The 113,394-nt window shown below is 65.0% G+C and carries 99 protein-coding genes, 1 pseudogene and 1 riboswitch (1 of these 101 only partly in view); of the genes and pseudogenes, 32 read left to right on the top strand and 68 right to left on the bottom strand.

Annotated elements, in window-relative coordinates; all coding sequences use genetic code 11:
• The 5 genes from Q376_RS20805 to Q376_RS0100025 all read right to left on the bottom strand — a co-directional run.
• Positions 1 to 256: transposase (locus Q376_RS20805; protein WP_162177870.1), on the bottom strand; the 256-nt coding region annotated here is incomplete at its 3' end.
• A gap of 127 nt (positions 257 to 383) precedes the next feature.
• Positions 384 to 671, bottom strand: a complete 288-nt coding sequence (locus tag Q376_RS25020) for a putative quinol monooxygenase (RefSeq protein WP_027348551.1) — start codon at positions 669 to 671, stop codon at positions 384 to 386.
• A 46-nt stretch (positions 672 to 717) separates the two neighbouring features.
• Positions 718 to 1,473 (bottom strand): tRNA-uridine aminocarboxypropyltransferase, encoded by a 756-nt coding sequence (locus tag Q376_RS20810; RefSeq protein ID WP_052364790.1) that lies wholly within the window; start codon positions 1,471 to 1,473, stop codon positions 718 to 720.
• Positions 1,470 to 2,411, bottom strand: coding sequence for a bile acid:sodium symporter family protein (locus Q376_RS0100020; protein WP_027348552.1), 942 nt, complete (start codon positions 2,409 to 2,411; stop codon positions 1,470 to 1,472). Before Q376_RS0100020 ends, Q376_RS20810 begins: the two co-directional genes overlap by 4 nt.
• Before the next feature lie 75 nt (positions 2,412 to 2,486).
• Entirely contained in the window at positions 2,487 to 3,209 is a 723-nt protein-coding gene (locus tag Q376_RS0100025; protein ID WP_027348553.1) for an SIR2 family NAD-dependent protein deacylase, read from the bottom strand.
• Positions 3,210 to 3,443: 234 nt separating this feature from the next.
• On the opposite strand from Q376_RS0100025, the gene Q376_RS0100030 reads away from it, so the two are divergent.
• From Q376_RS0100030 to Q376_RS0100040, 3 genes are read left to right on the top strand one after another with little or no spacing between them, the layout of a single operon-like run.
• Positions 3,444 to 4,214: a pseudouridine synthase gene (locus Q376_RS0100030; protein WP_027348554.1), complete on the top strand. Its 771-nt coding sequence runs from the start codon at positions 3,444 to 3,446 to the stop codon at positions 4,212 to 4,214.
• Between the two features lie 8 nt (positions 4,215 to 4,222).
• Positions 4,223 to 5,041, top strand: coding sequence for a tRNA cyclic N6-threonylcarbamoyladenosine(37) synthase TcdA (gene tcdA / locus Q376_RS0100035; protein ID WP_027348555.1), 819 nt, complete (start codon positions 4,223 to 4,225; stop codon positions 5,039 to 5,041).
• 26 nt (positions 5,042 to 5,067) lie between these two features.
• Positions 5,068 to 5,307, top strand: coding sequence for a DUF1653 domain-containing protein (locus tag Q376_RS0100040; protein ID WP_027348556.1), 240 nt, complete (start codon positions 5,068 to 5,070; stop codon positions 5,305 to 5,307).
• Positions 5,308 to 5,756: 449 nt separating this feature from the next.
• On the opposite strand, the gene bfr is transcribed toward Q376_RS0100040, so the two are convergent.
• From bfr to lptF, 4 genes are all read right to left on the bottom strand, one after another.
• Entirely contained in the window at positions 5,757 to 6,260 is a 504-nt protein-coding gene (gene bfr, locus Q376_RS0100050; RefSeq protein ID WP_027348557.1) for a bacterioferritin, read from the bottom strand.
• 303 nt (positions 6,261 to 6,563) lie between these two features.
• The gene (locus Q376_RS0100055; protein ID WP_027348558.1) at positions 6,564 to 6,764 is read right to left on the bottom strand and encodes a bacterioferritin-associated ferredoxin; all 201 of its coding nucleotides are present in this window, start codon (positions 6,762 to 6,764) and stop codon (positions 6,564 to 6,566) included.
• A 259-nt stretch (positions 6,765 to 7,023) separates the two neighbouring features.
• On the bottom strand, positions 7,024 to 8,091 hold the full coding sequence (gene lptG / locus Q376_RS0100060; RefSeq protein WP_342665943.1) for an LPS export ABC transporter permease LptG: 1,068 nt from the start codon (positions 8,089 to 8,091) through the stop codon (positions 7,024 to 7,026).
• Positions 8,091 to 9,170 carry an LPS export ABC transporter permease LptF gene (gene lptF, locus Q376_RS0100065; RefSeq protein WP_027348560.1) on the bottom strand — a complete coding sequence of 360 codons (1,080 nt, stop codon included), beginning with the start codon at positions 9,168 to 9,170 and terminating at the stop codon, positions 8,091 to 8,093. Before lptF ends, lptG begins: the two co-directional genes overlap by 1 nt.
• Positions 9,171 to 9,439: 269 nt before the next feature.
• Between lptF and Q376_RS0100070 the strand changes: the two genes are divergently transcribed.
• The 3 genes from Q376_RS0100070 to Q376_RS0100080 are packed head-to-tail and all read left to right on the top strand — an operon-like array spanning position 9,440 to position 12,221.
• Entirely contained in the window at positions 9,440 to 10,972 is a 1,533-nt protein-coding gene (locus tag Q376_RS0100070) for a leucyl aminopeptidase (RefSeq protein ID WP_027348561.1), read from the top strand.
• A 1-nt stretch (position 10,973) separates the two neighbouring features.
• Entirely contained in the window at positions 10,974 to 11,741 is a 768-nt protein-coding gene (locus Q376_RS0100075) for an SDR family oxidoreductase (protein ID WP_155834055.1), read from the top strand.
• A 54-nt stretch (positions 11,742 to 11,795) separates the two neighbouring features.
• Positions 11,796 to 12,221, top strand: coding sequence for a DNA polymerase III subunit chi (locus tag Q376_RS0100080; protein ID WP_027348563.1), 426 nt, complete (start codon positions 11,796 to 11,798; stop codon positions 12,219 to 12,221).
• 13 nt (positions 12,222 to 12,234) lie between these two features.
• Here the strand turns inward: Q376_RS0100080 and Q376_RS23845 are convergent, their stop codons facing one another.
• Positions 12,235 to 13,107 (bottom strand): helix-turn-helix domain-containing protein, encoded by an 873-nt coding sequence (locus tag Q376_RS23845; protein ID WP_027348564.1) that lies wholly within the window; start codon positions 13,105 to 13,107, stop codon positions 12,235 to 12,237.
• Between the two features lie 262 nt (positions 13,108 to 13,369).
• Between Q376_RS23845 and Q376_RS0100090 the strand changes: the two genes are divergently transcribed.
• Entirely contained in the window at positions 13,370 to 14,317 is a 948-nt protein-coding gene (locus tag Q376_RS0100090) for an isopenicillin N synthase family dioxygenase (RefSeq protein ID WP_027348565.1), read from the top strand.
• A gap of 9 nt (positions 14,318 to 14,326) precedes the next feature.
• Here Q376_RS0100090 and Q376_RS20820 read toward each other — a convergent pair whose 3' ends face one another.
• A complete protein-coding gene (locus Q376_RS20820) occupies positions 14,327 to 14,974 on the bottom strand; it encodes a TenA family protein (RefSeq protein WP_043445454.1) in 648 nt (215 codons plus the stop codon).
• Positions 14,975 to 15,200: 226 nt separating this feature from the next.
• On the opposite strand from Q376_RS20820, the gene Q376_RS0100100 reads away from it, so the two are divergent.
• The 3 genes from Q376_RS0100100 to Q376_RS0100110 all read left to right on the top strand — a co-directional run bounded on the left by Q376_RS0100100 (position 15,201) and on the right by Q376_RS0100110 (position 20,142).
• Positions 15,201 to 16,211, top strand: coding sequence for an AI-2E family transporter (locus Q376_RS0100100; RefSeq protein ID WP_027348566.1), 1,011 nt, complete (start codon positions 15,201 to 15,203; stop codon positions 16,209 to 16,211).
• A 148-nt stretch (positions 16,212 to 16,359) separates the two neighbouring features.
• Entirely contained in the window at positions 16,360 to 19,203 is a 2,844-nt protein-coding gene (locus Q376_RS0100105; protein WP_027348567.1) for a valine--tRNA ligase, read from the top strand.
• Positions 19,204 to 19,425: 222 nt separating this feature from the next.
• Positions 19,426 to 20,142, top strand: coding sequence for a phosphatase PAP2 family protein (locus Q376_RS0100110; protein WP_027348568.1), 717 nt, complete (start codon positions 19,426 to 19,428; stop codon positions 20,140 to 20,142).
• Positions 20,143 to 20,208: 66 nt separating this feature from the next.
• On the opposite strand, the gene pstB is transcribed toward Q376_RS0100110, so the two are convergent.
• The 4 genes from pstB to pstS all read right to left on the bottom strand — a co-directional run bounded on the left by pstB (position 20,209) and on the right by pstS (position 24,080).
• Entirely contained in the window at positions 20,209 to 21,093 is an 885-nt protein-coding gene (pstB, locus tag Q376_RS0100115) for a phosphate ABC transporter ATP-binding protein PstB (RefSeq protein WP_081803312.1), read from the bottom strand.
• A gap of 2 nt (positions 21,094 to 21,095) precedes the next feature.
• Entirely contained in the window at positions 21,096 to 21,950 is an 855-nt protein-coding gene (pstA, locus tag Q376_RS0100120) for a phosphate ABC transporter permease PstA (protein ID WP_027348570.1), read from the bottom strand.
• A 37-nt stretch (positions 21,951 to 21,987) separates the two neighbouring features.
• Positions 21,988 to 22,929, bottom strand: coding sequence for a phosphate ABC transporter permease subunit PstC (pstC, locus tag Q376_RS20825; RefSeq protein WP_043445457.1), 942 nt, complete (start codon positions 22,927 to 22,929; stop codon positions 21,988 to 21,990).
• Positions 22,930 to 23,030: 101 nt separating this feature from the next.
• Positions 23,031 to 24,080: a phosphate ABC transporter substrate-binding protein PstS gene (pstS, locus tag Q376_RS0100130; RefSeq protein WP_027348571.1), complete on the bottom strand. Its 1,050-nt coding sequence runs from the start codon at positions 24,078 to 24,080 to the stop codon at positions 23,031 to 23,033.
• Between the two features lie 266 nt (positions 24,081 to 24,346).
• On the opposite strand from pstS, the gene Q376_RS0100135 reads away from it, so the two are divergent.
• Genes Q376_RS0100135 through Q376_RS0100155 form a run of 5 tightly spaced genes read left to right on the top strand, consistent with a single transcriptional unit; the run spans position 24,347 to position 28,002 of the window.
• Positions 24,347 to 25,414: a sulfate ABC transporter substrate-binding protein gene (locus Q376_RS0100135; RefSeq protein ID WP_052364791.1), complete on the top strand. Its 1,068-nt coding sequence runs from the start codon at positions 24,347 to 24,349 to the stop codon at positions 25,412 to 25,414.
• 29 nt (positions 25,415 to 25,443) lie between these two features.
• Positions 25,444 to 26,034, top strand: coding sequence for an NAD(P)H-dependent oxidoreductase (locus tag Q376_RS0100140; RefSeq protein WP_027348573.1), 591 nt, complete (start codon positions 25,444 to 25,446; stop codon positions 26,032 to 26,034).
• Positions 26,035 to 26,066: 32 nt separating this feature from the next.
• Complete coding sequence (ssuC, locus tag Q376_RS0100145; protein WP_052364792.1) at positions 26,067 to 26,876, top strand: aliphatic sulfonate ABC transporter permease SsuC; 810 nt, start codon at positions 26,067 to 26,069, stop codon at positions 26,874 to 26,876.
• Between the two features lie 48 nt (positions 26,877 to 26,924).
• On the top strand, positions 26,925 to 27,749 hold the full coding sequence (locus tag Q376_RS20830; protein ID WP_052364793.1) for an ABC transporter ATP-binding protein: 825 nt from the start codon (positions 26,925 to 26,927) through the stop codon (positions 27,747 to 27,749).
• Positions 27,750 to 27,783: 34 nt separating this feature from the next.
• Positions 27,784 to 28,002 (top strand): TOBE domain-containing protein, encoded by a 219-nt coding sequence (locus Q376_RS0100155; protein ID WP_027348575.1) that lies wholly within the window; start codon positions 27,784 to 27,786, stop codon positions 28,000 to 28,002.
• Positions 28,003 to 28,055: 53 nt separating this feature from the next.
• On the opposite strand, the gene Q376_RS0100160 is transcribed toward Q376_RS0100155, so the two are convergent.
• The 7 genes from Q376_RS0100160 to Q376_RS0100185 form a co-directional block, all read right to left on the bottom strand.
• A complete protein-coding gene (locus Q376_RS0100160; protein WP_027348576.1) occupies positions 28,056 to 29,081 on the bottom strand; it encodes a family 8 glycosyl hydrolase in 1,026 nt (341 codons plus the stop codon).
• A complete protein-coding gene (bcsD, locus tag Q376_RS20835) occupies positions 29,074 to 29,538 on the bottom strand; it encodes a cellulose biosynthesis protein BcsD (RefSeq protein ID WP_052364795.1) in 465 nt (154 codons plus the stop codon). The genes Q376_RS0100160 and bcsD overlap by 8 nt, the downstream gene beginning before the upstream one ends.
• The gene (locus tag Q376_RS0100170) at positions 29,525 to 33,652 is read right to left on the bottom strand and encodes a cellulose biosynthesis protein BcsC (protein WP_027348577.1); all 4,128 of its coding nucleotides are present in this window, start codon (positions 33,650 to 33,652) and stop codon (positions 29,525 to 29,527) included. The genes bcsD and Q376_RS0100170 overlap by 14 nt, the downstream gene beginning before the upstream one ends.
• Entirely contained in the window at positions 33,649 to 38,031 is a 4,383-nt protein-coding gene (gene bcsA / locus Q376_RS0100175; protein WP_052364796.1) for a UDP-forming cellulose synthase catalytic subunit, read from the bottom strand. Before bcsA ends, Q376_RS0100170 begins: the two co-directional genes overlap by 4 nt.
• 56 nt (positions 38,032 to 38,087) lie before the next feature.
• Positions 38,088 to 38,420, bottom strand: a complete 333-nt coding sequence (locus Q376_RS24605; protein WP_155834057.1) for a hypothetical protein — start codon at positions 38,418 to 38,420, stop codon at positions 38,088 to 38,090.
• Positions 38,421 to 38,743: 323 nt separating this feature from the next.
• Complete coding sequence (locus Q376_RS0100180; RefSeq protein ID WP_027348579.1) at positions 38,744 to 39,580, bottom strand: EAL domain-containing protein; 837 nt, start codon at positions 39,578 to 39,580, stop codon at positions 38,744 to 38,746.
• Positions 39,581 to 39,774: 194 nt separating this feature from the next.
• On the bottom strand, positions 39,775 to 41,160 hold the full coding sequence (locus Q376_RS0100185) for a lytic murein transglycosylase (protein WP_052364822.1): 1,386 nt from the start codon (positions 41,158 to 41,160) through the stop codon (positions 39,775 to 39,777).
• 229 nt (positions 41,161 to 41,389) lie between these two features.
• Here Q376_RS0100185 and Q376_RS0100190 point away from each other — a divergent pair, with 229 nt between their 5' ends.
• Positions 41,390 to 42,400, top strand: coding sequence for a phosphotransferase enzyme family protein (locus Q376_RS0100190; RefSeq protein ID WP_027348581.1), 1,011 nt, complete (start codon positions 41,390 to 41,392; stop codon positions 42,398 to 42,400).
• On the opposite strand, the gene epsC is transcribed toward Q376_RS0100190, so the two are convergent.
• Together epsC and Q376_RS0100200 are read right to left on the bottom strand one after the other, a co-directional pair.
• Positions 42,387 to 43,355 carry a serine O-acetyltransferase EpsC gene (epsC, locus tag Q376_RS0100195; protein ID WP_027348582.1) on the bottom strand — a complete coding sequence of 323 codons (969 nt, stop codon included), beginning with the start codon at positions 43,353 to 43,355 and terminating at the stop codon, positions 42,387 to 42,389. The two genes, Q376_RS0100190 and epsC, sit on opposite strands and share 14 nt — an antisense overlap.
• Positions 43,356 to 43,422: 67 nt before the next feature.
• Positions 43,423 to 44,400 carry a sulfonate ABC transporter substrate-binding protein gene (locus tag Q376_RS0100200; RefSeq protein ID WP_081803313.1) on the bottom strand — a complete coding sequence of 326 codons (978 nt, stop codon included), beginning with the start codon at positions 44,398 to 44,400 and terminating at the stop codon, positions 43,423 to 43,425.
• 1,019 nt (positions 44,401 to 45,419) lie between these two features.
• On the opposite strand from Q376_RS0100200, the gene dctA reads away from it, so the two are divergent.
• The gene (gene dctA, locus Q376_RS20845; protein ID WP_043445463.1) at positions 45,420 to 46,868 is read left to right on the top strand and encodes a C4-dicarboxylate transporter DctA; all 1,449 of its coding nucleotides are present in this window, start codon (positions 45,420 to 45,422) and stop codon (positions 46,866 to 46,868) included.
• Between the two features lie 104 nt (positions 46,869 to 46,972).
• On the opposite strand, the gene Q376_RS0100215 is transcribed toward dctA, so the two are convergent.
• From Q376_RS0100215 to Q376_RS0100250, 8 genes are all read right to left on the bottom strand, one after another.
• Entirely contained in the window at positions 46,973 to 48,028 is a 1,056-nt protein-coding gene (locus Q376_RS0100215; protein WP_155834059.1) for an isopenicillin N synthase family dioxygenase, read from the bottom strand.
• A 120-nt stretch (positions 48,029 to 48,148) separates the two neighbouring features.
• Positions 48,149 to 49,582 (bottom strand): LLM class flavin-dependent oxidoreductase, encoded by a 1,434-nt coding sequence (locus tag Q376_RS0100220; RefSeq protein ID WP_027348585.1) that lies wholly within the window; start codon positions 49,580 to 49,582, stop codon positions 48,149 to 48,151.
• Between the two features lie 225 nt (positions 49,583 to 49,807).
• Entirely contained in the window at positions 49,808 to 50,305 is a 498-nt protein-coding gene (locus Q376_RS0100225) for a 6,7-dimethyl-8-ribityllumazine synthase (protein WP_027348586.1), read from the bottom strand.
• A 96-nt stretch (positions 50,306 to 50,401) separates the two neighbouring features.
• A riboswitch (FMN riboswitch) is annotated at positions 50,402 to 50,554 on the bottom strand.
• 112 nt (positions 50,555 to 50,666) lie between these two features.
• Positions 50,667 to 51,320 carry a methionine ABC transporter permease gene (locus tag Q376_RS0100230; RefSeq protein ID WP_027348587.1) on the bottom strand — a complete coding sequence of 218 codons (654 nt, stop codon included), beginning with the start codon at positions 51,318 to 51,320 and terminating at the stop codon, positions 50,667 to 50,669.
• A complete protein-coding gene (locus Q376_RS20850) occupies positions 51,313 to 52,485 on the bottom strand; it encodes a methionine ABC transporter ATP-binding protein (RefSeq protein WP_081803314.1) in 1,173 nt (390 codons plus the stop codon). Before Q376_RS20850 ends, Q376_RS0100230 begins: the two co-directional genes overlap by 8 nt.
• A gap of 11 nt (positions 52,486 to 52,496) precedes the next feature.
• Positions 52,497 to 53,432: a MetQ/NlpA family ABC transporter substrate-binding protein gene (locus Q376_RS20855; RefSeq protein ID WP_081803315.1), complete on the bottom strand. Its 936-nt coding sequence runs from the start codon at positions 53,430 to 53,432 to the stop codon at positions 52,497 to 52,499.
• A 281-nt stretch (positions 53,433 to 53,713) separates the two neighbouring features.
• Positions 53,714 to 54,886: a hydroxymethylglutaryl-CoA synthase gene (locus Q376_RS0100245; RefSeq protein ID WP_027348588.1), complete on the bottom strand. Its 1,173-nt coding sequence runs from the start codon at positions 54,884 to 54,886 to the stop codon at positions 53,714 to 53,716.
• Positions 54,886 to 55,956, bottom strand: coding sequence for a hydroxymethylglutaryl-CoA reductase (locus tag Q376_RS0100250; RefSeq protein WP_027348589.1), 1,071 nt, complete (start codon positions 55,954 to 55,956; stop codon positions 54,886 to 54,888). The genes Q376_RS0100245 and Q376_RS0100250 overlap by 1 nt, the downstream gene beginning before the upstream one ends.
• 632 nt (positions 55,957 to 56,588) lie before the next feature.
• On the opposite strand from Q376_RS0100250, the gene Q376_RS25125 reads away from it, so the two are divergent.
• Positions 56,589 to 57,410 (top strand): toll/interleukin-1 receptor domain-containing protein, encoded by an 822-nt coding sequence (locus Q376_RS25125; RefSeq protein ID WP_211266567.1) that lies wholly within the window; start codon positions 56,589 to 56,591, stop codon positions 57,408 to 57,410.
• A 123-nt stretch (positions 57,411 to 57,533) separates the two neighbouring features.
• On the opposite strand, the gene Q376_RS25615 is transcribed toward Q376_RS25125, so the two are convergent.
• The 8 genes and pseudogenes from Q376_RS25615 to Q376_RS0100300 all read right to left on the bottom strand — a co-directional run bounded on the left by Q376_RS25615 (position 57,534) and on the right by Q376_RS0100300 (position 66,150).
• A complete protein-coding gene (locus tag Q376_RS25615) occupies positions 57,534 to 57,755 on the bottom strand; it encodes a SymE family type I addiction module toxin (protein ID WP_081803316.1) in 222 nt (73 codons plus the stop codon).
• Positions 57,756 to 57,792: 37 nt separating this feature from the next.
• Positions 57,793 to 58,896 (bottom strand): annotated as a pseudogene (locus Q376_RS0100265) (IS3 family transposase).
• A 153-nt stretch (positions 58,897 to 59,049) separates the two neighbouring features.
• Entirely contained in the window at positions 59,050 to 59,856 is an 807-nt protein-coding gene (locus tag Q376_RS0100275) for an IS5 family transposase (RefSeq protein ID WP_027348593.1), read from the bottom strand.
• Between the two features lie 85 nt (positions 59,857 to 59,941).
• Entirely contained in the window at positions 59,942 to 61,174 is a 1,233-nt protein-coding gene (locus tag Q376_RS0100280; protein WP_027348594.1) for an acyl-CoA dehydrogenase family protein, read from the bottom strand.
• 40 nt (positions 61,175 to 61,214) lie between these two features.
• Positions 61,215 to 62,642, bottom strand: coding sequence for an LLM class flavin-dependent oxidoreductase (locus Q376_RS0100285; RefSeq protein ID WP_027348595.1), 1,428 nt, complete (start codon positions 62,640 to 62,642; stop codon positions 61,215 to 61,217).
• Between the two features lie 38 nt (positions 62,643 to 62,680).
• A complete protein-coding gene (locus tag Q376_RS0100290) occupies positions 62,681 to 63,499 on the bottom strand; it encodes a MetQ/NlpA family ABC transporter substrate-binding protein (protein ID WP_027348596.1) in 819 nt (272 codons plus the stop codon).
• On the bottom strand, positions 63,496 to 64,887 hold the full coding sequence (locus tag Q376_RS0100295; protein ID WP_211266568.1) for an LLM class flavin-dependent oxidoreductase: 1,392 nt from the start codon (positions 64,885 to 64,887) through the stop codon (positions 63,496 to 63,498). The genes Q376_RS0100290 and Q376_RS0100295 overlap by 4 nt, the downstream gene beginning before the upstream one ends.
• A 15-nt stretch (positions 64,888 to 64,902) precedes the next feature.
• The gene (locus tag Q376_RS0100300; protein ID WP_027348598.1) at positions 64,903 to 66,150 is read right to left on the bottom strand and encodes an SfnB family sulfur acquisition oxidoreductase; all 1,248 of its coding nucleotides are present in this window, start codon (positions 66,148 to 66,150) and stop codon (positions 64,903 to 64,905) included.
• 29 nt (positions 66,151 to 66,179) lie between these two features.
• Here Q376_RS0100300 and Q376_RS24610 point away from each other — a divergent pair, with 29 nt between their 5' ends.
• Both Q376_RS24610 and ssuD read left to right on the top strand, forming a co-directional pair.
• Positions 66,180 to 66,401: a hypothetical protein gene (locus Q376_RS24610; RefSeq protein WP_155834063.1), complete on the top strand. Its 222-nt coding sequence runs from the start codon at positions 66,180 to 66,182 to the stop codon at positions 66,399 to 66,401.
• Between the two features lie 176 nt (positions 66,402 to 66,577).
• Positions 66,578 to 67,789, top strand: a complete 1,212-nt coding sequence (ssuD, locus tag Q376_RS0100305; protein WP_081803317.1) for an FMNH2-dependent alkanesulfonate monooxygenase — start codon at positions 66,578 to 66,580, stop codon at positions 67,787 to 67,789.
• 33 nt (positions 67,790 to 67,822) lie between these two features.
• Here the strand turns inward: ssuD and Q376_RS20865 are convergent, their stop codons facing one another.
• The 12 genes from Q376_RS20865 to Q376_RS0100365 all read right to left on the bottom strand — a co-directional run bounded on the left by Q376_RS20865 (position 67,823) and on the right by Q376_RS0100365 (position 81,147).
• A complete protein-coding gene (locus Q376_RS20865; protein WP_081803318.1) occupies positions 67,823 to 68,977 on the bottom strand; it encodes a sigma-54 interaction domain-containing protein in 1,155 nt (384 codons plus the stop codon).
• A gap of 125 nt (positions 68,978 to 69,102) precedes the next feature.
• The gene (pdxY, locus tag Q376_RS0100315; RefSeq protein WP_027348600.1) at positions 69,103 to 69,996 is read right to left on the bottom strand and encodes a pyridoxal kinase PdxY; all 894 of its coding nucleotides are present in this window, start codon (positions 69,994 to 69,996) and stop codon (positions 69,103 to 69,105) included.
• A 116-nt stretch (positions 69,997 to 70,112) separates the two neighbouring features.
• On the bottom strand, positions 70,113 to 71,510 hold the full coding sequence (locus tag Q376_RS0100320; RefSeq protein WP_052364797.1) for a sugar porter family MFS transporter: 1,398 nt from the start codon (positions 71,508 to 71,510) through the stop codon (positions 70,113 to 70,115).
• 58 nt (positions 71,511 to 71,568) lie between these two features.
• The gene (locus tag Q376_RS24615) at positions 71,569 to 71,910 is read right to left on the bottom strand and encodes a hypothetical protein (protein ID WP_155834065.1); all 342 of its coding nucleotides are present in this window, start codon (positions 71,908 to 71,910) and stop codon (positions 71,569 to 71,571) included.
• 16 nt (positions 71,911 to 71,926) lie between these two features.
• Entirely contained in the window at positions 71,927 to 72,877 is a 951-nt protein-coding gene (tal, locus tag Q376_RS0100330; RefSeq protein WP_027348602.1) for a transaldolase, read from the bottom strand.
• A gap of 252 nt (positions 72,878 to 73,129) precedes the next feature.
• Entirely contained in the window at positions 73,130 to 73,471 is a 342-nt protein-coding gene (locus tag Q376_RS0100335; RefSeq protein WP_027348603.1) for a 5-carboxymethyl-2-hydroxymuconate Delta-isomerase, read from the bottom strand.
• 85 nt (positions 73,472 to 73,556) lie between these two features.
• Positions 73,557 to 75,059 carry a xylulokinase gene (xylB, locus tag Q376_RS0100340; RefSeq protein ID WP_027348604.1) on the bottom strand — a complete coding sequence of 501 codons (1,503 nt, stop codon included), beginning with the start codon at positions 75,057 to 75,059 and terminating at the stop codon, positions 73,557 to 73,559.
• A 132-nt stretch (positions 75,060 to 75,191) separates the two neighbouring features.
• The gene (locus Q376_RS0100345; protein ID WP_027348605.1) at positions 75,192 to 76,688 is read right to left on the bottom strand and encodes a mannitol dehydrogenase family protein; all 1,497 of its coding nucleotides are present in this window, start codon (positions 76,686 to 76,688) and stop codon (positions 75,192 to 75,194) included.
• 72 nt (positions 76,689 to 76,760) lie between these two features.
• Positions 76,761 to 77,891: an ABC transporter ATP-binding protein gene (locus tag Q376_RS20870; RefSeq protein WP_043445471.1), complete on the bottom strand. Its 1,131-nt coding sequence runs from the start codon at positions 77,889 to 77,891 to the stop codon at positions 76,761 to 76,763.
• A 52-nt stretch (positions 77,892 to 77,943) separates the two neighbouring features.
• The gene (locus tag Q376_RS0100355) at positions 77,944 to 78,792 is read right to left on the bottom strand and encodes a carbohydrate ABC transporter permease (protein WP_043445474.1); all 849 of its coding nucleotides are present in this window, start codon (positions 78,790 to 78,792) and stop codon (positions 77,944 to 77,946) included.
• The gene (locus Q376_RS0100360; RefSeq protein ID WP_245598876.1) at positions 78,789 to 79,601 is read right to left on the bottom strand and encodes a carbohydrate ABC transporter permease; all 813 of its coding nucleotides are present in this window, start codon (positions 79,599 to 79,601) and stop codon (positions 78,789 to 78,791) included. The genes Q376_RS0100355 and Q376_RS0100360 overlap by 4 nt, the downstream gene beginning before the upstream one ends.
• Positions 79,602 to 79,836: 235 nt before the next feature.
• Positions 79,837 to 81,147 (bottom strand): ABC transporter substrate-binding protein, encoded by a 1,311-nt coding sequence (locus Q376_RS0100365; protein ID WP_027348608.1) that lies wholly within the window; start codon positions 81,145 to 81,147, stop codon positions 79,837 to 79,839.
• Positions 81,148 to 81,588: 441 nt separating this feature from the next.
• On the opposite strand from Q376_RS0100365, the gene Q376_RS20875 reads away from it, so the two are divergent.
• The 3 genes from Q376_RS20875 (at position 81,589) to Q376_RS0100380 (ending at position 83,564) form a co-directional block, all read left to right on the top strand.
• On the top strand, positions 81,589 to 81,939 hold the full coding sequence (locus Q376_RS20875) for an FxsA family protein (RefSeq protein WP_052364798.1): 351 nt from the start codon (positions 81,589 to 81,591) through the stop codon (positions 81,937 to 81,939).
• A 257-nt stretch (positions 81,940 to 82,196) separates the two neighbouring features.
• Complete coding sequence (locus Q376_RS0100375) at positions 82,197 to 82,406, top strand: hypothetical protein (protein WP_027348609.1); 210 nt, start codon at positions 82,197 to 82,199, stop codon at positions 82,404 to 82,406.
• Between the two features lie 162 nt (positions 82,407 to 82,568).
• Positions 82,569 to 83,564, top strand: coding sequence for an LLM class flavin-dependent oxidoreductase (locus Q376_RS0100380; protein ID WP_027348610.1), 996 nt, complete (start codon positions 82,569 to 82,571; stop codon positions 83,562 to 83,564).
• A 140-nt stretch (positions 83,565 to 83,704) separates the two neighbouring features.
• Here the strand turns inward: Q376_RS0100380 and pdxR are convergent, their stop codons facing one another.
• Positions 83,705 to 85,198, bottom strand: coding sequence for a MocR-like pyridoxine biosynthesis transcription factor PdxR (gene pdxR, locus Q376_RS0100385; RefSeq protein ID WP_027348611.1), 1,494 nt, complete (start codon positions 85,196 to 85,198; stop codon positions 83,705 to 83,707).
• A gap of 89 nt (positions 85,199 to 85,287) precedes the next feature.
• Here pdxR and Q376_RS20880 point away from each other — a divergent pair, with 89 nt between their 5' ends.
• From Q376_RS20880 to Q376_RS25280, 3 genes are read left to right on the top strand one after another with little or no spacing between them, the layout of a single operon-like run.
• A complete protein-coding gene (locus tag Q376_RS20880) occupies positions 85,288 to 85,953 on the top strand; it encodes an FMN-binding negative transcriptional regulator (protein ID WP_043445477.1) in 666 nt (221 codons plus the stop codon).
• Positions 85,954 to 85,960: 7 nt separating this feature from the next.
• A complete protein-coding gene (locus tag Q376_RS0100400; RefSeq protein ID WP_043445480.1) occupies positions 85,961 to 86,416 on the top strand; it encodes a GNAT family N-acetyltransferase in 456 nt (151 codons plus the stop codon).
• Between the two features lie 59 nt (positions 86,417 to 86,475).
• A complete protein-coding gene (locus Q376_RS25280) occupies positions 86,476 to 87,621 on the top strand; it encodes a GNAT family N-acetyltransferase (RefSeq protein ID WP_081803320.1) in 1,146 nt (381 codons plus the stop codon).
• Positions 87,622 to 87,700: 79 nt separating this feature from the next.
• Here the strand turns inward: Q376_RS25280 and Q376_RS0100410 are convergent, their stop codons facing one another.
• The 8 genes from Q376_RS0100410 to glnE form a co-directional block, all read right to left on the bottom strand.
• Complete coding sequence (locus Q376_RS0100410) at positions 87,701 to 88,039, bottom strand: fimbrial protein (protein ID WP_027348614.1); 339 nt, start codon at positions 88,037 to 88,039, stop codon at positions 87,701 to 87,703.
• 441 nt (positions 88,040 to 88,480) lie between these two features.
• The gene (locus Q376_RS0100415) at positions 88,481 to 89,548 is read right to left on the bottom strand and encodes a fimbrial protein (RefSeq protein WP_052364799.1); all 1,068 of its coding nucleotides are present in this window, start codon (positions 89,546 to 89,548) and stop codon (positions 88,481 to 88,483) included.
• Positions 89,545 to 92,136, bottom strand: a complete 2,592-nt coding sequence (locus tag Q376_RS20890; RefSeq protein WP_162177871.1) for a fimbria/pilus outer membrane usher protein — start codon at positions 92,134 to 92,136, stop codon at positions 89,545 to 89,547. Before Q376_RS20890 ends, Q376_RS0100415 begins: the two co-directional genes overlap by 4 nt.
• 101 nt (positions 92,137 to 92,237) lie before the next feature.
• A complete protein-coding gene (locus tag Q376_RS0100425; protein WP_027348616.1) occupies positions 92,238 to 92,933 on the bottom strand; it encodes a fimbrial biogenesis chaperone in 696 nt (231 codons plus the stop codon).
• An 80-nt stretch (positions 92,934 to 93,013) separates the two neighbouring features.
• Positions 93,014 to 93,607: a fimbrial protein gene (locus Q376_RS0100430; protein ID WP_043445484.1), complete on the bottom strand. Its 594-nt coding sequence runs from the start codon at positions 93,605 to 93,607 to the stop codon at positions 93,014 to 93,016.
• Between the two features lie 385 nt (positions 93,608 to 93,992).
• A complete protein-coding gene (locus Q376_RS0100435) occupies positions 93,993 to 96,659 on the bottom strand; it encodes an EAL domain-containing protein (RefSeq protein ID WP_043445487.1) in 2,667 nt (888 codons plus the stop codon).
• A 42-nt stretch (positions 96,660 to 96,701) separates the two neighbouring features.
• Positions 96,702 to 97,394 (bottom strand): response regulator transcription factor, encoded by a 693-nt coding sequence (locus tag Q376_RS0100440; RefSeq protein ID WP_052364801.1) that lies wholly within the window; start codon positions 97,392 to 97,394, stop codon positions 96,702 to 96,704.
• A 2-nt stretch (positions 97,395 to 97,396) separates the two neighbouring features.
• On the bottom strand, positions 97,397 to 100,360 hold the full coding sequence (glnE, locus tag Q376_RS0100445) for a bifunctional [glutamate--ammonia ligase]-adenylyl-L-tyrosine phosphorylase/[glutamate--ammonia-ligase] adenylyltransferase (protein WP_043445576.1): 2,964 nt from the start codon (positions 100,358 to 100,360) through the stop codon (positions 97,397 to 97,399).
• A 316-nt stretch (positions 100,361 to 100,676) separates the two neighbouring features.
• Here glnE and Q376_RS0100450 point away from each other — a divergent pair, with 316 nt between their 5' ends.
• From Q376_RS0100450 to Q376_RS0100460, 3 genes are read left to right on the top strand one after another with little or no spacing between them, the layout of a single operon-like run.
• The gene (locus tag Q376_RS0100450) at positions 100,677 to 103,046 is read left to right on the top strand and encodes a 3-hydroxyacyl-CoA dehydrogenase/enoyl-CoA hydratase family protein (protein WP_027348621.1); all 2,370 of its coding nucleotides are present in this window, start codon (positions 100,677 to 100,679) and stop codon (positions 103,044 to 103,046) included.
• 42 nt (positions 103,047 to 103,088) lie between these two features.
• Positions 103,089 to 104,297 (top strand): acetyl-CoA C-acyltransferase, encoded by a 1,209-nt coding sequence (locus Q376_RS0100455; protein WP_027348622.1) that lies wholly within the window; start codon positions 103,089 to 103,091, stop codon positions 104,295 to 104,297.
• A 45-nt stretch (positions 104,298 to 104,342) separates the two neighbouring features.
• Positions 104,343 to 106,829, top strand: a complete 2,487-nt coding sequence (locus tag Q376_RS0100460) for an acyl-CoA dehydrogenase (RefSeq protein WP_027348623.1) — start codon at positions 104,343 to 104,345, stop codon at positions 106,827 to 106,829.
• Between the two features lie 16 nt (positions 106,830 to 106,845).
• On the opposite strand, the gene Q376_RS24620 is transcribed toward Q376_RS0100460, so the two are convergent.
• Genes Q376_RS24620 through Q376_RS20900 form a run of 3 tightly spaced genes read right to left on the bottom strand, consistent with a single transcriptional unit; the run spans position 106,846 to position 107,698 of the window.
• On the bottom strand, positions 106,846 to 106,944 hold the full coding sequence (locus Q376_RS24620; RefSeq protein WP_245598868.1) for a PhzF family phenazine biosynthesis protein: 99 nt from the start codon (positions 106,942 to 106,944) through the stop codon (positions 106,846 to 106,848).
• Positions 106,941 to 107,426, bottom strand: coding sequence for a GNAT family N-acetyltransferase (locus Q376_RS20895; RefSeq protein WP_155834067.1), 486 nt, complete (start codon positions 107,424 to 107,426; stop codon positions 106,941 to 106,943). The genes Q376_RS24620 and Q376_RS20895 overlap by 4 nt, the downstream gene beginning before the upstream one ends.
• Entirely contained in the window at positions 107,423 to 107,698 is a 276-nt protein-coding gene (locus Q376_RS20900; protein WP_052364802.1) for a DUF1127 domain-containing protein, read from the bottom strand. Before Q376_RS20900 ends, Q376_RS20895 begins: the two co-directional genes overlap by 4 nt.
• A 239-nt stretch (positions 107,699 to 107,937) precedes the next feature.
• Between Q376_RS20900 and Q376_RS20905 the strand changes: the two genes are divergently transcribed.
• Positions 107,938 to 109,410: an aminotransferase-like domain-containing protein gene (locus tag Q376_RS20905; RefSeq protein ID WP_052364803.1), complete on the top strand. Its 1,473-nt coding sequence runs from the start codon at positions 107,938 to 107,940 to the stop codon at positions 109,408 to 109,410.
• Positions 109,411 to 109,452: 42 nt separating this feature from the next.
• Here Q376_RS20905 and Q376_RS0100485 read toward each other — a convergent pair whose 3' ends face one another.
• Positions 109,453 to 109,785 (bottom strand): zinc ribbon domain-containing protein, encoded by a 333-nt coding sequence (locus Q376_RS0100485; RefSeq protein ID WP_027348624.1) that lies wholly within the window; start codon positions 109,783 to 109,785, stop codon positions 109,453 to 109,455.
• Positions 109,786 to 109,795: 10 nt separating this feature from the next.
• Positions 109,796 to 111,025, bottom strand: a complete 1,230-nt coding sequence (gene fmdA, locus Q376_RS0100490) for a formamidase (protein ID WP_027348625.1) — start codon at positions 111,023 to 111,025, stop codon at positions 109,796 to 109,798.
• Positions 111,026 to 111,292: 267 nt separating this feature from the next.
• Here fmdA and Q376_RS0100495 point away from each other — a divergent pair, with 267 nt between their 5' ends.
• Positions 111,293 to 111,583 (top strand): nucleotidyltransferase family protein, encoded by a 291-nt coding sequence (locus Q376_RS0100495; protein ID WP_027348626.1) that lies wholly within the window; start codon positions 111,293 to 111,295, stop codon positions 111,581 to 111,583.
• Positions 111,584 to 111,636: 53 nt separating this feature from the next.
• Positions 111,637 to 111,942: a HepT-like ribonuclease domain-containing protein gene (locus tag Q376_RS0100500; protein ID WP_342665947.1), complete on the top strand. Its 306-nt coding sequence runs from the start codon at positions 111,637 to 111,639 to the stop codon at positions 111,940 to 111,942.
• Between the two features lie 163 nt (positions 111,943 to 112,105).
• On the opposite strand, the gene Q376_RS0100505 is transcribed toward Q376_RS0100500, so the two are convergent.
• Together Q376_RS0100505 and urtE are read right to left on the bottom strand one after the other, a co-directional pair.
• Positions 112,106 to 113,152, bottom strand: coding sequence for an aliphatic amidase (locus Q376_RS0100505; RefSeq protein ID WP_027348628.1), 1,047 nt, complete (start codon positions 113,150 to 113,152; stop codon positions 112,106 to 112,108).
• 61 nt (positions 113,153 to 113,213) lie between these two features.
• Positions 113,214 to 113,394 carry the 3' end of an urea ABC transporter ATP-binding subunit UrtE gene (urtE, locus tag Q376_RS0100510; RefSeq protein ID WP_027348629.1) on the bottom strand. Its footprint extends 509 nt past the window's final position, so the window shows 181 of its 690 coding nt (coding positions 510-690); its start codon lies beyond the right edge, outside the window; it ends in the stop codon at positions 113,214 to 113,216.

The raw sequence follows: 113,394 nt of genomic DNA on the forward strand, positions 1-113,394 counted from the left end.
TGACCTGGATCTCACGCATCAATTGGCGTTCGCTGCGCACCCCGAACAAGTAGCCGATGAACAAGGCCTTGAACAGCATGACGGGATCGAGCGCGGGGCGGCCATTATCGGCGCAGTAGAGATGGCGGACCTTGTCGCGGATGAAGGAGAAATCGAGGGTGGCGTCGATGTGACGTAGCAGGTGATCAGACGGCACCAGCTCTTCAAGCGTGACCATTTCGAGCTGATGTTGATGAGGAGAGGGCTCTCGCAGCACGGCGGCATACTCGCAAAGGGTATGCCTTCATCAAAACAAAGCCCTGGCGGTGAGGCCAGGGCTTTGTCAGCAGTCTGAAAGAGAAGGGGTGCTGCGCGCAGCACCCCTTCTCTTTTCATGTACCAGATCAAAGCAGCGTTTCGAGCCGAGCGGCTTCCATCGACTCGATCTTGCCCTCGAGCGCCTCGATCAGCCGCTTGAAGTGACTCTGCTCCTCGCGGCGCGAGATCGCTTCCTGGTCACGCCACTGCTCGAGAATGTAGAACGCGCTGGGGCGCTTGAAGTCACGGTTGAGCGCATAGAACTCGCAGCCGTCATCGATCCGCGATGGGGGCACCACCTCCCTCAGCGCCTCTTCGACCTCCTGCTCATACCCCGGCTTGGCGACGATCGTGGTGATCACTCCAATGCCCATGCTGGCTCCTCGCTTGAAAGCTGGCGTAACGCCGTCTTGCCCCACTCTAACCCGCCGCAGGAGCGGTTGAAACGCCCAGGCCGTCTCGGGGCGCTTCCAGCCGCTCGAGCTGGCGGCGCATCGCCGCCGATGGCCGCTCCAGACGCCGATAGGCCCTGCTCGCCGCATAGCTCTCGTTGAAGACATCGAAGTAATCGTCGAGCACCCCGGCCGCCTCATGCTCCCCAGCCACGCGCAGCAGTTCGGCTGCGACCTCCGCGGTGCAAAGGTGCTGGGCGGAGGCCGGGGTACGCAGCCGATAGCGAGTCAGCCGCTCGGTGCGCAATGCGACGATCGGAAGCCGGGCCAGGTAGGGGCTCTGGCGGAACATCCTGCGGGCCTGACGCCAGGTACCATCGAGGATCACGAACACCGGTATGCGCTCGTCATCCGGAGCGCGATACGCGACGACTCGATCGGCGTAGTCGGGCTGATCGTCGGGGAAGACCAGAAAAGGCATGAAGCGCGGATCCGCGAGCCGTTCGAGCAGCAGCGGGTCCGGCTCGGTGCGGGACCAGCCGAAAACTTCGGTCGAGGCCAGGCAGTCGGCGATCAACCGCCCGGTGTTGGTCGGTTTGTGCCGCTCGAGGGCATGGGTGATCAGCCAGAAACGCGCCCTCGCCTCCACCCTCACCTTGTAGGGGCACAAGCAGTTGAGCTGCGGCAGACGACAGCCTTCGCAACGCACGACCGCGCTGCCGCGCGCCTTGAACGGCCGGCGAGGATGATCGCTCGTCTCGCCGCCAGGAAGATCTCGATTCATGAAGATTCCGTGGAGGTCGTGCTGATGCCGGTGATCGGACGGCGCTTCCAGTAGCCTGCCAGCAGCGATCCGGAGATGTTGTGCCAGACCGAAAACAGCGCACCAGGCAGCGCAGCCGCGGGGGTGAAGAACTGGGTCGCGAGCGAGACCGCCAGTGCAGAGTTCTGCATCCCCACCTCGAAAGCGAGGGTACGGCTCTTGCGTTCATCGAGCCCGAGCAGCCTCCCCCCCCAGTACCCTCCCGCAAGGCCTACGCCGTTGTGCAGAAGCACCGCCACCGCGACGATGGGCCCGAGCGTCGCCAGCTGGCCGACGTTGGCGGCAACGACCACTCCGATGATCACCAGGATCGCGGCCACCGCGACACTGGCGAGCATCGGCTCGATCCGCTCGACATACGCACCGATGAACCGGTGCACCGCCACACCGAGCAGGATCGGCAGCAACACCAGTCGAGCGATGCTCCAAAGCATTGCCCATACCGGCACGCTGACGCTTTGCCCGACCAGCAGCCAGACCAGCAGCGGCGTAAGCACCACCGAGACCAGGGTCGAGACGATGGTCAGGCTGACCGCCAGCGCCACGTTGCCACCGGAGATCCAGGTCATCACGTTGGAGGCGGTGCCGCTGGATACCGCGCCGACCAGGATCATCCCGACCATCAGCTCCGGCGGCAGACCGAGCAGCCAACCGATCGCGAACGCGGCCAGCGGCATCACCGTGTAGTGGAGCATGAGACCGAGCAGCACCGCTCGGGGATCACGGAACACACCGGCGAAATCCTCGCGCGAGAGCGTCACCCCCATGACAAACATGATCAGCATCAAGAGCGGCTGAACCAGCCCGGCAAGCGAGAGCAGCGGAGTCGGCAGGCATACCGCGAACACGGCGACCAGGATCGCCCACACTGGGAACATCCGGTTGAATGATTCGAACATGACGAAAGAAGACCTCGAGAATGCCAAGCGGCGGCACCGTAGAAGGCGCCGCCGCGAGAAGAAAAGCCCGCCGACTCAGCCGGCGGACATATCGGGGGGCGTGAGTCGCCGGGTCCGGCGCCAGTGATCGACTAGCAGCGGAACACCTTCGGCGGCGCGGCGCGACAGCGCCATCACGCCCTGGGGGGCAAACTCGTGCGCTCTGGGATCGACCAGCAGGCGCGGTACGTGAAATGCCACCTCATCGATCAACCCCGCCACCGGCATGACGTTGAGCGAGGTACCAACGACCAGCAGCAAGTCGGCGTCGGCGGTAAGCTCACGGGCGGCGTCGAGGAGCAGTACCGGCTCGCCGAACCAGACCACGTGCGGACGCAGCTGGCTGCCCTTGTCGCAGAGGTCACCGAGATTGATCTCCTCACCCTCGGCGAGCGGATAGATCAAGCGGGGATCGACGCTCGAACGAGCATTCATCACGTTGCCGTGAAGATGCATCACATCCTTGGAGCCCGCGCGCTCGTGAAGGTCATCGATATTCTGGGTCAGAATGGTGACGCGGAAACCAGCGCCTTCCAGCTCAGCCAGGGCACGATGAGCAGCATTGGGACGAGCGCTGCGGATCTGCCGGCGCCGCTCGGCGTAGAACCCGAGCACGCGCTCTGGATCGCGCCGCCAACCCTCCGGTGTCGCGACCGCCTCGACGGGATGATTGGCCCATAGGCCTTCCGCCGCGCGGAAAGTCTCGATACCACTCTCGGCACTGATGCCAGCGCCGCTGAGCACCACCAGATGCGGCATAGCTCCCCCTAGAGTCGAACGACGCACTCACCCAGCGTCGACCACGCATCCAACTCCTTCACCGGCGACCCCGCCTGGCCGAACCTTTCCTGCCGGGGCAGCGGGTGGCGATTCTATCAGATATAGATCAGCGGGCCATCCCAAGCGGCCCAAGGCGGGTGCTCACGCCTCGGTGTCTGTACATCTCCTGCGTTTGACGCCAAAATATCGCGCCATCCTTTGGTCGTGAACCTCGTGACACCTCTTCGTGTGCTCCACTTGGACGACGATATCGTCGTCGTCGCCAAGCCTGCGGGCGTACTGGTCCACCGCAGCGCGCTGGACCGCCATGCGCCCCGCATCCTGCTCCAGGAGCTGCGCGATACCATTCAGCGGCGGGTCTACCCGGTCCATCGCCTCGATCGGCCCACCGCGGGCGTCATGGTCTTCGCTCTCAGCCCAGAAGCCGCGGCGAGGCTCTCCGAGCAGTTCACCGAACATCGGGTGGATAAACGCTACCTCGCCGTGGTCCGCGGCCATGCGCCGCTCGCCGCCAGGCTCGACTGGCCGCTGCGCGAGGAGGATGGGCTTCGGCCCAAGGCGGAGAATCCCGCCATGCCCGCTTGCACCGAGATAGCCAGGCTCGCCGAGATCGAGCTGCCGGTCGCCATCGACCGCTACCCAAGCAGCCGCTACTCGCTGATCGAGGCCAATCCGTCGAGCGGACGACGCCACCAGATCCGCCGACACCTGAGCCAAGCGGGCCACCCGCTGATCGGCGATGCCAAGCATGGCAAGGGCGTGCACAACCGCTATTTCAAGACGCACTACTTCGCCGAGTTCCCGGGCAGCGCCCGGCTGCTGCTGGCGGCGACCCGACTTGGTTTCGCCCATCCGTTCAGCGGTATGCGAATCGAGGCCGAAGCGGCACTCGAGAGCGACTTCGCCGCCCTGCTGGAGCTGTTCGGCTGGCAGGCGCATCTCTCCCGGGACCGTATCACCGTATGCGAGCAGACCAATCCCTAGGATCGATGATGAGTGATTCCTCCTTCGCCCCATCGCTTGAGCGCGACGCCGCCGAGCTGCGTTTCGGCGGCATCCGCCGGCTGATCGGCGCTCGCGCCCAGGCACGGCTGGCCCGCGCCCACGTCGCCGTGATCGGCGTCGGTGGCGTCGGCAGCTGGGCAGTCGAGGCGCTGGCGCGCAGCGGTATCGGTCGGCTGACCCTGATCGATCTGGACGACGTCTGCGTCTCCAACGTCAATCGCCAGCTGCCCGCCCTCGATGGCCAGATCGGTCGTCCCAAGGTCGAGGTGCTCGCCGAGCGGATGCGGCTGATCAATCCGGAGCTCGAGCTCGACCCGGTCAGCGCCTTCATCACCCCACACAATCTCGAGCAACGCCTCGATATCGGCATCGACCATGTGATCGACGCCATCGACGCGCTTGCCGCCAAGACCGCACTAGTCGACTGGTGCAAGCGCCGGGGGCTCGGTCTCACCGTGACCGGTGGAGCCGGTGGACTGCTCGACCCGACCCGGATCGAACGGCGCGACCTGTCGCGCACCGAGCAGGACCCGCTGCTCGCCAAGCTGCGCAGCAATCTGCGCCGCCACCACGGCTATCCGCGCGACCCCAAGCGCCGCTTCGGGATCACCTGCATCTGCTCCGATGAGCAGCGCCGCTATCCAGCACCGGATGGAGAGGTCTGCGCGCGCAAGCCGGGCGCCGGCGAATCGACCCGGCTCGACTGCGCCTCAGGCTATGGAGCGGCGAGCTTCGTCACCGGCGCCTTCGGCTTCGCCGCCGCCGCCCATGCGGTCGAGCGGCTCTCGAGCAGGCTCGAAGACTGAACATCCATCATCACAGCAGGAACCCCATGCCTCCCAACGATCCGATCCCCAGACCGGGCATCTATCGCCACTACAAGGGCGCGCTCTATCAAGTGATCGGCGTCGCGCGCCACAGCGAGACCGAGGAGCAGTTGGTGGTCTACCGCGCGCTCTACGGTGACTACGATCTCTGGAGCCGACCGCTCGGCATGTTCAATCAAACCATCGAGCGCGATGGCATCCCCCTGCCCCGCTTCGCCCTGGTCAAGGCTTTCGAGCAAGGCTAGGCGCTGGACGCCGCAAAGGCCGTAGCCGCTACCAGGCCCCGAATAGCAGCGGCCGCCCGATGGGGCGGCCGCAAGCCAGATTAATGACAAACCCCTTTTGACCCAGCGACGCTCTCGATCCTGGCGAGTCGAGAACCGTTTGAGTCCTAACGCGCCTCTTGCTCGCTTAGATGCGAGGGGCGGTCCCCTCGCGCTCCCCCTGAAAGGGGACGCGCCGCCACGAGATCGCGAAACCCTGGCCGATCAACCGCTTGCCCTCGGGTCGGCGCGCATGGACGTCCCTGTCCGGGCGCGCCTTTTGCGACATCCATGTCGCAAACCCCGGTGCAATCGATTGCCGGCCAGCGCGCTCTCGGAGGCGGCTGGAAACCATCGTGGCATCTTCAAATACTTTGTCAGCAGTCTGAGCGGCCGCCCGATGGGGCGGCCGCAGGCGCGACTCAGCGATGTCAGTGAGCGTCTTCGTTGATGTGCTGTTCGTTGACCGGCTTGAGCTGGTTCTGCAGATAGTTGGGCAGGCCGATCTTGTCGATCAGCGAGAGCTCGGTCTCGATGTGATCGATATGCTCCTCCTCGTCGGCGAGGATCTCCTTGAGCAGATCGCGACTGACGTAGTCGCCCACCGATTCGCAATACTGGATCGCGGAGATCAGCGCTTTGTGCGCATCGTACTCGAGCTGGAGGTCGGCCTTGAGCATCTCGACGGTATCTTCGCCGATGTGCAGCTTGCCGAGATCCTGCAGGTTGGGCAGTCCGTCGAGGAACAGGATCCGCTGAGTGAGCCGGTCGGCGTGGCGCATCTCCTCGATCGACTCCCCGTACTCCCATTTCGCCAGCCCGTCGATCCCCCAGTTCTCGTACATCCGGGCATGGAGGAAGTACTGGTTGATCGCCACCAGTTCATTACCCAGGATGACGTTGAGGTGTTCGATTACTTTCGGGTCGCCTTTCATCTGCAGTTCCTCTGCCAAGTCTCAGTCGTCACGGTAGGGCGGTGCCAAGCGCCCGTAGACCGGCAGTATCTGACAACTTACCCCTGTTTTCCATACATTTTCGCTCATTTTTCCCGACGTTCGAGGACGATAATCAATCCTATTACCACTCAATAGAGCGTCCGATTGCGACCCGGTATCAATCCGCGAATAGTGACGAAAAACAGCGCCGTAAAACGCAAAAGCCCCACCGGCGAAAGAAGCGCCGATGGGGCTTTGAAACGATGGCCTTGAATCGATGGCGAAATCAGCTTCGAAGAATGGTCACACCGCGTAGGCGAGGTCGTAGCGCGGCTCCAGTTCGACCAGCGCGTCCCGCACGATCTCCTTGCCGACCCTTGCACACTTGCAGCACTGGCTGGCGCAACCGGTGGCTTCACGTACTTCCTTCCAGCTCGAAGCACCTTCCTCGACCGCTTGCCTGAGCTGACGGTCGGTCACTCCCTTGCAAAGACAGACGTACATGAATTCCCCCGGCGACGATTGGACGGGACCGATCGCGAATGGAGCGGACTCGGACCCATTTGCGTAATCTACCTAATTGGCAGAAGAACTCAATGACAACTGAGAGAAATTCACATTAGCTGCAAAAAAGCATCCGCACTTCCACGCGCATCGATCAGCGGCGCTCACCCAGCGGTGAGCGCAACGGGGCCAATGCGAAGAAGAGTACGCAGGAGAATTGGACAATGAGGCCGGAGCGGCCCGGTGGGCCGCTCCTTGGTCAACCGGTGCGTCTGAGCAGGTAGGTGCCGAAAGCGAAGCAGGCGAAGATCGGTATCACCACTGCCCAGACCGGCGAGAAACCGAAAAGGATCGAGGACGGCGCGAGCAGGTCCTGCAGATACTTGAAGCTCAATCCCACGATCACGCCGTAGAAGACCCGCGTCCCCGCAGCGACCGAACGCAACGGGCCGAACACGAAAGAGGCGGCGACCAGCACCAGCCCCGCCAACGCCAGCGGCTGCAGCACCTTCTGCCAGAAGTAGAGCCAACTGGTGTTACTGTTCACACCCTGGTCGTCCTGGTAGTGCGCGAAACGCCAGAGGCTACCGATCGACTGGGTGTCAGGGTCCATGATCACCAGAGTCAGGAACTGCGGATCGAAGCTGGTCTGCCAGTCGAGGACGTCGTAACGCTCGGATACCGTGCCGCTGTCCTCGAAGCTGGTCTCGCGTACGCCCTCGAGCCGCCAGCGCCGCTCGTCGGCGTTCCATATGCCACGATCGGCGTAGCTGGCCGAGACCAGCCGATCCTCGTCGTAGTGATAGCGAGTCACGCCGATCAGCACGTTGTCGGACCGGATCGCGCCGAAGTGATAAACGTCCTGGCCCTCGATCTGCCAGCCACCGCTGACCGCGCTGATCGCCCCCTGCCCCTGGATACGCTCGGTGCGATAGGCCTTGGCCGCCTGCTCGGCCTGGGGCACCAGCCATTCGCCCACGGCCATGGTCACGATTACCACCAGCGCCAGCGGTTTCATCACCCCCCAGATCAGTCGACCGATCGAACGCCCCGCGGCGCGCATCGCGGTCAACTCGTTGCTCGAGGCCATCGCCCCGAGCCCCAGCAGCGCACCCAGCAGCACCGCCACCGGCGCATAGGAGTAGAAGCGCCATGGCAGGCGTATCGCCAGATAGACCAGGATGGACAGAGGCCCATAGTCGCCGCGGGTATCGCCGAGTTCGTTGATGAACGAAATGGTGAAATCCAGCGACAGCAGAGTGAACTGGGTGATCAGCATCGCCGCCAGCACATTGCGGGCGACGTAGCGGTCGAAGCGATCGAACATCAGCGTCCCCTCCTCTGGCCGAAAGTGCGCCTCAACAGCCACAGGCCGAGGAGCAGGAAAGCGAGGTGGATCGGCCAGACCCCGATGTAGGTCGAGAGCACCCCGTCCCTCATCGCCTCCTGGGCGGATAGCAAGAGGCTCAGGTAGACCACATGGAGCATGATCGCCGGCAGCAGCTTGGCGAAGCGCCCCTGGCGGGGATCGACCCGCGACAGCGACATCGCCAGCAGGGTCAGTACCGGGATCATCAGCGCCAGGCTCAGTCGCCACTGCAGCTCAGCGCGAGCGTCGCTGTCATCGCGCGTCAGCAGCTGGGCGGTCGACTGCAGTTCGACATCGTCGAGATCACGTTCACTGGCGACGCTTTCGAGCCGGAACGCATAGGTGGCGAAGTCGAGCCGCTCAGCGGCATTGCCACCGGGTTCGACCGTATAGCGGTGGCCGTTGGACAGCACCAGGTAGCGCTGGCCGCTCTGCTCGTCGTTGACCTGATAGCCGCTTTCGGCGCGAGTCACCACGTGAGAGGAGTCATCGGAGCCCTCCTGCCCCTCGCTGATGAAGACGTTCTCCAACCGGCTGCGGTTCTCGCTCAGATGCTCGGCGTAGACCGTACGGCCACTGCCGAAGTCCTGGAAACGTCCCGGACTCAACGCGCTGAAATCGGCCTGGGCACTCTGCTGCTGCAGCGTCAGCTCGTTGGTGGCGAGTCCCAGTGGGGTCAACCACAGGCTGCACAGCCCGACCAGTACGCCGGTGAACACCCCCGGCCACAGCGAGATGCCGAGCAGCTTGAGTGGGCTGAAGCCACAGGCCTGCAGCACCGTCATTTCACTGTTCAGGTAGAGCTGCCCGTAGGCCAGCATGATGCCGAGGAAGAATGCCAACGGCAGGATCAACTGCAGGAAGCCCGGCATATGGAACAGCATCAGGCTGCCGACCAGCCCCACCGGCAGGCTGCCGGCCGCCGCATCGGCGAAATAGCGAATGAAGCGGCTGCCCATGATGACCAGTAACAGCACCGCCGTGACGGCGGCCATGGTGATCAGGATCTCGCGAATCAAATAGCGGAATACGACCAAAACCAGGCTCCCGTATGTGCATGATGCGTCCCCGTTCCGGAAGGGATCCCGGGGCACTCGACGATTGCGCGCGACGCGCCATCGCGTACACTGGCAAGCCGATGACATCGACCGGCGGCGCCTTTGCCGACGGTCCTACGACCGAGGCCGCCCATCCCAAGCTGGGGTCGTCCCCAAGCGCATAGCAGCGGCATTATCCAGAATCCCCCATCGCTTGTCTCGCGCCGCCCGCGAGAGCAGAAGCCGAAGCGTATCGCCACGGAGCCGTCATGCAATTCAACGCAAGCCTCACGCCCGCCGTCACCCTTTCGACCCAATGCCTGCTGTTGCCGGTGTTCAAGCCCGGCACGAGCACCCCTCGCCAGACCGCTACCTTCCAGAAGATAGACGACGCGCTGGGCGGTCTGCTCGGGCGGTTGCTCGATCGCGGCGATTTCAGCGCCGACGCCGGCGCGACCCTGCTGCTCCCGGAGCTGGCCGGCATCGAAGCCGAACGACTGCTCCTGATAGGCCTCGGCGACGCGGAAAAGTTCGCCGAGCCGGCCCTGCGCAGTGCCTTCGCAAGCGCACTCGAGGCGGCATGCAAGCTCAAGATCGAGCGTCTCGCTGCCGCCTTCGCCGATCCCCTGCTCGATGACCGCGAGCCCGAGTGGCAGGCGCGGATCACCGCCGAAAGCGCACTCAAGGCCAGCTACCGCTTCACCGCCGGCAAGAGCGAACCGCCCAAGCCGGTCACCCTGGCCGAACTGACCCTGGTGATCGACGATACCCTCGATAAGACACGTGCAGAGCAGAGCCTCGCGCTCGGCGCCGCGGTCGGCGAAGGGATCAACTACGCCCGTGAGCTCGGCAACCTGCCGGGCAACGTCTGCACCCCGCGCTATCTCGCCGAGCGCGCCGTCGAGCTCGGTGCCAACGGCGCGCTGGACGTCACCATCCATGACGAAAAAGCGATAGAAGAGATGGGCGCCGGCGCCCTGCTGGCGGTCGGCAAGGGCAGCGCCGAGCCGCCGCGGCTGATCGTGATGGAGTATCGCGGCGGCGCCGCGGACCAGCCGCCCCACGTGCTGGTGGGCAAGGGCATCACCTTCGATACCGGCGGCATCTCGATCAAGCCGGCCGCGGACATGGACGAAATGAAGTTCGACATGTGCGGCGCGGCAAGCGTGTTCGGCACGATGAAGACGCTGCTCGCGGTGAAACCCAAGCTCAACGTGGTGGGGATCGTCGCTTCGGCGGAGAACATGCCGGACGGCCGCTCGGTCAAGCCGGGCGACATCGTCAAAACCCTCAAGGGGCTGACCGTCGAAGTCCTCAACACCGACGCCGAGGGCCGCCTGGTGCTGTGCGATGCGCTGACCTACGCCGAGCGCTACCAGCCGGCCAGCGTGGTCGACATCGCCACCCTCACCGGTGCCTGCATCATCGCCCTCGGGGATCATGCCAGCGGGCTGTTCTCGAACGACGACGAGCTCGCCGAGGCCCTGCTCGAAGCCGCTGACGAATCCTGGGATCGCGCTTGGCAGCTGCCGATCTGGGACGACTACCAGAAGCAGCTCGAATCCAACTTCGCCGACCTTGGCAACATAGGCGGACGCAAGGCTGGCTCGATCACCGCCGCCTGCTACCTGTCGCGCTTCGCCGAAGCCTATCCCTGGGCCCACCTCGACGTCGCCGGCACTGCCTGGAACGGCAAGAAAGGCGCCAGCGGCCGCCCGGTCGGACTGCTCACCCAGTATCTGTTCGACCGCGAGGCCGAAGCGCTGGAAGCCGACGAGCTCGGTCCGCTCGAGGAGGTATGAGATGAGTAGCGCTGCGATCGACGACCGCCCGGTGATGCTGATCACCGGAGGTTCACGCGGTATCGGCGCGGCCACCGCGCGGCTCGCCGCGAGCCGCGGCTACGCGGTGGCGGTCAACTACCGCGCCGAACGCGAAGCCGCCGAGCGCCTGGTCGCCGAGATCGAATCAAAAGGCGGGGTGGCCTGGGCGATCCAGGCCGATATCGGCGTCGAAGCCGAGATCGAGGCGATGTTCGCCGCGCTGGATGCGCGTTTCGGACGCCTCGATGTGCTGGTCAACAACGCCGGCATCGTCGACCAGGTCTGCCGGGTCGAGGCGATGAGCTTCGAGCGCGTCGAGCGGATGATGCGGATCAACGTCGCAGGTCCGTTCATCTGCGCCCGCGAGGCGATCAAGCGGATGTCGCTCCGCCACGGCGGCAAGGGCGGGGCTATCGTCAACGTCTCATCGGCGGCCGCCCATCGCGGTGGCGCCAACGAATACGTCGACTATGCCGCCTCCAAGGGTGCGATAGACACCTTCAGCGAAGGGCTCGCCAAGGAGCTCGCAAGCGATGGCATCCGCGTCAACGTGGTGCGTCCCGGCGTGATCCGCACCGAGATCCACGCCAGCGGCGGGCGTCCCGACAAACCGGAGCAGTCGGCCAAGGGCATCCCGCTCGGCCGCGCCGGAGAAGTCGAGGAGATCGCAGGCGGTATCCTCTGGCTTGCCTCCTCCGAAGCCTCGTTCACCACCGGCGCGGTGCTCGACATCGACGGCGGGGTCTGATCCTTCAACACCCTCGCGCGCGGCCAGCCCGCGCGTTTTCGAGCAAGTCGCGCCATGACCCGGATCGATTTCTACGTATTGCCCCAAACCACCCTAGAGGCGCGCCTCGACTTCGCCTGCCGCCTGGCCGAAACCATCCAGCGCAAAGGCTACCGCCTGCACGTCCACGTCGAAGACGAAGCGGCGGCGAGGCGGATCGACGACGCACTGTGGACCTTTCGCCCCGACAGCTACCTGCCCCACGCACTGCTCCATGAGCGCGACGATGTACCGGTGACGATCGGCTGGGAAGGCCCTCCAGCGCCCGGCGTCGAGGCGCTGCTCAACCTGCACCCGGATATCCCCGAATGGTTCTCGCGCTTCGAGCGGATCGCCGAGATCATCAATCAGCACCAGGAAGTGCTCACCGCCAAGCGCGCCTGCTGGCAGACCTACAAGTCGCGCGGCTACCCGGTCAAGGCGCATCCGTTGAAGGGCTGAGCGCTCACCGCGCTCAGAAGTGGATCTCCGTGCCCCCGGGCAGACAGCTGCTGGAGAGCTGGAAGTCGTCGCGACGGCGCAGCGCCGTCGGCGCCGTGCCGGTCAGTGCCTTGACCTGACGCGAGAAGTGATAGGGATTCTGAAAGCCGCATTCGGCGGCGATCACCGCTACGCTTTCATCGCCTCCACGCAGCCGGGCGATGCCCCTGAGCACCCGCAAACGCCATAGATAGCGGATCGGCGTGATCCCGAAGGCGCGCCTGAAGGTAGTGATCAGATGCTGCTCGGACACCCCGACGTGCTCGGCGAGCTCATGAAGCCCCGCCATCTCGATGCAATGCGCCTGCAGATAGCGCATCGCCAGTCGCGCCACGGCGGGCACCGAGTCGCCGACCGGCGCATCGCTGGCCTCGAACAGCTGGGCGGCGAGCGCGGCTGCGCCAAGGGCGTTGCGCAGCTGGTTGCAACGCGGCTGCGCCGTGTCTTTGAGCTCGAGCCCCATGTCCAAGAGCGCCAGCAGTCGTGGAGAAGCACGCAGCGGAGTGGAGAACGGCGCGCAAAGCGCCTCAAGGGTGCGCCCGTCGAGACTTGGCTGGGTCTCGACCCAGGCCGCGCGCGTATGCAGCCCGAGGGCGTAGTCGTAGACAATCGAGTGTCGATTGTGCAGCAGCACGCTCTGACCAGCCTCGAGCGTGACCACCCGGCGCTCGTCGACGATCACCCTCACCCGGCCCAATGTAACGGTATACAGAGTGACGAACGTCCTGCGTACGGGGCCGTAGCGCCCCCCGGCGAGATACTCCACCGAGCCAAAGGCGTAGCCGAGCGAAGTCAGCAGCAGCGCGGCGCCATCCCGACGGTCGTCCAGCTTCTCCAAACGAGGCATGGCAGCTAACTCGGCAGGTTATTTAGTTTAATTCTGGATATCCTCACCTCAATCCCAACCATTCCCGCCACCCAGCGCTCGCCGTATCTTTTCAGCGAAACAGGCTGGCCAGCATCGCTCCTCCGCGCCAGCGCCACGTGCGCTGCCAATGACCGGCCACGATAGTTTAACCATGGATATTCTCATCCGGCCGAGCGCGGCGCATCCAGCTCGACCTGTCCGCTCGATCCGCTCACAACCAAGCCAAAAAAGGAACGACCACATGCAAAGCCTTCCGCTGATCGCGGTGACCGAATTGGCCCACGCCGACCCCGCTCGGCGCCATGCGGCGGCGGCCCAACTGGGCCGGGCGAGCCGCGAAGTCGGATTCTTCCTGGTCGCCGAACACAGCGTGCCCAGGGCAGCGATCGATGCCGCTTTCGCCGACGCCCGGGCTTTCTTCGCTCAGCCCCTCGCAGACAAGCAGCAGTTGTCGATCAAGCGCTCGCCCCACAACCGTGGCTATGTGGCGATGGCTGACGAGCGGCTCGATCCGAAAGCGGGTTTCGATCGGAAGGAGGCCTTCAATCTCGGCCTCGAGCTCGACGCGAACGATCCCGACATCGTCGCCGGAGCGCCTTTTCGCGGGCTGAACTTCTGGCCCACCGCGCTGCCCGGATGGCGCGAGCGGATGCTCGGCTACTTCGACCACTGCCTCGAGCTGGGCCGCCTGATCCACCGGGGGTTCGCCATCGACCTAGGCCTCGATGAAGAATTCTTCGCACCCCACCTCACCGCGCCGATCGCCACCCTGCGCTTGCTGCACTATCCGGCCGCCATTCAAGCCGGGCGCCACGATGCGGGAGCCGGGGAACACACCGACTACGGCGACCTCACCCTGCTCGCCACCGACGGCGTGCCCGGTCTCGAAGTGCGTACCCGAGACGGTGAGTGGCTGGAGGGGCCTTCGATTCCCGGCACCTACGTATGCAACATCGGCGACTGCCTGATGCGTTGGAGCAACGATATCTACCTCTCGACGCCCCACCGGGTGCGTGCCCCGACTCAGGAACGCTACTCGATCGCCTTCTTCATGGAACCCAACCCGGAGACCCTGATCGACCCACGCCAGATCGCCCCGGACCAGGCACCGCGCTATGCACCGGTCCACTGCGCCGACTATCTCAAGCAGCGCCTCGATGCCACCTACCAGCACCGCGCGGGCGCCTGATCGAATCACTCAGTCGCGAACCCGGTCGTACGCCATATCGAAGAAGCGCTCTTCGATCCGCGATGCGCGGATGAAGGGCGTGCTGAGGGATTCGAACTCGCGCCCGGCGCCGACTCGCTCGAGCTCGCCACGCAAGAAATCGACCCAGCGAACGAACTCGGCGTCGGCATGGATCCGAATCCAGTCATGGTGCTCGGGACGCGGCGGCAGCGATGCGGTGGCCCGGCTCGCCCACTCCAGGTAGAGCCATTCGGCCACCACCAGTACCACCAGGATCACCGCGTAGTCCTGGGAGGCACAGGCTTCGTCCATCAAGTCGATGAACTCACGGGTCGGCCCAGCCAGCGCGGGCGATCTCCACTCCCGCTCCTCGACCCCGAGCGCGGCGAAGGCGTCGAGGAAGTAGCGATGCTCGTCGCCGGCGACCACTGCCAGCTGGCGAGCGTGCACGAGCCGCGCGTCCGCGTCGTCGGCGGCGCAGACCGCGGCACCCATCAGCCTGACGAAGCTGTCGCAGAAGCAGTAGTCCTGAACCAGATAGCGGGCGAATACGGCATCGTCGATACGTCCCTCGATCAGCTCGTCGACGAAACGGTGGTGAATGGCGGCGTCCCAATGCGGCTGGGCGGCGTCACGAAGTCGATGGCAAAGGTGCATGCGGTCTCCTGGCGGAAATCGGACGGGAATCGATGAAAGGTCCAAGGCGCCCTACTCTCGTCGACTTCACAGCGCCCGGCAAGCGAACCTCGCCCCCGGTCGTACGAGCCGACCGAGCGTCCCGGGCGCTGGCGCACGAGCGACGACTGCGGCAGACTAGCTCGCGCCGTGAATTCCCGTCGCGGTCACCAGTGCCTCCGTTCGTGGAGTTTCGACAAGGCGATCGATGAATAGCCCCGCTCTCTCTCGTATCCAGCTTGCAAGTCTGTTGATCGCTGCCGTTGCTCTGCTGCTGATCCTTCCATTCAAGCTCCTCGCCAGCCTGCTGGCCGGCCTGCTGGTGTTCGAACTGGTCAACGGCCTGACCCATCCGATAGAACACCTGATCTCCGGGCGCATCGCCCGCTGGATCGCCGTCGGCCTGCTCGCCGTGGTGATCGTCGGCGGCCTCAGCCTGGCCTTCACCGGCGCGTTCTCGTTCATCCTCCATGAGGTCAACAATCCCGGCCAGACGCTCGGCAAGATGATGGAAGTGATCGAGCGTGCCCGCCAGCAGCTCCCGAGCGTACTGGTGCGCTACCTGCCGAGCTCGGCTGAGGACTTCCACGGTCTGCTGCAGCGCTGGCTGAGCGGCCATATCAGCCAGCTGCAGAGCTGGGGGCGCGATGCCGTGCATCTGTTCGTCACCGTGCTGATCGGCATGGTACTCGGCGCTGTGATCGCGCTGCTGCCGACGCCGGCGCCGAACGAGATGAAGCCCCTCGCCGCCGCCCTGCACACCAGGGTGATGCGCCTCGCCGCGGCCTTCCACCAGATCGTCTTCGCCCAGATCAAGATCTCGCTGATCAACACCCTGCTCACCTCGATCTTCCTGCTCGTGGTGCTGCCGCTCGCTGGCGTCCACCTGCCGCTGGCCAAGACCCTGGTAGTGGTGACCTTCGTCTGCGGCCTGCTGCCCGTGGTCGGCAATCTGATCTCCAACACGGTGATCTTCATCGTCGGGCTGTCGCTGTCGATCTGGATCGCCCTCGGCGTGCTCGGCTACCTGGTGGTGATCCACAAGCTCGAGTACTTCCTCAATGCCCGCATCGTCGGCGGCCAGATCCGCGCTCGCGCCTGGGAGCTGCTGCTCGCCATGCTGGTCTTCGAGGCCATCTTCGGCTTCGCCGGCATGATCGCCGCCCCGGTCTACTACGCCTACATGAAAAACGAGCTGAAGGCCCTCGGCCTGGTCTAGGGCGCGTCGTTCCTCGCCCCGGGGCTTCGCTGCCGCCCCGCCGCCATCGACCGAGGCTTCGACGCAGGCCCTGCCAAACGCGTATAATCGCCCCAAATTTGCTCCCCGAGCGTCCTCCAAGATCATCATGAGCCGCCGCATGGAACCGATGGACAAGACCTACCGCCCCGATCTGCTCGAGACCCGCTGGTACCAGCGCTGGGAAAAAGACGGACGCTTCGCGCCCTCGGGCCACGGCCAGCCCTACTCGATCATGATCCCGCCGCCGAACGTCACCGGCAGCCTGCACATGGGCCACGCCTTCCAGGACACGCTGATGGACACCCTGGTGCGCTTCAAGCGGATGCAGGGACACAACACGCTTTGGCAGGTCGGCACCGATCATGCGGGGATCGCCACCCAGATGCTGGTCGAGCGCAAACTCGCCCATGAGCAGGGCAAGTCGCGCCACGACCTCGGCCGCGAGGCGTTCATCGACAAGGTATGGGAGTGGAAGGCCGAATCCGGCGGCCACATCACCCGCCAGCTGCGAAGGATGGGGGCGAGCGTCGACTGGTCGCGCGAACGCTTCACCATGGACGAAGGCTTCTACAAGGCCGTCCAGGAAGTGTTCGTGCGCCTGCACGACGAAGGGCTGATCTATCGCGGCAAGCGGTTGGTCAACTGGGACCCGGCGCTGCTCACCGCGATCTCCGATCTCGAGGTCGAGTCCCATGATGAACAGGGCTCGCTCTGGCACATTCGCTATCCGCTCGCCGACGGCGCGACCACCGCGGACGGCAAGGACCACATCATCGTCGCCACCACCCGTCCCGAGACCCTGCTCGGCGATACCTGCGTAGCGGTCCACCCCGAGGACGAACGCTACGCCCAGCTGGTCGGCAAGTTCGTCGAGCTGCCGCTGGTCGGCCGCAGGATCCCGATCGTCAAGGACGACTACGTCGAGCGCGACTTCGGTACCGGCTGCGTGAAGATCACCCCGGCGCACGATTTCAACGACTACGAAGTCGGCAAGCGTCATCAGAGCGCACTGATCAACGTGCTGACGCCGGATGCCAGGATCCGCGCCGAAGCGGAGATCTACGACTTCTCCGGCAAGCCGTCGCAGGCTTTCGACCCGGCGCTGCCCTCCGTCTATGCGGGGCTCGCGCGCGAAGAGGCACGGGCACGCATCGTCGCGGACCTCGATGCCCAAGGGCTGCTCGAGAAGGTCGAGCCCCATGCGCTCAAGGTGCCGCGCGGCGACCGCTCGGGCACGGTGATCGAGCCGCTTTTGACAGATCAATGGTTCGTCGCCGTCGAAAGCCTGGCCAAACCGGCGATCGAGGCGGTGGAGAACGGCTCGATCCGCTTCGTGCCGAAGAACTACGAGAACATGTACTTCGCCTGGATGCGCGACCTGCAGGACTGGTGCATCTCGCGCCAGCTGTGGTGGGGCCACCGCATCCCGGCCTGGTTCGACGAGGCGGGCAACGTCTACGTGGCGCGCAGCGAAGCGCAGGCACGCGAGAAGTACGGACTCGCCGCCGATGTCGCGCTGCGCCAGGACGACGACGTGCTCGACACCTGGTTCAGCTCTGCGCTTTGGACCTTCGCCACCCTCGGCTGGCCGGAAAAGACCCCGGAGCTTGCGACCTTCCATCCGACCAGCGCGCTGGTCACCGGTTTCGACATCATCTTCTTCTGGGTCGCCCGGATGATCATGATGACGCTCAAGTTCACCGGCCAAGTGCCGTTCGAGACCGTCTATGTCCATGGCCTGGTACGCGATGGCCAGGGCCAGAAGATGTCGAAGTCGAAGGGCAACGTGCTCGACCCGATCGACCTGATCGACGGGATCGAGCTCGACTCGCTGGTCGAGAAGCGCACCGGCAACATGATGCAGCCGCAGAAGGCGAGCAAGATCGCCAAGGCGACCCGCAGCGAGTTCCCCGATGGCATCGAGCCCCACGGCACCGATGCGCTGCGCTACACCTATCTGTCGCTGGCATCGACCGGACGCGACATCAAGTTCGACATGGGCCGCCTCGACGGCTATCGCAACTTCTGCAACAAACTGTGGAACGCTGCGCGCTACGTACTCTCCAACGCCGAGGGCGAAGACTGCGGCCAGCAGGGTGAGCCGGTCGAGCTCAGTCTCGCCGATCGCTACATCATCTCGCGGCTGCAGCAGGTCGAGACCCAGCTCACCCGAGCGCTCGACGAGTATCGCTTCGACCACGCCTCCCAAGCGCTCTACGAGTTCGTCTGGAACGAGTACTGCGACTGGTATCTCGAGCTCTCGAAGCCGGTGCTGTGGGACGACGAGGCGAGCCTCGAACTCAAGCGCGGCACCCGGCGCACCCTGGTACGGGTGCTCGAGACCATCCTGCGCCTGGCGCACCCGATGATGCCGTTCATCACCGAGGAGATTTGGCAGCGGGTCGCACCGCTCGCCGGCCGCGCGCTCGAAGCCGATGCCTCGATCATGACCCAGGCCTGGCCGGTGGCCGACGATGACAAGACCGACCAGCGCGCGGTCGACGACATCGAATGGCTCAAGCAGGTGATCAACGCGGTGCGCAACATCCGCGCTGAAATGAACATAGCGCCCGGCAAGGGGCTGCCGCTTTATCTCTGCGGCGGCGATGCCGAGGATCGCCGCCGCCTGGCGGAGAACGAGCGCTTCCTCGCCAAGCTCGCCAAGCTCGAAAGCGTGGCGTTCACCGAGGCCGCCGAAGTGCCGGTGTCCGCGCTGGCGAGCGTCGGGGCGCTCGAGGTACGGGTACCGATGGCCGGGCTGATCGACAAGGAGGCCGAACTCAACCGTCTCGACAAGCAGCTCGAGCAGCAGCGCAAGCTGGTCGACGGCATCCAGCGCAAGCTCGGCAACCAAGGCTTCGTCGCCAAGGCGCCGGCCGCCGTGGTCGAAAAGGAACGTGCCCGCCTCGACGAGGCACAGCAGGCGATCGCTCTGCTCGGCGACCAGCGCGCCAAGATCGAGTCGCTCTAGCCACCAGCCGCCATGCAGGTCGATGCCCCATCGCGTGAGAGCGCGATGGGGCATGTCTATTGCGGCTGGCGCGCATAATCGAACAGTGTTTTCATTAAGGAAATATTAGAATAGACTGGGCGCTCGGCTTACTCGACGCCTTGCGCGTCCAGCTGGCCGCCATGGCGACGCCGCGTTGCCATGGCGGCTTTTTTCGACCTCGAGACCCGCCCGGATCCGCCCATGTCGCTCAGACCCATCCTGCTGCTCAACCTCATCGGCCTGCTGCTGCTGCTAAGCTGGTGGCAGACCCTGGCCCCCTTCTGGCCAGCGCTCAACGCCTGGGTATTCCACGCGTTCAACCAGACCCTGACCGCGGACAACCTCGGCTGGGTCAACCTGGTCGCAGCGCTCAACACGCGGACATTCGATGCCGCATCCTTTCTGGTGATGGTCGCGGTACTACTGCTCGCGGTCAGCCGCGACCGGCGCAAGGGTCGGCTCTGGCATTGGTTCGGGGTCGGCTTCGTGATGCTGTTCTCGGCCGGGGTGATCGCGCTGATCAACAACGAGCTACCCTACGGGCACCCGAGCCCGACGCTCTACTTCCAGTCGCTCGGTGAACCGGTCAACTTCATCACCCAGTTGGTGGACTTCTCCACCAAGGACAGCGCGGGCAACAGCTTCCCTGGCGACCACGGCATGATGCTGATGGTCTTCGCCGCCTTCATGATGCGCTTCGCCGACCGCCCCTGCGCCATCCTCGCCGCTGCGATGATCCCAGTGTTCAGCCTGCCGCGGATCATCGGTGGCGGCCATTGGCTCGAGGACGTATTCATGGGGTCGCTTTCGATCTCGCTGCTGCTGCTGCCGTGGATTCTGCTCACGCCCCTGGCCCCTGGCGCGGTAGCCGCCATCGAGCGCCTCGCCCGCCGGCTCGACCTACCGTTTTCGCGCTGAAACCCAAACGCCAGCGCCCTACGAAGGGTGCCGGCGTTCGTTTTTCCAGCATAGCGGTCCGGAAGATCAGCCGTAGCGGCCGGTGATGTAGTCCTCGGTGCGCTTGTTGCCCGGCTGGGTGAATATCTTCGAGGTGCGGTCGTACTCGATCAGCTCGCCCAGGTACATGAAGGCGGTCATGTCGGAGACGCGCGCGGCCTGCTGCATGTTGTGGGTGACGATGACGATGGTGTAGTCCTGCTTGAGCTCGTTGACCAGGTCTTCGATGTAGCCGGTCGAGATCGGGTCGAGCGCCGAGGTCGGCTCGTCGAGCAGGATCACCTCGGGCTTGATCGCAATGCTGCGAGCGATGCACAGGCGCTGCTGCTGGCCCCCGGAGAGGGCCTGGCCGCTCTGGCGCAGCTTGTCCTTGACCTCGTCCCACAGCGCCGCCTTGCGCAGCGCCCATTCGACCCGTTCGGCCATCTCGCGGGCGGAGAGCCGCTCGTAGAGCTTGACCCCGAAGGCAATGTTGTCGAACACCGACATCGGGAACGGAGTCGGGCGCTGGAACACCATCCCGATCCGCGCCCGCAGCAGGTTGACGTCGACCTTGCCATCGTTGATGTCCTGGCCGTCGAGCAGCAGCTTGCCTTCGGTACGCATCCCCGGATAAAGATCGTGGATACGGTTGAAGCAGCGCAGCAGGGTCGACTTGCCGCAGCCGGAAGGACCGATGAAAGCGGTCACCCGGTTGGCGGGCACCGTCATGCTGATGTCCTTCAGCGCATGGAACTGGCCATAGTAGAAATTGAGCCCTTCGACCTCGAGCTTGGCCTGGGTCGCGACATCAGCCGTCGTCTCACCACCCGGCGAGCGTAGCCGGGGCTTGGCGATGGTCGGTCTTTCGCCGGCCGTCGCCTGCGCACCGGCCGGCAGGTTGGACTCGTCATTGAGGTTGGATGAGGACATGACTACCTCTTGTTCGACTCTCGCGACACGATGCGCGCGATGATGTTGAGAATCAGGATGGCGGCAGTGAGGATCAACGCACCGGCCCAGGCGAGCTCGACCTGTCGGGGGATGAACGAGTTGATCGTCATGTTCTGGTAGAGCGTCATCGGCAGGTTGGGCATCTCACTGCCGAGATTGAAGAAGTTCCACTGGTTCGAGTTCAGCGAGGTAAAGATCAGCGGCGCGGTTTCGCCGCTGATCCGCGCGCAGCCCAGCAGTACGCCGGTGATGATCCCCGCGCGGGCACCGCTGTAGCAGACCCGCACCACCACCCACCAGCGGTGGGCACCGAGGGCCGACGCGGCTTCCCGCAGGGTGTTGGGCACCAGCTTCAGCATGTCCTCGGTGGAGCGAATCACCACCGGGATGATGATCACGGCCAGCGCGGCGATCCCGGCCCAGCCGGAAAAGCGCCCCATCGGCAGCACCACCACCGCGTAGATGAACAGCCCGATGATGATCGAGGGTGCCGACAGCAGCACGTCGTTGATGAAGCGGATGACCGTAGCGAGCCTGGATCTACCGCCGTACTCGGCAAGCCAGGTTCCCGCTGCGATCCCGACGATGGTGCCGACCACGGTACCGCCGACGGTCATGATCAGGCTGCCGATGATCGCATTGCCGAGCCCACCGCCGGACATCCGGGTACGCTCGGTGAACACCTCGAGCGACAGTGCGGTGGTGCCCTGCCACACCAGGGTGAACAGGATCAGCAGCAGCCAGACGATACCGAACACCGCGGCGCTGACGCAGAGCGTCATGATCGAACGGTTGATCAGCCGGCGGCGGCGGTAGACGGAATTCTCGTTTCTCATCTTATCGTCCGGTACGGGGTCAGGGTGAGGATCGGGATCAAGGTGCGCGGCGCTCGATGCGCATCAGCATGTAGCGCGCGATCGCAAGCACCACGAAGGTGATCAAAAACAGCACCAGCCCGAGCGCGAGCAGCGCCGAGCGCTGGATGCCATCGGCCTCGGGGAACTGGCTGGCGATCAGCGCGGCGATCGAGGTTCCCTGCCCGGTCAGCGTCGGATGGAGGAACAAGTTGTTGCCGATCACGAAGGCCACCGCCATGGTCTCGCCGAGCGCCCGGCCAAGGCCGAGGATGACCCCGCCGACCAGCCCGCCGCGCACCGAGGGGAAGATCACGCTGCGCACCACCTCCCAGGTGGTGCAGCCGAGCCCATAGGCCGACTCGCGGGTCACCGAAGGCACGGTGGACATCACATCGCGGGTGATCGCGGTGATGAAGGGAATGATCATCACCGCGAGGATGATCCCGGCGGTGGCAAGGCCCGTGCCGGCGGGGAACAGCTCGGGCGCGAGCCACTGCAGGAATGGCCCGAGCACCATGATCCCCCACATCCCGTAGATGATCGAGGGAATGCCGGCGAGCAGCTCGATGGTGACGCCGAGCGGCCGACGCAGCGCCGCCGGGCATTTCTCGGTGAGGAAGATCGCGATGCCGAACGACACCGGAACCGCGATCGCCACCGCGATCAGCGAGGTCACCAAGGTACCGTAGATCGCAGGCCAGGCGCCGAATACCTCCTGGTTGGCCGACCAGCGGGTCTGGGTGAAGAAGTCCGCACCGTAGGTGGCGAGCGCAGGCCAGGCCGAGATCAACAAAGACAGCATGATCGCGCCCAGGAGCGCCAGCACCAGCACCGCGAAACTGCAGGTACCGCGCTCGAACCAGCGGTCGATCATGCCATTGCGGGCCAAAAGCCGCAGCTCGCGGCGATTGGCGCCGAGATGATGCGGCTGGTCGGAGCGGCTCTGCTCGCTACTCATGGCTGACTACCCATTTGGATGCTTGTCTCCCCTGCGCCAACTACGTGGCGCTACGATAGCGCCGGGACGCGCAGCCTGCGCGTCCCGGCGGCACGGCCTGTTTACTCTGCGCCGGTCCAGACCGGCTGGCCGTCGGCCTGGATCTGTGACCAGATGTTGGCCTTGACCAGTTCGACCACATTGTCGGGCATGCTGACGTAGTCGAGTGCGTTGGCCGCCGCTTCGCCATTGGCGTAGGCCCAGTCGAAGAACTCGAGCGCACTACGAGAAGCGGCCGCGTTGCTCGCCTGCTTGTGCATCAGGATGTACGAAACCCCGGTGATCGGCCAGCTCTGCTCGCCAGGCTGGTTGGTCAGCACCAGTGCGAAACCCGGTGCATTCGCCCAATCGGCGTTGGCGGCGGCGGCGGCGAAGCTCTCCGCGCTCGGTGCTACGTACTGGCCATCGCTGTTCTCGAGCTGCACGGCGTTGAGATCGTTTTGCTTGGCATAGGCGTATTCGACGTAGCCGATCGCCCCCCTGACGTTGCCCACCTGGGCGGCGACCCCGCCGTTGGCCTGAGCGCCGACCCCGCTCGGCCATGCCACCGAGTTGCCCTCGCCGACGGTATTGGAGAACGCTTCACTGACCTGGCTCAGGTAGTGGGTGAAGAGGAAGTTGGTGCCCGAGCCATCGGAGCGATAGACCGGGGTGATCCGGGTATCGGGCAGCTCGATATCCGGATTGAGCGCGGCGATGCGTTCGTCGTTCCAGCGATCGATCTCACCAAGATAGATCGCCGCGAGCGTCTCACCATCGAGCTTGAGCTCGCCGGCGGGGATATCCACATTGATCACCGGCACCACGCCGCCCATGATCATCGGGAACTGCACCAGCCCATCGCGCTCCTGCTGCTCGGCGGAGAGCGGTGCGTCGGAGGCGCCGAAGGTCACGGTGCCCGCGGTGATCTGGCGAATCCCGCCGCCGGAGCCGATCGCCTGGTAGTTGAGGCCGACACCGCTTTCATCCTGGTAGTCATCCGCCCACTGCGAGTAGACCGGGTAAGGGAAGGTCGCGCCAGCACCGGTGATCGTCGAGGACTGCGCCTGGGCCTGAACGGAAACGCCGAGGGCCAGCGTGGCGGCGAACAGCAAAGAGGTGCGCTTGAGCATTCGTGATCTCCAAGGGAGAGCTGACACTAGGAAGAACCGGCAAGTGTGGACGGAGGGGATGCCTCCGACGTGGTGCTACCCTATCAACGCCATATGTCAGTTTTGTGTCACCGACATGGCGTTGGCATGACGAGGACATCGGCATATTCAAAACGAGAATAACAAAACCAAAACTCTGTATTTAGTGGTTATTAAAGAAGCCCCTAACCTGCTCCCACTGCGCGGCCTTCGAAGCGCCGCATCGCTTTGTCCTCAGGGAGCCACAAATGTCGTTTCGTCCATCGCTGGTCATTCCACTCGCCCTGGCCGCCGCACTCATCCTGCCCCAAGGCGCGCGGGCCGAGAGCATCACCCTGCTCAACGTCTCTTATGATCCCACCCGGGAACTCTACCAGGACTACAATGCCGCCTTCCGCGAGTGGTACCGCACCCAAAGCGGCGACGACGTCACCGTGCAAACCAGCCACGGCGGCTCCGGCAGCCAGGCGCGCAGTGTGATCGAAGGCGCCCCCGCCGATGTAGTCACCCTGGCGCTGGCCTACGACATCGATGCGGTCGCCCAGCGCAACGGCGGAGTGGCCGAGGATTGGCAGCAGGCGCTGCCCGACAACTCCACGCCCTATACCTCGACCATCGTGTTCCTGGTGCGCAAGGGAAACCCGAAGAACATCCATGACTGGGACGATCTGATCAGAGACGACGTCTCGGTGATCACCCCCAATCCCAAGACCTCGGGCGGCGCCCGCTGGAACTACCTCGCCGCCTGGGCCTGGGCGCTCAAGCAGCAGCTCGGCGATCTGTCCAAGCTCGACGACCCGGCCTTCGAACAAGAAGTCGCCGCCGCTCAGGAGCATGCCCGCGACTACGTCTCCAAGCTCTACGCCAACGTCGCGATACTCGACAGCGGCGCCCGCGGCGCGACCAACACGTTCATCCAACGCGGCCAGGGCGACGTGCTGCTGGCGTGGGAGAACGAAGCCTTCCTCGCCACCGAGGAGCTCGGCGAAGGAGAGTACGAGATCGTCGCGCCAAGCCTGAGCATCCTCACCGAGCCGCCGGTGGCGCTGGTCGAAGGCAACGTCTCGCGCAAGGGTGAAGCAGCCGAACGCGCCGCCCGCGCCTATCTCGAGCACCTCTACTCCCCCGAGGGACAGCGCATCGCTGCTGCCCACTACTACCGCCCGCGCAATCCGCAAGGCGTACCGGCCGAGGACTTGGCCCGCTTCCCCGAGCTCGACCTGGTGACCATCGACGACGTCTTCGGCGGATGGAGCCAGGCCCAGAGCCAGCACTTCGGCGACAACGGGGTGTTCGACCAGATCTTCCGTCGTTGAACCGCGACACCGTTTCCTAGGAGCAGCACATGCACGTCGTCGTGATCCACGGCAGCCCATCCGCCCCATCGCGCTCCTCCGCGCTCGCCGAGCATCTGGCCGAGCGCCTCGAGGCGCTCGGGATCGACTGCGATCATGCCCGCCTGGAACAGTTCAGCGCCGCTTCGCTGCTCGGGGTCGACACTTCCGATCCCGCGATTCGCGAGTACCTGGCCAAGATCGACCGCGCCCGGGGAGTGATCATCGCCACCCCGGTCTATACCGGCTCGATCACCGCACTGACCAAGTCGCTGCTCGAGGTGATCCCCGAGCGCCACCTGCGCGGACGCCCCGCGCTGGTGCTCGCAAGCGGCGGCTCCGCGGCCAGCGTACAGGCGGCGGAACACGCGCTGGCACCGATCCTGCGCAATCTCAAGGCGACCCTGCTCGGCGCCAGCGTCTACACCGCGAGTGCCGAGCTGCCCTCGCGCAAGGACGAAAGCGGCAAGGTCATCGGCTATCGCTTCGAACCGCCGCTCGCGGCCCGCCTCGAGGAGGCGCTGGAGCACTTCCTGGTCCAGCTCGCGGGCCCCCCAAGCAGCGTTCTCCCCGCCGCCTGGACGTCGCGGCTGGCGTTATGAAGCAGGATTCGCTCATACAGGAGAAAAGACCGATGGCTTCGCCACCTTCCCAACAGTCCCGCTCGCTGAGTGCCGCCTTCGAGCTGATCGTTCCCTGGCTGCTGCCGCTGCTGCTGCTCGCCGCGTGGGAACTCGCCGCCGACCGCGGCTGGCTCTCGGCGCGGGTGCTGCCGGCGCCCTCGGCGGTGATCGAGGCCGGCTGGCGGCTCACCGTCGACGGCTCGCTGCCCCACCACCTGTGGGCCAGCACCCAGAGAGCGCTGGTCGGCTTCGCGATCGGCGGCGGGCTGGGGCTTGCGCTTGGCTTTCTCACCGGGCTCTCGCGCACCGCCTCGCAGCTGCTCGACACCAGCCTGCAGATGATCAGGAACGTCCCCCACCTGGCGCTGATCCCGCTGGTGATCCTGTGGTTCGGGATCGGCGAGACGGCGAAGATATTCCTCGTCGCCCTCGGCACCCTGTTCCCGGTCTACCTCAACACCTACCACGGGATCAGGAACGTCGACCCGCAGCTGATCGAGATGGCCAGGAGCTACGGCCTGCGCGGACCAAGCCTGTTCTGGCAGGTGATACTTCCCGGCGCCTTGCCATCGATTCTGGTCGGGGTTCGCTTCGCCCTGGGGCTGATGTGGCTGACCCTGATCGTCGCCGAGACGATCAGCGCCACCGATGGACTCGGCTATCTGGCCATGGACGCTCGTGAGTTCCTCCAGACCGACGTGGTACTGCTGTCGATCCTGCTCTATGCGCTGCTCGGCAAGCTCGCCGACTTGCTCGCCAAGAGCCTGGAGCATTGGTGGCTGCGCTGGCACCCGGCCTTCCAGTCCAAGCGCAACCGCTGACATCCGTCCACCGATTCGACTGACGCCCGCACGGGCGAGGAGTGAACGATGAGCCCCTCCGTTTCCTATCTGCGCCGGCCCGAACCGGCGCCCGCCGAGGCGCCCGCACCGGTCGCGCTGAGGCTTCAAGGCGTCGAGCGCAGCTTCGGCGATACCCCGGTGCTGTCGAATCTCGACCTGGATATCCGGGAAGGCGAGGTAGTGGCGATCATCGGGCGCAGCGGCTGCGGCAAGTCGACCCTGCTGCGGCTGCTCGCCGGACTCGACCAGGCCAATGGCGGCACGCTCTCCTGGCGCGGCGCCCCGCTCTCCCAGCGGATCCGGGAGATCCGGCTGATGTTCCAGGAGCCCAGGCTGCTGCCGTGGAAGCGGGTGCTCGACAATGCGGCCCTCGGCGTCGATCGCCAGCTCGCCAGGGCAGCGCTGGCCGAGGTCGGCCTCGGCGAGCGCGAGCAGGACTGGCCCTCCCAGCTTTCCGGCGGCCAGCGCTCGCGCGTCGCGCTGGCTCGCGCACTGGCCCACAGCCCGCAGCTGCTGTTGCTCGACGAACCGCTGGGCGCGCTGGATGCGCTGACACGTTCGAGCATGCACCGGCTGATCGAGCGGCTGTGGCGCCAGCATGGTTTCACCCTGGTGCTGGTCACTCACGACGTCTCGGAAGCGGTGACCCTGGCCGATCGAGTGATCCTGCTCGACCATGGCCGGATCGATCTTGACCTCAACATCGAGCTGCCTCGGCCGCGCTCGCCCACCGACCCGCGTCTGGTCGCCTACGAGGCGGCGCTGCTCGAGCGGCTGACCGGCGAAGAACGCGACGGCGCCGACGCCGGCGCCTCGATCACCAGCATCGAACCGGCCTCGATCGCGATCTGAGCCCGTTTTTCCCAACCATTCAAGGAGTCGTCATATGTCATCCGAACCCGCACTCAACCCGCGCAATCAGTTCCGCGGCCGGATCAAGCACATCCATGAAGGCGACGTGCTCAGCGAGATCGATGTCGAAACCCCTCACGGCATCGTCACCTCGGTGATCACCACCCGATCGGTACGCGAGCTCGAGCTCGCCGTCGGCAGCCCGGTGCTGGCCTTCGTCAAGGCCACCGAGGTGGCCTTGGCTAGGCTCTGAGCCGCTCCGCCAGGCTCGTTCAGCCGGCCTGACGGGAACTCGAGCAGCGCGGCTCAGCTTACGCCGAGATCGTGCAGCGCGACCCGCACCAGTTGGAGCAGAATGGCCGAATAGTAGTTTTCGTCCTGTCCCGCGACCTGCGGCACGCCGTCGGGATCACCGATCAGCAATGCTTTGATCGCCCTCCCTCCCTCGGAAAGGGGGTAGGGGGCGGTCTCGCCGCTGGTCACGTCGATCCAAGCAGGTGGCAGCGCCTGACGATTCCAGAACACCGCGATGTTCTCGAGCGTACCGATGCCGCGCTGGTTGCCCCAGCTGAAATAGAGCGGCACGCGGATGTTCTCGAAGCCGAAGCGAGGCGGCCAGCCTTCAGCCGGGCTCAACCCACCGCGAGGATCGAGACGCAGCCAGTCGGCGGGAAGCTTCTGGGCGCCGAACTGCGCGCGCGCAAGCAGATTCCCCCCGCTCTCCACCAGAGCAAGCCAGGGCCCCTGGGGTTCGAGCTCGGCGAAACGCTTGAAAGCGGGGATCACCCAATAGGAGAGATTGATCACCAGGCCATCGGGGTGCTCGAATCCATCCATCGCCGGTAGCAGGACCTTGCTGCCGGCAACCTCGCGAACCAGGTTCGCGCCGATCGCGGAGCGGACTTCGGCGCTGCGCACCGCATAGGCCTTCACGCCCCAGCGCTGGGCCGCGCGGTCGAGCGCCCAGGCGATCATCAGATCGCCGTCGCTCGCATTGTTGGGATCGCTCACCGAAGGCGTCGTCGTCGGGTCGAAACGCCATGAGTAAAGCGCTACGTCACCCCGTGCCAGATGGTCCTCGGTCCAGCGCCAGAGCTGGTCGAAGGCCTGGCGATCACCGTGGTACACGGCGAGCAGCATGCTCCACCCCTGCCCCTCGGTATGGCTGATCGACCGGTTGGCGGTATCGATCACCCGGCCATCGACCACGAAGCGTGCGAGAAAATCGCGCCAGCCAGGGTCGTCCATATCAGCCTGGGTGCTGCCGGCCACGAACAGCAGGCCCAGCAGCAGCGAGAACGGTCTTAGCAACCGTCGCAGGCAACTAGCCATAATTGAACGCTCGCCCACCGGCCTCTATTTCAGCCAGTGCGGTCACTCTAGCGCTGCCACCTTGTCCGTTGATCCAAGTTTCGAAAAGTCCCGCCAACAGCGCGGTCGATAGTCTCGCCCAGCTGGGCGCCGGAGAGCGCGGCGACGGCAGTTCGTAATGCTGGATCAGGATCGCATCGCTCTTCGCGATCAACCGGCAGAAGCCCCAGTCGTGCTCGGCCAGCGAGCGATTCAGCGCCGCCTCGAGCTCGCCCAGGGTGCCCTGGGCCGGCAGCGCCTGGCGATCCGCCAGGCAGCTCCCGACATGGCGAAAGAACGCCTCGGCGTCATCCTCGCCGACCGAGGCGCAGAGCTCGTCACCGAGCAGCGCGACGAGCTCGAGCCAGCCGCCCTGCCGACGCCGATCGGCATGGTAGCGACTGATCGTCTCGGCCAACGCTGCTTCACTTTGCGCCATCCCCGCCTCCCAGCCGGTAGTTGAGATAAAGCATGCCCCGGCTTTCGCTGTAGTCGCCGAAGGTGTCGTAACCCAGCTTGCCGCCCAGCGTCAGCTGTTCGGAGAGCCGATAGTCGACCCCCACACCGAGGTTGACCCCGAAGCCCGAGGTCGACTCGCCATCGTAGCTCGACGAAGATACGAGCCCCGCGGTCTCCATCGCTTCGAGCGCGCGCTGGCTGCGCGCGTCGGTGGGGAAGTAATCCGCTCCCTCCTGGTCGAAGCTCTGCAACCCCGGCGCCGCTTCGAGGATATAGCTGAACTTGCCGCGCGTCTCGGTGAAGCTGACCGGAAAGGCCAGATTGATGTAGTCCTGGGGACTGAAGTAACCGCCGTGGCCATAGGTGAAATGGTTGCTGTTGCGGTCGAAATCCTGATACCCCAGGTTGACCCCGACCTGCAGCTTGCGATGCTCCTCGTTGATCGGCCGCACGTAGGCGCCGACGGACAGGTTGCGCGAGCTGTTGCTCTGGACGTTCTCGCCGCTGTAGTGGTAACCGCCGCCGCCGGCATAGAAGCCCAGCTCGCCGTCATCGTAGCTGACCATCGCCTGGCCGCCGCTCTTGGTCACCCCACCCCAGGTCTCGCCGGTCACCGGGTCCTTGACCCCGGCATAGGAGAGCACGCTGTCGGATACCGCACGACGCTCGGCGGTGAGGGTCAGCCGGGTGTCGGTGGCGATCTGCGGCTGCCAGCGGACCCCACCGACCAGGTTGCTCTGCTCGAAGCCGAGCGGCGTGCTGCCGGCGTCGAAGCGCCAGTCACCGATCTTGTAGGCGAGCTCGAGACCGACGCCGCTGTCATGCAGCGAAGCGGGGCTGCGCGCACCGCGAGCGGCAGCGGCGAAGCGGCTGGAAAGGCTGCTCTGCAACGCCTCGATGCTGCTCGCCAGGGCTTCACGGTTGGCCGCGAACTCCTCCGGCGTCCAGCTCGAGATATCGAATGCCGACGGATCCAGATCGACCCCGGCGAAGTCGGACAAAAGTGCCAGCTGCTCATCGCTCAACGAAGCGAAGCGTATCCCCGCCTCCCACAGCACGTTGCGGTCCATCGCGTCTTCGTAGCTGCTCAGCGCCGCTTCATAGCTGTTGCGCAGGCTGGCGATCTGGGTGGTCGAGGGATACTCCTCGGCCTCGGCGGCTTCGAGCAGCGCAAGGGCGTTGGTCACCGCGGTGGCCGACGACTGGATATCACCGAGCAGCTCATCGACGCCGCCAAGCGCAGTGCTGAGATTGTCGATACCGTCGACCAGGGCGTTGCTGCCGAAGCGGCTGGCCGAAGAGGAAGAAGCGGAGCCTGCACTGATGTAGACCGGCGACAGGGCGAGTTCCAGCCTCCCTCGAGCGAGGGGCACGCCGAAGCGGGTGGTCTGGCTGATCCCGGTGAGCTCGCTGAGCCCCTGCTCGCCGCTGCGCAGGCGGAAATCCGTCGAGGCTTCGATCTCGATCCCACGCTCTCTTCGCCACTCGGCGAGCAGGCGATCGACTTCGCTCAATTGCCGTGCCTCAGGCGAGACGAAGGCCGTCGGCGCGGAATTGCGCGCCGACTCGGAGCGGAACGGGTTGGCGTTGAGCCCCAGTACCCCTCCGAGCGGGTCGGCGGCCACCAGCGGCCGGCGCGTGGCGAGGGTGCGTTCGCGAACCTGTTCGAGCAGCCGGATCGCCTCGTCTTCGCGCCCTTGGGCCTGGGCGGTACGGGCGGCGAGGATCACGAGCTCCGGCGACTCCAGCGGTGCGCGGTCGAGCAACAGCGCCTCGGCCCGCTCCGGCTCGCCGAGCGCGAGCGATGCGTTGACCGCCCCGGCGAGCGCGCGCTGGTCGCTGGGCGTGCGACCGAGCACGTAGCGATAGACCAGCTCGGCATCGCGCGCCTTGTCGCCACCGAGATAGAGATCGCCCAGCGCCAGCTGGAGATCGCGGTCCTGAGGGGCGACGCTCAGGCGCGCGGCGAGCTGATCGTATGCCCCGGCGAGGTCGCCATCGGCGCGCAGCCGCTCGGCCACGGCGAGCGCCAGTGCATTGCGCTGCGCCTCGATCGAGTCGCGGTCGGCGGCGCTCAGCCCCGGAAGCTGGTCGAAGCTGCGCAGCAGCTCCTCGGCCTCAAGCCCCTGCCCCGAGCGCCCGAGCACCACGATGTGGTTGTAGTAGCGGTCCACCGGCACCTGGATCCCGCGACCAAGGTTGCCACGCACCAGGTCGAGCGCCAGTCCATCATCGCCGAGATCGCTGAACGCCAGCGCCACGCTGCCCAGCTCGGCCGGGTCGGCGGGCGGCTGGCGATAGAGCGCCATCAGTGACTGTCGGGCCCGCCCAGGATCGCTCTGGTCGCGAATCGCCGCGAGCCTGCCCTCGATCGCGATCCGCTCGGCGAGCTGCGCAGCGGCCGGGTCTCGACGCTCGATCGGAATTCGACCGATCAGCCGTTCGGCGTCGTCCCAGCGCGACTGCTCGCTGGCGAAAAGTGCCGCGGCATAGAGCCGCTCGTCGCTGGTCTGGCTACCGATCAGCGGCATCATGGTGAAGCTCGCCTGGTAGGGATGCCCCTGGCGATCATAGATCCGGGCCAGCTCGAGCCGAGTCCAGGGGTCGTCGGGGAGCAGCGCAAGCGCCTGTTCGAGCGCCGTCTGGGCGCCATCGAGATCGTTGCGCTCGGCCGCCTGCCGCGCCAGCTCACGCAGCTCCTCGACCTGGGCCCGGTTCGGGTCGCCGAGCCGCTGGCGCAGCTGCTCGGGCAGCTGGGCGGCGAGCTGCTCCGCCTCCTGCCAGCGCGATTGGCCGCGCAGCGCGTTGACCAACCCCACCCGGGCGTCGGCATCGTTGGGCGCTTGGGCGAGCATCGCGCGGTAGCGCTGCTCGGCGAGCGAGAACTCTTGCTGATCGAGCAGCAGCTGAGCCTCGAACGCGCGCGCGGCGCGGCCACCATCGCCGCTTTCCCGGGTGAGCGGCGCCACTCGGGCCAGCGCCGCGGTAGCGTCTCCGCTTTCGGCCAGGCGACGCGCCTCGGCGAGATCGGCATAGAGGCTCGCCGAGCGGAAAGCCGCCCGCCAGCGTTCGGCGCTCGATGGATCGAGCTGCATCGCCCTGCCGAGGCTGTCGCGGGCGCGCGCGAACTGTCCCGCGCGCAGCTGGCTGATACCGAGCCCTCCGAGCGCGTCGACGTCGTTCGGCCGGGCTTCGATCACTCGCTGGAAAGCCGCTGCGGCCGCATTGCCACTGCCCGCCTCCAGGGCGGCGAAGCCGCGCTGGCGCTCCTGCGCCAGCGGGTCGGCGGGCGTCTCCTCGGCGACCGAGCGCAGGAAGTGATCACGTACATCGGTATCCATCAGGTTGTGGGTCAGATACGCATCGAACAGCGGCTTGTCGTCGATATCGGCATCCAGCCACAGCAAGGCCTGGCGAATCGCCCGTGCGCGCTCGCGGTCGTTGCCGCTCAGCCGCATCAGGCTCGCGATCCCTTCCCGCCGGGTCTCCTCGCGGTAGGTCAGTACCTGTCCGAGCGCGAACTCAGCGTTCTGATCCGTCGGGTGGCGCCGCCGATAGTCTTCAAGCGCCGTACGCGCCTCCTCCCAGCCTGCTTGCGTGCCAGCCAGGGTCTGGTAGTACTCGAGCGCGAACCTCTCGGGCGGGGCACCGCCACCGAATAGCGACCGATAGCGCTCCAGCGCCACCTCGGCGTTACCTTCGCGAGCCGCCGCACGCGCTTGCTCGAGCTGATCGGTGGATACATCGGCGCCGCGGCGCTCTTGGTCGAGCTGTGCGAGCAGCCTGCCGTCATCGACCTCCTCGAGCCGGGCGCGCCAGCGCTGATAGCCCTCGGTATCGCCGGATTCAAGCGCCAGCTGGGCGAACCGGAACAGCGCCTCGGCATTGTCGGGGTCGACCCTGAGCACCCGATTGAGCGCATCCAGGGCCAGGTCCTCGCGATTGCGCTGGCGCCAGTAGTCCGACTGCCGGAACAGCGCATCGAGCGTGGCCGATCCACTCGTGGCAGGCCCGGCGGGGACAGCATCCTGCGCCGATGCGCTCTCGACCATCGAGAAGAAGGTGGGCAACAGCAATAGCCAGCGAAGTTTCATTTCCCCTTTTCGCCCCCCAGACGACGGGCAGCGCGCGCTTTCAGGCCCGAATGGATCAGTGGTGTACAAGCGAGCAGCGCGATACCGATCGCGACGATCAGCAACAGCGGACGTTCGCCGAAGTACCAGCGCACCAGCATGTACCAGGGCAAATGCCCCTGGGTGTAGCGGTCGGCGACATGGAAAGCCTCGACGTTGAGGTTGCCATCGATCAATGCCAGATCGTCGGTGATCGCACTGGCGACGCTCTGCTGGCGTAGACCATCGACCAGCGCATTGAGCGAAACACCGGGCTGGACGCCGAACAGCACTACCGAACGCCCCGGCGTGTAGGGAGAGGAAAAGGCCGCGAGCAGCCGCTGATGCTCGGCGCCGTCGAGCGCGCGCTTGGCAGCGCTCGGGCGCCGCTCGAAATCTCCATCGAACAGCCAGACGACATGCTTCCACCAGGCGATCGGTTGCAACGCGAAACGATCGTCGCGCAGCTCGAGCGGTCCGGCGGAGAGCAGTGACGACAGCCACTGCGCCTGGCTGTCGGCCAGCACCATCAAATCGCGATCGGCGAAGCGCGAAAGTCCCGGCTCGCCACGCCCGATCTCGACTTTGCTGGCCAGGTTGCCGGTGGCATCGCCAATCCGGCCCATCAGGGTGAGCAGAGCGGCGAGCTGGTCGTCGTCGGGAGACGGATCGAGGATCACCGCACTGTGCTCGAGCCCAGGCTGGCGGGTGAACGGCAGACCAGCACCGACGAAAAAGGCCAGGTTGGGGAGTTCGGTGAAGGTATAGGTCTGGCTCATGTCGATGTTCGACGAAGGCAGCACCCGGCTGATCACCTGGGTCGGCACCCCGCTCTCGCAAGGATCGAGAGAGCTACGAGGATGCAGGTTGAAGTAGAGCGTCAGGCGGTTGATGCCGTAGATCAGCGCGGGGGGCAACTCGATGACGCCACGCTCCTGGCGCAGTGAATCTCCGAGCAGCTCGCGCACCTTCGACATCAGCCCACGCTGGCGCATCGGCAGCGAGCCCAGGTACTGACCATTGAGGGTGACATCGAGGGTGGAGCGCTGCTCATCGATCCAATCGCCCTCAGGGAAGCGATAGTCGAGATTGAGCGGAATCCTGTCGCCCGGCCAGAGGAAGATATCGGGCGTAGCGCGAAAGCTCAGGTTGATCACCCGCGGGAAGAAGCCCTCCACCCGCAGCGCCTCTCCCCCTTCGAGCCGACTCAGCGACACCGGTGCCTGGGTATCGACCCAGTGAGGCATACCATCGCCCTGCACGACCGGAGCATCCGCGGAAATCAACTGCCGCTCGCCACGCAAGGGGCGCTGCCGGTCGAACAGCCGCATCAGGGCGATGCGCTGCTCCTCGGCGGTGCGCCCGAGCACCAGCAGCAGCTTGTAGGTGGGGTTGCGAGGGTTGTCGATCATCCGCAACTCAGGCCCCTGCGGGGAGGCCAGCTGCATTCCCGCCACTCGGCCGTCGGGCTCGGGCAGGACGATCGCGTCACCGTCGGGAAAACTGTCGCGGAACACCGCGAAGCGCACACCGCGAAACTCGGTCAGGCCACCGTAGTAGGAGCCGAGCAGCGCGGCGTTGCGCAGCGTGTCATCGCTGGGCGCGGTGCCGAACATCACCGGCAGCAGCACCCTGGTGCGGATCGCCGGATCGAAGAACGGCAACGGCAGCACCGAAAGGTCGGAGGCCAGCGGCAGACGGCGCGTGCGTGTCTCGATCACGCTGCTCGCCCCCACCTGGACCCAGAGGCTGTCGTCCAACGTCCCTTGGCAACTCTCGCCATGCTCCGAGAGCACGCGGAAGGTCAGCACGTTGTTCGAGGCCAAAAGCGTCGGGTCCATCGGCAGCTCAGCGGTGAAGAACAGCTCGTCGGTACGGGCGAATGGCAGCCGGCCGATGGATACTCCGTTGAGCATCACCTCGAGCCCACCTTCGGTGGAGTAGAGCGTGCGCGAATGGCGCACCGACAGGCGCAGCTGCGCCGTGGTCACCAAGCGGTCCGCCCGGATCGGGAAATCGAGCCCGGCGATCGCCTGATTGCCATGCAGCGTCAAGCCGCCGTCGGAGAGTTCGTCGAAGCGCAACGCCTCGACCTGCTGCGCGTCGGCGGTGGTCGGCTGCTGCTGGGGTGTAACCACCTGCAGATTGCCCTCGGCGTCGAAGCCGGGCGAGGGCAGCGGCTGGGCGAACACCGTACGGGTAACCACGAAGCTCAGCGCCAGCAGGAAGACCACCAGCAGCAGACGCCCTCCCCAGCGCGAGAAACGCTCACCATTGGCCAAGTTCTTCTTATTCTGCCAGGAGCGCGAGAACAGCCCATAGATCGCGCGGATGACGTCCCAAAGCGAGCGCATCGGCCGGTCGGGGGCTACCTGGTGCTCGGACAGCCAGGCATCGGCGCGCCCCATCACCGTTCTGACCAGCAGCCGACGCTGGTCGATGCCCATCGAAGTGAAGGAAAAGCGCAGCACGCGCTGGTTGGCGCCACGCTGCTCGACATCGAGACGCAGCCGGAAACCGTCGCCGATCAGCTCGATCTGAACGGGCTGGCCCACGCGACGCTGCTCCAACGGCAGATCGACCATCGCTCCGCCCATCGAGAGGTTGCGGGTCATCGCCTCGCTGCGCTCGCCATCGGGATAGATCAACGCCACCGGGATCTTCACCGGCACCCGCACGCTACTGCGACGCTGGCGAGTCTCCCGCGCCACCGCCACCGCAGCGAACAGCGCGATCAGGCTGAAGCCGGCCCAGAAGATGTTGAGCAGCATGACTCCGCGCTCGACCCCGAAGTAGTCGTTCCACACCAGCCGTATCACGCCCCAAGACAGCCCGACGAACAGCAGCACGATGCTGATCAGGTGCGGCAGGACCGCTTTGGCGTCGAACAGCCCCTCGGGCAGGATGCCCCCCTTGTCGGTGACGTTGAAGCTGCCGCGTTTGGGGCTGATCAAGGTGAGCAAGGTCGGACGTATCAGGCTGAAGGCGAGTACGGTTTCGTAGATTTCCGCCCAGAAGCTGTAGCGCACCCGACCGTTGATCCGAGAGTTGAGATAGACCGAGTGGAACAGATGCGGAAAGGCATACACCAGGATCATCGCAGCCGAAGAGGCGATCACGTTGGCGCCGAGCAACAGGTAGGCAAGCGGCGCGAGCAGGAAGATGACCCTCGGCAGCCCGAACTGGAAGTGCAGCATCGCGCTGAGATAGCAAAGCCGCTGCATCGGCTGCAGTCCTCGGCCGAGCAGCGGGTTGTCGAGGCGCAGTATCTGGGTCATGCCCCGGGCCCAGCGCATGCGCTGGCCGATGTGCAGCGACAGCCGCTCGGTGGCGAGCCCCGCCGCCAGCGGCAACGCCAGGTAGCGCGTGTTCCAGCCATTGCGCTGCAAACGCAGTGCGGTATGGGCATCCTCGGTGACGGTCTCGACCGCAAAGCCCTTGACCTCCTCGAGCGCGGAACGCCGGATCACCGCGCAAGAACCGCAGAAGAAAGTCGCATTCCAGAAGTCGTTGCCCTTTTGCACCGGGCCATAGAACATTTCGCCCTCGCGGGGGATCTCCTCACCGACGCTGAGATTGCGCTCGAACGGATCCGGCGAATAGAAAAAGTGCGGCGTCTGCACCAAGGCGAGCTTGGGGTCTTCGAGAAAACCACCCACCGTGGCCTGCAGGAAGCCCCTGGTGGGTATGTGGTCGGCGTCGAACACCGTGATCAGCTCACCGGAGGTATAGCCTAGGGCATGGTTGAGATTGCCGGCCTTGGCGTGCGCGTTATCGGTCCGAGTGACGTAGCTGATGCCCGCCTCCTCGGCGAAGCGCCGGAACTCCTCCCGGCGCCCGTCATCGAGCAGATAGATCCGCACCTTCTCGGGCGGATAGTCGATACCCTGGGCTGCGAGCAGGGTATCGCGCACCATATCCAGGCTCTCGTTGTAGCTCGGGACATAGATGTCCACCGTCGGCCACTCGTCGAGGCTCGAAGGCAGCGGAGTGCTGCGCCGTTCGAGCGGCCAGATGGTCTGGAGGTAGCTTAAGATCAAGATCACCCAAGCGTAGATCTCAGCGGCGAAGAGCAGATAGCCGCACACCGCGCTGAGCAGGTCGTCGAACTCGAGTGTTTCCGTGGCCCGCCAGTAGAGATAACGGCTCGAGACCAGCGCAGAGAGCAGCAGCAGGAAGATCGACAGCGCTTTCGACCGCTCCAGCCAGCGAGAGAATATCAGCATGGCCAGAATGCTGAGCATCCCGAAGGCGGCTTGATAGTGGACGCTCATTGGCGCAGTGATACCAATAGCGAGCACCGGTAGCGTGGCGAGCACGACGAGCGTCGCCATCGCCTTGAACGGCAAGGAATGGGTCAAGAGCGGAGCTTCCCGAGTGCGAGGGACCGGGGCTGGCGCGGGCAGACAGCGCCGCGTCAGCGAGAGCGGTTCAGGGCTATACGTTCGAGGAGCGTCTCCAGCGGCGTATCCTCCGCTGTCGGCGAAACGTCCTCGGCATCTGCGAGAATTTCTCTTTTGAATGCGAAAGACCCGCGAACCGGTACGGCCTCAGGCCGAGACGGCGTCTCGGCCATGGGTACGGCGCGGATTGGGGGCGCATCGGTCTTTGCAGAAGACTCGACGCTCGGCGAGGGTGCTCGATCCGAAACGGCGGCGGGCGGCATCACATCGGCCCAGGCCCGGCGATAGTAATGACGTTCATCCAATCCGGTACGCCGCCAGAATTCGGCCAAATCGCTATCCTTCATCGTCTCCCCTTCCCCGGTGACTTATGAAGTTACTCGACTGGAGCGCCCCAGACAGACAATCCCCACGCTCCTGAATGCATGAAAAACGCGTCGTCCGTTTCCGTTTTCATGCCCGTCGTCCGCTCGATGCATGATCGGGGATTGGCCTGTTACAAAACCGAACGTTCGATAGTGGTTTTTTACCCCAACACCGAACTTTTTGAACCAATTTGAAAGCTATTGGGACGAATGCTCAACTTTATGGCTCAGTATCTCAACAACGAATGCGCAGCGTCCCGGCGAGGAAGCAAGCATCGATGAAGACGACGTGACCGGAGGGGAAGTCAGCCTTCGCGCGCGGCCTCGCTCAGCCGTGCACCGCTCACCGCATCGGCGCCGAGTCTCCAGGCGATCTCAAGCGCACGCGGGGTATCGAAGGACTGCAGCCAGACCTTGAGCCCGGCGGCGTGGGCGCTCTGGATCCACTGGTCGAGCCTGGCCTGCAGCAGCCGGTTGCGCAGCGCGGCCTGGAGGAAGTCGGGGTCGGCGGCGATCCAGGAGACTCCCATCTGCTCCAGCAGCGGCCAGTGCTGGTGATCGATGGGAAGTCCTTCGACCAGCAGGCGATAGCCGCGCTGCTCGAAACTCTGTACGGCATTGCGCACGTGAGGGTCCTCGAGCAGCGCCTCGGCCTGCATCCGCAGGACGATCTGGGCGGGCTTGACGCCGAGCTGGGCGAGCAGGCTTTCGAACACTTGGCCGTGCGACGCCTCGACCGCACGGACGTGGCGCCAGTGCACATCGAGGATCAGCGGGACTACGTTGCCGTCCGCATCGGGCCGGTGGCGAGCGAGGTGGTCGAGCGTATGGAGCACGCGCAGGAATCGGTCGAGGAAGATCACCTCCTCGGCTTCCCAGGCGGTGTAGTAGAGCGCCTTGGCATTGAGCTTGCGCCCCTGCTCGTCCTCGATCGACAGCTGCGACTCGAACGCCACCGGCGCGCTCAGCTCGCTGTCGTAGAGCGCTATCTGGCCCGGCCGCAGGGTGATGCCGTCGAGTTCCGCGGTAACCGCACAGCGCTGCGGATCGTAGTCGAAACGCGCGCGGCCACGCAGGCGCGCGGCGCGGTTGAAGTCATCGAGGTGCGCGTTGAAGTAGTTGACCACGGCGGTGAGCGGCATGGGATCTCCTGGAGCTTGGATGCGGATTCATCCTCGGGCGTTCTGACCCACCCGGTGGCCCACCCAGGATACGGGCGGCCAATGACGATGATGAACGAGGCGGCTAATAACCTGAAATACTCAGCCCGCCTCTTTTTATTCCAATTCAAACATTAGACCCTGCTCGGTACGAGTCCATCCAGGCGCCCGGACACTCACTGCCCGCGCAGTCGCTCAAGCAGCGTAAGCGTTGGGAAGCCATCGCCCGGCAGGCCCTGGCTGCGCTGGAAGGCGCGCATCGCGCCGCGCGTGGCAGGCCCGATCACCCCGTCCGGGGTGCCGGCGTCGAAGCCACGCTGACCGAGCAGGGTCTGCAATTCACGCACCTGGGTGCGGCTGAGCATGACCAGATCACGCGGCCAGTCGCCCTGGACTCCCGCACCGCCAGAGAGACGCTGCGACAGCAGCGCTACGCCCAGCGCGTAGCTGGTCGAGTTGTTGTAGCGCATGATGGCGCGGAAGTTAGGGCCGACCAGGAAGGCAGGACCGCGCGCGCCGGCCGGTAGCAGCACCGAGGCCTGGTCGAATGCCGGCAGTGTCTCTCCCTCGAGCGCGGTGACGCCGAGCCCTTGCCAGGCTTCGGTCGCGCGACGCTCGGCCATGTCGGCCACCGCGTAGTCGAACCCGGCCGGCAGCCGCACCTCTGCGCCCCACGGCTGCCCCGCACGCCAGCCATTGCGTGCCAGATAGTTGGCGGTAGACGCAACCACGTCGGGAATGCTGCCCCAGATGTCGCGATGCCCGTCACCGTCGCCGTCGACCGCGTACTCGAGAAAGCTCGAGGGCATGAACTGGGTATGCCCCATCGCACCGGCCCAGGAGCCCACCATATGGGCGCGATCGATGTCGCCGGCCTGGATGATTCTGAGCGCGCTGATCAGCTCGCCCCTCGCCCAGCTCGATCGCCGGCCTTCATAGCCGAGCGTCGCGAGCGAATCGATGGTGGAGAAGCTGCCGAAATTGGCGCCGTAGTTGCTCTCCATGCCCCAGATCGCGACGATCACCTCGGCCGGTACACCGTACCGAGCCTCGGCCGCCTCGAGCGTAGCGCGGTGCTCGGTGAGCATCTGCCGCCCGCGCTGCACCCTGGTGTCGGATACCGCGCTGTCGAGATAGTCCCATACCGCCCGGGTGAACTCAGGCTGCGAGCGGTCGAGCTCGAGCACCCTGGGCTGGAAGCGCGCCTCGGCGAAGGTAGCGTCGAAGACGCCGGGGGCGATCCCTCGCTCGAGCGCGTAAGAACGGAACTCACCGATCCAGCGCTTGAAACCCGCTGCTTCATCGACCTCGGTCATCGCCTCGCGCGCCTCGGGCGAGACTCCCGCAGGCACCGCGGCCACGCTCGGCGCGGCCGCCTGCGCGGCGCTCACGTCCGGACGCTGGCTCGCCTCGGTGCGGGCCACGGCATCGCCCGCCGCACTCGCCGTGGTGCTGCAGCCACCGAGCGCACCGACGGCGCAGAAAAGCCCGGCGCAGAGTAGTCCGAGCCTCGCGTCGAAAGCGCGACGCGGCGGCTTGGAAACGGTTTGGGAGGTGAGCATTGCATCCATTAACCTGCATCCCTGTCGGTTGAATCACGACGCAACGCGCCGGGCGCCCATCTTCGCCGATCACGCTCCGGCGAGGAAGCCACCGATCGACCTCGGCGCGACAGCTGCGGCACAGCTGCTAGAATGCGCGCCCGAGCCAGAGCCTCGCCGCGTCTGGCCGGCGGCCTGCCGGCAACCCGATCGATGCTTCATTTCGCAAAGGCCCAACGGACCGAACGCCATGCCCTCCTTCGCCCATCGTGCCGATCGCGTCGGCGAGATCGAACGCCTCGCCCAGCGGGCACTCGAGCGCTACCCGCCCGCACTTCGCGGCTCGGCGACGCTGATCTGCCTCTCCGAGAACGCGACCCTGCGGATCGACACCCGAAGCGGCGGCCGCTACGTGCTGCGCCTGCATCGCCAGGGCTATCACTCACCCGCTGCGATCGAAAGCGAGCTTGCCTGGCTGCGCGCGCTCGACGAGGCCGGCCTCGAAGTGCCGTGCCCGCTCGACGGCGTGGACGGCTCGGCGCTGCAGCTGCTCGAACTCGCCAACGGCTCGATTCAGCCGGTGGTGATGTTCGAGTGGATAGAGGGAGACGAACCCCATCCGGACGAGGACCTGGCGTCTTCGTTCATCCGCCTCGGCGAACTCAACGCCCGGCTTCATGCCCAGTCACGCGGCTGGACGCCTCCCTCGGGCTTCACTCGACCCCGTTGGGATCATGCAGGCACCGTCGGCGCGAATGCACCGTGGGGCGACTGGCGCCGCGCGCCGTGGCTCTCCGCTGCGGGACGCGAGGTGATCGAGCAGTGCATTCTCACCCTCGGCGCACGACTCGCCGACTATGGCGAGGGGCCGCAGCGCTTTGGGCTGATCCACGCCGACCCCAGGCTCGCCAATCTGTTGATCGATGGCGCGAGCACGCGAATCATCGATTTCGACGACTGCGGCTACGGTTGGTTCCTGCATGATTTGGCCAGCGCGCTGAGTTTCCATGAGCACCACCCGAAGGCACACCGCTGGATCGACGCTTGGCTTGAGGGATACGCCAGGATCGGCCGGCTGGAGGCTGACGACCTCGCCGCGCTGCCGAGTTTGATCGTGCAACGCCGGCTGCAGCTGCTCGCCTGGACCGGCACGCGGCGCGGCACCGATCCGGTCACCGCGCTCGGCCCCGGCTGGGTCGCCGAGACCGAAGCGCTGTGCCGACGCTATCTAGAGCGGGGAGATCCGCTCAAAGCTCCTTGATCTGCTGGATCGGCTGGCCGTCCTGCAGGCAGGCCTGGGTGACACTGCTGCCGGGGGGGACACTGCGGGTCAGCCAGACGTTGCCACCGATCACCGTGCCGCGACCGATGGTGATTCGCCCAAGGATGGTGGCGCCTGCGTAGATCACCACATCGTCCTCGACGATCGGATGGCGCTCGAGCCCTTTCTCCAGGTGCCCCGCCTCATTGGCCGGGAAGCGCTTGGCGCCGAGGGTCACCGCCTGATAGATACGCACCCGGTCGCCGATGATCGCGGTCTCGCCGATCACCACGCCGGTGCCGTGGTCGATGAAGAAACTGCGCCCGATCGTGGCACCGGGGTGGATGTCTATCCCGGTCGCCGAATGCGCGTGCTCGGAGATGATCCGCGCGATCATCGGCAGCCCCGAGGTGTAGAAGTAGTGCGCCAGACGATGGTGGATGACCGCCTCGACGCCGGGATAGCAGAGCAGCACTTCGTCGACGCTGAGCGCCGCGGGATCGCCCTGGTAGGCGGCGAGGATATCTTCGTCGAGTCGAGCACGAATATCCGGCAGCGCACGGGCGAAGCCCTGGAGGATGTCCTCCGCCCGGCCACGGCGCTCCTGCGGGCACTCGCTCACCCCGCGACGCCGGGCGCTATAGTCGAGCTCGAGGCGAGCCTGGTCGAACAGCGCGTTCAGCGCCACGTCCAGGGTATAGCCGACGAAGAAATCCTCGCTCTCCTCACGCAGGTCGGCGGGACCGAGGCGCATCGGGAAGAGCGCCTGGGTCAACGAACCCACTGCGTCGCGGATCACCTTCGGTGAAGGCAGCTCGCGACCATCGTGGTCGTTCGAGCGACGCTGGTCGGCCCGCCACTTCTCTCGTCGCTGCCGGAGCTCGGCGACGGTCTCGCCGAGCTCCCAATTGACCCTCGGATCATCTTCCGAGGAAGGGTAAAGGGGTGATGACATGAGCGGGCATCTCTTCGATAGGTTGCCTCCAAGGATAGAGAATCACGGGGCTGACCAAAAGCGTTGCTCAACCGTCGTCGCCATTGCGCCAGAAAGCCTCCTCGACCACCACCGGGGCGGGGATGAGCCGCAGGTCGGAAAACGCATTGGCGACCCGCTGCTGGTTATCGATCACCGCGTCGCTGATCGGCACCAGGGAGTAGTCGACTTTGCGCTGCCAGGCGTCGATCACCGCCTCCGGCAGGCCAAGCTCCTTGGTCAGGATCGACACTACCTCGTCGCGATGGCTCGATGCCCATACGGCTGTCTGGTCGAGCTCATCGAGCACCTCGCGCAGCAGCGCTGGATGCTCTTCGGTAAAAGCGCTGGATGCCTCGTAAAAGCTGTAGGTCGGCTCCAGCTCTGAGTAATCGGCGAGCACGCGTACGTCGAGGTCGTGCTCGGCGGACGACAGGTAAGGGTCCCATACCGCCCATGCATCGACATTGCCGTTGGTGAACGCGGCCCGCGCATCGGCCGGGGTCAGATAAGCCGGCTGGATCGCCTTGAAGTCGAGCCCGGCATGGGCGAGCGCTGCGACCAGCAGGTAATTGGCGCTGGAGCCTCGCTGCACCGCGACCCGCTTGCCTTCCAGATCGGCCACCGAACGGATCGGTGAATCCTCGGGGACCAGGATCGCTTCACCGTCGCGCGCGGCGGGAATCGCGCCGACGTAGCGCATCTCGATACCCGCCGCCTGGGCGAATACCGGCGGCGGCGCCCCGGTGTAGCCGAAGTCGATGCTGCCTGCGTTGAGCGCCTCGAGCAGCTGTGGCCCAGCCGGGAACTCGTGCCAACGCACTTGCACACCTTGGTCGGCCAAGCGTTTCTCGAGCGTTCCCCGGGCCTTGACCACCGAGAGCACACCGCTGCCTTTCTGGAATCCAATGCTAAGCGTCTGCGCCGCCCAGCCGGGAAGCGCATAAGAGAGCGCAAAGATGAGTAGCGACAGCGCCAGTGCGATGCGCCACTGGCTGGCGCGATGAGTAGAGCAATGCGAGGACATGCGGGGGGCGACTCCTGGATCGGGCTGGTTAAAACGATACCGACCGATTCATGTCCAAATCCCGTGCCAACATTCAAGGTTATGATTTAAAAGGATTACCTCTTTCTTCCCTGACCATCTCCGGATGCTTTTCCCACAGTGGGGAAAACGCACTGTGGGAAAATCAGCAGCGAGCCTGGTGCCGCCTTGGACGATCTTCGAGCGTGGGTGGGCACCGGGCAGCGCGAGCGCTGCCCCAGACTGCTGACAAAGTATTTGAAGATGCCACGATGGTTTCCAGCCGCCTCCGAGAGCGCGCTGGCCGGCAATCGATTGCCCCGGGGTTTGCGACATGGATGTCGCAAAAGGCGCGCCCGGACAGGGACGTCCATGCGCGCCGACCCGAGGGCAAGCGATTGATCGGCCAGGGTTTCGCGATCTCGTGGCGGCGCGTCCCCTTTCAGGGGGAGCGCGAGGGGTCCGCCCCTCGCATCTAAGCGAGCAAGAGGTGCGTTAGGACCCAAACGGTCCTCGACTCGCCAGGATCGAGAGCGTCGCTGGGTCAAAAAAGGTTTGTCATTAATCTGCAGCGAGCCTGGTGCCGCCTTGGACGATCTTCGAGCGTGTGTGGGCACCGGGCAGCGCGAGCGCTGCCTGATGAACTATCCGGGTCGCGGCGAAGAGGGTGTCAGCAGCCCCGCGTGGAGGCAGAAAGAATCGAGCCGATAAAGATACAACATATCATCTTAAGCCCCCACGGCTCTCCGCCGCCCCCTCTGCTTGAGACAAAGCTTTACTCAGTCTTTATTAAACTTATGTAAACGTCGAAAACGGCTATGAAACCGGTACCATCGCCTGCTTTTCGTTTTGTCTCGACCAAAGTCGGCTATGGACTTAGGAGCACGCTCCATAGAGTTCGCCCACTGAATCGGATAATCGCCCCTCGCAGCAGTGACCGGATCGGTCCGTGGCGATGTCTTCCTCTTTTTACCGCTTCCACCAATAACAATCCCTACGTGGCTAACTCCCGGAGTACGCTCATGAGTTCATCGACCCTAGCCGCCGCGCCGCCTCGTCGGCGACCACTCTGGCACCACCTCTATTTCTGGGTACTAGTCGGCATCGCCATCGGCATCCTCATCGGCTTCTTCCTGCCCGAAGTAGGTTCGCAGATGAAGTGGCTGGCGGATCTGTTCATCAAACTGGTCAAGATGGTGATCGCCCCGACCATCTTCGCCACCGTCGCAGTGGGCATCGCGGGGCTTGGCAACCTCGCCAAGGCCGGCGGCCTGGCGATGCGAACGGTGATCTACTTCAACATCACCACGGTATTCGCGCTCGGTATCGGCCTGATCACCATCAACCTGCTGACACCGGGCGTCTCGCTCGGCCTCGACATCGCGACCTTCGACGACTCGGCCGCGCAGAGCACCATCGCCGCCGCTGGCGGAGCCGCTGGCGGCGGGCTCACGGGCTTCTTGCTCGGACTGGTGCCGACCTCGTTCTTCAGCGCCTTCGTCGAAGGCCAGCTGATCCAGGTACTGGTGCTCGCCATCCTGGTCGCCTGCGCGATCACCATGCTCGGCGAGCGCGGCAAGCCGGTGGTCGCAGCACTCGACGTGGTCGCCAAGGTGATGTTCGGGGTGATCAAGATCGTGATGTGGTTCGCTCCGCTCGGCGCGATGGGCGGGATGGCATTCACCATCGGCGAATACGGCGGGCAGATCCTCGGCTCGCTGGCGCACTTCATGCTCAGCTTCTACATCACTTGCCTGGTGTTCTTGTTCCTGATCCTGGGGCCGATCTGCTGGTGGAGCGGCTTCAGCCTGTTCAAGTACATCCGCTACATCAAAGACGAGCTGCTTATCGTGCTCGGCACCTCCTCCTCCGAGACCGTGCTGCCGCGCATGCTCGCCAAGCTCGAGGCCGCGGGCGCGCCGAAGTCGGTGGTCGGCCTGACCATCCCGACCGGCTACTCGTTCAACCTCGACGGTACTGCGATCTACATGACCATGGGGGCGATCTTCATCGCCCAGGCATTCGGTATCGACGTGCCCATCTGGACCCAGATCGGGATACTGGTGTTCATGCTGATCTCCTCCAACGGTGCCGCGGGCGTCTCCGGTGCCGGGTTGGTGACCCTGGCCGCGTCGCTGGCAGCGTTCGATGACGTCATCCCGCTGGCGGGGATCGCGCTGATCGTCGGTATCGACCGTTTCATGTCCGAAGGGCGCGCGCTGACCAACCTGACCGGCAACGGCATCGGCACCCTGGTGATCGCACGCTGGACCGGCCAGCTCGACCTCGAGCGACTGCGCTACGTGCTCGACAACCCGGAGACCGTCGATGCCGACGCCCTGATGCGCGCCGATATCGAAGGCCAAGCCAGCGAAGTCGACGGCCAGTCGTCCATCGCGCCGCAGCGCGCGCCGGCCGAAGGCCGCACGGACGCCTCGCAGCAGGACTGGGGCGGTCAGCCCAAGCACTGAGCAGGATCCGATCGCGACGGGGCCCCTTGAGGGCCCCGTCGCATTTCAACCGGTCGAATCATGCTCCCGCGCATTGATCGCGACGATGGGGTCAGGGCGCTCCGTCAGCGTCGGTCGAAACGATCGAGCGCGGCATACTGCTCGGGGTAGTGACGCTCGGCGACGTCGCGATGGGAGCGCAGGCGCCCCTTGATCGCGTTGGGGCCGATCTCGCGGAACAGCGGGTTCTCCGGGTCGCTCTCCGGCCCCAGCGCCAGCTTGGCCAGATGCTCGGGCAGCGGCAGCAGCGGGACGCTGCCCTCGAGCGAAGGCGAGAGGAAATAGCCGATCGAGTAGCGCACCACGCCCTCAGGCGGGGTGACCACCCGGTGCATGGTCGCGCGCAGATAGCCGTTGGTGGCGAGCTCGAGGATCTCACCGATGTTGATCACGAAAGCGCCCTCGATCGGCGGCACATCGATCCATCCTTCGGGCCGTTCGACCTGGAGCCCACCATGGTGATCCTGATGCAGCAGGGTGAGGATACCGGCGTCCTTGTGCGCCCCCACGCCCTGGCGCAGCGCCGGATCGCTCGAACCAGGATAGCGAATCAGCTTGAGCAGCTGGGCGGGGGTCTTGTCGATCAGCCCATCGAGCGCATCAGCGGGCTGTTCCAGCGCCTGGGCGAAGGCGCGCAGCAGGCGGATCGCTACCTGACGCAGGGTCGCCGACCAGTCGAGCGCCACCTCGCGCAGCGCCGGCAGCCCGGCAGGCCATTGGTTGGGCCCTTGCAGTCGCTTCCAGACCGGATCACCGGGCCCCAGTTCGAGCGCCGGCAGTTCTACGCCGATGTCGATCTGTTCACGACGGTCGGGGCGGTTGCGGGTCAGTTCATGGCCGGTGGCGGTATAGCCGCGAAAATGCGGCGAATTGGCCATGCCGATCGCAAGCTTCTCCTCGTCGGGCAAGGCGAAGAAGCGCCTCGATACCTCCTCGATGCGGACGAATTTCTCCGCCGGCACGCCATGCCCGATAAGATAGAAAAAGCCGATCTCGCGGGCCGCGCGCCCCAGCTCGGCGAGAAAGGCGGCGCGGCGCTCGGGAATCTCCAGCTCGCGCAGGTCGAGCACCGGCAGCGCAGCCGCACCGCTGGAGACGGAACCGGGGCATGAATCACTCACTGCTCAACTCCTTTGCATGTCATCGCACTTTGCTTGGATCGCTCGCTTCTCGAAGTTTAGCCCCCGACCCGCGCATCGTACGAACATCCGCGCATTCACGCCGCCGCGGCGAGCGCGCCATCATGGCAGCGCCTGCGAAGAGGCAGGCGAAGATGGCATTGGCGCGCCAGCGCCACTGCGCCGATAGGCGGCGGCGGGATGTCGCTGCGGCAGCCGGTCACCGGCGCCGAACAGACGCTGGCGCAGGCTTTGCGGTCGCCCCTGGGCGTCGAGCGGATAGTCATGCTTGACCAAGCCGCGCTCGCGCAGTTCGGGGACCACCAGGTCGACGAAAGCGTCGAAGCATTCCGGCACCACGGTGCGGGCCAGATTGAAACCGTCGATGTCCGCCTCCTCCACCCACCGGGCCAGCTCATCGGCAACCGTCGCCCCGCTGCCGACCAGCGGCGTGTAGCGTCCGCCGAGCGCATGCTGCTCGAGCAGCATCCTGGGCGTCACCGCGCGCTCGGCGGCGGTGAGATTATCGACCGCTGACTGGATCGCATTGCGGTTGCCGCGTCGGATCGGCTCGTCGAGGCCGAAACGGGAGAAGTCGATCCCAGTACTCGCGGCGAAGTGCGCCAGTCCCGCTTCGGGAGCGGCGTAGCGCCGGTATTCGGCGAGCCGCTCCCTGGCCTCGGCGTCGCTGTCGGCGACGATCGCCGTGGCACCGAGGAATATCTTCAGGTCGTCGGGCCGGCGGCCGGCCTCGACCGCCTGGCGCCGGAGACTGCGCACCAGCTCCCGCGCCTTGGCGCGGTCCTGCAATGAGATGAATACGCACTCGGCATGCCGCGCGGCGAACGCCTGGCCCCGGCCCGAGCTGCCCGCCTGGTAGAGCACCGGGGTGCGCTGGCGTGAAGGTTCGCTCAGGTGGTAGCCGCGCAGCCGGTAGAACTCGCCGCGGTGGTCGATCTCATGGACCTTGGCACCGTCAGCGAAGCGCCGGCCCGCCTTGTCGCGCAGCACCGCCGAATCTTCCCAGCTTCCTTCCCACAGCGCATAGACCACCGCCATGAACTCCTCGGCACGCTCATAGCGGCGATCGTGCTCCAGCTGGCCATCGAGCCCCATCGCCCGGGCGGCACTGTCGAGATAGCCGGTCACGATGTTCCAGCCGATCCTCCCCCGGGTGAGGTGATCGAGGGTCGAAAATCGCCGGGCGAAGCTGTAGGGGGTTTCATAGCTTAGATTGACCGTGACCCCGAAGCCCAGATGCTCGGTGACCTGCGCCATTGCCGGTACCAGCAGCAGCGGATCGTTGACCGGCAGTTGGATCGACTCGGCCAGGATCAGCTCGATGCCTTCCTGGTAGACGTCGTAGACGCCGAGGATGTCGGCGAGAAACAGTCCGTCGAAGCCGCCGCGCTCGAGCGTTCTGGCGAGCCCGGTCCAGTAGTCGAGCGAATGGTAGTCGATCGAGCGATCGCGCGGATGGGCCCAGAGGCCATGGTTGATGTGCCCTACGCAGTTCATGTTGAAAGCGTTGAGCAATAGCGGCTTGCAAGTCGGCATCGGATCTCCCCTGGGGTGCATTGCACGAATGCCGGGCAAACCCTATGCCAATGATTCAACGTGCTGATTATTCGACACTTCTACCGAACCATCGCTGATTCTCTAGCACAATCCCAGCTGGATCGGCAGCGCGCTGGGGGAAATCCGACAGCAAGTGAAGCGTACCCAAAGCAGGTTTCGGCCACCGCCACGGCGCGCCGCCGTGGCGGTGGAACCTCACCAGGCTCAGGCCGGCAGCGCGGCGTGCGTTTCGATGGTCTTGATGCAGGCGTTGGCGACTTCGACACCCTTGAGCTTGAAATGCTCACGGAAGAAGTTCTGATGCTCGGCATGCTCATGGAAGCGCAGCGGGGTCAGTACCGCCGACAATACCGGCACACCGGTCTCGAGGCCCACCTGCATCAGCGCCTTGATCACCGCATCGGCGACGAAATCATGGCGGTAGATGCCGCCATCGACGACGAACCCCGCGGCGATGACCGCCGCGTACTCACCGCTGGCGGCGAGCTTCTTGGCCAGCAGCGGGATCTCGAACGCACCCGCGACCTCGAAACGATCGATGTTGGCGGTATCGAATCCCTGGCGCGCATATTCCTCGAAGAAGGCGATGCGCGCGTTGTCGACGATATCGGCATGCCAGCCCGCCTGGATGAAGGCGATGCGACCGGTCGAAAAGCGTGTAGCGGTGGATGATGCGAGTTCTGCATTGACAGGCTGATTCATGGCTTCCTCATCACGATGAAAGGATCTAACGACCAGAATCAGGGCAAAAACGGATGACGAGGATACGCCCATTAGGAGCGCATGGAGGGATTCGACATCGGTTCTCTTTCATCCGGACTATCACCGTCGGCTTCGGAATCTCACCGAATCTGCTGACCCCATCGACACCAGCTGACGGGCGCTCGCGGGCTTGGACGAAGGATCGCCATCACCGCCGGTGGGGAGTTTCACCCCGCCCTGAGAACTTCGCCACCCGGGGGTGGCGAAACTCACTATGCCCCGCGGACCAGGGCAAATCAATCGCTGGCTAATAACTTCTGCGTATCTCTCATGCCGCTATCTCACTTTGCGCCGCCAAAGCTCAGCGACTGCGCAGATAGGCCACGCTGCGATCACCGATGAACTGGATGATGCAGACCACCGCGATCAGGATCGCGATCACCGCGATCATCACCGTAGTGTCGTAGCGCTGGTAGCCATAGCGGATCGCCAGGTCCCCGAGTCCGCCCGCGCCGATCGCACCGGCCATCGCCGAAGCGCCGATCATCGCCACCAGGGTGATGGTGAAGCCACCGATGATGCCGGGCAGCGCCTCGGGGAACATCACTCGCGAGATGATCGCGAACGGCTTCAGTCCCATCGCCTGGGCGGCCTCGATCACGCCGGGATCGACCTCGCGCAGGCTCACCTCCACTACCCTGGCGAAGAACGGTGTGGCGCTGATGCTGATCGGCACGATCGCCGCCCAAACGCCGATGCTGGTGCCGACGATCAGCCGGGTCAGCGGAATCAGCGCGACCAGCAGGATGATGAACGGCGTTGCGCGAAAGCCGTTGATCACCCAGGCCAGTGGCCGGTGGATCCACGGCGCGGCGAAGATCCCTCCGCGCGCGGTGGTGACCAGCAGCACCGCGAGCGGAATACCCGCGCACCACGCGATCAGCGCCGACACCGAGACCATCGTCAGGGTATCGAGAAAAGCGCCCCACAGCGCCTGGATCATGACGTCAGACATAGCCCACCACCTCGATTCGTGCATCGATCAGCGCGGCCTGCTCCAGCGCCGCTCGTGCGTCCCCACCCTTGATACCGACCAGCAGGCTTCCTTGGGCATGCCCTTGGAGGCGGTCGATGCCGCCGTGCAGCAGCATCGCCCGATCGCCGAGCGCAGCGAGGATCCGTCCCAGGCCGACGCCCTCCTGGCGCCCTTCGACGCCACCGTAGTCGAGCTTGAGCACCAGCGTGTCATGCCCCTCTTGCGGCGCCCCGCGCAGCCGTGCGGCCAAGTCCTCGGGCAAGCGTACGGCCAGCGGCGCGAGCATCGCCTTGGTGGCATCATGTCGCGGCGCACCGAATACCTGCCAGACCGGCCCGCTCTCGACCAGTTCGCCGTGCTCGAGCACCGCGACCCGGTCGCAGACCTCCCGGATCACCGCCATCTCGTGGGTGATCAACACGATGGTAAGACCGAGCCGGCGGTTGATCTCGCGCAGCAGCGCCAGGATCGTCTGGGTGGTCTCGGGGTCGAGCGCCGAGGTCGCTTCGTCACAGAGCAGCACCTTGGGGTCGAGCATCAGCGCCCGGGCGATACCGACCCGCTGCTTCTGGCCGCCCGAGAGCCGCGAGGGAAATACGTCCGCCTTGCCCTCGAGCCCGACCAGCGCCAGCAGCCGCTCGACTCGGCGGCGGATCTCCGCGCGCGGCAGGCCCGCCGCGCGGGCGGGCAGCGCCAGGTTCTCGAACACGCTCTTCGAGCGCAGCAGGTTGAAGTGCTGGAAGATCATCCCGGTGCGGCGGCGCAGTCGCACCAGTTCGTTGCCACTCAGCCGCTGCACATCCTGCCCATCGATTTCCACCGAGCCACCGCTTACGCGTTCCAGCCGGTTGATGGTGCGGATCAGGCTCGACTTGCCAGCGCCGCTGCGGCCGATGATGCCGAATATCTCCGCGCGCCCGATCTCGAGATCGATGCCCTTGAGCGCCTCCACCGATCCTCTGGCAGTGTGGTAATGCTTATACAGACCGCGGAAAACGATGTGCGCATCACCGGCGCGCGGTGCCTGTCTCTCCACGGCATCGTCGGCATGCGGCTCGATACCGGCAAACGCGGCAAAGCCGTCATCGCTCAGCAGCCGGTCATAGGAGGCGCCGCTGGTGCGCAGCTCATAGCTCGAACTCATCGCATCTCTCCCTATTGCGTGGCGGCTACATCGCTCGCATCGAGCGACGCTGGCGTAACGGTCGGCTGGCCCTGGTCGTCGAGCCAGGCAAGCTCATAGAGCGAAGGATCGCCGTAGGCCTCGGCCAGCAGCTCGCGCACCTCGGGAGCGGTCTGGTAAACGTGGATGAAGGTCTTGATGTCTTCACGATCGACGTCCTGCGGGCGAACCGCGAAGATCAGCGCGAAGGTGTGGTGCTGATCGTGAGTCAGCACCAAGGCGTCGGTGGGGTCCTTGGTACCGGCGGCGAGCAAGTGCTGGGGGTAGCCCTGCGCGATCGCCACGTCATCGATCGCGCGCGCCAGCTGTGGCCCAGGCAGCTCGATGAAGCGAAGATTCTTCGGGTTGGAGACGATGTCGTGCACGCTGGCATCGACGCCCACCCCGGGCTCGAGCTCGATCAGGCCGACCTGTTGGAACAGCGCCAGCCCGCGGCCCTGGTTGACCGGATCATCGGCGACCGCGACGGTGGCGCCCTCCTCCACCTGCTGCGGGTCGGTGAGCCTGGTCGAGTAGAGCCCGATGTTGTTCTCCACACCGAAGGCGAGCGGGACTAGATCGAAGCCGCCCTGGCGCTCGGCATTGGCGAGAAACGGTCGATGCTGGAAGTAGTTGACGTCGATATCGCCGTTGACCAGGGCGGTGTTCGGCGTAGTCCAATCGCTGAACTCGAGCACCCTGACCGGCACGCCCTGCTGGCCCGCGAGCTCCGCGGCCTTGTAGACCGCCTCGGCCTGCGGTCCGCCGTTGATCCCCACCGTCACATCGGCCCGCGCCGCCGCCATGCTCATCCCCAGCAGCATCACGCAGCCACATGCGACGAGCACTCGCCGGGACAAGTCAGCGAACGGACGGGGATCGTCCGAATGGGTGAACGTGAGCCGCGAGGCGGCGCTTGGTCGATACATGGCAAGGGCTCCATAGGGCGAACGCAAAGCAGGCGAAAGAGAAGCACACGGCGATGACCGCGCACGGCTCTTTCAGCAAGTCCCATGCCACATAACAACCTATTGTTTTAAAATGGATTTCACAAACATCTCCTCTGCATGAGCCAGCGCTTTCCCCGCCAGGCCGACAGCGGCTGCTCGTTTTCCAACAGCCGGAGAGCGGGAGCAGCGGCGCTCGAGCCATCGCACAAACGCCAGCGGCCGCCCCATGGGGCGGCCGCTGGCGTCGAGGGATGCAGCGCTCAGTCAGGACGTTCGTAGATCCGCCGGTGCTGTTCGATGCCGGCGAAGCGGAAGCCACTGGTGAGATTGCGCGAAGTGGTCAACTCACCCGAGGCGTCTGCGCGCGGCGCGCTGTAGAAGCGCTCGTAGGCCTCGACGTCGAGCAGCTCGCGCCCTTCGATCTGGTCGCGATGGTGATCGCTGTGCAGATGGTCGCGATAGCCCGGCAGTACCTGGCCGGAGAAATACTCGGCGATACAGCCGGAGCCGTAGCTGTAGAAGCCGACCCGGCGGCCCGAGAGATCCTCCGCGCTGCGCTCGAGCAGCGCGCTCAGCCCGATGAACAGCGTGGCGGTATAGCTGTTGCCGAGCTGGCGTCCGTAGTCGAGGCTGACCCCGACCTGGCGTGCCAGGGTCTCGGCCTCGAGCCGCTTGTGCCCGGCGAGCGAGGCCAGGCTCTGGTGCGCCTTCTCGACCAGCTTCGGCACCGGGGTGTGGTAGCAGAAGTGATCGATATCCTCGAAGGAGAAGCCGGAGCGTTCGGTGAACTGCCCCCATACCTCCTCGAGCATTTGCAAGTAGAGCCGCGAGGAGTACTTACCTTCGACGAAGGCGAAGTCGGAGTAGTTGGGACGCCAGAAATCCATCACGTTGTCGGTGGCGACGCCGTACTCCGCATCGAAGGCGAGCAGCCGGGGCTGGGCGGAGAGCACCATCGCCACCGCGCCGCAGCCCTGGGAGGGCTCGCCGGGGGTGGCGAGGCCGTAGCGGGCGATGTCGGAGGCGACCACCAGCACTTTCTTGTCCGGATACCGTTGCAGGAACGGCAGCGCCAACTGCAGCGCGAAGGCGCCGGAATAGCACGCCTGCTTGAGCTCGACCACACGGCAGCGTCGCGGCAGATCGAGCAGGCCATGGACGTAGATCCCCGCGGCCTTCGACTGGTCGATCCCCGATTCAGTGGCGAACAGCAGCATCTCGACCTGGTCGCGGTCGATGCCCTCCAGCGCCTTCTGCGCCGCCGCCGCGGCCAGGGTGACGATATCTTCGTCAGGGGGGGCGACCGACATCCGCTGGATGCCAAGGCCGACCGCGTACTTGCGCGGATCGATACCACGCGCCTCGGCCAGGGCCGAAAGTTCGAGCGCGTAGCGGGAGGTGGAGAACGCCAGTCCTTCGATACCTATATTCATTACCGATCTACCTCATCCTTGGTCGAATCACGGCGTTCGAGATTCACATGGCTCTGCATCAGTTCACCCGGCACCGACTGGGCGGCGAGCAGTGAAAGCTCACCGCACAGCACCGCGGCCGCAGCGGCCACGGCGAGGCGCCGCGCATTGGCGCCAGGAGGCGCCTCACGGTCCAGGCAGCCGAGCAGCTCCAGGTTGCGCTGGACGAAGTCCAGAGACTTGCCATTGCCGACCGAGCCGACGATCAGATTGGGCAACGTCACCGAAAAGTAGAGATCCGCGCCGCGCAGCTCGGCATGCACCACCCCTTGGGAGCCTTCGATGATGTTGGCCGCGTCCTGGCCGGTAGCGAGATAGAAGCCGAGCAGCATGTTGGCGAAATGGGCATTGGCGGTGCGCACCCCGCCCGAGAGGATGCTGCCGATCAGGTTCTTCTTGATGTTGAGCTGGACGATCCGCTCGGGTTCGGCCTTGAGCACCCGGCGCACCGTCGAGGCCGGCAGCAGGACGTCAGCGACCACGTACTTGCCACGGCCGAGAATGCCATTGACCGAGGAGTTCTTCTTGTCGGAGCAGTAGTTACCCGAGATCGACACGTACTCGAGACGCGGATACTCGCTGATCAGCCAGTCCATCAGCCGCTCAGCCGCAAGCGTTGCCATGTTGTGACCCGAGGCATCCCCGGTGTGAAACGCGAAGCGCAGATAGATCAGCGTTCCGACCACCTGGGTGTGCAGGTCGAGCAGCCTGGCGAAGCGGCTGGTCTCGCCCACCACCGCCTCGAGCGCGGCGCGGTTGCCGCTCAGCGCGTTGATCACCCGCTGCGCCTCGAAGATGTCCGGCGCCTCGAGCAGCACCGAACGGGTCATTCGATCGTCGAGCACCACGGCGTTGATCCCGCCCGCCCGGTTGCACGCGATCGCGCCTCGATGGGTAGAGGGCCAAAGCGGCGTCTCGTACGTCGCAAGCGGCAGGGGTAGTTCACCGTCCACCTCCGAACCCTTGATCCTCACCGGCCCCACCACCTTCATGGGGATCGCGGCGCTCTCCTCACTCGCCTGCCAACGCATAGAATCCAGTTTTCCAACAGTCGATAAGTATGTATGCAGGCACCGCGACGCCACCGTCTCGATGGGCCGAGTGTCCTCGGGTGCACCCCACGCCTTGCCGCCATCGTCCGCAGGTTTTCGCGGTCCTGAAGCATATTCTAGGCATCAAGGCGCCAAGCGACCATAGCGACAGCAGAGCAAGCGTCGCAAGGGCACACCCCGATACCGGCGAAACACCGTCGCGGCGCAGCCCGTTGGCATCGCATGGTAACGGCAGCCAAGCGTCAAGTCTCGCCCAAGCGGGTGAAGAGGCGTTTCGATTGGTTGTCGAAACGAGAGCGACGGAACGCCAAAAAGCTAGTAAGAAAAAGGATAGGCAACCGGCGCGGCAAGTGTGCCGCGCCGTCAGACTGCTGACAAAGTATTTGAAGGTGCCACGATGGTTTCCAGCCGCCTCTGAGAGCGCGCTGGACGGCAATCGCTTGCACCGGGGTTTGCGACATGGATGTCGCAAAAGGCGCGCCCGGACAGGGCGGAAAAACTGCTCCTGCATTATCGTGGCAGCGCCAGCCTGCTTTACGCTACGCTAGCACGCAGTCGCCGCCCCGCTGCGGGGCGGCTTAACTCAGGCGTTATGTTTCAGGGGGAAATTCGTGGTTGACAACTCACAAAAGCCGCCCCAACAGCAGATCGTTGAGGTCTATCAGAACATCGTTTCCGCAAAGCACCCAGATCTTGCTGCAGCTTGGCCAATCATCTCTGGCTTCAACACGAAGATCGGAAGCTTTCAAGGTTGGCTGATTGTTGTGCTTAAGCACACTGGAAACACAACCTTTACAACGTCTAGTGGCCTTGGTGAACTCAATAGCGGCCTTGTCGGTGTAGCAGCAATTGAAAAGAGCAATAAACGTACGGTCCGCGATCGCCTGACATCGCATTTCGGGCTCAAGCCGTCCGATGCGATATTCATAGTCCCGCCCAACGGAGACATAGGCGAAGAGCTTGAAACTGTTCTGCAACAACATGAGTTCGTGATGGGCTTGGTGCCAATGAAGATTTTCTTAAGCCACAAGGGCGCGGATAAGCCGCTCGTACGGGAGTTTAAGCAAACACTGGCTTTGCTCGGCTTCGATCCATGGCTAGACGAAGATGCAATGCAGGCTGGCGCAGAGCTGGAGAGAAGTCTACTTAAAGGATTCAATGATTCCTGCGCGGCCGTTTTCTTCGTTACCCCTAACTACAAGGACGAGAACTATCTCGCAAGCGAGGTGGACTACGCTCTTCAGGAGAAGCGAAAAAAAGGGGACAAGTTTGCAATTATCACGCTTGTGCTAGACAAGAACGGCTCGGAAGCAGTTGTTCCGCAACTGTTGCATCGCTACGTATGGAAAGAGCCTTCTAACCATTTGCAGGCACTCCGCGAAGTGATCAAGGCCTTACCAGTGCAAACTGGAAGCGTCTACTGGAAACAGTAATCGACTGAAACATAACAATTCATTCAAGCCGACGCCGCTTCGCGGCGCGGCTTAATTCAGGCGTTAGACCTGTAAAAGCAAAAAGCCGCGAGCGGTGCTCTTCCGCTCACGGCCTTATACGGACTACTTGTCTGGCGTAATCATGATTCCATCATGCGTTACTTCGACTCGTACTTTCTGCCCGACTAGAAATCCTGCCGCCTGCAGCCAGTCGCCGCACAGACGCAAGGTTGGAACCTGTCTTGATCTATAGCGGAGTTCTTTATCTCTGCGCTGACTTTCGTAGTAGTGATAGCCAATCTTCAAGAAACGACGCTTCTGTAAAACCCGAGCCTGCTCGGCCATAAAAACGACGTCCCCCCGCTTTCAGTAGCGGGACCATTTAGAGCCCGGGGTTACTATAGCTGAGCTTCTGCCAGTTGATTTGCGTGGGCGGCGGGCGTCAGCCCGCCGAGTGATTTCTTTGGTCGTTCCTCGTTGTATTCCCGCCGCCAGCGCTCGATCTCGCTTCGGGCATGCAGCAGCGTCGGGAACCAGTGTTCGTTGAGGCATTCGTCGCGCAGGCGCCCGTTGAAGGACTCGACGTAAGCGTTTTGATTCGGCTTGCCCGGCTGGATCAAGCGCAGCATCATGCCCCGCTCGTGCGCCCAGGCCACCATCGCATTGCCGCAGAACTCCTTGCCGTTGTCCGTTCGGACCACCTTCGGCAGGCCACGGCTTAGCGCCAGGCGGTCGAGCACACGACTGACCCCGTGCCCGGAAATCGCGCGTTCGACTTCGATCGCCACAGCTTCGTGGCTCGCGTCGTCCACGATCACCAGGCACTTGATGACGCGGCCGTCGGCCGTGCGGTCGAAGATGAAGTCCATCGACCACACTTCATTGGCCGCAACCGGACGGATCAGCGGTTGCCGCTCGCCCACCGGCACCTTCTTGCGCTTGCGTCTCCGCACCTGCAGCTTCGCGTGCTGATACAGCCGCTCCACGCGTTTGTAATTCACGGCATGGCCGCTTTGCCGCAGCTTGAGATAGATCATGCCCACGCCGTAGCGCTTGTGCCGATGCGCCAATGCCTGGATCTGCGCCCGCAGTTCGACATTGCGATCCGGACGAGGTGTGTAACGCAGTGCGCTGGCGCTCATGCCCACCACGCGCAAAGCGCGCCGCTCGCTGAGTCCTTTTCCGACCATGTAGCGCACCTGCTCACGACGGGCCGGTGCGCTCACCATTTTTTTCGCAGTACGTCCTTGATCACCTCGTTCTCGAGGACTTGCTCGGCCAGCAGCTTCTTCAGACGCGCATTCTCGACTTCGAGTTCCTTGAGCCGCTTGGCTTCGGAAACATTCATCCCGCCGAACTTGCTGCGCCACAGGTAGTACGACGCCTCGCTGAAGCCATGCCGGCGGCACAGCTCCTTGACCGGCAGGCCGGCCTCGGCCTCACGCAGGAAGCCGATGATCTGTTCTTCGCTGAAACGCTTCTTCACGTCCAATCTCCTTCTCGTTCGGGATTGGACTCCAAAGCTGCCTGCTACTCAAGTGCGGGGGGACGTCGAAAATCTCCTAGTATTCGTTGAGTGACCGACTCCGCCTCCTGTTGAGAGAGGCGGCCGGGTGCTTCAACACGGTACTAGAGCGTGTTATGAACTTTGAAGCAGGGTGGCGGCATTACCGAGCATGAGGATGGTGAAGACCACGAAGTGCAGCCCTGCCAGCGTTTCCGGCAAGCGCTCGTAGTCGCGTGCCAAGCGTCGGAACCGATTGACCCAGCCGAAGCTGCGCTCCACCACCCAACGACGCGGCAGCAGCACAAACCTCTTCTTGGCCTGCGACAGCTTCACCACGTGCAGTTCGATGCCTTCTTCCTGCGCCGCTTCGGCCGGGTCCTTGCCCGTGTAGCCCTGATCGACGAAGGCCACCTTTACCGTTTCTCCCGTGACGTGCTGAACTTCCTGTGCCAGGGATCGCACCTGAGCTCGCTCCTGCTCGTTGGCCGGCGTGACCTGCACGGCCAGCAGATGGCCCAGCGTATCCACCGCCATGTGCACCTTGCTGCCCTTCTTGCGCTTGTAGCCATCGTAGCCGGCACGTGGACCGCTCTCGCAGGTGGACTGCAACGTGCGGCCATCCAGGATCACCGCGCTGGGCTGGCCTTGCTTGCCCTGAGCAACCCGCAAGACCGAGCGCAGGTCGTTGACCATGGCCTCGAAGCAGCCGGCCTGCAGCCAGCGCTGGGTCTGCTGATACACCGCCTCCCACGGCGGAAAGTCATTGGGGATCAGCCGCCAGGGGGCGCCAGCCCGGGCCATCCAGCGCAAGGCATTGAACATCAAGCGAAGATCGTACTTGCGTTGCCGCGCCTGTGGATCCATCAACGTCAGGTAGGGCGCAGCAAAGGCCCACTCCTCATCGGAAACATCGGTCGGATACGGGCGAGCAGGCTTCATCCCGTTACGATAGCGGGACAAGTCCAAAGTTCATAACACGCTCTAATCTGCCGGCGCGGCAAGTGTGCCGCGCCGTGCAGGAGTCTCAGCTCGTCTGGCCAAAGCCGCGGCCGACCTTCCAGACCAACGGCGGCTCGGTACGGTTGACTGCCCAGTCGCCGATGATGCGCGCTTTGTAGATCAGCGGATTGTGCGAAGCGGCGGTGCGTGCGTTGCGCCAGTGGCGATCGAGCAGCTGATCGACGCGCACCGCGGAGGCGCCCAGCGCATCGAACAGCTCCGTGGCCGAGCGAAGCACCAGCTCGGCGACCACCAGTTGCGCCTTGGCGGAGGCGAGTTCGGCCTCGACGTTGGCCGCATGCCTGGCCTCGACGTCGCCGGCGAGATGCGCATCGAACACCCGCTGGGCGGCCTCGGCGGCCCTGATCGCGACGGCTTCGGCGGCATAGACCTGCGCCGATATCTGTCCCACCACCTGGAGCACCTGCGGGTCCTCGCCGGCCCTAGGACCATTGCCATGGCTGTAGACCCGTTTGCGATCGCGCACCTGCCCACTGAGATCGCGCTCGATGGCGCGGCCGATCCCCACCAGCACCGAGACCAGATTGAGCTGGTAGAACGCGGTCTGGTAGACGAAGCGGCTGGCGAAGTCGATCACATCGCCCCGCTCCACCCGCGCACCCTCGAACAACGTAGTACCGCTGCCGGTGGTGCGCTGGCCGAAGCCGTCCCAGTCGTCCGAGCGCTGGACCCCAGGCTGGTGGGTGCTGACCACGGCGATCACCTTGCCACCGGTATCCGCCCTCTCCGCATAGACATCGATCCAGTCGGCGAAGATGCTGCCGGTGCTGTAGTACTTGGCCCCGTCCAACCGCCAGTGCTCGCCCTCTGGCGTTACCCTGGTCTGCACCTCGCCCAGGGCCGGTGCGCCGACCTCGGTCCAACCGTTACCGACCAGCTGGCCATCGGCGAAGCGTGCCAGCCAGCGTTCACGATCGGGCCCGGGCGGTGCGTTGAGCCGGTCCTCGACGAAAGCGAAGTGGCCACGCAGCGCCTGGGTCAGATTGGAGTCCGCCTCGGCCAGCTCGATCCATAGCCGGACGAGCTGGACCAGCGAAGCGCCTGCGCCGCCCTGTTCGAGCGGCACGCGCACGGCGCCGAAACCGGCCTGCTTGAGCCAACCGATCTGCTCGACCGGCAGGCTGCGCTCGCGCTCGCGCGCCTCGGCACCCTGACTGATCCGCGCGAATATCGGCCGGAAGCGCGCAGCCAGGCTGTCGTAGTCGACGGCGTTGGTGAAGCTTGAATGGATGGTCATCGCAAGAGCTCCTTGGGTGGTCTGGAAGCGAGTCGCGGGCTCAGGTAGAGAGAGCGAACTGCGACGGTCTGGTGGCATCGGTGGCATTGGCCCGATCGCGGAAGGCGCCGCGATAGCGCGCGGCAGGATGACTCGGGTCGACCCGCGCGGAGTCGCTGTCGAGCAGGTTCTCGCGCAGGGTCTCGCCGCCGTAGTCGGTACGCACTCGTCCGCGACGCTCGAGCTCGGGCACGACGAACTCGATGAAATCCTCGAAGGTGCCGGGAGTGATCGCGTAGGCGAGATTGAAACCATCGATACCCCCCACCTCCATCCAACGCTCCAGCGCATCGGCGACGGTCTCGGGGCCGCCGACCAGCACAGGGCCAAGGCCGCCGATGCTGCGCCGCTCGATGATGTCGCGCGGGGTCCAGCGTCGATCAGGATCGGCGGTGGCGAGCAGCTCGAGCACCGAGCGAATGCTGTCGTTGTCGATCGCCTCGAGCGGCTGGTCGGGATCGAAGGCGGAGAAGTCGACCCCGGTCCAGCCGCCGTAGAAGGTCAGCATCCCCTCGCCGCTGGCGAGACGCTGGTACTCGTCGAACTTGCGCGCAGCGGCGGCGTCGCTCTCGGCGGTGATCACCGTCAGCAGCGTGAATATCTTCAGCGAGTGCGGGTCGCGACCGAACGCTCGAGCGCGGCTACGGATATCGTCACTGACCTCGCGCGCCTGCGCAGGCGTCGCCGGGCTGATGAACACCCCCTCGGCGTGCTTGGCGGCGAAGTCGCGCCCGCGCGGCGAGGCCCCGGCCTGGAAGATCACCGGCGTGCGCTGCGGCGAGGGCTCGCAGAGATGGATCCCCGGCACCTCGTAGTACTTACCCCGGTGGCCGATCGGATGGACCTTGCGCGGATCGCTGAACACCCCACGCTCACGATCGCGTACCACCGCGTCATCCTCCCACGAGCCCTCCCACAGCTTGTAGGTGACGTCGAGGAACTCATCGGCGATGTCGTAGCGTTCGTCGTGGGAGATCTGCTGTTTGTGCCCGAGGTTGACCGCGGCGCTGTTGAGATAGGAGGTGACCACGTTCCACGCCACCCGGCCCTTGGTCAGGTGATCGAGGGTCGAGAACTTGCGCGCCAGCGCATAGGGCTGCTCATAGGTCAGCGCCGAGGTCACCCCGAAGCCGAGATGCCGGGTCACCGCCGCCATCGCCGGCACTTGGAAGAACGGATCGTTGACCGGCACCTGGTCGGCGTCGATCAGCGCACTCTCGACCGAGCCGCGGTAGACGTCGTAAACCCCGACCACATCGGCGATGAACAGCGTATCGAAGCGTCCGCGCTCGAGCAGCCTGGCCAGCTCGGTCCAGTAATCGAGATCCTTGTAGCGCCACGCTTGGTTGTCGGGGTGGCGCCAGGTACCCGCGGCCTGGTGGCTTACGCAGGTCATGTCGAAGGCGTTGAGGATGATGCGTTTGGGCATGGATCTAACTCCCTGTGATCGTGGGTGCTGCCGTGGAATCAGTCGAGGCGGTGGTGCTCCCAGGCCAGGTCGTAGAGCTCGGCGTCGCCGTAGGCACGCTCGAGCGCAGCACGCACCTCTGGGGCGGTCTGGTAGATGCGAATGAACTCATGGATGCGCGGGTCGTCTCGATTGTCCGGCCGGGTGACGAACATCAGCGCGTATTTACCTCCGGTATCGCCGTTGCAGCGCAGGGCGTCGCTCGGGTCGATGGTGCCCGCTGCGCGGACGTGGATCGGGTAGCTCTGGGCTAAGTCGACATCGGGAATCACCCGGGCGAGCTGCGGCCCCTGCATCTCGACGAAGCGCAGGCGCCGGGGGTTGTCGACCACGTCGAGCACGGTGCCCTGGTCGCCAACCCCATCACGCAGCCGGATCAGCCCGGCGTCCTGGTAGAGCAAAAGCCCGCGCCCCTGGTTGACCGGATCATCTGCGACCGCAGCGGTCGCGCCGTCGGGCAGTTCGTCGACGCTCGCGTGCTTGCTCGAATAGAGGCAGGTCTTGTCCTCGATGCCGAAGTCCACCGCGACCAGATCGAGGCCGAGGCTTCGCTTGGCCTCGTCGAGAAACGGCCGATGCTGGAAGTAGTTGAAGTCGAAGTCGCCATTGGCGAGCGCGGTGTTCGGTGTCACCCAATCGGTGAGCTCGACCACCTCGATCTCGAGCCCCTGCCGTTGGGCCACCTCGGCGGCGGCATGCACCGAGTCGGCCTTGGGGTCGCTGTTCACCGCCAGGGTCAGCGGTGCCGCCGCGGCGCTGACCGATGACAGCGCGAGCATCAGCGAGGCGGTCAGAGCTGAGCGTGCGGCGAATCTCATCGCGCCACCTCCAGCCGTTCGCGCTGGGCCTGGAAGCGATAGCCCGCGCCGGGATGGGGAGCCGCGAGGCGATCGCCTGCGCCGAACAGCTTTTGGCGCAGGCTGCCGGAGCGATACTCGGACTTGTAGCGCCCGCGCCGGGTCAGCTCGGGAACCAGCAGGTCGACCACCGCCTCGAACGTCTCGGGAGTGACCGCATAGGCGAGATTGAAGCCGTCGACGCCGGTCTCCTCCACCCAGGCTTCAAGTTCGTCGGCGACCGACTCGGGGGAACCAACGCTAAGCGGCCCATAGCCGCCGATCCCGACCCAGCGGGCAATCTCTTCGGGGGTCCAGACCCGCCCGGGATCAGCGCTGGAAAACGCCTCGACCGCCGACTGGATCGCGTTGGTGTGTACATGGGCAAGCGGCTGGCGCGGATCGAACCCGGCCATATCGAGCCCGGTCCAGCCGGAGATCAGGGTCAGAGCGCCATCGAGATCGACATAGTCGAGATATTCCCGATGGCGAGCACGCGCTAAGGCATCGCTGTCATCGACGATCACCGTATGCAGGTTGAATATCTTGAGCGCATCCGGCGCACGTCCAGCGATCTCGGCCTGGTGGCGCAGTCCTTCGACTACCTTGCGCAGCACCGTCTTCGATGGCGCAGCAACGAACACGCACTCGGCATGCCGAGCGGCGAAGGCGGTACCGCGGGAGGAGGCCCCGGCCTGGAACAGCACCGGAGTGCGCTGCGGCGATGGCTCGCACAGGTGGATGCCAGGCACCTCGAAGTAGCGTCCGCGATGGTCGATCGGGTGGACCCGCGCCGGATCGGCGTAGCGGTTGGCCGCGGCCTCGCGCAGTACCGCCGCCTCCTCCCAGCTGCCCTCCCAGAGCTTGTAGCAGACCTCGAGATACTCCTCGGCCAGGTCGTAGCGCTGGTCATGGTCGAGCTGCTGGCGCTGGCCAAGATTGCGCGCGCCGCTCTCCAGGTAGGAGGTGACGATGTTCCAGCCGACCCGGCCGTCGGTCAGGTGATCGAGGGTCGACAGGCGTCGAGCGAACGGATAGGGGTGCTCGAAGGAGAGCGAGGCGGTCAGCCCAAACCCCAGATGCTCGGTCACCGTCGCCATCGCCGCGACCAGCGGCAGCGGATCGTTCACCGGCACCTGCACCGCGCCGCGCAGCGCCTCGCTGGCATCGCCGCGATAGACGTCGTAGACGCCGAGCACATCGGCGATGAACAGCGCATCGAAGCGCCCGCGCTCGAGGGTGCGGGCAAGCTCGAGCCAATAATCCAGCCGTCGATAGTCGCGCGCACGATCGCGCGGGTGACGCCACAGCCCCGGCGACTGATGGACGATGCAGTTCATGTCGAATGCGTTGAGCAGGATCTCTTTCATCATCGGTTCCAGGCGTCAGTTCCAGGCGTGGCGCTTTGGCGAGGCGCCGTTGAGCACGTGGTTGCCGAGCAGATGGAGCTTCCAGCGCACCGGGTCGTGCAGGGTATGCACGCGAGCATTGCGCCAGTGCCGGTCATAGCCGAACTCCGAGAGCGTCGAGCTGGTGCCGCTCAGTTCGAACAGTCGCTCGGCCGCCTCGAGGGCGAACTCGGTGGTCGCCACCTTGGCCTTGGCTACCGCTACCGAGGCGAGGTCGACCGCCTCGTCGTCGAGCCGCCGGTCGGCCTCGTCGACCGCCAGCGCTGCGCGCTCGAGCAGCGCGTCCGCCGCCTCACGCTGGGTGGCGAGCCGGCCGAGACGAGCCAGCGAGAGTGGATCTTCGCAGGCCCGCTCGACCCCGCTGTCGATCCAGGGGCGGGCACGATGGCGCAGGTAATCGAGGGTGTCGTCGAGGGCACCGACGCCGATGCCAAGATCGATCGCCGCCTGGAGCAGCTGGGAGACCGGACCGTTCGAAGAGGCGCCGCCCGGCCGCTCACCCGCTACCACCCGACGGCGCGGTAGCACCGCGCCGTCGAGGATCACGCTGCCGCTGGCGGTAGTGCGCTGGCCGAAGCTGCGCCAGTCGTCCACCACCTCGAGTCCCGGGGTACGGCGATCGAAGAACGCCACCTCCACTTGCCCCTGCGCGTTGGTCGCGGTGACCGGCACCAGGTCGGCGTAGAGCGCCCCTGTGGAATAGAACTTGCGCCCGTCGACCCGGGCACGGGCCTCATCGACCGCGGTGATCCGGGTCTCGAACACGCCTACGTGGGCTCGAGTCTTTGCATCCCGGGCATTGCGCTTCTCGCTCAGTGCGTTGCCGATGCGGGCGCCAGAGAGCACAGCGGCGAACAGCTCGCGCTGCTGCTCCGCACTGGCATTGAGGGCGATGAAATTGACGTAGCCGAAATGGTTCTGCGCCAGCTGGGCGATCGAAGGATCTGCGGCGCTGATGATCGCGAATACCCGGGCCACGGTGAGATAGGAGGCTTGGAGGCCACCGTGCTTGCGCGGCACGCTGATCGCCCACAGGCCGCTCTTGGAGTAGGCATCGAGTTCCGCCACCGGTGCCAGCCGCTCCCGGTCGCGCTGTGCGGCGCCGGGCGCGAACTGCGCGGCGAGGCGATGAGCGATCTCCAGGGCCTCGGCCTCGGTAGCCACTCGGTCGGCGAGCGGCCGTAGACCAGCCGCGGTTCGATCCAGCAAGGATGGCGTGCTCATTGGCTGTGCATTCCTCGAAAGCGTTGGGAATGCTTGACAGCAACTTCCGAGCCACTCACTACATGATTGATTTTAAATACAAAAATTCCACATCCAGAAAAACATCGGTATGGATTCCAACCAGCACGGCCAACCAGGCGCTGGAAATCCGACAGCAGCGGCATGCATCCCCTGCCTACCGTCGCTGTGGAAAATCAAGCAGCCCACCGCCGGTATTGGTGGGTATCTATCACTACGCCGCGGAGCAATGAGCCCCAACTCATTGATATGCAAGAAAAGCGGACATGGCATGCGCTATGCATCGAGGCAGTGAAAGAGAGCGGTCGCCGTCGTCGGGCCACCAGCTCGCAATGCGGGCGTCCATAGAACCGCTCTCGCCGCTATTCGAGCCATGCCTATCCGCGACCCAACCAGGAGTTACCTACGTATGTCCAACCAGCCCGTTCCCGACCTTTCGACAGGAGTGCCCGCCGCCAGCCGCGCCAAGGTGCTGTGGTTCCTGCCCACTCACGGCGATGGACGCTTCCTGGGTACCAGCAAGGGTGGACGCGGCGTGGATCTCGCCTATCTGCGCCAGATCGCCCAGGCCGCCGACAGCCTCGGCTACTACGGTGTGCTGCTGCCCACCGGCCGCAGCTGCGAAGACTCCTGGGTGGTCGCCTCCGCCCTGGCGCCGCTGACCGAGCGGCTGCGCTTTCTGGTCGCAGTGCGCCCCGGGCTGCAGTCGCCCGCGGTCGCGGCGAGAATGACCGCGACCCTCGACCGGCTCTCCGGCGGGCGGCTGCTGATCAACGTGGTGACCGGGGGCGATCCGGTCGAGAACAAAGGCGATGGCGTATTCCTCTCCCATGCCGAGCGCTACGAAGTGACCCGTGAATTCCTCGATGTCTACCAGCGCCTGTTGGCCGGCGAAACGGTCGACCATGCCGGCAAGCATCTGCGCATCGAAGGAGGGCAACTGCTGTTCTCGCCGGTGCAGCAAGGCGGGCCGCCGCTCTACTTCGGCGGCTCCTCCGAGGCGGCGATCGACGTCGCGGCGAAGACCATCGACAAGTACCTGACCTGGGGCGAGCCACCGGCACTGGTCGCCGAGAAGATCCGTACCGTGAAGGCCGCCGCCGATGCGGCGGGACGCCAAGTGAGCTTCGGCATCCGCCTGCACGTGATCGTGCGCGATACCGACGAACAGGCCTGGGCCGCGGCCGACGCCCTGATCTCGCATCTCGACGATGAGACCATCGCCCAGGCCCAGCAGGCCTTCGCGCGGATGGACTCGGTGGGCCAGGCAAGAATGTCGAAGCTTCACGGCGGCCGACGCGACAAGCTCGAAATCAGTCCCAACCTGTGGGCCGGGGTCGGCCTCGTACGCGGCGGCGCGGGCACTGCCCTGGTGGGCAGCCCCGAGACGGTGGCTGCGCGGATGCGCGAGTACCAGGCGCTCGGTATCGATACTTTCATCCTCTCCGGCTATCCGCACCTGGAGGAGGCGTATCGCTTCGGCGAGGGCGTGCTGCCGCTGCTCGAACTCGATCACGGCGCGGACTCGAATACGCGTCGCGAGCAGATCAGGGCCAACATGGGGCCGTTCGGCGAGACCATCGCCAACGTCTCGCGCCCCAGCGAGCGCGAGCATGCTTGAACTACCGCCGGGGTGCCCTTCGGGCGCCCCGGCCTATCGCTCCCCGCGCGCGGGCAGGTAGCCGAACCGGGTCAGCTGGGTGCGCAAGGTATTACGGCTGATGCCGAGCAGCTTGGCGGCGTGGACCTGGTTGCCGCGGGTACGCTGCATCGCCAGCATCACCAGGGTGTGATTGACCCGTTCGAATACGCCCTCTGCCGCCACTTCTTCCCCGACCGCTTCATCGAGCAGCCGCTCCAGGGCCGCCTCGAGCCGGTCGCTCTCGCCGCCCCGACCGTCGCTGAGCGACACGCCGGCGAGCATCAAATCCTCGGCCTCGATGGTGTCGCCCTGGGCGAGCAGCACCGCGTGATGAATCGTATTCTCCAGTTCACGAATGTTGCCCGGCCAGCCGTAGCGGTGCAGCCGGGTGCGTGCGGCAACCGAAAGCCTGGGCACCGGTCGCCCGCCGCGCTGGGCATAGAGCGCGAGAAAATGATCGACCAGCGGATCGATATCGCCGGGACGGCTGGCCAGCGGCATCACTTCGAGTCGGGCCACGTTCAGGCGGAAGAACAAGTCCTCGCGAAAGCGTCCGGCGGCCACCGCACGCTCGAGATCGACGTTGGTGGCAGCGACGATGCGCACATCGAGCTGTCGAGGGGTGCGCGCGCCAAGCCGCACCACGGCGCGCTCCTGCAGCACGCGCAGCAGCTTGACCTGCATCGAGAGGCTGAGATCACCGATCTCGTCGAGGAACAGGGTGCCGCCCTGGGCGGACTCGAAGTAGCCCGCCCGAGCATCGACCGCCCCGGTGAAAGCGCCCTTTTCATGTCCGAACAGCTCGGCGTCGGCGAGCGCCTCGGGCAGCGCCGCGCAGTTGATCGCGACGAACGGCCCCGAGGCGCGAGGCGAGCAGGCGTGGACGTGGCGGGCGACGAGCTCCTTGCCGGTACCGGTCTGGCCAACGATCAGCACGCTCGCCTCGCTTGCGGCGAAGAGCCTTATCCGCTGCTCCAGCGCGCGGGAGCGAGGATCTTCGAATACCAGTGCGGTGGCGCGAATGCTCGGCGGCATACGCCCGCCGCCGCGCCGCTCGAGTTCGATCACCTCGCGGCGCGAACGGGGAGCAGCCGCAGGCGCTGGCGTGTCGAGCGCCAGCGCCGCGCCGTCGAAGCCGAAATAGCGACCGTCGTGGGGAAAGTTCATCTGCTCCTCCCTGTTGGATTGGCAACAGGCCCCATTAGACGCGCCTTCTTCCTGCTTTTTAAGCAATAAAAAATAGCCCGATTATTCCATTGAAGAATAACCGGGCTATGGGCAAGGCCGTTGCATCACTCGAGGGGCTGGACCTCGTAGCTCACCTTCGGCGTGCACAGGCTCGACTGCGCCTGGATCAAGGGCAGGTCCCGGCTCCCCTGCGGAGTCCGCTCGATCAGCTCGCTCAGGGTGGCGACCGCGTGGCCTAGCGCACCGGCGGTCTCGCCGTGCTGCAGATAGTCACCGAGGAATACCGCGGAAAACACGTCGCCCATGCCGTTGGGCAGCGGAGAGAGCGGTATCCGCGGCGCCTCGACGAACCAGGCCGCATCGCGCTCTACCGCCAGGGTGCGCAGCCGGGTGCTGTCGACATCGGCGGTAGCGAGACTGGTGATCACCACGCACTTGAGCCGGTCACCATGCGCCTCGAGCAGTTTCCGCGCCGCTTTGAGCGCATCCTCGGTATCGACCAGCGGCCGATCGATCAGGTACTCGAACTCGAACTGGTTGGGGGTGATGATGTCGGCGCTCGGGACCGCGCGCCGCTTCATGAACTCCGGAATCCCCGGGCGCACGAAGATCCCCCGGCCGACGTCGCCCATCACCGGGTCGCAAAGATAGAGCGCACTCGGGGTCTGGCGACGGATTTCATCGACCACGCCGAGAATCACCTCGCCAGTGCCGGCATCGCCCTGGTACCCCGAAAGCACTGCGCCTACGCGCTCAAGCACGTCCCGCGCGCGCAGGCCCTCGAGCACTTCCTCGATGTGGGCGGCTGAAAACACCTGGCCGCGAAACTCGCCGTAGCCGGTATGGTTGGAGAACTGCACGGTATGGACCGCGACGACTTCGATCCCCATGCGCTGCAGCGGAAACACCGCCGCCGAGTTACCGACGTGGCCGAAGGCCACATGGGACTGGATCGAAAGGACCAGGGGCGCATCCCGGGATGATGAAGAGGAAGCCACGACGAGAGTCTCCGCTGAGCGATGAGCGAGGACGGCGCCTCCCGGCGCCGTCCTCGGACGTGTGAAAACTTCCTAGAGCATGCAAGACAACCTTCTCGTGCCGCAAGTAGGAAGGCTCAGCGCTTCTGCTGGAATGGATAGAAGCGACGCTCGCGCAGCGCCTGCTCGATGTCCTCGAGCGAACGCCCCGAGGTTTCCGGTACCAGGAAGTAGATGAACACCATCGCCGCGAGCGAGGTCAGCGCGTACAGCCACAGCGAGTAGCTCAGGCCGATCGCCCCGATCATGCTCAAGGTGGTGAGGGTGACCATCAGGTCGAAACCCCAGTGGCTGAAGGCGCCGATACTGGCGCCCTTGCCGCGCACGAACAGCGGATAGACCTCGGAGATGATCAGCCAGATGCAGACCCCGAAGCTGCCGCAGTTGAGCGCCATGTAGATCACCAGGCAGGTGACCACCAGCCACTGCTGCGAGGGGTCCACCGGGGCATCGCCCTGGAACAGCCAGCCCATGATCAAAAGCGCGATGATCGATCCCGGGATCATCGAGAGCAGATAGCGCCGACGCCCGACCTTGTCGATCACCAGCGAGCCTATCAGGGTGGTGATGGTGATCAGGATGCCGCCGCCGCCCGCGGCCAGCACCGCAGCATTATCGCCGAAGCCGGCGTTGGTCAGGATCGTCGGCGCGTAGTAGATGATCGCGTTGTTGCCGGTGATCTGGGAGAACATCGCGATCCCCGCACCAACGATGATCGCCGGACGCAGCCAGGGCTGAGCAAGGTCCTTCCAGGTGCCCTGCGGCTGGTTGGAGACGGTCTTGATCTCGTCGAGCTCCGCCTGGGCCTTGTCGGTGCTTGAGCGAACGCGCTGGAGCACCGACATCGCTTCGTTCTCGCGCCCCTTGCTGAGCAGCCAGCGCGGACTCTCCGGCAGCATCAGCATGCCCAGCATCAGGATGACCGCCGGTACCACGCCGAGGGCGAACATCCAGCGCCACTCGTTGCCGAGTACGAAACCGGTGAAATAGGCGCAGGTGATGCCGAACACCACCATGAACTGGAACATCACCACCAGCTTGCCGCGATGCGCCGGCGGTGTGACCTCGGCGATGTAGACGGGAATGATCTGGGTCGCACTGCCGGCGGCGAGGCCCAGCACGAAGCGTGACAGTACCAGCATCGTCACGGTCGGCGACATCGCCGAGAATATCGAGCCGACGGCGAACACCAGGCCGACCAGCATCGCCGTGCGGCGACGGCCGAGCCGATCGGAGATCGGCCCGGTACCGACGCAGCCAATCAGGGCCCCGGCGATGATCGAGGCGGTCACGAACTGGCGGGTGGTGTCGTCGAGCACGAACTGCTGGGAGAGCCCGAGCAGCGCAACGCCGATGATCCCGGTGTCATAGCCGAACAGCAGCCCGCCGAGCGCTGCGATGACGGAGATCATCACGACCAACGGCACGCCGCTCAGCCCCCTCGTTTGACCTGAAACCTGGGTAGTGGAGCTCATAAACTTGTTCCTGGTGGCACCATCTGCGGAAATTCATTCTGCGAGGCAGTTGAATCGATTAATCATGAAAAGCCATGATCACTGCGAAATTCAGGATGGACCAAGCCTTGAGCGCCCCCCATTCGACCTTAGTGTAATTCTCATTACCCAAAAACTCGGGTAAAGCGCGAAACTCCGTGAAGATCAGCCCGTTACCTGCGCATTGGGCTGCAATGACCAAGCGTCGGCGGCACGGCCACCATGCGCTTCGATATGTTTTCCCGGAAGCCATGCCAGCATCGGACGTGCCGCCAGTCGTCGGCCGTGCCTGATCGCGCTCAAGCGGTGTCAGCCGAGCGCCAGCCGCAGAAAAACCAGCCGCAGAAAAAGAAACGCCGGACCAAGGCCCGGCGTCGTACATCCTCGAGGAGCGTGGATCAGAACATCTTGCTGATCAGCCCTTCGAGCTTCTCCTGGTCTTCGGCGAACTTGCGAATGCCTTCGGCCAGCTTGTCATTGGCCATCGCGTCCAGCCCGTGCTGCCAGCGGAACTGCGCTTCGCTGATCGGCTCCACCTTGCCTTTCGCGCCGCTGCCGGTATCGGTGATCTTCTGGGTCACCTCGCCCTCGGTCGAAGCGAGCTCTTCGAGCAGCTGGGGAGAGATGGTCAGGCGATTGAGCCCCGCCAGCGCCAGGATCTGTCCGGTGTTGCGGAAGCTCGCGCCCATCACCACGGTGTCGTAGGCATACTCTGCCGCGTACTTGGCGACCCCGCGAACGAACAGCACGCCCGGATCGTTTTCAGCGGTGTAGTCCTGACCGGTCTCCTTCTTGAACCAGTCGGTGACCCGGCCGACGAACGGCGAAATCAAAAATACCCCCGCCTCGAAGCAGGCCCGCGCCTGAGCGTCGCTGAACAGAAGCGTCAGGTTGCACTGGATGCCTTCCTTCTCGAGCACCTCGGCGGCGCGGATACCTTCCCAGGTCGAGGCCAGCTTGATCAGCACCTTGTCCTTGGGGACACCGATCCGGTCATACATCTCGATCAGCTTGTGCGCCTTGGCGATGCTCGCCTCCTGGTCATAGGAGAGCTTTGCCGCGACCTCGGTGGAGACCCGGCCGGGCACGATCTTGGAGATCTCAGCCCCCATCGCTACCGAGAGCTTGTCGACCGTATGATCGATGCGCTCATCGCCACTGGCTTCACTCGCCGCCTCGGCCAGGGTCTTCTTGATCAGTTCCTGGTAGCCGGGCAGATCGAACGCCTTGAGGATCAGCGACGGGTTGGTGGTGGCGTCGACCGGCTGATACTTCTTGATCGCCTCGAGATCGCCGGTGTCGGCGACCACTTTGGAGAGTTGCTTGAGCGATTCCAACTGCGTCGTCATATCTGCCTCCTGGTTGGTGTCCGGAAATGGAACGGGCCGCCCTGGCGCCGTCTCACCCGCGCGAATGGAGCGCGAAGCAAGTAGTCAAATAACGACATCCCCGTTCGCCGTGTCCATCCGTGCGCCTCTTCCGAGACCGTCGATAACGATTATCGATCCTATCTCATCACCGGGGCATGCGCTCGCATCGATGCATCCCGATGACACTATATGATCCGTATGATTACTACATTAGGACGTTGCGCACCCGGTTCAAGTCAACCGCTTGGCGTAGCTCGCGCGCTCCATCTCGATCACCTCGCAGGTCACCGAACAGCGCGCTCCCGCCTCGGCCGCCAATGCCTCGACCATGTGTTCGGCGAGCGCACGGCGCTGCTCCAGCGAGCGCCCATCGAGAATCCTGAGCTGGAGATGGATGAAGTCGTACCCTTCGAGCCCGAGACGCTGCTCGGCGTAGCCGATCGCCCGGGTCTTGATCGCCTCGGGTGCGAACAAGCCGGCATCGAGCATCGCTCGGTGCGCAAGCTCGACCAGTACCGCGGGATCGAAGCGTGGCGGCTGGGTCTGGGAGTACTCGATCACGCAATGCGGCATGGGGATTCTCGCGACAAAGGGTGTGGCCCGACGAAGACGTCGAGCCATCAGTCTAGCAGGCGATCGGCTCAGCAGTGGATTGGCGTCATCCAGCTCGAGTGACCGGGTAGCGCTGTCCGAGGATCTTGAGATAGCGCGTGTAGGCTTCGGCATAGCCCGCCACCCGCCCGGCATCGGGTCGAGTCAGCGTCTCTTCGCGCAGCCCTACCGCCCGCTCGCAAAGGCTTTCGAGGTCTAGCGACTCACCGGCCTGCCGGCGCTCGCACCAGATCGCCTGGAGTGCAGCACCCAGTGCCGCGGCCTCGCCGACCTCCGGACAGGCCAGCTCGACGTCCATCACGTCGCTGACCATCTGCCGCCAGACGGCGCTCTTCGCCCCACCGCCGACGAGCCGCACCCGGCCCGGGTGCCCGGTCAGTCGACTGAGTTCGTCGAATCCATAGCGCAGACCGAAGGTCGCCCCCTCCATCACCGCGCGGCAAAGATTCGCCGGGGTGAAGTTATGGCTGCCGAGCCCCTCGAAGGTGGCCATCGCCTCAGGCAGCGGCGGTACTCGCTCGCCGTTGAAGAACGGCAGCACGGTGATCCCGCCCGCCCCGACCGGGGCATCGGCAGCGGCGGCATTGAAACGCTCGATGTCGTAGCCGAGCAGTTCGCGAACCAGCGTCGTCGCCGAGGTCACGTTCATGGTGCAGATCAGCGGCAGCCAGCCTCCGTGGCTCGAGCAGAAGTTGGCCACCAGCCCGTTGCTGGAAATCGCCGGACCCTCGGCCGCAGCGTACAGCGTACCGGAGGTGCCGAGACTGATCGTCATGGTGCCTGGGGCGATGTTGCCAGTGCCGATCGCCCCCATCATGTTGTCGCCGCCGCCGGAGGAGACCACCACCTGAGGGCCAAGCCCGAGCCGGCGGGCGATCTCGGGGCGCAGCCGCCCGGCCGGGGCGTCGGGTTCGATCAGCCGCGGCAGCACCCGGTCGGGGTCGAGCTCGGGCGCGATCAGCGCGAAGGTGTCGAGCGACCAGCAGCGCTCGCGGGTGTCGAAGTAACCGGTGCCCGAGGCATCGCCGTACTCGGCCACCCGCTCGCCAGTGAGATAGTAGTTGAGGTAGTCGTGGGGCAAGAGCAGCGTCTCGATGCGCGCATAGGCGTCGTAATGATGCTTGCGCAGCCAGGCGACCTTGGAGGCGGTATAGCCCGTCTGCAGCACCAGCCCGAGCCGTTCGAGGCAGCCGCGCTCTCCGCCCAGCGCCTCGATCAGCGCGTCGTTCTCACGCACCGACTCGGTATCGCACCAGAGCTTGCCCGGATGCACCGGCCGTCCCTCGGCATCCAGCGCGACCATGCCGTGCTGCTGGCCGGAGACACCGATCGCGCGTACCGCGCCACCGTCGACGCCGGCGCGCTCCAGCGCCTCTGCGAGCGCCGCTTCGAAGGCCGAGACCCATTCGTCCGGATCCTGTTCGCGGCGACCGTGATCGCCCTGGATCATCGAGTGAGGACGCGCGGCCTCGCCAAGGATCTCGAGCCGTTCGCCATCGAGCACCACGACCTTGGTACTCTGGGTGCCACAGTCTACGCCTATGTACATGAGCGACCTCGCATGCCACCGGCCCGTTGGTCGGCTTGATGGAGGAATTGTTTCATGCGCTGGCGAACGACGGCGAACATGACGTAGTGAACTTTAGTCTAACCAACCATTCTGCATCGCCGCCGCCCTGCCTCACGCCGACCGCTCGACTCGTTTTTCAAGCGACTCGAGGGTCGCTCGCGCGCCGTGCTGATGCAGCGAGTCCAACGCCCAGCGATAGGCCTCGACGAAACGCGGATCCGAGCTGAGATCGCCGAACAGCCGGCGATTGCGGATGAACGCCTCGGGCTCCTCGCGGTTGCGCGCGGCAAGTTCCATCAGGCTCTCTTTCAACTTATCGACCACTTCGATCGGCTCGCCCTCCTCGTCGACCCCCTCGGTGTAGCGCGCCCAGCTCGCCACCACCGCCGCCGAACGGCGGATGTCGCCGCCGGACGCCAGGCGCTCCCGGATCACCGGAACCAGCCACTTAGGAATCCGGTCGGAGCTCTCGGCGCACAGCCGCGCCAGGGTGTCGCGGATCGCCGGATTGGCGAAGCGCTCGATCAGGGTATGGCGATACCGGTCGAGATCGACCCCGGGCACCGGTGCCAGCGTCGGCGTCGCCTCCTCGACCATGTAGCCGAGCAGGAAGTCGACGAACAGCGGATCCTGGCACACCTCGTGGGCATAGCGATAACCGCACAGATAGCCGAAGTAGCACAGCGCCTGGTGACTTGCATTGAGCAGCCGGAGCTTCATCAGCTCATAGGGCACGACATCGTCGACCAGCTGGACACCGACCCGCTCCAGCGCTGGGCGACCGAGCTTGAAGTGGTCCTCGAGCACCCACTGGGTGAACGGCTCGCAGACCACAGGCCAAGCATCGTCGATGCCGAAGGTCTCGCGCACCAGGCGGCGATCCTCGTCGGTGGTCACCGGAGTGATCCGATCGACCATGGCGTTGGGGAAGCACACCTCGGCCTCCATCCACTCGGCCAGCGCCGGCGACTTGCGCCGCGCGAAGGCGAGGAACATCTTGCGCGCGACATCGCCGTTGCCCTGGATGTTGTCGCAGGACATCACGGTGAAAGGCGCGCGACCTGCGATCCTGCGTGCGTCGAGAGCAGCGCAGATCAGCCCGAAGGTGGTGCGCTGCGGTGCGTCGCTGAGGTCATGGATGACGCCGGGATCGTCGAAGTCGAACTCGCCGGTGTTGGGATCGAAGTTGTAGCCGCCCTCGGTGATCGTCAGCGAGACGATCCGGGTACGCTCCTCCACCATCCGCTCGATCACCGCACGCGGATCTTCGGGTGCATAGAGGTAGTCGACCAGCGAGCCGATCACGCGCGCCTCGATGGCACCGTCCGGATGCTTGAGCACCAGGGTGTAGAGGCCGTCCTGGGATTCGAGCGCCTGTTTCATCCTTCGGTCGCTTTCCATCACGCCGACCCCGCAGATGCCCCAGTCGAGCGCCTCTTCGTCTTCGGACATCAAGGTATCGAGATACATCGCCTGGTGGGCGCGGTGAAAGCCGCCCACCCCGAAGTGGACGATCCCGGTCCCGACACGATCGCGCGGGTAGCCGGGCACCGTGACGTTGGCGAGACCTGCGAGCTCGTCCAGAGCGCTGGCGTCGAGTTTCAGCATCATCTGCTCCCCAGGCGCGCGATAGCGCGCCGAACGAGCCGACGCCTAGCGCCGGCATGGATGTGGTGGTGTTCAGCCCAGAGCGACGGAGGACTCGGTACGCGGTGTCGCTTGGAGACCCAGCGAGTGCTCCCGCTCGAGATCGAAAAGATGCAGGGATTCGACGTCGCACTCGAGCGTCAGTTCGTCATCGACCTCGACCTGAGGCCGCCCCTCGAGCTGCGCGGTGATCCTGGTTTCGCCCACCCGTAGATGGACCAAGGTCACCGCCCCGAGCGGTTCGATCACCTCGACCCGGCCGGAAAGCCGCCCCGCGCCCCCACCCGCCGGTTCAGCGCGAGCAGGCCTGAGGTGCTCGGGGCGCACACCTACCCATACCGCCGCTCCCTCGTCGACCTGGTCGAGCAAGGCCTGCGCGGGCGCGAAACCGCACCCCTCGCCATCGATGCGCGCACCGCGCCGCGTGGCCTTGAGGAAGTTCATCGACGGCGTGCCGATGAAGCCGGCGACGAACATGTTGACCGGGGAGTCGTAGAGCTCGTTCGGCTTGCCGATCTGCTGGATCTTGCCGTCGCGCATCACCACGATTCGCTCGCCCATGGTCATGGCTTCGACCTGGTCATGGGTGACGTAGAAGGTGGTGACCTTGAGCCTGCGATGGAGCTTGACGATTTCCGCACGCATCTCGACCCTGAGCCGGGCGTCGAGATTGGAAAGCGGCTCGTCCATCAAAAACACCCTCGGCTCGCGCACGATCGCCCGGCCCAGCGCGACACGCTGGCGCTGCCCGCCGGAGAGTGCACGGGGCTTGCGATCGAGCAGATGCTCGATGTCGAGGATCTTGGCCGCCTCCAGCACCCGCTGGCGAATCTTCGCCTTGTCGAGCTTCTTGAGCTTGAGACTGAACGCCATGTTGTCGTAGACGCTCATGTGCGGGTAGAGCGCATAGGACTGGAACACCATGGCGATGTCGCGATGCTTGGCCGGTACGGAGCTCACGTCCTGCTCATCGAACAGGATCTCTCCGCCGGTGTTGAGTTCGAGCCCGGCGATCATTCGCATGGTGGTGGTCTTGCCGCAGCCGGAGGGCCCGACCAGCACGATGAACTCGCCGTCCAGCGTGCGCAGGTCGAAGCCTTCGACGGCGTTGGCGCCCTTGTCGCCGTAGCGTTTGCTGACACTCTTCAATTCGACGATGGCCATGGGCTCGGACTCCGGTTCGCTGAGTGAATGGGAGAAGACGGCGCGAGAGAAGTCATTTCACCGCCCCGAAGGTCAGGCCGCGGACCATCTGCCGCTGGGCGCACCAGCCCAGCACCACGATCGGTGCGACCGCGAGCACCGAGCCGGCGGAGAGCTTGGCCCAGTAGAGCCCTTCGGCGCTCCTGAACGAGGCGATGAAGGCGGCGAGCGTCGAGGCCTCGTGGTTGGTGACCATGATGCTCCAGAACGATTCGTTCCACGCCAGGATGGTCACCAGCAGCGCGGTGGAGGCAAGCCCCGGCAGGGCCAGCGGCAGGATCACCCGGACCATGGTCTGCAACACCCCGGCGCCGTCGATGTCGGCCGCCTCGATGATGTCCTTGGGAATGTCGCGGAAGTAGGAGTAGACCATCCACACCATGATCGGCAGGTTCATCGCGGTGTAGAGCATCAAAAGCCCAAAGCGCGTATCGAGCAGGCCCAGCGAGCGGTAGACCAGGAAGATCGGGATCAACACGCCGACGGCGGGAATGAACTTGGTCGAGACCATCCACACCAGGGTGAAGTCGGTACGCTTGTTGGGATAGAAGGCCATCGCGTAGGCCGCGGGAATGGTCAGCACCAGCCCGATCAGGGTCGAGCCCACCGCCGTCACCAGCGAGTTCCAGGCGTAGTGGTTGTAGGTGCTACCCTGCGCCATCGCCTCGCGAAAGCTATCCAGCGTCGGGGTGAAGAACAGCTGGGGGACCAGGCTCACCGCCGTCTGTTCGGTCTTGAACGCGGTCAGCAGCATCCAGAACAGCGGGAAGAACATCAGCAGCGCCACCGCATAGGCCAGCAGGGTCAACAGCACCCCGCCGAGGCCCTGGCGCGACTGATCGATATCGACTGGGGTGCTCATCGGTTCGCTCCCGCATTGAGGTTGCCCGAAACGAAGCGGATCAGGAAGATCGCGAAGACGTTGGCCAGCACCACCGCCGCGATCGCGCCCGCCGAGGAAGTCCCTATGTCGTACTGGAAGAAGGCGTTGAGATAGATGTAGTACGGCAGATTGGTGGTCGCGGTGCCCGGGCCGCCGCTGGTGGTGGTGTAGATCTCGGCGAACGAGGTGAGGAAGAAGATGCTCTCGAGCATCAGCACCACGTAGATCACCTGGCCGAGGTGGGGCAGCACGATGTAGCGGAACTCCTGCCAGCGGTTGGCACCGTCGAGGCGCACCGCCTCGAGCTGGTCCTCCGGCAGCGACTGCAGTCCGGTGAGCAGCACCAGGAGCGCGAACGGTGTCCACATCCAGGTGATCATGATCACCACCGAGCTCATCGGATACTGGGCGAGCCAGTCGATCGGCTCGAGGCCAAGGCTCCTGAACGCCCAGGCGAAGAGACCATAGACCGGGTGCATCAGCATGTTCTTCCAGATCAGCCCGGCGACCACCGGCATGACGAAGAAAGGCGCCACCGCCAGGGTCCTCGCCACCCCCCGCAGCGGAAAGGTGCGGTTGAACAGCAGTGCCAGGGCGAGACCGAAGCCGACGGTCAGGATCAGGCTGAAGAACACCAGCACCAGGGTATTGCCGAGCGCGGCCCAGAAGATCGGGTCGTCGAACAGCAGCTGGTAATTGAGGATCCCGGCGAAGCCGCGATCCATCGGCATCATCAGGTTGTAGTTCTCGAACGAGTAGTAGAACGTCATCGCCAGCGGCACCAGCATCCACACCAGCAGGAAGATCACGGCCGGCGCCAGCAGCCAGCGCACCGTGGTCCTGTGGGTATGATGTGAGCCCCTGATCCTGCCGCGCCGGGGACGCGCTGCGACACCAGCCGGCGCCACCGTCCCTGCGTGGGCGGTTTGAGTCTTCATCGCATAGCTCCTCCGCACATGATTGCTTAGCGCACATCTAGCTCGAGACCCTGGGCCGGGGGAGTCTGGCCCAGGGTCATGCCGCTCACTCGATATAGCCGCCTTGGGTCATCTGCCGCAGGGTGAAGGTCTGCGCCTGCTGCAGTCCCTGGTCCACGGTGGTCTGCTTGGCGAGGATGCCCGCCATGATCTGGCCGACCCTGGTACCGATCGATTGGAACTGAGGGATCGCGACGAACTGGATGCCGTTGTAGGGCACGGGGTCCTGGGTCGGCTGGGTCGGGTCCGCCGATTGGATCGCCTCGAGCACGAACGGCGAAAAGCTGGCGGCGTCGCGATAGTGCTGGTTTTCGTAGGTCGACTGGCGGGTTCCCGGCGGTACGCTGACCCAGCCATTGCGCTCCCCGGCCAGCTCGATGTACTGCTTCGAGGTCGCCCACTCGGCGAATGTCTGCGCCGCTTGCTGGTTGCTGGAGGAGTGCGGAACCGCCAATGCCCAGGTATACAGCCAGCTGGCACCGCGCTCGGTCACCTCCATCGGTGCCTGGGCGAAGCCCACCTGGTCGGCGACTTGCGAGGTATCGGGATTGGAAAGGAAGCTCGCCGCCACGGTGGCGTCGACCCACATCGCACAGTGGCCGCCAGCGAACAGCGTCGTGGTCTCGGTGAAGCCGTTGGAGGTCACCCCGGGCGGGCCGTAGTTCTCGAGCAGGTCGACATAGGTCTGGGCCGCCGCCTTCCAGGCTGGGCTGTCTAGCTGCGGCTGCCAGCTCTCATCGAACCAGCGTCCGCCATAGGCATTCACCATGGTCGAGAATATCGCCATGTTCTCGCCCCAACCCGGCAGCCCGCGCAGGCAGATGCCATAGAGGCTGTTGCCCCGGTCGGTGAGCCGTTCGGCGAATTCCGCCATCTGGCTCCAGGTCGGCCGCTCGGGCATTTCCAGCCCGGCCTGCTCGAACAGGTCCTTGCGATAGTAGGTCATCGACGACTCGCCATAGAACGGCAGCGCATAGAGCTTGTCTTCGAAGCTCAGGCCCTGGCGAAGGTTCTCCAGCAGGTCGTCTTCGTCATACTCCTCGGGAAGCGACTCGAACGGTACCAGCCAGCCGTTCTTGGCCCAGATCGGGGTCTCGTAGTTGCTCACCGTGACCACGTCGTACTGACCCGCACCGCTTGCGATGTCGGTGGTGATCCGCTGGCGTATCTCGTTTTCCGGCAGCACCACCCAATTGACCTTGATGTCGGGATGCGCCTGCTCGAACTCGCCGGTGAGCCGCTGCATCGCCACCATATCGGGGTTGTTGACGCTCGCCACGGTGATCTGCGTCTGCGCCTGCGCTACGCCGCCGGCCGCCATTATCCCTACGCCAACTAGAAGCCATGACCGCTGCATCGATCGCTCCTCCGCGCCAGGCGGCGCTTACGGGGGTGAATGTGCTGCGATGGTGTGGTATCGGCGTCGAAAACGCCTTTAGCTTTTGGTCTGACTGGGATTCAATGCTGGGCACCGGGTATCGAAGAAAAAATAAAAAACACATAAAAATCCATATAAAACAATTTTTTATCTTAAAAACTCCAGTGATGTGGAATTACCCACATAGACCAAAGGCGGACAACAAACCACCATCAACGAAGAACAAAACACATCGCGAACTCGACTCCAGCGGCCGAGTGCAGGCGCCGTTGGGTCGGGCCCAGGCTCTCCCAGATATGCCGGTCGGCGAACCCTTATCCCTTCGCCGTGGTCGAAGGATCATCTGGAGTGATGATCGACCAGCGCGATGCGATCCCTCGCCGGCAGCCGCAGGCGAGACACACGACAACGAGGAAGCTCATGTTCGATCCGAACGCCTATCGTAATCTTCGCGACAACCCAGCCTGGCGCCGGGCGCGCGAATGGCGCGCCGGCAGCGGCGTAGGGCGGCGCCCCGAAGGAGCGGCCGATTGGTTGAGAGCGACATTCACTTGGCTTGCGGTCAGCGTGCTGCTGATGGTCGGCGTAGTGATGGCACTGCTGCTGTTCACCCTAGGCCTGCTGATGCTGCCATTCCTACGCTATCGGCTGCGCAAGCAGGCCGAGCGACAGGGCCAGGTATGGCCCGGCGAGCAGAGTGCCCGACAGCCGCGCGAAGGCCCGCGGGTGATCGAGGGCGAATACCAGGTCAAGCGACCGCCCCCGCGCTGAGTCGGGTTCGGCATGAGTCTCTGGTTGGCTGCGAATCCCTCGACTTCGAACCGGGGGCAAGCCACGGGCTCGACGCCCCCCAGGTCGATACCGCGCGGCATGCAGAGGACGCGGGCGGGTGTTCATCTGCGATGAAAGTTGTCATCATGCCCATCGGCCGCCCGAGACGCGGCCCTGAGGAATGGCTCTGGGAAGAAATAGCCCAGCGGAATCGAAGTAGCGATAGAAAAGTAGCGAGAAAAAGAGGTCAGCTCATCATGTTGGAAGGCATCATCATCTGCCTGGCGCTGCTGGTGGTTCAGCTGGTAGTGCTTTATTTCGTCGACAAGCGCCTCGACTACGCACAGATGAACGACAGCTACGCCGCCGCCGCCGGCACCCAGGTGGCGCACGCGGAGATCGGCAGCGCGGTAAAGAAACGCAAACGCGCCGCCGCCAAGCCGTTACCCGAAGACGAGCTGCCCTGAGGCGAGCCGCCGGGGCGCATACGCTCATCACCGTTCGCAGGTTCCGTTCGTCGCCTTTTCTCTCTCGCGGAGTCAGGGCGAGCTTGCCTTGGCCGCTATCACCCCCATATCGAAAACATCGTCGGCGTCGATACGCCGCTCCCCTTGCAGACGAGGTTTTCGATGACCGCATTGAAAGACGTGCGCCTCTCGGTGCTCGACCTGGCCCCTATCCGGGACCAGGGCGACGCCGCTGAGAGCTTTCACAACACCGTGGCGCTGGCGCGTCGTACCGAAGCCCTCGGCTATCATCGCTTCTGGCTCGCCGAGCACCACAACATCGATGGCATCGCAAGCGCCGCCACCGCGGTACTGATCGGCCATGTCGCCGGCCATACTTCGACCATCCGCGTCGGCAGCGGCGGGATCATGCTGCCCAATCATGCACCGCTGGTGATCGCCGAACAGTTCGGCACCCTCGCCACGCTCTACCCCGGGCGCATCGATCTGGGCCTCGGCCGCGCCCCGGGCAGTGACGGTGCGACCATGCGCGCGCTGCGCCGCGACCCTCACTCCGCCGATGAGTTCCCCCAGCGGGTCGACGAGCTGATCCGCTATCTCGACGCCCCCCAACCGGGCCAACGGATCAGGGCGATACCCGGCCAGGGAACCCGCGTGCCCGTGTGGCTGCTCGGCTCGAGCGGCTTCAGCGCCCAGCTCGCCGCTCGTCTCGGGCTACCGTTCGCCTTCGCCAGCCACTTCGCACCGGGCTACCTGTTCGAGGCGATACGCCTTTATCGCGACAACTTCCGCCCCTCCGAAGTGCTCGACGCCCCCTACCTGATGCTCGGCGTGCCGGTGATCGCCGCCGAGACCGACGCGCTTGCCGAGTACCACGCCACCGTCGGCCAGCAGAAGTTCCTCAACCTGATCCGCGGCCATTCCACCCGCGCCCGCCCGCCGGTGGAGAAGCTCGACTGGCTGCCCCACGAAGAGGCACACGTGCGCCAGAACCTCGCCGCCTCAGTCGTCGGCGGCCCCGAGCGGGTGCGCGAGGGACTCAAAGAACTGCTGCGCGCCACCGATGCGGACGAATTGATGATCAACGCCGATTTCTACTCCCTCGAGGACCGGCTGCGCTCCTACGAGATCGTGGCGGAGATCGCCGCCGACGGCTGAGCCGCACAAGAGGGGAGCCCCGGCTTCCCTTCGGACTTGCTGGACCAACGACGAATGCCACTGCGTCCGGGGTAGCGTGCTTGCCTCCTTGCAAAACGTGGCGATCGACTCACCGGTTCAGTGTAGAAGGCCTTTGCCGCTCAACGACCGCCCTGCGCCAGCCAGCCATCGAGCAAAGCGCCCGAGCGTTCGATCTGCGCCACCGTCGCCGCCGCATAGCCAAGCACCAGCCCGGTTCGGCGGTGACCGCTCAGATGAAGCGGCGAAAGCCCCCGCAGCACGACGTCCTCCCTCGCCCCCTGTCGCTGCAGCTCCTCTTCGTCGATGCCCTTGGGGTGAGTGGCGAGCAGATGCATCCCCGCCTCGCCGCAAGAGAGCTCGAGACCTCGTTCGATCGCCGGCGCCAGCGCCGTACGCAGCGCCGCCTGCCGCTCGCGGTAGGCATCCCGACAGCGGCGTATATGGCGCGTGAAGGCGCCGGTATCGATGAATTCGGCCAATGCCGCCTGCAGCGGATAGTGGCTCTCTCTGGCGAGCCGGAAGGAGATGGTGCGAAACGGCTCGACCAGCGCTGGCGGCAGCACCAAATATCCAAGCCCCAGCCCGGGATACATCACTTTGCTGAAGGTGCCGACATAGAGCACTCGTCGCCCATCGCCGAGGCCCTGGAGCGAAGCCAAGGGCTTGGAGCCATAGCGGAACTCGCTGTCGTAGTCATCCTCGATCACCCAGGCGCGGCTGCGCTCGGCCTCGGCGAGCAGCCCCAGGCGCCATTCGAGACTCAGGGTCACCCCGCAGGGATACTGGTACGACGGGGTGACGTAGACAAGCTTCGGGCGCCCCTCTCCTCGCGCCGGGTCGAGCCCATCGGCATCGACCGGGGTGGGAGAAAGCCGCAGGCCGGCCGCGAGCAGGGCTGCGCGGGCGCCGAGGTAGCCTGGCTCCTCGAACCACACCAGGTCGCCGGGCTCGGCAAGCAGCTGGGCGATCAGCATGAAGGCCTGCTGCGCCCCCTGGGTGATGACGATTTGCTCCGGGGCGCAGCGTACCGATCGCGACAGGCGCAGGTAGTCGCACAGCACCTCGCGCAGCCGAGGCAGGCCGCCTTGGGTCTGGTAGCCAAGCCACTCTCGCGGCGGATGCTTGAGCTGACGCGCCTGGATCGCCCGCCAGCTGCGCCAGGGAAAAAGATCGAGAGCAGGCAGGCCGGGCACGAAGGTGGTGCCACCGTCACGCGCGCCGGAGGAGAGCGACAGCAGCGCAGCACCCCGCGAGGAGAGTCCTGCATCACCTCGATCTTCCGGCGCAGGCGCGGCGACGGAGGCACGCGGCAGAGGATGCTCGAGCCTGGAAACATAGCTCCCGGCACCGCGCCGGCTGCGAACGAATCCCTCGTGGAGCAGCTGGTCGAGCGCGCTGATCACGGTGTTTCGCCCCACTCCCAGCGCCGCGGCCAAGCGCCGGGATGAAGGAAGCCGAGTACCAGGCGCGAGGCGTCCGAGCTCGATCTCTTCACGCAGCCGCAGATAGAGCCGGCGGTGCAGCGCCTGTGGACTTTCATCCGCCAGCGCCAGCGCTAGGGCATCGCATATCCACTCCTCGGCCGCGGCGGAGGAGGACTTGACTGGTTCCATCGAATCGACCGTTATTGGCCCTAACACCAGAACCATATTAGTCGATACAGTGAAGCCAAGCATCGCCTCCCCTCGCCGACGGAATCATCATGTATCGACCACGCCTCTTCGATGAGCACACCGAGCCGACCCAGCTCGCGATGATGAGCGAATCGCCCTTCGCGATGCTGATCGTCATGCTCGACGGCCGCTGCCATATCGACCACCTGCCGCTGCTGGTCGACGCCCTGCCCCAGGGAGGCGTGCACGTGGTCGGCCATATCGCCCGCGCCAATCCGCTGTGGCAAGCCTGTGCAGACGCGCCGGAGGGGAGCAGCTGGCCGGCGACGGCGGTGTTCCATGGGCCGCACCACTACATCTCTCCACGCTGGTACCCGAGCAAAGCGGCCCGAGGCGAAGCGGTGCCGACCTGGAACTACAGCGCGGTCCATCTGCATGGCAGGGTGCGTTTCTTCACTTCGCCCTCCCGCCTGCGAAAGCTGCTGGAAGCGCTTGCGTCACGGTTCGAAGCGCCACTCGCGGGCACCCCATGGCGTATCGAAGACGCACCCGCTCGCTACATCGATGCCATGCTCGAGGCGATCGCAGGGTTCGAGTTCGAGCCCGAGCAGATCGAGGCCAAGCGCAAAGCGAGCCAGAACCGGCCCGCCGCGGACCGCCAGGGAGTGCGCGAAGGGCTCGCGGGGCTCGGGCTGGCACCGAGCGTGATCGAACGCCTGGTCACCGATCCGGACACCATCAACGACAGCCCATGAGGCCCCCATGAGCACTTCATCAGACGTTGTACCAGCCGGCATCGAACACCTCGACGCCTTGGTACCCCTGCTCGACGGCTACCGCGTGTTCTATGGCCAGCCCAGCGCTCCCGAGGCATGTCGTGAGTTCCTCGATGACCGGCTCAGCCGCCAGGACTCGACGATCCTGCTCGCCCGGCGCGCCCAAGAGGCGCTGGGGTTCGCCCAGCTCTACCCGCTGTTCTCCACCGTACAGCTCGGCCCGGCATGGTTGCTCAACGACCTTTATGTAGCAGCTGACGGCCGCCGCAGCGGCATCGGCAGCGCATTGCTCGAAGCCGTGCGGGAGTTCGGTGTCGCCCGGGGTGCAGTGCGGATGACGCTCGCCACTTCGGTCGACAACCACCCCGCCAAGAAGCTCTACGAGCGCCACGGCTGGCGTATGAACAGCACGTTCGACCATTACCGTCTCGATTTCGTTTGAATCCGCCCCCCCATCCCACCCACGCGCCTCATCCACGAGTCCCACCTAAGGAGCCTGCCATGTCCGAATCGCCTCAAGCCGCTGCGCTCGGCGCTCCAGTTGCGCACTGGCGCGGCGCCGCCGCGCCAGTGCGCGAACCGCTGCTCGGGCGCTATTGCCGGCTGGAGCCGCTCGACCCCGAGCGCCATGCCCATTCGCTGTGGCACGCTTTCGCCGGTGCCGAGGAGAACTGGCGCTATCTGCCGCAGCCGCCCTTCGGTGAATTCACAAGCTATCGGGAATGGCTCGAGCGATCGTCACGCGAACGGGACCCTCTGTTCTTCGCCATCGTCGTCGACGAAGAGGCGATCGGGGTGGCCAGCTACTTGCGCATCGTGCCGGAGCAGGGCGTGATCGAAATCGGCAATCTGAACTTCTCACCCTTGCTGTCGCGTACTCCGGCCGCCACGCAAGCCCTGTTCCTGCTGCTGAAAAATGCCTTCGACCTGGGCTATCGGCGAGTCGAATGGAAGTGCGATTCGCTCAACGCGCCATCGCGGCGCGCGGCGAGCCGGCTGGGGTTCGTCTTCGAAGGGATATTCAGGCAGGATCGAGTGGTCAAGGGGCACAACCGCGATACCGCCTGGTTCTCGGTCATCGATACCGAATGGCCAACCTTGGCCGCCGGCATATCGCAGTGGCTGGCAGCGGAGAATTTCGATGCCTCGGGGCAGCAGCGCAGCTCGCTCTCGACGACGATCGCTCGTTCGAAGGAAGCCGGGAAGCGTTCACTGGTACTGGAAGCCCCGCCGCCTTCGCCTGCCGAGAGCTACGCCTTCATGCGCGACAAGCTTCGCTACCATTGCGACAGCGCCGATCTCGCGCTCGATCTCGCCGCAGGCATAGAGGACATCGTGGTGATCGATACCCGCGCCCATGCCCGCTACGTCGAAGGCCACATCCCTGGCGCAGTGAGCCTGCCCCACTCCACCATGGGCCCAGCCACCGCAGCGGGGCTGGACCGGGCCAAGACCTACGTCACCTACTGCGATGGCATCGGCTGCAACGGCTCGACCCAGGGTGCGCTGAAGCTCGCCGCGCTAGGCTTTCAGGTCAAGGAGCTGCTTGGCGGACTGGACTTCTGGCTACGCGACGGCCATCCGATAGAGCGCGGGGAGTCGGCAGGCAGAATGCCCGCGCTGCCAGCGCCCTCCTGCGGCTGCTGAGACGCCGGCAAAGCGCGCAGGCCCCTCGGGCGATGGCGCAGTCTTTGCCGGCGAAACGCTGACGGCCACACTCCGCTCGCTAACGATACTCGACGACCAGCAGTGCGCCGCTGGTATCGCTGCGCCCGACACCGGGCACTTCCTGCCAGCGGTAGGCGATCATCGGGGTCTGCGCACTGGCGCCCGACAGCATGGCGATGCTCTGGTTACCGACGATGGTGGGGCGCGCGACCTCGAGCGAGGCGCGCTGCGGACAAGAAGATAGAGAAAGGTGACGGCTCCCGAGCTCGATACTGCAGGTCGGCTCGACGACCGAGCCACCGAAGTGGACCGTGCCTCCCGCCGCTTGAACCGCGGTACTCCCAATCCCCGCAAGCAGCGCGACCAAGCCTACGCTCAGGTACATACGCATGTTCATGGCTATCCCCTCCGAACTCAGTCACTGATGGAAGTCGCCCGCAACCCGCTGTATGGCCTCTTTTCTTTTTGTCTTTCCTATCCGTAGTCGAATGCAGCCCTCTATGGTGTCTATCGTGGTGTCTATCGTGATATAGACCGGCTCGGCCCCAGCGATGACGCCGCCCGGGCCCTCATTTTCCACTATCGACAATTTTTGCCAGCTCTGTAGGAAAATTCCCGGCACGAGGCTTCAGCCAATCGGTGCGGCTAAGCGTGGCGATCCCTCGCCGCCGATCTGCCGCCGGGTACGCCGAAAATGCGAGCACCGCGCTAGAAGGCGCGGTGCGAAACGATAGGGTGCGTCATCGCGGTCGCTGGGTTCCCCACTGGCGTTTCGCAGCGAGGAATTGACCCAGCGTAGTTCAGGTGAGAGGAGTGATCTTGCCGCTCGCGTCGCCGCTCATTGATAGGTGACGTTATAGGTGGCGATTGCGTGCACCTTGCCCGCGCGCGCATTGGGCTGGGTTTGGTAGTAGCGTGCCAACAGCTGCATCACCACCGGGCTGTCGCCCTCGTTGGCATTGAGCCTGGCGAGCCTCAAGGTCTCGCCCAGCGCGATCGGCGTGTTGCCACGGCCGCGGTCGTCGAGCATCTGGATGCCAATGCCCGAGGCGGCGTCGCCACCGGACTCTTCGTTTCTCAGTACGCCTTGGGAGGCATTGGTGCCTGGAGCGGCGTTACCGGCGAAGCTCACATAGACGTCGGCGAAGGTGCCCGAGATCCCAGAGCCGCCGTTGCAGCGCATATCGAGCGAGAACGGCATTTCTCCCTGGGTGCTGCCGACGCCGCTGAAACCGGAGAGCGGTACGGCGGCCAGGCTGATCGTCTGGTTGCGCTGACCAAGGATCGAACAGGTAGGCGAGATGATCGTGATCGCCTCGCCGGAAATCCTCGACTCGAGCATCGGATCGTTGCGATTGCTGCTCAGCCGATAGGAACTGTAGGTCCCCGACGTCAGCGCCCCACTGCCGGTGGACGACTCGGTCTTGATGATTTCGACTACGAACCTGGAACCCGCCAGGGTATAGCTGGTGCCGCCCAAGCCCCCGGAGATCGGCAGCGAGTGGGGATAGCGCACATCGCCGACGCTGTCACCAGCGCCCAGCCGGCTGAGCCGGATGCCGATTCCGCGGATGTTGGTCTGGTAGACCGAGTCGCCGAGGGCCACGAAGCCGGGAATCACCACTACCCCTTCCGCGGTATCGGACTGCCACCTGGTACAGCTCACCACCGTTCGGCTGCTCGCCTGGATGGGGAACTCCCGGCGTACCAGCACATCGCCCACGGCGGACTCCTGCGGTACCACGACGCGACCGACGTTCATCTCCACTACCGCGGTTCTGACCGTGCCGTTCCTGGTGCAGGCCGCATGGGCAGTCCCCTGGGCCAATAGGCCGAAGCAAAGCAGCGCACCACCAAGGGCCAGCGATAGCGGATGCATGCGCACCACTCCCAGCAAGCGATTCATTCACACACTCCTTCGAGCATCACGTAGCCATCGCCCTTGCGTTGCTCCTCGGGCACCTCGTACTCGATCTCGCACCGTTCGCTCTCGCCCGCACCCAGGTGCACGGCCAGCCGCCCTTGCATAAGGTCGGTGCGCACGAAGATGGTGCTGCCCTGCCCCACTACACCAACGCTCTGGCCTTCTCCATCGGTCACTTCGGCACCGAAGGGCAACGGCGCTGTCCCAGCGTGAGCCGCACGAATCAGGATCGAGCGGCCGGTGACGGTGGCGAAGCTCACCTTGGTGATCGCGCCGCCGAAGGGGGCGACCTGGCGCACCGTGTTACGCAGTTCGACATTGGCCGAGGTGCCCAGCGGATCGATTTCGATCGTGTTCAAGCGGTAGGGACGCACATAGGGCACCAGCGCATAGCCATTGGCGTCGATCCGGGCCCCGGGGGCGCTCGGCAACAGGGCGCCTTCGGCGTCGGGCGCTTCGACCAGCACCATCGTGTCGGTGCCTTGCGGTGCGAACGTCGCTCCGCCCTGATGCAGCACCACGGCACCCATCGCGCCCACCGAAGCCTGGCGGTAGCTGCGGCTCTGGCTGAAGTTGCCGTTCAAGGTCGAGTAGGGAGCGCGATAGGTGGCTCCGAACGAGCCTGCGTTGTCTCCACCACGCTGCTGGCTCACTGAGGCGGTGTAGCTGATGTTGCGGTCCACTCCGGCGGCACCGTTGATGCCGATGCGAGACTCCTGGTACCTGGCATCCTCGAAGCCCAAGCCACCGGTCAGGTTGGCGCTGGCCCCGCCGCCGGTTCCCAGCGGGTAGGAAAAGCTCAGGTAGTAACGGGTGCCGCTGTCGTCGTAGCGCTCGTTGACCCGGCCCGCGGAGAGCGAGTAGGACAGCGCCCCGAGCATGTTGTTGTAGTTGATCTGGTACTCCCGCTGGGTGCCCGCCTCTCCCCAGTAGTCCGAGATTCGCGCATTGAAGTAGATCCCTCCCCATCCGCCCGGCAGGTTCTGGCTCACGGTCGCGGTCAAACCGTTGCGTTCGCGCCGCATCGTCTGCGGGTCACGTCCGCGGCGGACGTACTCATGCGCGTAGAGAGCGTCGTTGACGCTGAAGTAGTCGCTGGTGGAATAGCGATAGGCGGCCAGCACCAGGTTGGTGCTGGTGCGCGCGAACATCCGGTTGAAGCTCAAGCGGTAGCGCTGGCCGCTATAGCTCGACCGCCCAGCGAGATCGGTCTGCGCATGGGTCATGTCGAACGACATCGCGCCCCAGCGCGTGTTCCAACCAGTCCCCAGCAGCACCGAGTTGTAGCCATCGAACCCGGTATTGCCCAGGTAGCCGGTGAACAGGTTGGTCAACCCACGCTGGTAGGTCGCCTGGTAGAGCGCGGAGTCGTCGCTCAGGTAGTCGTAGTCCACCCGCCCGACCGAGAGCGCGTAGCGGCTATGGCCGACCCGCAGGAGCTGGGTGATCGAGGCATAGGGAATGGCGAAGGTACGCTCGCGTCCGTCCGCCTCGGAGATCGTCACCTGCAGTTCGTTACCGAAACCGGAGGGATAGAGATCATCGATCAGAAAAGGACCCGGGGTGACGTTCACCCGATAGAGGACATTACCGTCCTGGCGGATCGTGACCAGCGCGTTGGTTTCCGCCACGCCCCTGATTTCAGGCGCATAGTTGCGCATGCCATCGGGCAGCATGTTGTCGTCGGTACGCAGGTCGACCCCGCGTAGCCGGGTGCTGTCGAAGAACTCCCCATTGGTGCTGACGTCGCCCAGGGTGATCTGCGACTTGATCGATGCGATGCCGCGCTGCAGATAGGTCCGATTGCTATCCCAGCGCGTGCCGCCGGAGTAGCCGCTGCCATCCTGCCAGTTGAGCGAGCCCTGGTGCTTGAACAGCCATCCGGCATGGCTGAAGCCGATATCCAAGCCTAGGTAGGCCGAGGAGAAATCACCGCCCTGGTAGGCGCTATAGTGCGTATTGTAGGCGTTGAAGTTGTAGCCGACGTTGGCTGCGGTAATGCCCTCGCTCCAGAACGAAGGGGAGACATAGTTCCTCGCTTGGCGCCGGAGATAGGTCTGGGGAACGATGAGATCCAGCCGCAGCGAGGAAGGGTCGAAGCTCACCCGTGCGTTCGGATCGTCGATCCAGCTCGATAGCGGCTCGCAGGCGTTGGGATCGTCACGCAGCACCGCTGGTAGCAGGCTGGTGTCGATCCCGAACTGATCGAACATCAGCCGGGTAAAACACAGCGTCGCCTGGGGCTCTCCCTCGACGTTGCGAAAGGTCAGCGTGAAGCGCCCTTTCCACTCGCTATTGGTGTAGATATCGCTTTCGTACCGACCCGCCAGGATCGGATTGGTGGTGGAAAAGCGAGAAAGATCGGCCTTGCCAGCGTCACCGAAGAGGAAGCCGTTATTGAACACGGCCGCGGTTGCACTCGAATCTTCCGCTGGCGCATCGCCTTCATCGCGATCGATCGCACCGGGCTCACCCCCGGTATCGGCCACCGCCTGGGCGGTGCAGACTCCCGCCATCGCGAGCCATAGCAGGATGCCAGGAGCGCAGACGTTGCATGAAAACCTGCTCATGACAACGAAACCCAGCCGGGCAACAATATTCTTGAGCGTGTAATTGATCATGCCCGCCATGCCTGGATCCCGTTCATGCCCGCATGAAAATCGACGATTTCTTACTCAACGACCGCTATCGAGTCATTACTCGAACCATAATCATTGATGTTCATGAAACGAATTTTCTGACCCGCCGAAAGAGGAGAATCGAGAGAAACCTCTCGTTGAGAGAAAGGCGCGATCATATTGGCGTCATGACTAAGAGATTTATCTCCGGCCTCGGGAAAAATCTCGGTAACGGTGATGTAAAAGGGAGTTGGATTGTCGATACGCACCCCGCCTGGAACCGCCTTCCAGGTCATCTGCTGAACCGCCTGGGTGCGATTGGGCAGGCCGGCCGGACGATAGAACAGCTTCAAGCGCGAACGAATCGCCAGCTGCACGTAGTTGTCCTCGGCGCTGTCGGCGGGCGCGGGCGGGATGTCCAGTACGTTCAGCCAATAGACGGACTCCCGGTCCTGGGGCAGCTGAGCGCCCTGGAAGTGGACTCTTACCGTCTGCCCCCCATTCGCTTCCAGCCGCGCCACCGGCGGGGTGATCACGAAGGGGACGGAAATCTGCTCAGGGGTCAGTGCCGCATTGCCATCATCGATCCATACTTGCGCCAGAGCGGGGCGATCGGCCTTGTTGCTCAGTTGCACGGTAATTTCCCGAGCATCACCGGGATAGATGAAGCGGGTACCATTGATAACGATGTTGTCCGCCAGGGAATACTGACAGAATAAAAAAAGCACGCATGAATAAAGCCATTTCATGGCCGTACCTCAAGAACGAATCACGACGAATGACCAGCGCATGAAAAAATGGGCGCATTCATGCGCCCATGGGCGTTGGCTTAGTTGTATTCGACTTGATAGGTCGCGTAGCTCTGGACGCCGCCAGCGGTGACCGCCTCGGGCGTCTGGGTGACATAGCCAACGTAATAGGTGAACAGTGCCGAGGAGCCTTCGGTGGTATCAGCGGTGCTTTGTGCCTGCTCACCACCGGGAATGATGCGAGTGGTGCTGTCCAGCGACGTAGCGGTGGAAAGCGCCAGTTGGATGTTCGCGCCATCAGCGCCCAGCGAGTTGGCCAGATAGCCCGCGGCATCGCCCGAGGCACCCTGCAGCAGATTGCCGCCGATCCAGCTGACGCTGAGGCTGCCTTCATCGATGCCGCTTGCCGCCGCCGTGCAGTCGGAAACCCGCACGGTGAAGGGAGTCGCTTTGTAGAAAGCGCCTGCGGTAGAGACTTCGGCGACCGAGACCGGTGCCAGATAGACGCTTGCGTCGCTGCCCTGGCCGTTGACCGAGATGGTGCAGGATACGTCGGTGACCTCTCCATAGAAGTCGACGCGACCGCCGCCAACATCGTTGGTGGCTGCCAGCACGAGACCAGGCGAGGACAGCAGAGCCGCGGTCATCAACCCCATGGCGAATGTCTTGTTCATGGTGTTCTACCTTCCGGATCACTTCATTGATGGTGAATACCTCCCCGCTCAGGGAGACATTGGCGTTACGTTCAAGAGAGGAGGCTTCACAGGTGTGGGGCATCATGGAGTGAGTGTCGCTGATCAGCGTTCTAGACGCCTCGGCCTGTCCTCTGACTTGAGCCATGGCCAAAATAATGACGACACGTCCCAAATACCAGACAGGGAGTCCAAAACCAGAATTTTCTTACATTCCGTTACGAGAGAAGCGATGCGCCGCGAACGGGCGAACTCAGAGGGGAAAAAGCGAAGAAAGACACTTCCCAGCGCGGCCAGGGCGGCCGCGCCAGTCACCATTGAAGTCGATACGGACGGTTCTACTGCGGTCAGACGGTCGACGCGCGGGTCAGCCGGCTGCTCGCCAGCGGAGCAGTTCGTCCGCATCCATGGGATGGGCGATCAGATACCCTTGCATGATCAAATCGTCGCCCAGCTTGCTCAGCCAGTAGCGATCCTGTTCACGCTCGAGCCCCTCGGCGACCACTCTGAGCCGCGCCACCCGCGCCATCCTCAGCACCAGCTGGAGCAGCGCGCGGCGCGGCTCGCTATCGGCGATGCCATCGATGAAGCTGCCGATCAGCTTGAGCTCGACAGGCCCGAAGCGCAGCAGCTCTTCGACCGCGAAGCCGTTGGCGCCGAAACCATCGATCGACAGGGAGCAGCCCAGCGCGCGAAGCGGCGCGAGGCGATTCAGCGTCGACGCTCCGCCGGCGAGCAGCTCCTCTCCCTTGACCTCCCATACCAGCGCCTGCGCGGGCCAACGATGACGGGCGAGCGCGGCCTCGAGCCCAGCGAGGAAACTGCGGCTGTCGGCAAGTTCGAGCGGCAAATGGCAGGAGACTCTGAGCTTTGGCCACCGCGCACTGCGGCATTTGGCCATCGTTTCCAGCGTCTGATCGAGCAGGCCCAGGGTCAGCGGTTCGAGCAGCCCCTGGCGCGCGCAGGCGCCGAGGAAGCTCACAGGGCGCAGCACCTCGTTGCCCGAGCGCCGCCAGCGCGCCAGCGCCTCGACCCCGCAGACCCTACCGCTTGCGTCCACCTGGGGCTGGAAGAACGGCACGAAATGGCCCTCCTCGATACCCAGGCGTATCTCCTCGACGAGAGGATCGCTGTCGTAGGCGCTCGATGCAGCGCTCGCCAACCGTTCCTCGATCAGCCGCTCGAGATGCAGGGTGAGTTCGACTACCCGGTGATAGCACGAAACCACGTCGGCCCCCATCGAGGTCGCGTCGTCATTCTCCTCCAGCGCAAGCTCCAGAGCCGCGGCTTGATCCGCAAGGGGAGCGAAGCGCAGGCTTTCGGCCCCGCCCTTGAGCCGATGAGCCAGTCGCTTGATCGTCACTCGCTCGCCGCCGTCGAAGGCATCGACCAGGGCGCTCAAATCCTCGCGATTGGTGTCGCGCATCGCATTGAGGAACTCACGCACGAACCCTTCGTTACCGCCGCCGAGCACCCGGAGCAGCTCCCCGTCCAGGCGTCCAGGCAGCGTAATGCCCTGGTCGTTGCCGAGATGGTGGGCAAGGCAATCGGCCAGCGCATCGACGGACCGATGCTTGCCGATCACCGCATCCACCTCCGATTCGAACCGTCTATCGAGCAGCGCTTCTCCGGCGCTTCGCACCACGATCAGCATCCGCGGCTTCGATGCCCGCATCCGCTCGTAGCGCCGCAGCAGGCGAATCAGTTGGAAGCCATTGAACCGGGGCATGTTCAAGTCGGTGATCAGTACATCGAAGGCATGCTTGCGCAGCAGGCTGCGCGCGGCATCTCCATCGGCAGCCTCGTACGCCAGTGCGCCCCAGCTTTCCAGGCAGTGGCGCAGCAGCATGCGAGTGGCATCGTGGTCTTCGACCACCAGCACCCGTCGGCCATTGAGGCTGGGCCTGGCGGCGGTCGAGACCTGCGGTTCGAAGCTCTCGACCACCGCGTGCTCCAGCGCGATACGCAGCAGGAAAGTGCTGCCACTGCCGTGGCGACTGGTCAGCGAAAGCTGTCCGCCCATCAGTTCGGCCAGACTGCGGCTGATGAACAGTCCCAGCCCGGTACCGATCGTCTGGCCATCCACCAGCCGCGAAAAAGGCTGGAACAAACGCTCCTGGTCGGCTTCCCGGATACCGATGCCGGAGTCCTCGACGCAGAGCGAAATCAGCTGACGACGACCGTCGCTGCTCAACGCTGCGTGCAGGCGCAGAACTATCTCGCCGCGCTCGGTGAACTTGAGCGCATTGCTGAGCAGGTTGGCGACCACTTGTCGCAGCCTGCGGCGGTCACCGCGCACCTCGAGACGCTCGGCATCCCCCATCTCGACGATGAAGCTCAGTCCCTTGGCTTCGATCTGGCCGGCGAACAGCTCGCTCAGCTCGTCCATCAGCTGGACCAGGTCGAAGTTCTCATAATGCAGCTGCAGCCGACCGGCCACCGCACTGGAGGCATCGAGCATGTCGTCGACCAGCCCGCACAGCTCCCGGGAGGTGGTCAGGGCGATCCCTCCCAACTGGCTGGCGCGCCCATCCTCGAGCAAGGTTTGCTGCAGCTCTAGGCTCGTGGTCACCGCGCTCAGCTGGGTGCGCAGCTCATGGCCGAGGTTCGCGAGCAGAGGATCACCCAGGCGCGCCGTTCGTCCCGGAGTCCACCTGCGCTCAGCGTTGAAGTCGAACGGGCGCCAGATCAGCTGGTAGAGCGGGCCGGCGGCATCCTCCCCGGCACGCAGCACCCAGCAAGGGCCGGATATGAAGCCACCGAAGAGCATCTCTTCGAGCATTCGCGGCTGCTGCGATTCGTCCTCGAACAGCTGCTCGATCATACTGATCACCTGCTGGGCATTCTCCGTGCCACCGAACAGCCGCGCCGCCCGCTCCGAGTCGGCGACGGGCAGGTATCGAGGGCACTCACCCAATACATCGGTGGCATGGGCATTGGCCCAGGCCACAGCGTAATCGCGCCGAAAGACCAATAGGGCGATCGGCAGGACTTCCCACCCTTCGAACAGAGCATCGCGCAAGGTTTGTCGCATCCATTCATCTCCCCGCTGGCGCGAGCGCGTCCCGATCCAGCGCTACTTCTGAAGCAGTTTTTCGAGCTCGAGCAGGCTGGAGACACCCAGCTTGGCAAGCAGCCGCTGCTTGTAGGTGCTGACGGTCTTCTCACTGAGGCACAGCTGCTCAGCGACGTCCTTGTTGCGTCGTCCTTGACGAAGCAGGGTATATACCATCATTTCGCGATCGGTAAGACGGGCCAGCGGCTCTTCCGCGAGCTCCTCCTCGTTGGTCCCGAGATCGGCGGCGGATGCTTCGTCCATCGGAGTTTCAGCGCTGCGCGGGCCTTCGAACTCGAACGGTTGGACGACGATCGTATTCAATACCCGCAATACCGCCCGCTCCAGGCCAAGCAGCGACTCCCGCTTGGAGAGAAAACCCTGGGCGCCCATCCGGGCCACGCGTGGACCATAGACGTCCGCGCTCATCCCCGAGATCACCAGGATCGGCGTTCGATCGTCGCGATAGCGCAAGCGACGGATGAACTCCATCCCGCCGAGCCCCGGAATGTCGAGATCGAGCAGCACGAGATGATAATGGTGCTCACGACACAGCCGCAGTCCTTCTCCGCCATCCCCTGCTTCCTCCACCTCGAAGCCGAGCCCAGCGAGCACGCCACGATAGCCCATCCGAATCGCAGGATGGTCATCGATCACCAGCACACGCTGGGGAAGCTTGCCTACGGCGTCGCGGGAGGCTGGTAGCGATTTCATGGTTATTTTGGCTCCATCCAAGCACGCCAACACTCGATCACCGCCTGTCTATGGGCGCTGAACTCACTCACCGACACCATCGAATCGCGCTTGGCCAGCGCGTTGAGATGACCGATATCCCGGTAGGCAAGATAGGCGTTTCTCAGCGCCCCGGCGTGTTCTATCGGCAGTTGACGCGATATCTCCAAGGTTTCGAGAATTCGCACGTTGTCACTGTAATCGAGCAGCGCCGGCACCTCGGCGCCGAGTGCCAGCACCGCGAACTGGTCGAGAAACTCGATGTCGACCAGGCCACCGGGATCGTGCTTGAGGTCGAAGCGCTCAGGGTCACGTCCACCGCTGCCGAGGTGTTCGCGCATCTTGGCGCGCATCGTGACCACGTCCTCGCGCAGCCGCTCCCGGTCACGCGGCTTGCCGAGCACTTCACGGCGCAGCGATTCGAACCGCTGCCTCAACAGTGTACTGCCAGCCACCGCCCTGGCCCGCACCAGCGCCTGGTGCTCCCAGGTCCAGGCATGGCGATGCTGATAGTCGGCGAACGCCTCGAGCGAGCTGACCAGCAGCCCGGCATTGCCCGAGGGACGAAGCCGCATGTCGACGTCGAACAGCATGCCGTTGGCGGTCACCGCGGTGAGCAAATGGATGATCCGCTGGCCGAGCCGGGTGAAGAACACCCCGTTGTCGATCGCCCGGGGCCCGCTGGTCGTGCCCTGGGGAGCGGCATCGTGGATGAAGACCAGGTCGAGATCCGAACCATAGCCGAGCTCGATGCCCCCCAGCTTGCCATAGCCGACGATGATGAAACCGGCGCGTCCCTCCTCGCACGAGGACTCTCCGCCCTGGGGTTCGCCGTAGCGGGCCACCAACCCCCGCCAGGCCATCGCCAACACGCGCTCGAGCACGACCTCGGCGATAAAGGTGAGATAGTCGCTGACGTTCATCAGCGTACGCGCACCGGCGAGGTCGGATGCGGCGACCGAGAGCACCTGGGCGTGCTTGAACACCCGTAGGGCCTCGAGCTGAGCCTCATCGTCGTCCTCGGGTATCCGCGCCAGGGTCTGGTCGAGCTCGGCGCGCAGGCGCTCGCGATCGGCGGGAGAATAGAGCGTCGCCGGGGTGAGCAGCTCATCGAGCAGCACCGGATGACGGGTGAGCTGCTCGGCGATCCAGGGGCTCGCCGCGCAGAGCCGGACCAGATGGACCCGGGCCGCCTCGCTTTCGCGCAAAAGCGATAGATAGGCAGTGCGCCTCAGCACCGACTCGATCAGCCCGAGCACTCGCTCGAGCGCGATGTCCGGCGGCTGGTCGAAATAGTGCCGGCGAAGACCCGGTGAGCGCTCCACCGCCTGCTCGCCGCCATCGGGATGCTCGCCGGCGACCGCCTCCAGCAGCATAGGCATCAGGGCATCGAGACGCTCGAGGCCGATGCGCTGCATCCCCTTCACCGCCTTCGAACGGCGCAGCGCCTCGATCCGGGCGAGCACCCGGGAAGGGTCGGCGAAACCGCGTGAGACGAGCAGCGCCTCGCCCTCTTCGCGATCCAGCGATGCCTCCCACAGCGCCCGCCACTCAGCGAGCGCCTGCTCGTCGCCGCTCGGCGCACGCTCCTGCGGCACGCTGATCACCGCCTCGAAATGGCCATGGACGCGACGACGCACCGCGACGAGCTCCGATTCGAGCTCGCCCCAGCCAGCGCGGCCCAGCGCAAAGGCCACTCGCTCACGGTCGAGCGAACTCGCAGGCAAGTCCTGGGTCTGGCGATCCTCGAGCGCCTGGAGTACGTGCTCCAGGTCGCGCAGCAGCAGATAATCCGCCTCCAGCTCCTCGACCACCCGGGCGGGGAGCAGCTCGAGTCGCGCCAGGCAGCGCAGGGCGCGTGCCAGCGACGGCGTCTGCAACTCGGTGTCGCGTCCGCCCCGGATCAGCTGGAACACCTGGACCACGAACTCGACCTCGCGGATCCCTCCCGCACCGAGCTTGATGTTGTCGGCGAGCCCGCGGCGGCGTACTTCGCGGTTGATCATCGCCTTCATCTCGCGCAGCGACTCGATCGCACCGAAATCGACGTAGCGCCGGTAGACGAAGGGCTTGAGCCTTTCGAGCAGCTCGCGACCAGCGTCTTTGTCCCCCGCCACCGGCCTCGCCTTGAGCAGCGCGAAGCGCTCCCACTCCCGCCCTTGGTCCTGATAGTAGCGATCCAGCGCGGCGAAGCTGCCGACCAACGGCCCGCCCTCCCCGAGCGGACGCAGCCGCATGTCGACTCGGAACACGAAACCTTCCGCGCTTGGCGCGTCCAGCGCACGAATCAGCTTCTGGCCGAGCTTGGTGAAGTACTCGAGATGGGAAAGCGAGCGCCGGCCCCCGCTGGTCTCGCCCTCGCATGGATAGGCGAAGATCAGGTCGATGTCGGAGGAGAGATTGAGTTCGCCGGCGCCGAACTTGCCCATCCCCAGCACTACCAGTCGCGAAGGGGTAGCGTCGGCAAGCGGTGCCGGGCGCCCCCAACGTGGGGCGAAGTGAGCCTCGAGCCAGCCGAGCGCCGCCTCGAGCATCGCTTCAGCGAGCTCGCTTACCGCACGCGCGGTGTCCCAAGCGCTTTCCACCGTGCTGGTGTCGCGGCAGAGATCCCGCCAGACGATGCCGACCATCCACTCGCGGCGCAGGCCGCGCAGCGCAGCGCCCAGTGCCTCCTCGTCGCCACAGCCTGCGCAGGCCTCGGCCAGCGTGGCGGCAAGCCGGGCCACGGGCGGTGCCTGGCGCAGCTCATCGCGCGCGGCGAGACGCGCAAGCAGCGTCGAATCGCGCTCGAGCGCCTCGAAAACGAAACGGGACACCGCGACGACGCGGCGAAATGCCTGCCCATCCACCTCCGCCACCGGCGGGACCAGCATGTCGAGACGCCTCTGGGTCGACTCCTCGAGATCGCCTGTCAACGCCTCACGGCAAAACTGCGACGCATCGGCCACTTTCAGCCTCCGTACTCCATCGGAATGCCAGAACACGTACTGCGGTACCTGCACCGCTATCCATTCCAAAAGCGCTGCTCCCAGTCCGGAACGAAGCGCTTCCCTCATCCTTTCGTACCAACCCCAGTCTAACCAACTCATCGACCGAGTCTCGGTTTCATTGCCTTTATCCGCAGTTTTCGGCGCAAAAGCCGCTCATTCGGCACGCCACCTCATCCTTTAGGCGACTACCCAAGGTGACATTGAAGCGATAGTTTCAAACGAACGTTTGAAACCGACGCCCGGATCGGTGTCGTTCGACAGAAGGAAGCTATCCATGCCTGCCAGACTAGAGATTCGCAAAGCCGCGGTGCTCGGTGCCGGCGTGATGGGCGCCCAGATCGCCGCGCAGCTGACCAACGCAGGGATCGAGACCCTGCTCTTCGACCTGCCGGCCGAAGGCGGGGACGAACGCGCGATCGCGCGAGAGGCGATCGCGCGCCTGGCCAAGCTCTCGCCCAGCCCGCTGGCCGAGCCAAGGCTGGCCGGTGCGATCACGCCGGCCGACTACGATGACGACATCGAGGCCCTGGTGGAATGCGACCTGGTGATCGAAGCGATCGCCGAGCGGCTCGAGCTCAAGCGCGCGCTCTTCGAGCGTATCGCACCGTATCTCAACGAGCGGGCGATGCTCGCCTCCAACACTTCAGGCCTTTCGATCGCGGCGATGGCCGCCACCCTGCCTGCCGGGCTGCGCGCGCGCTTTTGCGCCATGCATTTCTTCAATCCACCGCGCTACATGACTCTGGTCGAGCTGATCCCTTGTAGCGAAAGCGACCCTGCGCTGCTCGACCGGCTCGAGAGCTTTTTGGTCAGCGCCCTCGGCAAAGGCGTGGTACGTGCCAAGGACACGCCCAACTTCATCGGCAATCGCATCGGCGTGTTCTCGATGCTCTCGATCGTCCACCACGCACAGCGCTTGGGGCTCGGCTTCGACGAGGTGGATGCGCTCACGGGCCCAGCGCTGGGACGTCCTAGGTCTGCGACCTATCGCACCCTGGATGTGGTCGGCCTCGACACCATCGCCCATGTGATCGCGACGATGCGTAACGGCCTGCCCGATGACCCTTGGCATCGCCACTTCTCCACCCCTGCCTGGGCCGAACGGCTGATCGAGCGAGGCGCACTGGGGCAAAAAAACGGCGCCGGCTGCTATCGCAAGCGCGCAGGCCAAATAGAGGTGCTCGACCCGGACACGTTCGAATACGGCCCGGCCAGGGCGACCGTCGCCCCCGAGGTCGCAGCGCTGCTCGCGCTCGAGGAGCCGGGTGAGCGGCTCGAGGCCTTGCGTGCGAGCCATCATCCCCAGGCCCAGCTGGTATGGAGCAGTCTGCGGGACCTGTTCCACTACTGTGCGGCACAGCTGGAGCAGATCGCCGATCATGCCTTCGATCTAGACCTCGCCCTGCGCTGGGGCTACGGCTGGAAGCGAGGGCCGTTCGAAAGCTGGCAGGCGGCGGGCTGGAAACGCGTCGCCGGCTGGATCGAGGAGGAGATCGCGCAGGGCAAGACGATGAGCGACGCCCCGCTGCCTGCTTGGGTCACCGAGGTCGACGGCGTCTACCGCGCGGGCAGCGGCTATGCCCCCGCCACCGGCCGGTTCGAACACCGCGGCGAGCTTCCGGTCTACACCCGCCAGCGGGCCCCGGAGCGCCTGCTCGACGATCCGCTCGCGCCGGGCGAGACGGTGTTCGAGAACGCCGGCCTGCGAGCCTGGCACGACGGCGACGGCGTCCTGGTGGCGAGCTTCACCACCAAGGGGCACGTGATCTCCGCGGACGTACTCGCCGGCGTACGCGAATCGGTGGCGATCGCCGAGCGCGATTTCGACGCGCTGGTGCTCTGGCACCCTGAAGCGCCCTTCTCCTACGGCGCCGATCTCAAAGGTGCGATGGCGATGCTCGCCGGTGGCGAGCGGGACGCCTTTTCTCTGCTGGTCGCCGAATTCCAACGCACCAGCCAGACCCTCAAGTACTCGATGGTGCCGGTGATCGCGGCCATCCAGGGCATGACGCTGGGCGGCGGCTGCGAGCTGCAGATGCACTGCGCGCGTACGGTGGCCGAGCTCGAGAGCTACGTCGGCCTGGTCGAGGCCGGCGTGGGCCTGCTGCCCGCCGGCGGAGGGCTCAAGGAGTTCGCGCTGCGCGCAGCCAACGCCCAGGGTGACAAGGGCGATCTGTTCACTGCCCTGGCACCTCGTTTCGAGCGGGTGGCGCGCGCCCTGCCAGCGGGCTCCGCGCGCGAAGCCCAAGGCGCGGGGCTGCTGCGCGACGCGGACGTCGTGGTGATGAACCCGTTCGAACTGCTCCATGTCGCCCGCCACCAGGCCCGGGCGCTGTTCGAGGCGGGCTACCGCCCACCCTTGCCGGCGCGAACGATCCGCGTCGCCGGGCGCCCCGCGATCGCCAACTTCGATGCCCAGATCATCAACCTGCTCGAGGGTCGCTCGATCTCCGAGCACGACGCCGAGATCGCCCACCGGATCGCGGTCGTGCTCTGCGGCGGCGAGGTCGACGCCGATGAGCGGGTCGACGAGGCATGGCTGCTCGGTCTCGAGCGCGAGCACTTCGTCCAGCTCGCGATGAGTGAGAAGACCCAGGCCCGCATCCAGCACACCCTGAAGACCGGCAAACCGCTGCGCAACTGAGCGAAAGCGTAAGCGACCAGGCAACGAGAAAAGAGAACCGCCATGACCACATCGATCCAAGACGTCTACGTCGTCGCCGCCTGCCGCAGCCCGGTCACCAAAGCACCGCGCGGTGCCTTTCGCCATGTGCGCCCCGATGACCTGCTCGCCCACTGCCTGCGCGGGGCGCTGGCCCAGGCGCCCAAGCTCGATCCGGCCAGGATCGACGACTGCGTGATCGGCTGCGCGATGCCGGAGAGCTCGCAGGGGATGAACGTGGCGCGCATCAGCGTGCTGCTGGCGGGGCTGCCGCAGAGCATCGCCGGCCAGACCGTCAATCGCTTCTGCGCCTCGGGCCTGCAGGCGATCGCCACCGCCGCCGCGCGCATCCGCCTCGGTGAGGCGCAGCTGATGCTCGCCGGCGGGGTCGAGAGCATGTCCCAGGTGCCGATGATGGGCCACCGCCCGGCATTCAATCCGCGGCTGTTCGAAGACGGCATGCAGGGTGACGAGGTCGGGGTCGCCTTCGGCATGGGACTCACCGCCGAGCGGGTGGCGCGCCGCTGGCAAGTGCCGCGCGAGGCGCAAGATGCCTTCGCCTTCGCCTCCCACCAGAAGGCGCTCGCCGCGCAGGCCAGTGGCGAGCTGATGCGCTCGGCACTGCCGTTCGAGGTCACCGAACGTCATCCCGATCCAGCCACCGGCGCGGTGGCGCTGCGCCGGCGTCTGGTCGACGCCGACGAAGGCCCCCGCGCGGACACCAGTCTCGAGGCACTGGCGAAGCTGCGCCCCGCATTCTCCCGCGACGGCACGGTGACCGCGGGCAACTCGTCACAGACTTCCGATGGCGCCGCCGCGCTGCTGCTCGCTTCGTCCCAGGCGGTACGTGAGTTCGATCTCAGCCCGCTCGCCCGGTTCAAAGGCTTCGCCGTCGCGGGCGTGGCGCCCGAAGTGATGGGGATCGGCCCGGTGGCGGCGGTACCCAAGGCGCTGGAACAGGCCGGGATCGCGCTGGACCGGCTCGATTGGATCGAACTCAACGAGGCCTTCGCCGCCCAGGCGCTGGCGGTGATCCAGGAGCTCACCCTCGACCCCGCCAAGGTCAATCCGCTGGGCGGTGCGATCGCGCTCGGCCATCCGCTCGGCGCCACCGGGGCGATCCGCACCGCGATGCTGCTCCACGGTCTGCGTGAGCGCGGCCAGAAGTACGGCATGGTGACGATGTGCATCGGCACCGGCATGGGCGCGGCCGGGATCTTCGAGGCCCTCTGAGCGCGCTCTTCATCCATCGTCTCTTTGATCATCGGGGAGCGTCATATGATCACTCTCATCGCCTTGGTCGCTTTCGTTGCCCTCGGCTGGGCACTGGCGTTCTTCGCCATCCCACTGATCCAATCGATCGGCGCCTGGGCCGCGCTCTGGGTCTTGCTGCTCGCATTCGGCGCCCTCGCCCCCTGGCTCGCAGTGCTCGGCCTGCTGGTCCTGCTGGCGCTGGCCGCGTGCGCCATCCCAGCGGTGCGGATGCGATGGCTGAGCGCGCCGATGATGCGCTACATGAACGAGACGCTGCCGCCGATGTCGGCCACCGAGCGCGAAGCGATCGAGGCTGGCGAGCCCTGGTGGGAGGCCGAGCTGTTCTCCGGTCGTCCCGAATGGCGCAGGCTGCTCGAGTTCGATTACACCGAGCTCAGCGAGCGGGAACGGCGCTTCCTCAATGAAGAGGTGGAGACGGTCTGCGAAATGACCAACGACTGGCAGGCCGATTTCGAGCTCAAGGACCTGCCCGAGGAGGTGTGGCGCTACCTGCGCGACAACCGCTTCTTCGCCATGCTGATCGACGAAGCGCACGGCGGTCTCGGCTTCTCGGCCTATGCCCAGTCGGCGGTGGTGACCAAGCTCGCCACCCGATCGGTATCGCTGGCGGTCACGGTGATGGTGCCCAACTCGCTCGGTCCGGGTGAGCTGCTGCTCAAGTACGGCACCGAGGCACAGAAGGAGAAATGGCTGCCAGGGCTGGTCTCGGGCCGCGAAATCCCCTGCTTCGGCCTCACCGGGCCCGAGGTCGGCTCGGATGCCACCGCACTGCCCGACACCGGGGTGGTCTGCCATGGCGACCATGAGGGAGAGCGGGTGCTCGGTCTGCGGCTGAACTTCTCCAAGCGCTGGATCACCCTGGCACCGGTAGCCACGGTGATCGGCCTCGCCTTCAGGATGAGCGACCCCGACGGGCTGATCGATCCGGACAAGCGCGACTACGGGATCAGCTGCGCGCTGATCCCGGCCAACACTCGCGGCGTCTCGATCGGCCGGCGCCACTATCCGAGCGGAGCCTTCATGAATGGGCCGATCCTCGGCCGCGATGTGTTCGTCCCGCTCGACCATCTGATCGGCGGCGTGGCGATGGCCGGCCAGGGCTGGCGAATGCTGGTCGAGTGCCTGTCCGCCGGACGCGGCATCTCGCTGCCGGCGCTGGCTACCGCCGCCGGCCAGGGCACCTACCGCTCGGTCGGCGCCTACGCCCGCATCCGGCGCCAGTTCCGCCTGCCGATCGGCCGCTTCGAAGGCGTCCAGGAGGCGCTGGCGCGCATCGCCGGCAAGACCTACCTGCTAGAGGCGTCGCGCGCACTGACCGCTTCGGCGGTCGACCACCTCACCCCTTCGGTGGTGACCACCATCGCCAAGTACCATATGACCGAGCTGATGCGCCAAGTGATCAACGACGGCATGGACGTGATGAGCGGTCGCGCGGTGCAGCTCGGTCCGCGCAACCCGATCGGGCTGAGCTACAAGGTGGTACCGGTGGCGATCACCGTCGAGGGCGCCAACATCCTCACCCGCAGCCTGATGATCTTCGGCCAGGGAGCGATGCGCTGCCATCCGTTCCTGCTCGAGGAGATGCGCGCGGCAGCCGACCAGGACCTCGCCGGCTTCGACCGGCTTCTGAGCGCCCATATCGGCACCGCGCTCAACCGCGCCGCGCGCAGCTTCACTTTCGCGCTGTTCGGTGCAAATCTCGCCCGTTCGCCGCTAAAGGGCCCCACCGCGCGTCATTTCCAGGCGATCGAACGGCTGTCGGCCTCGCTGTTCGTCGTCGCCGATCTCGCAATGGCGAGCCTCGGCGGCGAGCTCAAGCGGCGCGAGAAGCTCTCGGCGCGCCTTGGCGACGTACTCAGCCAGCTCTATCTCGCCAGCGCCGCGCTCAAGCACTATCACGCCCGCCAGCGCGCGAGCGAAGTGGATGAAGACGAGCGGCTGCATCTCGATTGGGCGGTCCAGCACTGCCTCCACACGGCGGGAGGGGCGCTGGAAGGCTTCATCCGCAACCACCCCTCGCGCGCGCTCGCCGCGCTCCTGCGCCTGCTGGTCTTCCCGCGCGGCAACCCCTACCAGCCGCCCTCCGACCGCCTCGGCGGCAGGCTCGCCGCCCTGTCGATCGAGCGCAGCGAGTTCCGCGAGCGCCTCACCTGGCTGACCTTCCGCTCCAAGCGCGAGGACGATCCGGCCATCCAGCTCGAGCGCGCCTTCGCGCTGTGCCTGGAGATCGAGCCGGCCTACGAGCGGTTGCTCAAGGCGGTGGCCAAGGGCGAAGTGGCGGGCGCTACGCTGATCGAGCAGCTGCGTGATGGGACCAGCAAAAGGGTGATCAGCGAAGAAGAGGCGCGCAGGATCGAGGCGTTCGACGCCGAGCGCTTCGAGGCGCTGCTGACCGATGACTTCGACCCCGCCTACATCGCCGGTGATCACGGCATCGAGAATGCCGAGCAGCAGTTCGCCAACACGCTGTCTCGCCAGCGGGTCGATTGAACGCCGACGGATTGGTTCATAGCGCGAGCCCGCCGGCTTCGCTGAACACCGCCAGCGGGTTGCCGGTGAACGGCGTTGCGGTGAACACGTCGAGCAGCGCGTAGTGGTACTTCATCGCATCCCATCCTCGCTGGCTGAGTAGAGATCGGTTTTGACGATCGCCATCAGGTTGGCGGGGACTTCCGGCACGCTGAAGCCGTGGCCGGCATACAGCCCATGGGCATCACGGGTCACCAGCATGAAGCGGCGCAGGGCTTGGAGCTGCGGATGGGCGAGCACACACTCGACCAGCCATTTGCCGAGCCCGCGCCCACGAGCCTGGTCGACGACGAAGACATCGGCCAGCCAGGCGAACGTGGCGCAATCGCTGATCACCCGCGCGAAGCCGAGCTGGCGGTGCTCGTCGAACAGCCCGAAGCACAGCGAATTGGCCAGCGCGCGCTCCACCAGCGCCCGAGGGATACCGCGTGCCCAGTAGCTGTGCTCGCTCAAGAAGCGATGGATCAGGGCAAGGTCAAGCGCCGCCGGGTCACAGTCGACCCGATACTCCGCGCGTTGCCATCGGGCATGCGCCGGGCCGGAGTTCGACGGGCTCACCGCCGGCTCTCCAGCTCGCTCAAGCCGCCGCGCTTGACCGGCGGGCACTCCCACCACTCGGGCGTTTGCTGCATCTCGCCAGCAAGCCAGAATGGCAGTCTCGCTTCGCGCAGCGCCTCACCATGGGTAATGCCGATATCACGCAGCTGCTCTGGGCTGAGCGCGGCGAGCTGAGCGCGGGTGGTCGAGCGCCGCAGCCAACGCTTTAGCAGCGCGATCAGCCGGGCGCGCGGGGTCGAGGGCAGGTTCGGGGAGTGCAGGGGCGCATTCATGGCAGCCTCCGTGGACAGTGCGTCCGTGGACGGAAAGGGATGCGTCCAGCCTAGAGAGAAGGCTTCAACCAACACAGCGCCAAAAAAGTGCTTTTTTCACCATACAGATGCCCTCGCACGGCTTCTGTATGCTGAGTGAAAGCGGCATCTGTACCGTTACAAGCGGGGTTGGATGGATACAGAATGGGATCGACGACGCCCGCACCATCGCCGCCCCCACACTCCGTCGAGATGCGCCAATGAATCGCTACGAACGCCTTGCCTGCGAACTGCGCAGCCGTATCGAAGAGGGCTACTACCAGGCCGGGGAACGGCTGCCCTCGGTCCGCGACCTGGTAGAGGCCCACCGGGTCAGCATCTCCACAGTCCAGCACGCCTACCAGCTGCTCGAATCCGGCGGGCTGATCGAGGCACGGCCGCGCTCCGGGCACTTCGTTCGCCCGCGCCGCGAACGCCCACCGCCGCCTTCGATCGGCCGCGCGATGCAGCGCCCAGTCGAAGTCTCGCAGTGGGATCAGGTGCGCGAAGGCACCTGCCTGCTGCCCAACTCGAAGACCTTCTATCTTGGTCGAGGCATGCCCGACATCGATGCCCCGACCCTGCGTCCGCTGCTGCGGGCATTGAGCCGCCACGCCCGGCGCCAGAGCCTGGTCACGCTCAACTACGACTCGCTGCAGGGACAGCGCCCGCTACGCGAGCAGATCGCACGGCTGGCGCTCGGTGCGGAGAGCCACCTGCACCCGGACGACCTGGTGATCACCACCGGCTGCCACGAAGCGATCTCGATCGCGATGCGCGCCGTGGGTGAACCCGGCGCGATCATCGCGGTCGACTCGCCGAGCTTCTATGGCTCGCTGCAGGCGATCCGCTCCTATGGCATGAAGGTAATGGAGATACCGACCGACCCTTCGCGCGGCATCAGCCTCGACGCCTTGGAACTGGCGCTCGAGCAGTGGCCGATCCGGGCGATCCAGGTCACCCCGAGCTGCAACAACCCACTCGGCTACGGCATGCCGCTGGAGCACAGGCGCGCGCTGTACGCCCTCGCCCAGCGCTTCGATGTGATGATCATCGAGGACGACGTCTACGGTGATCTCGAATATGCCTTTCCGCGCCAGCCGACGATCAAGTCGCTGGATACCGATGGCCGGGTGCTGCTGTGCGGTTCGTTCTCCAAGACCCTGGCGCCGGGCCTGCGGATCGGCTGGATCGCCCCCGGACGACACTTCGAGCGCGCGATGCACATGAAGTACGTCGGCACCGGCTCGACCGCGACCCACGCCCAGCTGGCACTGGCCGATTTCATCGAGGAAGGCCACTACGACCCTCATCTGCGGCGCATCCGCGCGCAGTACCTGCGCAACCGCGACGCGATGCTCGATGCGGTCGCCGCCCATTTCCCCGCCTCCACCTACGCCAGCCGCCCGCAGGGGGGCTTTCTGCTCTGGCTCGAGTGCGCCCCCGAGCTCGACAGCATCGCGCTGAACCAGCGCCTCGCCGAGCAGAATGTGCGCATCGCACCGGGCCCGATGTTCTCCGCGGTGGGCAAGCACCGCAACTGCCTCCGGATCAACTACGCCACCTTCGACCCCCAGGTGGAAGCAGCCGTCGCCCGGGTAGGCGCTGAGGTCGCGCGGATGCTCGAGGAGGCGGACCAAGCCCCCTCGGCCCAGCGCACCGAAGACGCAGAAGCCGCCGAAGCCGCACGATGAGCGCAAGCCGCACGCGGCCCGGCGTTCAGTGGTCCAAAAGCGTCAGTGACTGATCATCCAAGGTCGGGCGGAGGGAAACAGCTTCTCGCCCTGCGCGGTATAGAACACGTTGGGCTTGCGCCTTGCGTGGTGACAGCACCCTTGTTCCCGCTCCGAGTGCTGGCTGCCGGAGCGCGGCTCATGCGCGGCCCGCTCGTTGCGCGCGATTGCCCGGCGCTTTTCCGGCGCCATCGCCAGCACGCTGGGGGCGAGCAGGATCACTCGGGGCGACGCCAGCCCGCAGCCGGGGCAGGGATGACGCTCGCCCGAGGCGCTCACCGGCACTAGCGCGTGGAACAGGCCGTGGTCCACGCACTTGTAGTCATATAGCGGCATGGCGTTCTCCTCATTCGTCCTTGGCCAACGGCAGGTCCACGCCTGCCTGGACCATCGGTTCGGGACCATCGGCATTGGGTTTGACGTCGAATTCGAAGATGTCGGTGGGCAGCCATAGGGTGGCGCAGGCGTTGGGGATGTCCACGACTCCGCTGATGTGCCCCTGCACCGGCGCGCAGCCGAGCAGAGAATAGGCCTGCGCCCCGCTGTAGCCGAACTTCTTGAGGTACTCGATGGCGTTGAGCACCGCCTGGCGATAGGCCACGTGCACGTCCAGGTAGTGCTGCTCGCCCTGCTCGTCCACCGAGATGCCTTCGAAGATCAGATAGTCGTCGTACTTGGGCGTGATCGGGCTCGGCTTGAAGATCGGATTCTTGATCGCGTACTTGGCCATGCCATCCTTGATCAGGTTGACGCGCAGGTGGATCCAGCCGGCCATCTCGATGGCACCGCAGAAGGTGATCTCGCCATCGCCCTGGCTGAAGTGCAGATCGCCCACCGAGAGCCCCGCGCCCTTCACGTAGACCGGGAAGTAGATCTTGGCCCCCCGCGACAGATCCTTGATATCGCAGTTGCCGCCGTGCTCGCGGGGCGGCACGGTGCGCGCACCCTCGGCTGCGGCGCGCGCCTTGGCTTCACCGCTGAGCTTGCCCATGTGCGCGGTACCAGCGTAGGGCAAGGTGGCGAGCGCGGGCACCCGCTCGGGCTCGCTGTCGTAAAGCGCCTTCTCGCGCAGGTTCCACTCCTCGAGCATCGCCTGGGAGGGCAGGCAACCGATCAGCCCCGGATGGATCATCCCGGCGAACTCGACCCCGGGAATATGCCGTGACTTGGTGAACATGCCGTTGAATTCCCAGATCGACTTCTGCGCCTCGGGGAAGTGCTCGGTGAGAAAACCGCCACCGTTTCGTTTGGAGAAGAAGCCGTTGAAGCCCCACTGGCTCTCCTCGAAGGTACCGATGTCGAGGATGTCCACCACCAGCAGGTCGCCGGGCTCTGCGCCCTCCACCCCCACCGGGCCGGAGAGGAAGTGCACCTGGGTGAGATCCACGTCGCGCACATCGGCGGCGCTGTCGTCATTGTGGATCTGACCGCCGGTCCAGTCGTGGCACTCGACGATGAAATCGTCACCGGGCTTGACCATCGCCGCCATGGGAATGTCCGGGTGCCAGCGGTTGTGGACCTGCTCGTTTTCGTAGGGCGAGCTGCTCAGATCGATCTTGATGATGGTGTCGGCCATGGTCTGGGTTCCTTGGGCTGCGTTGATCCGATGGAAAGCGGCGTGGTCGAGCCACCGGCACGACGGCAGCGCCTTCCCACCCATCCCACTATCGACAAACGCAGACGACGCCACTATTGGTGAAAGCACCACCGCGACTACGTCATTCGACGTATTGCCCGGCATCGGTGGAACGCCCTCCAAGGCATGCGTCACGGCTCGATTAATCCGGCATCCCCGAACATGCGATACATTGGCCAAAAGTGCATTCCGTCGGGAGCCATTCACATGCTGCTGGATGAACTGCATCGACAACGAGATACCATCGAAGCGCTCGCACGCCGCTATGGTGCACGTCGGATTCGGGTGTTCGGCTCGGTGGCCCGAGGGGAAGAAGGTCCCGATAGCGATGTGGACTTTCTGGTCGAGTTCGAGCCCGGTTACGACCTGTTCACTCAGTGGCTCCCCTTAGCCGAACGCCTGGAAGAGATCACCGGGCATCGGGTCGATTTGATTCCCGAGCATGAATTGAATCGGCACCTGCGCAGCCGGGTCTTGTCGGAGGCCAGAGAGATATGAGCCAAGGCAGGACCTAGGACTGGTCGCTTTATGCCCGGCATATTCTGGACACCATCGGCAAACTGGAGCGAATACGCGCACGTGACGATATTCGGCGGGACGAAGTGCTATTCGACGCCGCCTTGCGCAATCTCCAGACATTGTCCGAGGCGACACAACGGCTTCCCGACGATATCAAAACGCAATACCCCGACATTCCCTGGCGGCAAATCAGCGGCTTTCGCAACGTTCTGGTTCACAATTATCTAGGGGACATCGCCCCCCAGACCGTTCAGTCGGTCATCGAGGATCATTTGCCACCGCTGGAAGTGGCCGTCTCCAACATGCTCGGAGACAGCGGTGAGCCGGACGTGCGCTGACCATGCCAGGATCAATCGTCTGGCGGACCCTGAGGCTGCACGGGCTCGAACAGGAAGCGCGAGAGCCGTTCAGAGACCGGGGAGTGGCGTTCGCCGGCGAGTTGCCGGCGCTGCTCCGCCAGCCGGTCATTGATGAATGGCGTGGCCCGCGCCTTGTCTGGTTTCAGCCGCCGGCGGTCCGCTCCTTGCCCTCGACCGGCAGCTCACCCACCGGGCACTGCGCCACGCCGATGGTGCTGCGGGTGATCGCTTCGACGTTCTCCTGGGCCTTCTGCGCGTCCGTTACCCAGGTGCGGTAGAACTCGAAGGGGCAGTCAGCGATGCCCTTATCGCCATCGCCGGAGGCGTGCACCCCGGTGTAGCCGCGATGCAGCAGCTTGAACAGGTGGTTCTCGGACTGGTCATTGGCGCGGGCGTCACGGATCTGGCCGATGGAGAGCTGGGCGTACTGGATGCCCATCTCCTCCTCGCCGCATTCGCCCAGGGTGCGGCCGTCGAAGCCGATGATCGCCGAGTGGCCGAAGTAGGAGTAGACGCCGTCGAAGCCGGCGGCATTGGCCACCGCCACGTAGCAGTTGTTGGCCCAGGCCATGGTCTTGGCCATCAGCACCTGCTGCTCCTTGGACGGGTACATGTAGCCCTGGCAGCGCACGATCAGTTCGGCCCCTTTCATCGCGCAGTCGCGCCAAATCTCCGGGTAGTTGCCATCGTCGCAGATGATCAGGCTGATCTTGATGCCCTTCGGCCCGTCGCTGACGTACGTGGTATCGCCGGGATACCAGCCCTCGATGGGGCACCAGGGAATGCACTTGCGATACTTCTGCCGTACCTGCCCGAGGTTGTCGATCAGCACCAGCGTGTTGTAGGGCGCCTTGCGCGGGTGCTCCTCGTGACGCTCGCCGGTGAGCGAGAACACGCCCCAGGTATTCGCCTCCCGGCAGGCGGCGGCGAAGATGGCAGTCTCATCGCCCGGCACGGTGGCGGCGGTGGCCATCATCTCGTCTCGGTCATACATGATGCCCATGGTGCTGTATTCCGGGAACACCACCAGATCCATACCCGGCAGGCCAATCTTCATGCCTTTGATCATTTCGGCGATGTCGCGGGCATTGGCCAGCACTTCGTCGCGGCTATGCAGGCGCGGCATCTTGTAGTTGACCACCGCGACGCCCACGGTGTCGTCGCTGCTGGAAATATCTCCATGACGCATCAGCTGTTCCTCTTTGTTTTTGGTCTGCTTTTGGTCGTAAAAACCGCCTCGAACGCAATGGTCAAACCGACAAGTAGCTGGCGATCTTCTCCTGGTTGGCGCTCTTGCCCTCCTCCTCGTGGATGAACTTGCCCTTCTCGATCACCACCAGGCGGTCGGCGATCGACATGGTGAAACTGAGCACCTGCTCCGATACCACGATGGAGATCTTCTTCAGCCGGCGTATCTCGTTGAGGGTGTGG

The organism is Halotalea alkalilenta DSM 17697, from assembly GCF_000621205.1.
Taxonomy (GTDB): domain Bacteria; phylum Pseudomonadota; class Gammaproteobacteria; order Pseudomonadales; family Halomonadaceae; genus Halotalea; species Halotalea alkalilenta.

What these genes read in the sequence shown, in the direction of transcription:
- Q376_RS0100110 (WP_027348568.1), top strand. Translation starts at nt 19,426, where the DNA reads ATGTCGCTCAGACCCATCCTGCTGCTCAACCTCATCGGCCTGCTGCTG.
- Q376_RS20820 (WP_043445454.1), bottom strand. Translation starts at nt 14,974, where the DNA reads ATGCACCTTTGCCATCGACTTCGTGACGCCGCCCAGCCGCATTGGGAC.
- Q376_RS0100320 (WP_052364797.1), bottom strand. Translation starts at nt 71,510, where the DNA reads ATGAGCTCCACTACCCAGGTTTCAGGTCAAACGAGGGGGCTGAGCGGC.
- Q376_RS0100415 (WP_052364799.1), bottom strand. Translation starts at nt 89,548, where the DNA reads ATGAATCGCTTGCTGGGAGTGGTGCGCATGCATCCGCTATCGCTGGCC.
- Q376_RS25280 (WP_081803320.1), top strand. Translation starts at nt 86,476, where the DNA reads ATGTCCGAATCGCCTCAAGCCGCTGCGCTCGGCGCTCCAGTTGCGCAC.
- bfr (WP_027348557.1), bottom strand. Translation starts at nt 6,260, where the DNA reads ATGAAAGGCGACCCGAAAGTAATCGAACACCTCAACGTCATCCTGGGT.
- Q376_RS20865 (WP_081803318.1), bottom strand. Translation starts at nt 68,977, where the DNA reads ATGAACTTTCCCCACGACGGTCGCTATTTCGGCTTCGACGGCGCGGCG.
- Q376_RS0100285 (WP_027348595.1), bottom strand. Translation starts at nt 62,642, where the DNA reads ATGCCCAAACGCATCATCCTCAACGCCTTCGACATGACCTGCGTAAGC.
- Q376_RS0100225 (WP_027348586.1), bottom strand. Translation starts at nt 50,305, where the DNA reads ATGAATCAGCCTGTCAATGCAGAACTCGCATCATCCACCGCTACACGC.
- Q376_RS0100450 (WP_027348621.1), top strand. Translation starts at nt 100,677, where the DNA reads ATGCCTGCCAGACTAGAGATTCGCAAAGCCGCGGTGCTCGGTGCCGGC.
- Q376_RS20870 (WP_043445471.1), bottom strand. Translation starts at nt 77,891, where the DNA reads ATGGCCATCGTCGAATTGAAGAGTGTCAGCAAACGCTACGGCGACAAG.
- Q376_RS0100435 (WP_043445487.1), bottom strand. Translation starts at nt 96,659, where the DNA reads ATGCGACAAACCTTGCGCGATGCTCTGTTCGAAGGGTGGGAAGTCCTG.
- Q376_RS0100160 (WP_027348576.1), bottom strand. Translation starts at nt 29,081, where the DNA reads ATGGCTAGTTGCCTGCGACGGTTGCTAAGACCGTTCTCGCTGCTGCTG.
- Q376_RS0100345 (WP_027348605.1), bottom strand. Translation starts at nt 76,688, where the DNA reads ATGCTGAAACTCGACGCCAGCGCTCTGGACGAGCTCGCAGGTCTCGCC.
- Q376_RS0100080 (WP_027348563.1), top strand. Translation starts at nt 11,796, where the DNA reads ATGACCCGGATCGATTTCTACGTATTGCCCCAAACCACCCTAGAGGCG.
- Q376_RS0100140 (WP_027348573.1), top strand. Translation starts at nt 25,444, where the DNA reads ATGCACGTCGTCGTGATCCACGGCAGCCCATCCGCCCCATCGCGCTCC.
- bcsD (WP_052364795.1), bottom strand. Translation starts at nt 29,538, where the DNA reads ATGGCGCAAAGTGAAGCAGCGTTGGCCGAGACGATCAGTCGCTACCAT.
- Q376_RS0100185 (WP_052364822.1), bottom strand. Translation starts at nt 41,160, where the DNA reads ATGCTCACCTCCCAAACCGTTTCCAAGCCGCCGCGTCGCGCTTTCGAC.
- Q376_RS20855 (WP_081803315.1), bottom strand. Translation starts at nt 53,432, where the DNA reads ATGTATCGACCAAGCGCCGCCTCGCGGCTCACGTTCACCCATTCGGAC.
- Q376_RS0100400 (WP_043445480.1), top strand. Translation starts at nt 85,961, where the DNA reads ATGAGCACTTCATCAGACGTTGTACCAGCCGGCATCGAACACCTCGAC.
- Q376_RS0100460 (WP_027348623.1), top strand. Translation starts at nt 104,343, where the DNA reads ATGATCACTCTCATCGCCTTGGTCGCTTTCGTTGCCCTCGGCTGGGCA.
- Q376_RS0100295 (WP_211266568.1), bottom strand. Translation starts at nt 64,887, where the DNA reads ATGAAAGAGATCCTGCTCAACGCATTCGACATGAACTGCATCGTCCAT.
- Q376_RS20880 (WP_043445477.1), top strand. Translation starts at nt 85,288, where the DNA reads ATGTATCGACCACGCCTCTTCGATGAGCACACCGAGCCGACCCAGCTC.
- Q376_RS0100100 (WP_027348566.1), top strand. Translation starts at nt 15,201, where the DNA reads ATGAATAGCCCCGCTCTCTCTCGTATCCAGCTTGCAAGTCTGTTGATC.
- pstB (WP_081803312.1), bottom strand. Translation starts at nt 21,093, where the DNA reads ATGTCCTCATCCAACCTCAATGACGAGTCCAACCTGCCGGCCGGTGCG.
- Q376_RS0100075 (WP_155834055.1), top strand. Translation starts at nt 10,974, where the DNA reads ATGAGTAGCGCTGCGATCGACGACCGCCCGGTGATGCTGATCACCGGA.
- Q376_RS0100180 (WP_027348579.1), bottom strand. Translation starts at nt 39,580, where the DNA reads ATGCCGCTCACCGCCGTGGTCAACTACTTCAACGCGCACCTCGATGAC.
- Q376_RS20850 (WP_081803314.1), bottom strand. Translation starts at nt 52,485, where the DNA reads ATGAGTTCGAGCTATGAGCTGCGCACCAGCGGCGCCTCCTATGACCGG.
- tal (WP_027348602.1), bottom strand. Translation starts at nt 72,877, where the DNA reads ATGACGACGCAGTTGGAATCGCTCAAGCAACTCTCCAAAGTGGTCGCC.
- Q376_RS0100360 (WP_245598876.1), bottom strand. Translation starts at nt 79,601, where the DNA reads ATGCTGGTGCCGCTGGCGATGACGTTCTACTACTCGTTCGAGAACTAC.
- Q376_RS0100105 (WP_027348567.1), top strand. Translation starts at nt 16,360, where the DNA reads ATGGACAAGACCTACCGCCCCGATCTGCTCGAGACCCGCTGGTACCAG.
- Q376_RS0100135 (WP_052364791.1), top strand. Translation starts at nt 24,347, where the DNA reads ATGTCGTTTCGTCCATCGCTGGTCATTCCACTCGCCCTGGCCGCCGCA.
- Q376_RS0100495 (WP_027348626.1), top strand. Translation starts at nt 111,293, where the DNA reads ATGCTGCTGGATGAACTGCATCGACAACGAGATACCATCGAAGCGCTC.
- lptG (WP_342665943.1), bottom strand. Translation starts at nt 8,091, where the DNA reads ATGTTCGATCGCTTCGACCGCTACGTCGCCCGCAATGTGCTGGCGGCG.
- Q376_RS20900 (WP_052364802.1), bottom strand. Translation starts at nt 107,698, where the DNA reads ATGAATGCGCCCCTGCACTCCCCGAACCTGCCCTCGACCCCGCGCGCC.
- ssuD (WP_081803317.1), top strand. Translation starts at nt 66,578, where the DNA reads ATGTCCAACCAGCCCGTTCCCGACCTTTCGACAGGAGTGCCCGCCGCC.
- Q376_RS0100335 (WP_027348603.1), bottom strand. Translation starts at nt 73,471, where the DNA reads ATGCCGCATTGCGTGATCGAGTACTCCCAGACCCAGCCGCCACGCTTC.
- Q376_RS0100375 (WP_027348609.1), top strand. Translation starts at nt 82,197, where the DNA reads ATGTTGGAAGGCATCATCATCTGCCTGGCGCTGCTGGTGGTTCAGCTG.
- pdxR (WP_027348611.1), bottom strand. Translation starts at nt 85,198, where the DNA reads ATGGAACCAGTCAAGTCCTCCTCCGCCGCGGCCGAGGAGTGGATATGC.
- Q376_RS24610 (WP_155834063.1), top strand. Translation starts at nt 66,180, where the DNA reads ATGCTTGACAGCAACTTCCGAGCCACTCACTACATGATTGATTTTAAA.
- Q376_RS0100440 (WP_052364801.1), bottom strand. Translation starts at nt 97,394, where the DNA reads ATGAAATCGCTACCAGCCTCCCGCGACGCCGTAGGCAAGCTTCCCCAG.
- Q376_RS20875 (WP_052364798.1), top strand. Translation starts at nt 81,589, where the DNA reads ATGTTCGATCCGAACGCCTATCGTAATCTTCGCGACAACCCAGCCTGG.
- Q376_RS0100230 (WP_027348587.1), bottom strand. Translation starts at nt 51,320, where the DNA reads ATGTCTGACGTCATGATCCAGGCGCTGTGGGGCGCTTTTCTCGATACC.
- Q376_RS0100300 (WP_027348598.1), bottom strand. Translation starts at nt 66,150, where the DNA reads ATGAGCACGCCATCCTTGCTGGATCGAACCGCGGCTGGTCTACGGCCG.
- Q376_RS0100025 (WP_027348553.1), bottom strand. Translation starts at nt 3,209, where the DNA reads ATGCCGCATCTGGTGGTGCTCAGCGGCGCTGGCATCAGTGCCGAGAGT.
- pstS (WP_027348571.1), bottom strand. Translation starts at nt 24,080, where the DNA reads ATGCTCAAGCGCACCTCTTTGCTGTTCGCCGCCACGCTGGCCCTCGGC.
- Q376_RS0100425 (WP_027348616.1), bottom strand. Translation starts at nt 92,933, where the DNA reads ATGAAATGGCTTTATTCATGCGTGCTTTTTTTATTCTGTCAGTATTCC.
- Q376_RS0100220 (WP_027348585.1), bottom strand. Translation starts at nt 49,582, where the DNA reads ATGCCGACTTGCAAGCCGCTATTGCTCAACGCTTTCAACATGAACTGC.
- Q376_RS25615 (WP_081803316.1), bottom strand. Translation starts at nt 57,755, where the DNA reads ATGGCCGAGCAGGCTCGGGTTTTACAGAAGCGTCGTTTCTTGAAGATT.
- Q376_RS0100505 (WP_027348628.1), bottom strand. Translation starts at nt 113,152, where the DNA reads ATGCGTCATGGAGATATTTCCAGCAGCGACGACACCGTGGGCGTCGCG.
- Q376_RS0100485 (WP_027348624.1), bottom strand. Translation starts at nt 109,785, where the DNA reads ATGCCGCTATATGACTACAAGTGCGTGGACCACGGCCTGTTCCACGCG.
- Q376_RS0100155 (WP_027348575.1), top strand. Translation starts at nt 27,784, where the DNA reads ATGTCATCCGAACCCGCACTCAACCCGCGCAATCAGTTCCGCGGCCGG.
- epsC (WP_027348582.1), bottom strand. Translation starts at nt 43,355, where the DNA reads ATGTCATCACCCCTTTACCCTTCCTCGGAAGATGATCCGAGGGTCAAT.
- Q376_RS0100090 (WP_027348565.1), top strand. Translation starts at nt 13,370, where the DNA reads ATGCAAAGCCTTCCGCTGATCGCGGTGACCGAATTGGCCCACGCCGAC.
- Q376_RS0100365 (WP_027348608.1), bottom strand. Translation starts at nt 81,147, where the DNA reads ATGCAGCGGTCATGGCTTCTAGTTGGCGTAGGGATAATGGCGGCCGGC.
- Q376_RS0100040 (WP_027348556.1), top strand. Translation starts at nt 5,068, where the DNA reads ATGCCTCCCAACGATCCGATCCCCAGACCGGGCATCTATCGCCACTAC.
- Q376_RS23845 (WP_027348564.1), bottom strand. Translation starts at nt 13,107, where the DNA reads ATGCCTCGTTTGGAGAAGCTGGACGACCGTCGGGATGGCGCCGCGCTG.
- Q376_RS24620 (WP_245598868.1), bottom strand. Translation starts at nt 106,944, where the DNA reads ATGAAGTACCACTACGCGCTGCTCGACGTGTTCACCGCAACGCCGTTC.
- Q376_RS20905 (WP_052364803.1), top strand. Translation starts at nt 107,938, where the DNA reads ATGAATCGCTACGAACGCCTTGCCTGCGAACTGCGCAGCCGTATCGAA.
- pstC (WP_043445457.1), bottom strand. Translation starts at nt 22,929, where the DNA reads ATGAGTAGCGAGCAGAGCCGCTCCGACCAGCCGCATCATCTCGGCGCC.
- Q376_RS0100070 (WP_027348561.1), top strand. Translation starts at nt 9,440, where the DNA reads ATGCAATTCAACGCAAGCCTCACGCCCGCCGTCACCCTTTCGACCCAA.
- tcdA (WP_027348555.1), top strand. Translation starts at nt 4,223, where the DNA reads ATGAGTGATTCCTCCTTCGCCCCATCGCTTGAGCGCGACGCCGCCGAG.
- Q376_RS0100355 (WP_043445474.1), bottom strand. Translation starts at nt 78,792, where the DNA reads ATGAGCACCCCAGTCGATATCGATCAGTCGCGCCAGGGCCTCGGCGGG.
- Q376_RS0100290 (WP_027348596.1), bottom strand. Translation starts at nt 63,499, where the DNA reads ATGAGATTCGCCGCACGCTCAGCTCTGACCGCCTCGCTGATGCTCGCG.
- Q376_RS20830 (WP_052364793.1), top strand. Translation starts at nt 26,925, where the DNA reads ATGAGCCCCTCCGTTTCCTATCTGCGCCGGCCCGAACCGGCGCCCGCC.
- Q376_RS0100200 (WP_081803313.1), bottom strand. Translation starts at nt 44,400, where the DNA reads ATGTCCTCGCATTGCTCTACTCATCGCGCCAGCCAGTGGCGCATCGCA.
- Q376_RS0100190 (WP_027348581.1), top strand. Translation starts at nt 41,390, where the DNA reads ATGCCCTCCTTCGCCCATCGTGCCGATCGCGTCGGCGAGATCGAACGC.
- Q376_RS20890 (WP_162177871.1), bottom strand. Translation starts at nt 92,136, where the DNA reads ATGAGCAGGTTTTCATGCAACGTCTGCGCTCCTGGCATCCTGCTATGG.
- fmdA (WP_027348625.1), bottom strand. Translation starts at nt 111,025, where the DNA reads ATGGCCGACACCATCATCAAGATCGATCTGAGCAGCTCGCCCTACGAA.
- Q376_RS0100275 (WP_027348593.1), bottom strand. Translation starts at nt 59,856, where the DNA reads ATGAAGCCTGCTCGCCCGTATCCGACCGATGTTTCCGATGAGGAGTGG.
- xylB (WP_027348604.1), bottom strand. Translation starts at nt 75,059, where the DNA reads ATGTACATAGGCGTAGACTGTGGCACCCAGAGTACCAAGGTCGTGGTG.
- Q376_RS0100170 (WP_027348577.1), bottom strand. Translation starts at nt 33,652, where the DNA reads ATGAAACTTCGCTGGCTATTGCTGTTGCCCACCTTCTTCTCGATGGTC.
- Q376_RS0100380 (WP_027348610.1), top strand. Translation starts at nt 82,569, where the DNA reads ATGACCGCATTGAAAGACGTGCGCCTCTCGGTGCTCGACCTGGCCCCT.
- Q376_RS24605 (WP_155834057.1), bottom strand. Translation starts at nt 38,420, where the DNA reads ATGAAGGATAGCGATTTGGCCGAATTCTGGCGGCGTACCGGATTGGAT.
- Q376_RS0100245 (WP_027348588.1), bottom strand. Translation starts at nt 54,886, where the DNA reads ATGAATATAGGTATCGAAGGACTGGCGTTCTCCACCTCCCGCTACGCG.
- Q376_RS0100455 (WP_027348622.1), top strand. Translation starts at nt 103,089, where the DNA reads ATGACCACATCGATCCAAGACGTCTACGTCGTCGCCGCCTGCCGCAGC.
- Q376_RS0100055 (WP_027348558.1), bottom strand. Translation starts at nt 6,764, where the DNA reads ATGTACGTCTGTCTTTGCAAGGGAGTGACCGACCGTCAGCTCAGGCAA.
- Q376_RS0100410 (WP_027348614.1), bottom strand. Translation starts at nt 88,039, where the DNA reads ATGAACATGCGTATGTACCTGAGCGTAGGCTTGGTCGCGCTGCTTGCG.
- Q376_RS0100280 (WP_027348594.1), bottom strand. Translation starts at nt 61,174, where the DNA reads ATGACCATCCATTCAAGCTTCACCAACGCCGTCGACTACGACAGCCTG.
- Q376_RS24615 (WP_155834065.1), bottom strand. Translation starts at nt 71,910, where the DNA reads ATGTACGACGCCGGGCCTTGGTCCGGCGTTTCTTTTTCTGCGGCTGGT.
- Q376_RS20810 (WP_052364790.1), bottom strand. Translation starts at nt 1,473, where the DNA reads ATGAATCGAGATCTTCCTGGCGGCGAGACGAGCGATCATCCTCGCCGG.
- Q376_RS25020 (WP_027348551.1), bottom strand. Translation starts at nt 671, where the DNA reads ATGGGCATTGGAGTGATCACCACGATCGTCGCCAAGCCGGGGTATGAG.
- pstA (WP_027348570.1), bottom strand. Translation starts at nt 21,950, where the DNA reads ATGAGAAACGAGAATTCCGTCTACCGCCGCCGCCGGCTGATCAACCGT.
- dctA (WP_043445463.1), top strand. Translation starts at nt 45,420, where the DNA reads ATGAGTTCATCGACCCTAGCCGCCGCGCCGCCTCGTCGGCGACCACTC.
- Q376_RS0100020 (WP_027348552.1), bottom strand. Translation starts at nt 2,411, where the DNA reads ATGTTCGAATCATTCAACCGGATGTTCCCAGTGTGGGCGATCCTGGTC.
- Q376_RS0100430 (WP_043445484.1), bottom strand. Translation starts at nt 93,607, where the DNA reads ATGAACAAGACATTCGCCATGGGGTTGATGACCGCGGCTCTGCTGTCC.
- Q376_RS0100250 (WP_027348589.1), bottom strand. Translation starts at nt 55,956, where the DNA reads ATGCGTTGGCAGGCGAGTGAGGAGAGCGCCGCGATCCCCATGAAGGTG.
- ssuC (WP_052364792.1), top strand. Translation starts at nt 26,067, where the DNA reads ATGGCTTCGCCACCTTCCCAACAGTCCCGCTCGCTGAGTGCCGCCTTC.